The organism is Chryseobacterium sp. Leaf404, from assembly GCF_001424145.1.
In the GTDB taxonomy this organism is placed as follows: Bacteria; Bacteroidota; Bacteroidia; order Flavobacteriales; family Weeksellaceae; genus Chryseobacterium.
In genome coordinates, this window is the sequence record NZ_LMQM01000011.1 from 113,480 (window position 1) to 228,822 (window position 115,343).

At 36.5% G+C, this 115,343-nt stretch carries 115 protein-coding genes, 2 tRNA genes, 1 pseudogene and 1 riboswitch (2 of these 119 running past the window's edge); of the genes and pseudogenes, 60 read left to right on the forward strand and 58 right to left on the reverse strand.

Annotation, left to right across the window (positions count from 1 at the left end; translation table 11 throughout):
* From ASG31_RS10285 to ASG31_RS10310, 6 genes are all read right to left on the reverse strand, one after another.
* Nucleotides 1-368, reverse strand: the 5' portion of a protein-coding gene (locus tag ASG31_RS10285; protein WP_056031743.1) for a hypothetical protein. Its footprint begins 193 nt before the window's first position; the window shows 368 of its 561 coding nt (coding positions 1-368); the start codon lies at nucleotides 366-368; the stop codon falls past the left edge of the window.
* Complete coding sequence (locus ASG31_RS10290; protein ID WP_131725537.1) at nucleotides 365-1,354, reverse strand: phage minor head protein; 990 nt, start codon at nucleotides 1,352-1,354, stop codon at nucleotides 365-367. Before ASG31_RS10290 ends, ASG31_RS10285 begins: the two co-directional genes overlap by 4 nt.
* An 80-nt stretch (nucleotides 1,355-1,434) precedes the next feature.
* Nucleotides 1,435-2,748 carry a DUF935 family protein gene (locus tag ASG31_RS10295; RefSeq protein WP_157844461.1) on the reverse strand — a complete coding sequence of 438 codons (1,314 nt, stop codon included), beginning with the start codon at nucleotides 2,746-2,748 and terminating at the stop codon, nucleotides 1,435-1,437.
* Nucleotides 2,749-2,762: 14 nt separating this feature from the next.
* Entirely contained in the window at nucleotides 2,763-3,221 is a 459-nt protein-coding gene (locus ASG31_RS10300; protein ID WP_056031750.1) for a hypothetical protein, read from the reverse strand.
* Between the two features lie 3 nt (nucleotides 3,222-3,224).
* Complete coding sequence (locus tag ASG31_RS10305; protein ID WP_082504536.1) at nucleotides 3,225-4,763, reverse strand: hypothetical protein; 1,539 nt, start codon at nucleotides 4,761-4,763, stop codon at nucleotides 3,225-3,227.
* On the reverse strand, nucleotides 4,756-5,238 hold the full coding sequence (locus ASG31_RS10310; protein ID WP_056031753.1) for a DUF1804 family protein: 483 nt from the start codon (nucleotides 5,236-5,238) through the stop codon (nucleotides 4,756-4,758). Before ASG31_RS10310 ends, ASG31_RS10305 begins: the two co-directional genes overlap by 8 nt.
* Nucleotides 5,239-5,389: 151 nt before the next feature.
* On the opposite strand from ASG31_RS10310, the gene ASG31_RS10315 reads away from it, so the two are divergent.
* From ASG31_RS10315 to ASG31_RS10435, 27 genes are all read left to right on the forward strand, one after another.
* Complete coding sequence (locus tag ASG31_RS10315; protein WP_056031756.1) at nucleotides 5,390-5,704, forward strand: hypothetical protein; 315 nt, start codon at nucleotides 5,390-5,392, stop codon at nucleotides 5,702-5,704.
* On the forward strand, nucleotides 5,704-6,663 hold the full coding sequence (locus ASG31_RS10320) for a phage protease (RefSeq protein ID WP_056031759.1): 960 nt from the start codon (nucleotides 5,704-5,706) through the stop codon (nucleotides 6,661-6,663). The genes ASG31_RS10315 and ASG31_RS10320 overlap by 1 nt, the downstream gene beginning before the upstream one ends.
* 3 nt (nucleotides 6,664-6,666) lie before the next feature.
* A complete protein-coding gene (locus ASG31_RS10325; protein WP_056031761.1) occupies nucleotides 6,667-7,626 on the forward strand; it encodes a P22 phage major capsid protein family protein in 960 nt (319 codons plus the stop codon).
* Nucleotides 7,627-7,697: 71 nt separating this feature from the next.
* Nucleotides 7,698-8,075, forward strand: coding sequence for a YcbK family protein (locus ASG31_RS10330; RefSeq protein ID WP_056031764.1), 378 nt, complete (start codon nucleotides 7,698-7,700; stop codon nucleotides 8,073-8,075).
* Nucleotides 8,076-8,089: 14 nt separating this feature from the next.
* On the forward strand, nucleotides 8,090-8,605 hold the full coding sequence (locus ASG31_RS10335) for a hypothetical protein (protein ID WP_131725538.1): 516 nt from the start codon (nucleotides 8,090-8,092) through the stop codon (nucleotides 8,603-8,605).
* A 55-nt stretch (nucleotides 8,606-8,660) separates the two neighbouring features.
* On the forward strand, nucleotides 8,661-9,041 hold the full coding sequence (locus tag ASG31_RS10340) for a hypothetical protein (RefSeq protein WP_056031770.1): 381 nt from the start codon (nucleotides 8,661-8,663) through the stop codon (nucleotides 9,039-9,041).
* Nucleotides 9,041-10,201 (forward strand): DUF2586 family protein, encoded by a 1,161-nt coding sequence (locus ASG31_RS10345; RefSeq protein WP_056031772.1) that lies wholly within the window; start codon nucleotides 9,041-9,043, stop codon nucleotides 10,199-10,201. The genes ASG31_RS10340 and ASG31_RS10345 overlap by 1 nt, the downstream gene beginning before the upstream one ends.
* 3 nt (nucleotides 10,202-10,204) lie before the next feature.
* Nucleotides 10,205-10,642 carry a hypothetical protein gene (locus ASG31_RS10350; protein WP_056031775.1) on the forward strand — a complete coding sequence of 146 codons (438 nt, stop codon included), beginning with the start codon at nucleotides 10,205-10,207 and terminating at the stop codon, nucleotides 10,640-10,642.
* Nucleotides 10,643-10,660: 18 nt separating this feature from the next.
* On the forward strand, nucleotides 10,661-11,092 hold the full coding sequence (locus tag ASG31_RS10355; protein WP_056031778.1) for a hypothetical protein: 432 nt from the start codon (nucleotides 10,661-10,663) through the stop codon (nucleotides 11,090-11,092).
* A 178-nt stretch (nucleotides 11,093-11,270) separates the two neighbouring features.
* Nucleotides 11,271-13,046, forward strand: coding sequence for a tape measure protein (locus ASG31_RS10360; protein WP_131725539.1), 1,776 nt, complete (start codon nucleotides 11,271-11,273; stop codon nucleotides 13,044-13,046).
* A complete protein-coding gene (locus ASG31_RS10365; protein WP_056031784.1) occupies nucleotides 13,047-13,694 on the forward strand; it encodes a DUF6046 domain-containing protein in 648 nt (215 codons plus the stop codon).
* Complete coding sequence (locus tag ASG31_RS10370) at nucleotides 13,694-14,776, forward strand: hypothetical protein (protein ID WP_056031787.1); 1,083 nt, start codon at nucleotides 13,694-13,696, stop codon at nucleotides 14,774-14,776. The genes ASG31_RS10365 and ASG31_RS10370 overlap by 1 nt, the downstream gene beginning before the upstream one ends.
* A 28-nt stretch (nucleotides 14,777-14,804) precedes the next feature.
* Entirely contained in the window at nucleotides 14,805-15,242 is a 438-nt protein-coding gene (locus ASG31_RS10375; protein WP_056031790.1) for a hypothetical protein, read from the forward strand.
* A complete protein-coding gene (locus ASG31_RS10380; protein WP_056031793.1) occupies nucleotides 15,239-15,463 on the forward strand; it encodes a hypothetical protein in 225 nt (74 codons plus the stop codon). The genes ASG31_RS10375 and ASG31_RS10380 overlap by 4 nt, the downstream gene beginning before the upstream one ends.
* Nucleotide 15,464: 1 nt before the next feature.
* Nucleotides 15,465-15,755 carry a hypothetical protein gene (locus ASG31_RS10385; protein WP_056031796.1) on the forward strand — a complete coding sequence of 97 codons (291 nt, stop codon included), beginning with the start codon at nucleotides 15,465-15,467 and terminating at the stop codon, nucleotides 15,753-15,755.
* A gap of 2 nt (nucleotides 15,756-15,757) precedes the next feature.
* The gene (locus tag ASG31_RS10390) at nucleotides 15,758-16,297 is read left to right on the forward strand and encodes a phage holin family protein (RefSeq protein WP_056031799.1); all 540 of its coding nucleotides are present in this window, start codon (nucleotides 15,758-15,760) and stop codon (nucleotides 16,295-16,297) included.
* The gene (locus ASG31_RS10395; protein WP_056031801.1) at nucleotides 16,275-16,559 is read left to right on the forward strand and encodes a hypothetical protein; all 285 of its coding nucleotides are present in this window, start codon (nucleotides 16,275-16,277) and stop codon (nucleotides 16,557-16,559) included. Before ASG31_RS10390 ends, ASG31_RS10395 begins: the two co-directional genes overlap by 23 nt.
* A complete protein-coding gene (locus ASG31_RS10400; RefSeq protein WP_056031804.1) occupies nucleotides 16,556-17,395 on the forward strand; it encodes a hypothetical protein in 840 nt (279 codons plus the stop codon). Before ASG31_RS10395 ends, ASG31_RS10400 begins: the two co-directional genes overlap by 4 nt.
* Nucleotides 17,385-17,852, forward strand: coding sequence for a hypothetical protein (locus tag ASG31_RS10405; RefSeq protein WP_056031807.1), 468 nt, complete (start codon nucleotides 17,385-17,387; stop codon nucleotides 17,850-17,852). Before ASG31_RS10400 ends, ASG31_RS10405 begins: the two co-directional genes overlap by 11 nt.
* Nucleotides 17,839-18,609, forward strand: a complete 771-nt coding sequence (locus tag ASG31_RS10410) for a hypothetical protein (protein WP_056031809.1) — start codon at nucleotides 17,839-17,841, stop codon at nucleotides 18,607-18,609. The genes ASG31_RS10405 and ASG31_RS10410 overlap by 14 nt, the downstream gene beginning before the upstream one ends.
* Nucleotides 18,610-18,611: 2 nt before the next feature.
* Nucleotides 18,612-20,981 carry a hypothetical protein gene (locus tag ASG31_RS10415; RefSeq protein ID WP_056031812.1) on the forward strand — a complete coding sequence of 790 codons (2,370 nt, stop codon included), beginning with the start codon at nucleotides 18,612-18,614 and terminating at the stop codon, nucleotides 20,979-20,981.
* Nucleotides 20,982-21,176: 195 nt separating this feature from the next.
* Complete coding sequence (locus tag ASG31_RS19080) at nucleotides 21,177-21,305, forward strand: hypothetical protein (protein WP_262483846.1); 129 nt, start codon at nucleotides 21,177-21,179, stop codon at nucleotides 21,303-21,305.
* On the forward strand, nucleotides 21,302-21,985 hold the full coding sequence (locus ASG31_RS10420) for a hypothetical protein (protein ID WP_056031815.1): 684 nt from the start codon (nucleotides 21,302-21,304) through the stop codon (nucleotides 21,983-21,985). The genes ASG31_RS19080 and ASG31_RS10420 overlap by 4 nt, the downstream gene beginning before the upstream one ends.
* A gap of 32 nt (nucleotides 21,986-22,017) precedes the next feature.
* Nucleotides 22,018-22,311 (forward strand): GNAT family N-acetyltransferase, encoded by a 294-nt coding sequence (locus tag ASG31_RS18735; RefSeq protein WP_231433757.1) that lies wholly within the window; start codon nucleotides 22,018-22,020, stop codon nucleotides 22,309-22,311.
* The gene (locus tag ASG31_RS10425) at nucleotides 22,263-22,787 is read left to right on the forward strand and encodes a formyltransferase family protein (protein ID WP_157844462.1); all 525 of its coding nucleotides are present in this window, start codon (nucleotides 22,263-22,265) and stop codon (nucleotides 22,785-22,787) included. The genes ASG31_RS18735 and ASG31_RS10425 overlap by 49 nt, the downstream gene beginning before the upstream one ends.
* Nucleotides 22,788-23,405: 618 nt before the next feature.
* The gene (locus ASG31_RS10430) at nucleotides 23,406-24,431 is read left to right on the forward strand and encodes a hypothetical protein (RefSeq protein ID WP_056031820.1); all 1,026 of its coding nucleotides are present in this window, start codon (nucleotides 23,406-23,408) and stop codon (nucleotides 24,429-24,431) included.
* A gap of 159 nt (nucleotides 24,432-24,590) precedes the next feature.
* A complete protein-coding gene (locus ASG31_RS10435; protein ID WP_056031821.1) occupies nucleotides 24,591-25,211 on the forward strand; it encodes a hypothetical protein in 621 nt (206 codons plus the stop codon).
* Between the two features lie 274 nt (nucleotides 25,212-25,485).
* Here ASG31_RS10435 and ASG31_RS10440 read toward each other — a convergent pair whose 3' ends face one another.
* The gene (locus ASG31_RS10440) at nucleotides 25,486-26,499 is read right to left on the reverse strand and encodes a hypothetical protein (RefSeq protein ID WP_056031826.1); all 1,014 of its coding nucleotides are present in this window, start codon (nucleotides 26,497-26,499) and stop codon (nucleotides 25,486-25,488) included.
* 104 nt (nucleotides 26,500-26,603) lie between these two features.
* The gene (gene pnuC, locus ASG31_RS10445; RefSeq protein ID WP_056031829.1) at nucleotides 26,604-27,200 is read right to left on the reverse strand and encodes a nicotinamide riboside transporter PnuC; all 597 of its coding nucleotides are present in this window, start codon (nucleotides 27,198-27,200) and stop codon (nucleotides 26,604-26,606) included.
* 30 nt (nucleotides 27,201-27,230) lie between these two features.
* Nucleotides 27,231-27,336, reverse strand: a riboswitch (TPP riboswitch).
* A gap of 445 nt (nucleotides 27,337-27,781) precedes the next feature.
* On the opposite strand from pnuC, the gene ASG31_RS10455 reads away from it, so the two are divergent.
* The 4 genes from ASG31_RS10455 to ASG31_RS10470 are packed head-to-tail and all read left to right on the forward strand — an operon-like array spanning nucleotide 27,782 to nucleotide 30,246.
* The gene (locus ASG31_RS10455) at nucleotides 27,782-28,378 is read left to right on the forward strand and encodes an HPP family protein (RefSeq protein ID WP_056031835.1); all 597 of its coding nucleotides are present in this window, start codon (nucleotides 27,782-27,784) and stop codon (nucleotides 28,376-28,378) included.
* Nucleotides 28,379-28,383: 5 nt separating this feature from the next.
* Nucleotides 28,384-28,725 carry a hypothetical protein gene (locus ASG31_RS10460; RefSeq protein WP_056032570.1) on the forward strand — a complete coding sequence of 114 codons (342 nt, stop codon included), beginning with the start codon at nucleotides 28,384-28,386 and terminating at the stop codon, nucleotides 28,723-28,725.
* A gap of 7 nt (nucleotides 28,726-28,732) precedes the next feature.
* Complete coding sequence (locus tag ASG31_RS10465) at nucleotides 28,733-29,638, forward strand: TIGR01777 family oxidoreductase (protein WP_056031838.1); 906 nt, start codon at nucleotides 28,733-28,735, stop codon at nucleotides 29,636-29,638.
* A gap of 26 nt (nucleotides 29,639-29,664) precedes the next feature.
* Complete coding sequence (locus tag ASG31_RS10470) at nucleotides 29,665-30,246, forward strand: hypothetical protein (protein WP_056031840.1); 582 nt, start codon at nucleotides 29,665-29,667, stop codon at nucleotides 30,244-30,246.
* A gap of 112 nt (nucleotides 30,247-30,358) precedes the next feature.
* Here the strand turns inward: ASG31_RS10470 and ASG31_RS18920 are convergent, their stop codons facing one another.
* The 7 genes and pseudogenes from ASG31_RS18920 to ASG31_RS10490 form a co-directional block, all read right to left on the reverse strand.
* Entirely contained in the window at nucleotides 30,359-30,667 is a 309-nt protein-coding gene (locus ASG31_RS18920; RefSeq protein WP_317038657.1) for a zinc-binding dehydrogenase, read from the reverse strand.
* 36 nt (nucleotides 30,668-30,703) lie between these two features.
* A complete protein-coding gene (locus tag ASG31_RS18925; RefSeq protein WP_231433756.1) occupies nucleotides 30,704-30,892 on the reverse strand; it encodes a zinc-binding dehydrogenase in 189 nt (62 codons plus the stop codon).
* Nucleotides 30,893-30,907: 15 nt separating this feature from the next.
* Entirely contained in the window at nucleotides 30,908-31,114 is a 207-nt protein-coding gene (locus tag ASG31_RS18930; protein ID WP_231433755.1) for a hypothetical protein, read from the reverse strand.
* Nucleotides 31,115-31,153: 39 nt separating this feature from the next.
* Complete coding sequence (locus tag ASG31_RS18935; RefSeq protein WP_231433754.1) at nucleotides 31,154-31,351, reverse strand: alcohol dehydrogenase catalytic domain-containing protein; 198 nt, start codon at nucleotides 31,349-31,351, stop codon at nucleotides 31,154-31,156.
* Nucleotides 31,352-31,371: 20 nt separating this feature from the next.
* A pseudogene (locus tag ASG31_RS10480) lies at nucleotides 31,372-32,130 on the reverse strand (SDR family NAD(P)-dependent oxidoreductase).
* A 161-nt stretch (nucleotides 32,131-32,291) separates the two neighbouring features.
* Nucleotides 32,292-32,996 (reverse strand): SDR family oxidoreductase, encoded by a 705-nt coding sequence (locus ASG31_RS10485; RefSeq protein ID WP_056031843.1) that lies wholly within the window; start codon nucleotides 32,994-32,996, stop codon nucleotides 32,292-32,294.
* A gap of 131 nt (nucleotides 32,997-33,127) precedes the next feature.
* Complete coding sequence (locus ASG31_RS10490; RefSeq protein WP_262483847.1) at nucleotides 33,128-34,174, reverse strand: alkene reductase; 1,047 nt, start codon at nucleotides 34,172-34,174, stop codon at nucleotides 33,128-33,130.
* 152 nt (nucleotides 34,175-34,326) lie between these two features.
* Between ASG31_RS10490 and ASG31_RS10495 the strand changes: the two genes are divergently transcribed.
* The 3 genes from ASG31_RS10495 (at nucleotide 34,327) to ASG31_RS10505 (ending at nucleotide 36,436) form a co-directional block, all read left to right on the forward strand.
* A complete protein-coding gene (locus ASG31_RS10495) occupies nucleotides 34,327-34,743 on the forward strand; it encodes a winged helix-turn-helix transcriptional regulator (RefSeq protein ID WP_056031847.1) in 417 nt (138 codons plus the stop codon).
* Between the two features lie 246 nt (nucleotides 34,744-34,989).
* A complete protein-coding gene (locus ASG31_RS10500; protein WP_056031850.1) occupies nucleotides 34,990-35,910 on the forward strand; it encodes a hypothetical protein in 921 nt (306 codons plus the stop codon).
* A 79-nt stretch (nucleotides 35,911-35,989) separates the two neighbouring features.
* A complete protein-coding gene (locus ASG31_RS10505; RefSeq protein ID WP_056031854.1) occupies nucleotides 35,990-36,436 on the forward strand; it encodes a KTSC domain-containing protein in 447 nt (148 codons plus the stop codon).
* 275 nt (nucleotides 36,437-36,711) lie between these two features.
* Here ASG31_RS10505 and ASG31_RS10510 read toward each other — a convergent pair whose 3' ends face one another.
* The 11 genes from ASG31_RS10510 to recQ form a co-directional block, all read right to left on the reverse strand.
* Entirely contained in the window at nucleotides 36,712-39,903 is a 3,192-nt protein-coding gene (locus ASG31_RS10510; RefSeq protein ID WP_056031858.1) for an efflux RND transporter permease subunit, read from the reverse strand.
* 7 nt (nucleotides 39,904-39,910) lie between these two features.
* The gene (locus ASG31_RS10515) at nucleotides 39,911-40,972 is read right to left on the reverse strand and encodes an efflux RND transporter periplasmic adaptor subunit (protein ID WP_056031861.1); all 1,062 of its coding nucleotides are present in this window, start codon (nucleotides 40,970-40,972) and stop codon (nucleotides 39,911-39,913) included.
* 84 nt (nucleotides 40,973-41,056) lie between these two features.
* Nucleotides 41,057-42,409 carry a TolC family protein gene (locus ASG31_RS10520; RefSeq protein WP_056031864.1) on the reverse strand — a complete coding sequence of 451 codons (1,353 nt, stop codon included), beginning with the start codon at nucleotides 42,407-42,409 and terminating at the stop codon, nucleotides 41,057-41,059.
* Between the two features lie 86 nt (nucleotides 42,410-42,495).
* The gene (locus ASG31_RS10525; RefSeq protein WP_056031867.1) at nucleotides 42,496-43,089 is read right to left on the reverse strand and encodes a TetR/AcrR family transcriptional regulator; all 594 of its coding nucleotides are present in this window, start codon (nucleotides 43,087-43,089) and stop codon (nucleotides 42,496-42,498) included.
* A 149-nt stretch (nucleotides 43,090-43,238) separates the two neighbouring features.
* On the reverse strand, nucleotides 43,239-44,063 hold the full coding sequence (locus ASG31_RS10530; protein WP_056031870.1) for a S1 RNA-binding domain-containing protein: 825 nt from the start codon (nucleotides 44,061-44,063) through the stop codon (nucleotides 43,239-43,241).
* Nucleotides 44,064-44,187: 124 nt separating this feature from the next.
* Nucleotides 44,188-44,667: a hypothetical protein gene (locus ASG31_RS10535; RefSeq protein WP_131725540.1), complete on the reverse strand. Its 480-nt coding sequence runs from the start codon at nucleotides 44,665-44,667 to the stop codon at nucleotides 44,188-44,190.
* Nucleotides 44,668-44,768: 101 nt separating this feature from the next.
* On the reverse strand, nucleotides 44,769-46,172 hold the full coding sequence (gene lpdA / locus ASG31_RS10540; protein WP_056031877.1) for a dihydrolipoyl dehydrogenase: 1,404 nt from the start codon (nucleotides 46,170-46,172) through the stop codon (nucleotides 44,769-44,771).
* Nucleotides 46,173-46,372: 200 nt separating this feature from the next.
* Nucleotides 46,373-46,723, reverse strand: a complete 351-nt coding sequence (locus tag ASG31_RS10545) for a hypothetical protein (RefSeq protein ID WP_056031880.1) — start codon at nucleotides 46,721-46,723, stop codon at nucleotides 46,373-46,375.
* 56 nt (nucleotides 46,724-46,779) lie between these two features.
* Nucleotides 46,780-46,986 (reverse strand): hypothetical protein, encoded by a 207-nt coding sequence (locus ASG31_RS10550; protein ID WP_056031883.1) that lies wholly within the window; start codon nucleotides 46,984-46,986, stop codon nucleotides 46,780-46,782.
* A 258-nt stretch (nucleotides 46,987-47,244) separates the two neighbouring features.
* Nucleotides 47,245-48,327, reverse strand: a complete 1,083-nt coding sequence (locus ASG31_RS10560) for a glycosyltransferase (RefSeq protein WP_056031889.1) — start codon at nucleotides 48,325-48,327, stop codon at nucleotides 47,245-47,247.
* Between the two features lie 167 nt (nucleotides 48,328-48,494).
* Nucleotides 48,495-50,699: a DNA helicase RecQ gene (gene recQ, locus ASG31_RS10565; protein ID WP_056031892.1), complete on the reverse strand. Its 2,205-nt coding sequence runs from the start codon at nucleotides 50,697-50,699 to the stop codon at nucleotides 48,495-48,497.
* Nucleotides 50,700-50,844: 145 nt separating this feature from the next.
* Here recQ and ASG31_RS10570 point away from each other — a divergent pair, with 145 nt between their 5' ends.
* The 5 genes from ASG31_RS10570 to ASG31_RS10590 all read left to right on the forward strand — a co-directional run bounded on the left by ASG31_RS10570 (nucleotide 50,845) and on the right by ASG31_RS10590 (nucleotide 57,021).
* A complete protein-coding gene (locus ASG31_RS10570; protein ID WP_056031895.1) occupies nucleotides 50,845-51,804 on the forward strand; it encodes an SIS domain-containing protein in 960 nt (319 codons plus the stop codon).
* The gene (locus tag ASG31_RS10575; protein ID WP_056031897.1) at nucleotides 51,805-52,371 is read left to right on the forward strand and encodes a hypothetical protein; all 567 of its coding nucleotides are present in this window, start codon (nucleotides 51,805-51,807) and stop codon (nucleotides 52,369-52,371) included.
* Between the two features lie 56 nt (nucleotides 52,372-52,427).
* Nucleotides 52,428-53,252 (forward strand): twin-arginine translocase subunit TatC, encoded by an 825-nt coding sequence (gene tatC / locus ASG31_RS10580; protein ID WP_056031901.1) that lies wholly within the window; start codon nucleotides 52,428-52,430, stop codon nucleotides 53,250-53,252.
* 142 nt (nucleotides 53,253-53,394) lie between these two features.
* Nucleotides 53,395-55,044: a M1 family metallopeptidase gene (locus ASG31_RS10585; RefSeq protein ID WP_056031904.1), complete on the forward strand. Its 1,650-nt coding sequence runs from the start codon at nucleotides 53,395-53,397 to the stop codon at nucleotides 55,042-55,044.
* Between the two features lie 120 nt (nucleotides 55,045-55,164).
* Nucleotides 55,165-57,021, forward strand: coding sequence for a peptidase M61 (locus ASG31_RS10590; protein ID WP_056031907.1), 1,857 nt, complete (start codon nucleotides 55,165-55,167; stop codon nucleotides 57,019-57,021).
* Nucleotides 57,022-57,290: 269 nt separating this feature from the next.
* On the opposite strand, the gene ASG31_RS10595 is transcribed toward ASG31_RS10590, so the two are convergent.
* The 6 genes from ASG31_RS10595 to ASG31_RS10620 all read right to left on the reverse strand — a co-directional run bounded on the left by ASG31_RS10595 (nucleotide 57,291) and on the right by ASG31_RS10620 (nucleotide 64,735).
* On the reverse strand, nucleotides 57,291-59,273 hold the full coding sequence (locus tag ASG31_RS10595; protein WP_056031910.1) for an LTA synthase family protein: 1,983 nt from the start codon (nucleotides 59,271-59,273) through the stop codon (nucleotides 57,291-57,293).
* An 81-nt stretch (nucleotides 59,274-59,354) separates the two neighbouring features.
* Nucleotides 59,355-60,641, reverse strand: coding sequence for a sensor histidine kinase (locus ASG31_RS10600; protein WP_056031913.1), 1,287 nt, complete (start codon nucleotides 60,639-60,641; stop codon nucleotides 59,355-59,357).
* Between the two features lie 6 nt (nucleotides 60,642-60,647).
* Nucleotides 60,648-61,328 carry a response regulator transcription factor gene (locus ASG31_RS10605; RefSeq protein ID WP_056031916.1) on the reverse strand — a complete coding sequence of 227 codons (681 nt, stop codon included), beginning with the start codon at nucleotides 61,326-61,328 and terminating at the stop codon, nucleotides 60,648-60,650.
* 278 nt (nucleotides 61,329-61,606) lie between these two features.
* Nucleotides 61,607-62,506 (reverse strand): GLPGLI family protein, encoded by a 900-nt coding sequence (locus ASG31_RS10610; protein WP_056031919.1) that lies wholly within the window; start codon nucleotides 62,504-62,506, stop codon nucleotides 61,607-61,609.
* Nucleotides 62,507-62,517: 11 nt separating this feature from the next.
* Nucleotides 62,518-64,368, reverse strand: coding sequence for a M56 family metallopeptidase (locus ASG31_RS10615; RefSeq protein WP_056031921.1), 1,851 nt, complete (start codon nucleotides 64,366-64,368; stop codon nucleotides 62,518-62,520).
* Nucleotide 64,369: 1 nt separating this feature from the next.
* Entirely contained in the window at nucleotides 64,370-64,735 is a 366-nt protein-coding gene (locus tag ASG31_RS10620) for a BlaI/MecI/CopY family transcriptional regulator (protein WP_056031924.1), read from the reverse strand.
* A gap of 296 nt (nucleotides 64,736-65,031) precedes the next feature.
* Between ASG31_RS10620 and ASG31_RS10625 the strand changes: the two genes are divergently transcribed.
* Entirely contained in the window at nucleotides 65,032-65,601 is a 570-nt protein-coding gene (locus ASG31_RS10625) for a hypothetical protein (protein WP_056031927.1), read from the forward strand.
* Between the two features lie 76 nt (nucleotides 65,602-65,677).
* Here ASG31_RS10625 and ASG31_RS18240 read toward each other — a convergent pair whose 3' ends face one another.
* From ASG31_RS18240 to ASG31_RS10640, 4 genes are all read right to left on the reverse strand, one after another.
* Nucleotides 65,678-66,010, reverse strand: a complete 333-nt coding sequence (locus tag ASG31_RS18240) for a DUF2200 domain-containing protein (protein WP_231433759.1) — start codon at nucleotides 66,008-66,010, stop codon at nucleotides 65,678-65,680.
* A 251-nt stretch (nucleotides 66,011-66,261) separates the two neighbouring features.
* A complete protein-coding gene (locus tag ASG31_RS10630; protein WP_056031929.1) occupies nucleotides 66,262-66,660 on the reverse strand; it encodes a hypothetical protein in 399 nt (132 codons plus the stop codon).
* Between the two features lie 221 nt (nucleotides 66,661-66,881).
* Nucleotides 66,882-66,954, reverse strand: a tRNA-Met gene (locus ASG31_RS10635).
* Nucleotides 66,955-67,000: 46 nt separating this feature from the next.
* Nucleotides 67,001-67,073: transfer RNA gene (locus ASG31_RS10640), tRNA-Met, on the reverse strand.
* Nucleotides 67,074-67,174: 101 nt separating this feature from the next.
* Here ASG31_RS10640 and ASG31_RS10645 point away from each other — a divergent pair.
* From ASG31_RS10645 to ASG31_RS10665, 5 genes are all read left to right on the forward strand, one after another.
* On the forward strand, nucleotides 67,175-67,786 hold the full coding sequence (locus ASG31_RS10645) for an L-threonylcarbamoyladenylate synthase (protein ID WP_056031933.1): 612 nt from the start codon (nucleotides 67,175-67,177) through the stop codon (nucleotides 67,784-67,786).
* A gap of 53 nt (nucleotides 67,787-67,839) precedes the next feature.
* Nucleotides 67,840-68,598, forward strand: a complete 759-nt coding sequence (gene yaaA / locus ASG31_RS10650) for a peroxide stress protein YaaA (RefSeq protein ID WP_056031935.1) — start codon at nucleotides 67,840-67,842, stop codon at nucleotides 68,596-68,598.
* A gap of 4 nt (nucleotides 68,599-68,602) precedes the next feature.
* A complete protein-coding gene (locus ASG31_RS10655) occupies nucleotides 68,603-70,441 on the forward strand; it encodes a hypothetical protein (protein ID WP_056031938.1) in 1,839 nt (612 codons plus the stop codon).
* Between the two features lie 5 nt (nucleotides 70,442-70,446).
* Nucleotides 70,447-71,352, forward strand: coding sequence for a peptide chain release factor N(5)-glutamine methyltransferase (gene prmC, locus ASG31_RS10660; protein ID WP_056031939.1), 906 nt, complete (start codon nucleotides 70,447-70,449; stop codon nucleotides 71,350-71,352).
* Nucleotides 71,353-71,995: 643 nt separating this feature from the next.
* Nucleotides 71,996-74,494, forward strand: a complete 2,499-nt coding sequence (locus ASG31_RS10665) for a T9SS type A sorting domain-containing protein (protein ID WP_056031942.1) — start codon at nucleotides 71,996-71,998, stop codon at nucleotides 74,492-74,494.
* Between the two features lie 94 nt (nucleotides 74,495-74,588).
* Here the strand turns inward: ASG31_RS10665 and ASG31_RS10670 are convergent, their stop codons facing one another.
* The 4 genes from ASG31_RS10670 to ASG31_RS10685 form a co-directional block, all read right to left on the reverse strand.
* On the reverse strand, nucleotides 74,589-75,251 hold the full coding sequence (locus tag ASG31_RS10670) for a rhomboid family intramembrane serine protease (protein WP_056031945.1): 663 nt from the start codon (nucleotides 75,249-75,251) through the stop codon (nucleotides 74,589-74,591).
* Nucleotides 75,252-75,334: 83 nt separating this feature from the next.
* Complete coding sequence (locus ASG31_RS10675) at nucleotides 75,335-77,911, reverse strand: DNA gyrase/topoisomerase IV subunit A (RefSeq protein ID WP_056031948.1); 2,577 nt, start codon at nucleotides 77,909-77,911, stop codon at nucleotides 75,335-75,337.
* A complete protein-coding gene (locus tag ASG31_RS10680; RefSeq protein WP_056031951.1) occupies nucleotides 77,904-78,383 on the reverse strand; it encodes a hypothetical protein in 480 nt (159 codons plus the stop codon). The genes ASG31_RS10675 and ASG31_RS10680 overlap by 8 nt, the downstream gene beginning before the upstream one ends.
* A gap of 27 nt (nucleotides 78,384-78,410) precedes the next feature.
* Nucleotides 78,411-80,309, reverse strand: coding sequence for a DNA topoisomerase IV subunit B (locus ASG31_RS10685; RefSeq protein WP_056031956.1), 1,899 nt, complete (start codon nucleotides 80,307-80,309; stop codon nucleotides 78,411-78,413).
* Between the two features lie 215 nt (nucleotides 80,310-80,524).
* Between ASG31_RS10685 and ASG31_RS10690 the strand changes: the two genes are divergently transcribed.
* Genes ASG31_RS10690 through ASG31_RS10700 form a run of 3 tightly spaced genes read left to right on the forward strand, consistent with a single transcriptional unit; the run spans nucleotide 80,525 to nucleotide 82,245 of the window.
* The gene (locus ASG31_RS10690; protein ID WP_056031959.1) at nucleotides 80,525-81,673 is read left to right on the forward strand and encodes a methionine aminotransferase; all 1,149 of its coding nucleotides are present in this window, start codon (nucleotides 80,525-80,527) and stop codon (nucleotides 81,671-81,673) included.
* A 60-nt stretch (nucleotides 81,674-81,733) separates the two neighbouring features.
* Nucleotides 81,734-81,988, forward strand: coding sequence for a type II toxin-antitoxin system Phd/YefM family antitoxin (locus ASG31_RS10695; RefSeq protein WP_056031962.1), 255 nt, complete (start codon nucleotides 81,734-81,736; stop codon nucleotides 81,986-81,988).
* A complete protein-coding gene (locus ASG31_RS10700) occupies nucleotides 81,988-82,245 on the forward strand; it encodes a Txe/YoeB family addiction module toxin (protein WP_056031965.1) in 258 nt (85 codons plus the stop codon). Before ASG31_RS10695 ends, ASG31_RS10700 begins: the two co-directional genes overlap by 1 nt.
* Nucleotides 82,246-82,290: 45 nt before the next feature.
* On the opposite strand, the gene ASG31_RS10705 is transcribed toward ASG31_RS10700, so the two are convergent.
* The 5 genes from ASG31_RS10705 to ASG31_RS10725 all read right to left on the reverse strand — a co-directional run bounded on the left by ASG31_RS10705 (nucleotide 82,291) and on the right by ASG31_RS10725 (nucleotide 86,594).
* Nucleotides 82,291-83,055: an SDR family NAD(P)-dependent oxidoreductase gene (locus tag ASG31_RS10705; RefSeq protein ID WP_056031968.1), complete on the reverse strand. Its 765-nt coding sequence runs from the start codon at nucleotides 83,053-83,055 to the stop codon at nucleotides 82,291-82,293.
* A 91-nt stretch (nucleotides 83,056-83,146) separates the two neighbouring features.
* Nucleotides 83,147-84,094, reverse strand: a complete 948-nt coding sequence (locus ASG31_RS10710) for a helix-turn-helix domain-containing protein (protein ID WP_056031972.1) — start codon at nucleotides 84,092-84,094, stop codon at nucleotides 83,147-83,149.
* Nucleotides 84,095-84,172: 78 nt separating this feature from the next.
* Nucleotides 84,173-84,550, reverse strand: a complete 378-nt coding sequence (locus ASG31_RS10715; RefSeq protein WP_056031975.1) for a hypothetical protein — start codon at nucleotides 84,548-84,550, stop codon at nucleotides 84,173-84,175.
* 212 nt (nucleotides 84,551-84,762) lie between these two features.
* On the reverse strand, nucleotides 84,763-85,854 hold the full coding sequence (gene ychF / locus ASG31_RS10720) for a redox-regulated ATPase YchF (protein ID WP_056031979.1): 1,092 nt from the start codon (nucleotides 85,852-85,854) through the stop codon (nucleotides 84,763-84,765).
* A gap of 188 nt (nucleotides 85,855-86,042) precedes the next feature.
* Complete coding sequence (locus ASG31_RS10725; protein ID WP_056031982.1) at nucleotides 86,043-86,594, reverse strand: ferritin; 552 nt, start codon at nucleotides 86,592-86,594, stop codon at nucleotides 86,043-86,045.
* A gap of 196 nt (nucleotides 86,595-86,790) precedes the next feature.
* Between ASG31_RS10725 and ASG31_RS10730 the strand changes: the two genes are divergently transcribed.
* Nucleotides 86,791-87,990 (forward strand): dicarboxylate/amino acid:cation symporter, encoded by a 1,200-nt coding sequence (locus tag ASG31_RS10730; protein WP_056031985.1) that lies wholly within the window; start codon nucleotides 86,791-86,793, stop codon nucleotides 87,988-87,990.
* Nucleotides 87,991-88,163: 173 nt separating this feature from the next.
* Here the strand turns inward: ASG31_RS10730 and hemL are convergent, their stop codons facing one another.
* From hemL to ASG31_RS18940, 4 genes are all read right to left on the reverse strand, one after another.
* On the reverse strand, nucleotides 88,164-89,438 hold the full coding sequence (gene hemL, locus ASG31_RS10735; protein ID WP_056031988.1) for a glutamate-1-semialdehyde 2,1-aminomutase: 1,275 nt from the start codon (nucleotides 89,436-89,438) through the stop codon (nucleotides 88,164-88,166).
* A gap of 54 nt (nucleotides 89,439-89,492) precedes the next feature.
* The gene (locus ASG31_RS10740; protein ID WP_056031991.1) at nucleotides 89,493-90,542 is read right to left on the reverse strand and encodes a glucosaminidase domain-containing protein; all 1,050 of its coding nucleotides are present in this window, start codon (nucleotides 90,540-90,542) and stop codon (nucleotides 89,493-89,495) included.
* Nucleotides 90,543-90,608: 66 nt separating this feature from the next.
* A complete protein-coding gene (locus ASG31_RS10745) occupies nucleotides 90,609-91,511 on the reverse strand; it encodes a 1-aminocyclopropane-1-carboxylate deaminase/D-cysteine desulfhydrase (RefSeq protein WP_056031994.1) in 903 nt (300 codons plus the stop codon).
* 81 nt (nucleotides 91,512-91,592) lie between these two features.
* Nucleotides 91,593-91,925 (reverse strand): hypothetical protein, encoded by a 333-nt coding sequence (locus ASG31_RS18940; RefSeq protein WP_056032573.1) that lies wholly within the window; start codon nucleotides 91,923-91,925, stop codon nucleotides 91,593-91,595.
* Nucleotides 91,926-91,968: 43 nt separating this feature from the next.
* Here ASG31_RS18940 and ASG31_RS10755 point away from each other — a divergent pair, with 43 nt between their 5' ends.
* Both ASG31_RS10755 and ASG31_RS10760 read left to right on the forward strand, forming a co-directional pair.
* Entirely contained in the window at nucleotides 91,969-92,148 is a 180-nt protein-coding gene (locus ASG31_RS10755; protein WP_056031997.1) for a DUF5522 domain-containing protein, read from the forward strand.
* 5 nt (nucleotides 92,149-92,153) lie between these two features.
* The gene (locus ASG31_RS10760) at nucleotides 92,154-92,684 is read left to right on the forward strand and encodes a DUF4136 domain-containing protein (RefSeq protein WP_056032000.1); all 531 of its coding nucleotides are present in this window, start codon (nucleotides 92,154-92,156) and stop codon (nucleotides 92,682-92,684) included.
* 50 nt (nucleotides 92,685-92,734) lie between these two features.
* On the opposite strand, the gene ASG31_RS10765 is transcribed toward ASG31_RS10760, so the two are convergent.
* Nucleotides 92,735-93,643, reverse strand: coding sequence for an SPFH domain-containing protein (locus ASG31_RS10765; protein ID WP_056032003.1), 909 nt, complete (start codon nucleotides 93,641-93,643; stop codon nucleotides 92,735-92,737).
* A 235-nt stretch (nucleotides 93,644-93,878) separates the two neighbouring features.
* Between ASG31_RS10765 and ASG31_RS10770 the strand changes: the two genes are divergently transcribed.
* Nucleotides 93,879-96,725, forward strand: coding sequence for a S8 family serine peptidase (locus ASG31_RS10770; protein WP_056032006.1), 2,847 nt, complete (start codon nucleotides 93,879-93,881; stop codon nucleotides 96,723-96,725).
* A 6-nt stretch (nucleotides 96,726-96,731) separates the two neighbouring features.
* Nucleotides 96,732-98,546, forward strand: coding sequence for a hypothetical protein (locus ASG31_RS10775; protein WP_056032009.1), 1,815 nt, complete (start codon nucleotides 96,732-96,734; stop codon nucleotides 98,544-98,546).
* A 40-nt stretch (nucleotides 98,547-98,586) separates the two neighbouring features.
* Here the strand turns inward: ASG31_RS10775 and ASG31_RS10780 are convergent, their stop codons facing one another.
* On the reverse strand, nucleotides 98,587-99,942 hold the full coding sequence (locus ASG31_RS10780; RefSeq protein ID WP_056032576.1) for a deoxyguanosinetriphosphate triphosphohydrolase: 1,356 nt from the start codon (nucleotides 99,940-99,942) through the stop codon (nucleotides 98,587-98,589).
* Between the two features lie 72 nt (nucleotides 99,943-100,014).
* On the opposite strand from ASG31_RS10780, the gene ASG31_RS10785 reads away from it, so the two are divergent.
* From ASG31_RS10785 to ASG31_RS10810, 6 genes are all read left to right on the forward strand, one after another.
* On the forward strand, nucleotides 100,015-100,749 hold the full coding sequence (locus ASG31_RS10785; RefSeq protein WP_056032012.1) for an endonuclease: 735 nt from the start codon (nucleotides 100,015-100,017) through the stop codon (nucleotides 100,747-100,749).
* 595 nt (nucleotides 100,750-101,344) lie between these two features.
* Nucleotides 101,345-102,064 (forward strand): AAA family ATPase, encoded by a 720-nt coding sequence (locus ASG31_RS10790; protein WP_056032016.1) that lies wholly within the window; start codon nucleotides 101,345-101,347, stop codon nucleotides 102,062-102,064.
* Nucleotides 102,065-102,121: 57 nt separating this feature from the next.
* Nucleotides 102,122-102,706, forward strand: coding sequence for a hypothetical protein (locus ASG31_RS10795; RefSeq protein WP_131725541.1), 585 nt, complete (start codon nucleotides 102,122-102,124; stop codon nucleotides 102,704-102,706).
* 97 nt (nucleotides 102,707-102,803) lie between these two features.
* Nucleotides 102,804-103,532: a hypothetical protein gene (locus ASG31_RS10800; RefSeq protein WP_056032022.1), complete on the forward strand. Its 729-nt coding sequence runs from the start codon at nucleotides 102,804-102,806 to the stop codon at nucleotides 103,530-103,532.
* Nucleotides 103,533-103,624: 92 nt separating this feature from the next.
* Nucleotides 103,625-104,086 (forward strand): hypothetical protein, encoded by a 462-nt coding sequence (locus tag ASG31_RS10805; RefSeq protein WP_056032025.1) that lies wholly within the window; start codon nucleotides 103,625-103,627, stop codon nucleotides 104,084-104,086.
* A 17-nt stretch (nucleotides 104,087-104,103) separates the two neighbouring features.
* On the forward strand, nucleotides 104,104-104,457 hold the full coding sequence (locus tag ASG31_RS10810) for a GNAT family N-acetyltransferase (protein WP_231433753.1): 354 nt from the start codon (nucleotides 104,104-104,106) through the stop codon (nucleotides 104,455-104,457).
* 58 nt (nucleotides 104,458-104,515) lie between these two features.
* Here the strand turns inward: ASG31_RS10810 and ASG31_RS18740 are convergent, their stop codons facing one another.
* Together ASG31_RS18740 and ASG31_RS10820 are read right to left on the reverse strand one after the other, a co-directional pair.
* Nucleotides 104,516-104,674, reverse strand: coding sequence for a hypothetical protein (locus ASG31_RS18740; RefSeq protein ID WP_206549394.1), 159 nt, complete (start codon nucleotides 104,672-104,674; stop codon nucleotides 104,516-104,518).
* Between the two features lie 421 nt (nucleotides 104,675-105,095).
* On the reverse strand, nucleotides 105,096-108,086 hold the full coding sequence (locus ASG31_RS10820; RefSeq protein ID WP_231433752.1) for a LamG-like jellyroll fold domain-containing protein: 2,991 nt from the start codon (nucleotides 108,084-108,086) through the stop codon (nucleotides 105,096-105,098).
* A 339-nt stretch (nucleotides 108,087-108,425) separates the two neighbouring features.
* Between ASG31_RS10820 and ASG31_RS10825 the strand changes: the two genes are divergently transcribed.
* Complete coding sequence (locus ASG31_RS10825; RefSeq protein WP_131725542.1) at nucleotides 108,426-108,878, forward strand: hypothetical protein; 453 nt, start codon at nucleotides 108,426-108,428, stop codon at nucleotides 108,876-108,878.
* A 786-nt stretch (nucleotides 108,879-109,664) separates the two neighbouring features.
* Here ASG31_RS10825 and gcvP read toward each other — a convergent pair.
* From gcvP to ASG31_RS10855, 5 genes are all read right to left on the reverse strand, one after another.
* On the reverse strand, nucleotides 109,665-112,523 hold the full coding sequence (gcvP, locus tag ASG31_RS10835; RefSeq protein ID WP_056032040.1) for an aminomethyl-transferring glycine dehydrogenase: 2,859 nt from the start codon (nucleotides 112,521-112,523) through the stop codon (nucleotides 109,665-109,667).
* Nucleotides 112,524-112,996: 473 nt separating this feature from the next.
* Nucleotides 112,997-113,644 (reverse strand): J domain-containing protein, encoded by a 648-nt coding sequence (locus tag ASG31_RS10840; RefSeq protein ID WP_056032043.1) that lies wholly within the window; start codon nucleotides 113,642-113,644, stop codon nucleotides 112,997-112,999.
* Nucleotides 113,645-114,037: 393 nt separating this feature from the next.
* On the reverse strand, nucleotides 114,038-114,310 hold the full coding sequence (locus ASG31_RS10845; RefSeq protein WP_056032046.1) for a hypothetical protein: 273 nt from the start codon (nucleotides 114,308-114,310) through the stop codon (nucleotides 114,038-114,040).
* Between the two features lie 192 nt (nucleotides 114,311-114,502).
* Nucleotides 114,503-114,850, reverse strand: a complete 348-nt coding sequence (locus ASG31_RS10850; RefSeq protein WP_056032049.1) for a hypothetical protein — start codon at nucleotides 114,848-114,850, stop codon at nucleotides 114,503-114,505.
* A 10-nt stretch (nucleotides 114,851-114,860) separates the two neighbouring features.
* Nucleotides 114,861-115,343: the 3' portion of an RNA polymerase sigma factor gene (locus ASG31_RS10855; protein ID WP_056032053.1), read on the reverse strand. The gene runs 96 nt beyond the window's last position; only the last 483 of its 579 coding nucleotides appear in the window; its start codon lies beyond the right edge, outside the window — the gene reads right to left on this strand; it ends in the stop codon at nucleotides 114,861-114,863.

Consider the following 115,343-nt stretch of genomic DNA (forward strand, 5'->3'; position numbering starts at 1 on the left):
TTCCCAGTACCAACCTTTCCTTTGGAATATCGGTTTCTTTGATGTGCTTTTACAGACATTTTACCTTTGAAACCTTCATTGTGTACCTGAGCATACGGCATATCATTTCTAAGCGTTACTTCACCAACGCCGATAATTACTCGTGTTGCTGCTCTTAGTCTTCCGCTTTCAATTAATATTCTGCCTTTTTTCTTTTTGGTTGGTTTCCATTTTTTGAAATATGTGCCTTGAAATCCTTGAGCACGAAAATTTCCATTGACGTACCGAATCATCATGTTAGCCTTTTTTTTCGGCAGCTGTTGTTCAATATAATTTTTAACCCTGTAGGCTTTACCTCTGATTACTGATTCTGATTCTTGTGGTGTCATTCTCTGTGCATTAAAACGCCTTTGCGATATTGATTTATTGTTGATTCACGGGTGATACTAATCACTCTTACTTTTTCAACCTCATTATCTTTTCCCACAGTTACAATAACGGTTTTATCCTCGTAATATTTTACATGGCTGGTAGTTCCTTTATCAGGATTCATCCAACTTTCATGAGGTGATTTCAAAGCTTCATCCCTTGCCAATTCACGGGTTTGGAAAGCTTCCAGTTCACGGGTTTTTATTTTTGATATTTTATCCATTCCATACTGTGACCAGTTAAGTTGCTTTTCCTTGCCATTAGCATTTTGAAAATAAGGATGTTTATCGTTAAAAATGATTTTCGATACAGCACTGTTATTTTCGAAAACAGTTCCTTTCACATCTTCTTTTACAATATTATAAGCTTCAGTATTATTGAGCTTTTTTGGTGTATTTGGATTGCCCGGAATAATTCTGCAACGGCAACCCCAATCCAATGGCGGACAAATACGCTTCCAGATCGGGTCTGATTTTGGAGCGGTGAACTTATCCAGAAGGGCGTGTTTCGGTCTTACATGGTTATCTCCGGCAGTTGAAAACTCAATGAGTTCAGAGTTCATTTCTTCCCACGCCTGAGCCATCAAAGCAGACGAATGAGCCATATCATACTCTACCTTCAAATGTCGTTCATTGAACATTTCTCCAGCATCGGCTACCCATTTCCTAAAGGTTTGAAAACTTTTAATATTGCCCTTTTCGTCCACCATCCCGTCACGATAATACTGCATTTGGGCAAAGCTTTTGGCAGCCGAAAAATGATAGATATTTCGTTTTAAATAAGGCTCCAAACTCGAAGGCGTTCCAAGTTCTGTTTTTACCGCAATCGCTTCATTTAAACGGGCGGCGGTTTCCAAATGTAAAGCTGCATTGATCGGCGTAATTCTGCCGGTGAGCAAATCTCTTGTTATTTGCTCGTAAATCGGATCAAGTGGAGGATCGCCCAAATCATAAAAATCTGATAGGTCTTGATGGGTTCCACCACATATTTCGCATTGTTGACTGTAAAGATTATTCAACTGCCCGATCAATGTCGGGCTTGGTCGAAAAAATCAGCAAGCCTTAAAAAGAATTTATCCAAAAATTTAGGTTGAGAAAAATCGGAGAGATCTTCTTTTTCGGGATCTTCTTTTTTATCCGGTTTTTCTGATGGTTTTGGTTGCATTGCCAAAGATGATTTTTCATCCATCTTCTTTTTTAATTCATCGTAATTGTCAGGCTTCGGAATTCTGTAGGTATCATACCAGTAATCATCACCGATGGGTACTTTTGTAGAAACCTGCATGTCAATCTCAATTTTCAGTTTTAGTTTTGCTAAATTGATATCAAGATCATATTCAAATTCACCATTAACATCAAAACCATAAGATTTTAAAATCGTCAGAAATTTTTCTGAGTTCAAATAATTTTCAACAAAAATTAAATCTGATGCTGTGATTTCATCCTGCTGTTCGCCATGCTCTTTGGACTGAGCGTAGCCGGAAGATGATGAGCTGGAAGTGGTTTCGGTATTCCCTAAAATAGCGATTGCCATTTCAGAATTACAAGCATCTTTAAATGTTGACTGTAATTGACCATCGCCGTTACTTTGTTTCCCGTCCAACATTTGGAAAGTTGCCTGTTTCGGAATCATCATTGCTAATGAGTTTCCGGACTCATTCAAAACTTTTCGAAGTTCCTCTTTAGTCTTGGTATCGTAGGCATCATATTCCATAATGCGGACTGGCTGTCCGAAAATCTCGACGTATTGAGCCCAATCACCAAAATTGCCACGCTTATAAATTGCATACAGCGAACACGCTAAAAGCAATCCTAAATCAGTTTTTTCGCCAATGATCCACGCAAAAGGTAGATCATCAATTTTATAACCGTTATCTTCAGAAACTCCGTACTGGCTTTTAGTTATTAAACCTTTTTCCGGCTTAATGTGTTTTCGTGGAATTTCTTCCCACTCAAATTTTTGCCCGATTTTAAATTCAACACCGGAGATTCCCCAAATGATAGATTCCAAAATCTTTTTGATTAAACCACGACCGGCTTTTGAACGCATCAATTTTGTAATCTCCACATTCTCCTTTCCGGACTTGTCAATAAATTTCAGTTTTTTATTTAAAACTGTATTTATTCTTTTGTCGATAATTCCGCGCAAAAAACCATCCATTGACCAAACATCATGGTATAAATCATATAACAAGGTACGGTTTGGGAAATGTACCTGTTCACCACTGATAACAGCATTTTTTAAAGACTGTACGTCCTTTCGCTGTCTGTCAGGTGATACAACTGTTAAGTCGTGAATCAGATAAGTTGGAGCAGCCGTTTCCGGAGCTTTTGGTTTCATTCTCTTTTTCATGGTTAAAATCGGTTGGTTCTTTTTGTAGTTGAAGTCCAGTAAAAGTCTTGGTTCTGTTGGCTTTCATCTTCCGGAGTTTCGGGATCATCTTTTTTATACGGCCAATCCGGATTAATATCTCCGTTTCTGATTTCATACAGCCAGCCAGGTTCCTCTTTAGTTCCGATCATCATCATGTAATCATCTTTAAAAGGTGATGACTGAACACTCGGATTCGCTTTCCTGATAAGGAAATAGGAGGCTAATATTTTAATGCACTTTTTTAAACTTTCGTCCGTTACAGTTGGTTGACTTTCGGAAGTTCCAAAAAGAGCTTTTAAATCATATTTAAACAAGAATCCTTTAGCGAAATCTTCAGCAGCTTTAATATGAGATTTTACTTCATCTTCAGATGCTCTTGTGATTTCTTCAATTACTTCTTCGTATAATTCAGTCTGTAATTCTTCAATTGAAATTATCATAATTTATAATCGGTGTTTACTTGGTTCACGTTGTTGAGATTCAATTCCACCAGTTGAAGCATCTACAATAATCCTTTCGTTAATAATCGTTACGCCACCTTCAACCATATCCGGTCCATCTAATTTTTTAGCTTTTGAGTTGGCATTTTTAAATTGTTTTTTTAAACGGATCATGTGAGGATTATCTTTTTCATTTTCATTAAAAGTCAGTGTTTCAAGCCTGATCATAGGTTCTAATGTACCCGATATTCTACTCCATTTATGGGGCTTTACTCTATCATCTGGAGTAATTGGTAGATTTATTTTTTCTATGTCTTTTTTTCTGAAAACCTCAGGTAAAATCACAAGTTCATAATGTGGATTTTGTAAAGTGTTGTTTTCGATATAGACAACAATTGGATCAACACCTGCTTTTTTGCAAATCTTGTAGGCTTCATAGAGATAATCGACGAACTTTGCATTAGTCATTTTGTCGAGCCATGCTTTATAAATTTGAAAGTCAAGTCCTTTGTTAGCAATAATCCCTACAGCTTTATCTGATGAAGATTTGGCTTCACTATCACTTGGTGAAGGATCAGCATAAATAATTACATGATTACAATATCTTAAAAGAAATGCCGGTGTGTCGACAATATTTGTAAAGACCTTACTTCCATCCATTGGATTATTGAAGTATTCCTTTTCACCGGATTCGTAATCAATTATTTTTAAAACTCTGTTAATTGCTTCCTGCGAATTTTTTTGAGGCCATGTTGAATTTCCGTCTTCATCACGGATATTTACGACTTCCCAGGAATCAGCTTTTGCACCCATTTCTGTAATGCAACAATAATCAGAAATGATATTTCCGCACGCTATCAATAAAAGTCCTCTTGAAATTGAGCGTGTGGGTATCAATGCCTGATCAATCCATCGTACTCGCTTATCAATAATTTCAGAGTTTAAGCAATCAGCATCTGTATCAATATCATCAATAATAATAACGTCGGGTCTTATCTCATTATTACGAGTTCCTCTTGGTGATTGTCCTGCTCCCAATGCACGAAACGCTGCACCTTTGCGTGTGGTGAATTCGCCTGCCTCCCATGATCCGACTCTTTTTTGATTTCCGTAGTCATTTATAATCCTGTTATTCCTTTCAAGAATAACCATATACGGCATTAATAATCTTTCAGCATTATCATAAGAATTTGAAACAAAAAGAGTATTTTTCTTTTTTCCTGTTAAAACAAGTTTCAGAACCTCCATCATCGTTCTACCTGATTTTGAAAGCTCACGAGCCCATGAACGAACGATATAATATTCGTCGTTTTTCATGACCTTTTTTGTAGATTTTAAATGAAAATCAGCAGGTTCAGAGGTGTAGAAATTTGGAAAATAATATTTAAACCATTTCTCATCATTTGCCTCTAAATCTTTTATCCTATTTAGTTTTTCGACAGATGTTTCTGTAAGATCAATCGGTGTGGCATTATCTATATTGTCTCCAAATTCTTTCCATTCGGCTAACCATTCCTTGTCAGTCTTTTTTTTATTAGCCATTCTTCACACGATTATTAATGTATTCATCGAAATAGTTTTTAAAAAGCTTTGCATCAGGAAGGCTGATTTGCTGAATGAAAGTGATCATCTTTTTAGCAGTAACTACAATTTCACCAAGACCTATTTCAACCTCTAACTTATTAATGTTCGATGTTGTTTTAGTAAGGATATCAGCTTCAGCAGATGTAGGAATATTTTTTAAAGGTCTCTGAATAGGCTTTCCATCAACTTTGATTTCAGGACGGTTGGCGATATCCATGTTGAGAGCCTCCAACTGATTGTAAAAGTGAATCAATTGGTTTTCCCTGGTGTTCATCAAACTTTTACGAAGTTCGTCCCAATTGTCATCCTTACACCATTTACCAACGGTCTTTTCCGTGACTTTTACACGCTCTGCGACTTCCTTTAATGTGATTTTCTCATTCACATATAAAAGGCGTGCGTGTTCTCGTTGCTCTGTCTTACTTACTGCCATAGATACTATTTCTCGGTACAAAATTGAAGTTTAAAGGATTGTTTTTGAAATAGTTGTGCAATCCTTGCGCACTTAATTTCAAAGGCTCGCGGGTTTTCGGAAGTTTGTCATCTCAATCGCAGGGAACTGCAAAACAGTTAAAAATTTTAGAATGAAAAAATCTGTAGGAATCGGAATTTTAGCAGCAATGTCAATAGCTGGAGGTCTTGCCGGAACAGGCGCACATTCAGTTGCGGAATCAGCTCAAAGAGCTGAAGCACAAAAATTAGTAAAGGAAAAAACGCCTAATGAGCTTCCAAGCTCTGAGAAGAGAAATGTTTCTCCCGAAGAAATTCAGAAAATTGCTTCCACAAAACGTGCTAAAACTAAGGCTCCTTTATTCGCTTCATTCGATCCTGGTATTCCTCCAAAATTCTACGGAATGAACTTCGTAAAACGTGGAACTCATAAAAGAACGAACGTTTAATGAGTACACCGACATTTAAGAAAATCGACAAAGAATTCTGCATCACAGACGATTCTGTCAATGTTTATAAATACCGTTGTCTCACTGCCGGACTTTTACTTGATGAAGTGAAAAAGAACCCGATTGGCTATCACATGCACAACCGTGAGAAAGGTGTTGTAGTTCGTTGGGAAGATTTCAGGATTGATGGCGACAAAGTTTTCGCTACACCTGTAGTTAATCTTTCTCATCCGGAAGGCCAGTCGATCGCTGATCAGATTGAATCCGGTTTCTTAAATGCAGCATCTGTTGGTAAGATTAAAGTTTTGGAAGCTTCAGAAGCTAAAAGTTTGATGTTACCAGGACAGGAAAGACCAACAGTCACTAAGTGGTTTCCTCGTGAAATCTCACTGGTTGATATTCCCGGAAACTTTAACGCTTTAGCAAATCTCTTTGATAAGGACGATAACGAGCTAAATCTTTCTGATCTCTCAAATTATACAATCGAACATACTATGAGTAATACTCTTGATGCTGCCAAAATTCTTGCAGCCTTAAACTTAAAAGACGGTGACGAAACAGAAGTTGTTACCGCAATTAATAACCTTGTTGAAAAAGCAGATAAAGCAGATGGTTTGGAAAAAGACCTAGAAGCCCTGAAGGCTGAATCTGTCACCAAACAGGTTGAAGACCTTATTGACAAAGGCACAACTGATAAGAAACTAACTGTCGAATTAGCTACTCAGTTGAAAAAATCTTTTGCCGAAAATCCTGATGGATTGAAAGACTTGATTGACAAAATGCCTGCTCAGGTTTCAGTAACAGACGAACTGAAAAACAAAGATGGCCAGGAGAAATACAATGGTAAAACTTGGGATGATTTGTATAAATCAAACGATTTACCAACCATCGAAAAACAGTTTCCAGACCTTTATGAAAAACTGAGAAACGAAAAATTTCCTAATCTAAAATCTAATTAAAATATGGCACAAAATCCAAAGGTTCCACAAGAACTATGGGCTTCCTACGTAGTAGAAAAGCTTTGGAAAGAAAATCCACACCTGGCACTTTGCTATGATGAATCTGCATTTGTAAAAGGTGGTTCAGTGGTTTACATTCCGCAAGCTGGAGCAAAACCGGCAACTCAGAAAAACAGAAATGTTTATCCGGCTACAGCTACCAAGAGAGCTGACACAGCATTGGTTTATGCACTTGATGTATGGACAACAGACCCATCTCACTTACCATTAGCAGAACAGTTGGAACTTTCTTATGAAAAGACTGATTCTGTTCTGGGTGATCATGTCAATACGTTAATCGAAGCGGTTGGTGATGAATTAATCTACAATTGGGTGAGAGCCTTTAAACCTGCCGTAAACGGTGGTGTTACAGCTGATAATTTACCAGCAAATAAAAAGATTCCTACCAGTGGTGCTGCAACAGCAGTTAACGGTGAAGACGGGCAGACAGGAACCCGTAAGGCTTTGCATTATAAAGATATTCAGAAAGCGCAAGCAATGATGAATAAAGATAATGTTGCAAAGACTGAGAGATACGCAATGTTAGAATCTTACATGTATCAACAGTTTTTAGATTCTTTATCTGACAATCAGATGGCTGCTTTCGCAGGTTCCGCTGATTTGGAAAAAGGAATCGTGGGAACTTTTGCAGGGTTCAAAATTCTTGACAGAAGTTCTGTGTTGGCATTTACTACAGCCGGAGTTGCTGTGATGCCAGGTGAAGCCTTATCCGCAACTGATAATTTAGGTTGCCTTTTCTGGCAGAAAAATTCAGTAACGAAAGCAATGGGAGACACTGAAATGTTTGACGACAAAGGTAATCCATTGTATTACGGTGATATTTTCTCAACCCTTTTAAAGATGGGTGGAAGATGTAGACGTGAAGACTGGAAAGGTGTTTTAGCCGTGGTTCAAGCTTCATAAAAATAAAAATTAAACAGATATCCAACAATCGCCTGTTTTAAGGCAGGCGATTGTTTTTTAAAAACAATTCAATGCAGCTAACCCAAAACTTTTCATTAGAAGAATTTGCCTGTAAAGACGGAACACCAGTTCCTGCAAGTCTTTATCCTAACATCAAAAAATTAGCGCAAAATCTACAGGTTTTACGAGATCACGTAGGTAAACCAGTTGTTTTAAACAGTGGCTACAGAACGCCATCGTACAACAAAAAAATTGGTGGTGCTAAAGATTCACAGCATCCCAAAGCAAACGCAGGCGACATCAAAATTGCCGGAATGACACCTAAACAGGTTCACTCAACTATTTTACAATTAATCAAGGAAGGCAAGATGCATAATGGTGGTCTTGGCTTGTATTCAACATTTGTGCATTACGATGTACGTCCAGTTCCTGCAAGATGGAACGGTTAAAAACCAACTTAAACATGAAACGTATTTTTTTCTTCATATCATTATTTTTTGTGTTAATCATTGGAACGATGGTTTCCTGCGCAACCAGGAAACCTATCGAACCGGTGGTAATTACCAACACAAAGGAAATCACTCACACGGTTAGAGATACCGTTTATCAAATTGAAGCCGACCAGTCTTTGTATCAGGCATACATCGAATGTGTGAATGGTAAACCAGTAATCAAAGAAACACCGGAAACAAAATCCAATTCCAAAGCCGGCAAATCGTTAGATCAACCAAAAGCTACCATTAACGGTAATCTTTTAAACATAGAATGCAATAAAAAAGCGGAAGAGCTCTTCAAGCAATGGAAGGAAACCTACATTAAAGAACACGAGCAAAAACCTATCTACGTGCCTCAGCCAGTCTACAAGGATAAACCTTTGACTTTATGGCAAAAATCACAAATATGGCTCGGAAGAATCTTTTTAGGATTCATTTCACTTGGAGCTCTCGCTTTTATTCTACGCTGGAAAAAGATTATTTAAAAGTCTTTTAAAAACCGTTTAAACTCATTTAAAAACTCATTTAAAAATTCTTAAAATGAATAAATACACAGAAAAAGCACAGGACTATTTTGAAAGACATCCTTCAAGTAACGAATGTCATATCACTTCCGACGGTCGTGTTTTCCACACAAAAGGTTCTGCATTAGGCTTTGCCGGAACTCTTGACAGTCAGGACATCGAATCTTACACGAGAAAAGGACTCGAAAAAGAAACAACTGAAGTTACAGCAAAAGAAGTTTTGGAAGGTAATCGTCCTGAGAAAATTAAAGAACTGGAAGCTCTGGAACTGGTAACTGCTAATTACAACGAAATGAAAGCTCTTGCAAAATATTTCGAGGTAAAAACCGACAATCAGAAAGCAGAAACATTTATTGCTGCATTAACAGAATTCAAAAAAACTCTTAACCAAGACTAATGGCACAAGGAACTGGAACGCCGTCCGTAACGGCTAATGTTACAAACGGCAACTTGCAACGTCAGGTTCAAATTACCGACGGCGTTGCAGGAATTGTAGGCACTGCAAAAGTTGCCGAAAATATCGGCAAAGTAGTTACGGTTTACTCACTGACTGATGCCAAAACTAAAGGTTACACAGAAGTTGCAGAACCACATCTGCACCGTCATATTCTTGAATTTTACAATGAAGTTGGCGGAAGTATGGAACTTTGGATTTTAGGTGTAGAAGACACTATGACGATGGAAAGTGCCTGCACTTCAACCAATGTCAATGGAGTTAAAAAACTTCTTACCGTTTCAAAAGGCCGTGTAAATCTTGTGGGAGTTTCCCGAAATCCTGCTGTAGCATACAATGCCGGTGCTGGATTTTTAGATCAGGATGTTGCAAAAGCTCTAATCACTTCAAAAATTGCAGCTGAATACCAGCAATCAATTAACCGTCCTCTAAGATTTATTATTGAAGGAAGGGTGAACGATGAAGATGTAACGCCAATTTTTCAACCGGTGACTGCTGAAAATACTTTCTCAGGTGTTGCCCTGGGCGGAACTTTGAACGACGGTTCTGCATCCATTGGAATTGCTTTAGGTCGTGCAGTTAAATATCCGGCTCATGTGAAAATAGGTGATGGTCTTAATGGAGTTTTAAGCGTAACATCTGCATTCATTGGTTCAAAGCAAGTGGATGAATTTGATCCTGTAGAATTAAACAATTTTACAAATGCTGGTTACATTCATTATCACATTCGTGAAGGCGTATCCGGGTATTATTTTTCAGTTGATAAGATGGCTGGAAATGATGATTTCAATATTCTTGTGAGGGGTCGTTTAATCGACAAAGCGCAAAGAATTGCGACATCAACCTCCACTCCTTTTCTTGAGAGTTCAGTCAGAATTACCAAAGAAGGAAATATTAATGATGCTGATGCTGTCTATCTTGAAACCACTATTAAATCGCAGTTGCTTTCATTAATGGCTGGACAGATCAGTGATGCAGATGTGATCATTCCGATTGATCAGGATTTAATTAATACCAGCACGTTAGAAATGCAGGTAAAAATTCAGCCACTCGGATATTTAACCTGGATCATCGTAAACCTTGGACTTTCAAAAACTATTTAAAAGATGAATGTAAATATCACAACTTCTGAATGTGCATGGTCGCATTTTGAAGTAAAAATACTTAACCGTGTAATCAAAGGTCTGCGAGGTTTTGAATCTAAAAAATCAAAGGAAGCTGAGCATTTATATGGCGCTGGTGATGAACCGCTGGATATTACAACCGGAAATAAAAAATACGAAGGTAATATCAAGGTTTTAGGCTTCGAAGCGGATGCCATGAACAAAGCCGCACAGGATGCTGGATTCGATGACATTACGGAAGTTCCACACGAATTGATCATCATCTCAATTTCTTACAAAAGAAGAATTACGGATAAAATCAAAACCATTATTTCAACAGGTGTACAGTTCACAGAAGATGGTTTTTCAATGGAGCAGAACGCAAAAATGCGTGAAATCACATTGCCGTACATCGCAATGTCAAGACAAATGATTCATTAATCAACAATTATAACAACAATGAAACAATCAATCGAAACTACAACACAAGACGAAAAACTGCAATCAGCTTTTGCAAAAAGAAAAACCGCTGAAGCGGACAAAGAATCAAAATCAAAAAAATCAGAAGTGAAAAATCTCACTCCTTTTAACGAAAGATTTGGCGAAAAACAGTTGGCAGACTGGAAGCTTTCTTATGGAAACCGTGATATGATCTACTTAAAAGTAGAAGATAAACTGGCAGTTCTGAGACCTCCTACTGCTGAAGATTTGGGCGATTATGTAACCGCAATTGGTCTGAATGGAATGTCAAAGGCTGTGGCCTCAGTGATGGAAACTTTATGGATTGACGGTGATATCGAACTGATTGATGATGAAGATTTATTCATCGCCTGTTTCCTTCAGATGAACAATATTTTAGAGTCAAAGAAGGGAGAGTTTTTTCGCGCTTAATGAGCGTGGCAAAAAGGATTTTGATAAAAAAGAATCTGGAATTGAATTTCTAATTGTCTTCGGAGCGATGAAATTTGGCTCACAAGCCCTTGAAGAATGGGGCGAAGAAAAATTCTTCTACCGTACTGGCATCGCCTTAAAAATTTGGGAAAAAGAAGCCGAAAACAGAATGTAACCCGTGAGTAATATTGTTGAGTTTGTTGTTAGAATGAAAGACCTGATGAGTGGCGGCCTAAATCGTTTAGGCTCCACCACCAGGTCAACATTCAACACGATGGCACAACATACCGACAGAGTTACGGGTCGTAACCGTGTTTTAGGACAAAGTTTCGATGCAATCCAAAGAAATATCCGGAATGTTGAAGCAACCATAAGAAGCTCCACTATTCCCAGCCAAATATCGGCAGCACGCCGGGAACTTGAAAGACTTCAAAGACAGGCATCACAACACAGGGGTAACCTGAGCGGTGGCGGTTCTGCCGGAGGTTCATCAGGTGGCGGAATGGGAATCGGAAGTTTAGCAGTTGGCAACATGCTTGGAGGTTTCGCAATGAATGCTGCAACAGCATTTTTAGGAGCCGTAAAAGATGGGATTGGTGCTGCCATTTCCGGAAGTATGCAGAAAGAAAAAGACTTAGTTGGTCTGTCAACTTTCATCGGTGAAAAAGGAGCCGCTGATGCTTACAAAAATATTCGTAAGGATGCGGAAATAACGCCGTTCGATACGGCTTCATTATTAAAGGTGAACCGTGCTTTGATCTCTTCAGGTCTCAACGCAAAAGATGCAAGACAGGATGCAATGAATCTTGCCAATGCTATTTCTGCAACAGGAGGCGGAAATGATGAGCTTCAAAGAATGGCCATCAACATGCAACAGATCAAATCGCTCGGAAAAGCTTCAGCGATGGATATTAAACAGTTCGGATATGCCGGCATTAATATTTATGCCTTGTTAGCCAAAGCCAGCGGAAAGAATATTGATCAGGTCAAAAACATGGATGTTTCCTACGATCTACTTGCAAAAGCTTTGGCAATGGCACGAGGTGAAGGCGGATTGTACGAAGGAGCTTTGGAAAAAATGGGTAAAACCAAATCAGGAAAATGGGAACAAGTGAAAGACAGAGCAGCAAATGCGCTGGTTGATATCGGCGACGCATTTTCGCCAGTAATCGTGAGAATTCTTGATGTAGCAATAAAAATGTCCAGCTATGTCGCACCATTATTAGCTGCTGCATCTCCATACATTGACATGATTTCGGCCGGTTTGGGAACTGCGATTGAATTAGTAATGAGTATGGGAAGTGGTATAGGTTCCTGGGGTGATTATCTAACCATTGCCACTGATTGGGTTTCCATTGTGTGGAATTTTTTAAAAAGCATTTCAGTTTCTGTTTGGAAAATAGTAAGCGGAATTGTAGAGTGGATTGGCAAAAGTGAAATCATTAAAGATTTACTCCGATTAATTGGATGGATTTTCGAGAACGTGATTTTTAAAGTAGTAGGCTGGATTGGAGATGCATTAGTTTGGATTTGGGAATCAGTTTTAAAACCTATCCTTGAAGGTCTTGAAACCGCGTATAAGTGGGTAAAAGAAATGCTTGGAGCAAGTGATAATACACTCACTATTGAGGTTAAAAAAACTACAGGAAAGCCAAAACCAGAAACGCCTGAAACGCCAACCGAACCTACCAACTTTGCAGACTTAACCCGATTTAAAGATACAACGGCTCTTGGAGCTGGTAGTGAAGAAAAAGAAAAAAACAAGAAAAAGTCAAAAGAAGCCGGTGACACGATTTCCGGTGGAGGCCAAAAAAATATCACTATTAATTTAGGAAAGTTCTTCGATAATATTCAGTTTACCACAATGAACATGAAAGAAAGCGAACAGGATATTGAAAGAATATTAATGGAATGTATGGGAAGAATCCTGTATAATGGAGCAAAAAACGGATAAATGACACCAACTACAGCAAACGTAATTAATCTTGTGGACCTTTATAAAGAATATTTCGGAAGAGGTTCTTACGTCGTAAATAAAAACGGTGAGACTTCTCCAGCTGAAGAAATTATTTATTCAGGAATTGCGAGAAATGAAAGGCCAAGGGGAACAATTCATTTTAGTAACCGAACAGGACAACCATTTAATAAAATTGGAAAATATGGTCAGGATATTTGGTTTCCTATCGAGCTAAAAGGTACTAAACTGGTTGGAGATTCATTGGAACCTATTTCTATTCCAATTGACATTTGTACTGTTTCTGTCAATTTAGTAAGCACAATTATCCGAACACCTGTTACAGAAAGAATAGGTACGGTAAAAGAAATTATCAGCCACGATGATTACAAATTTACAATTAGGGGTTTTCTCACAAGTAAGGATAGAACCGTCCCGGAAGATCAAATTTTGAATCTGAAAGATTTACGTAACAGCACTCAAGAGAAAACTCTTCATGGCGGTTACCCAGAGCTGTTTTTAGATGAAACGTGTAGAATAGTAATTTCTGATGTTGAATTCCCTGAAGTACAGGGAAAAAATCACTGGATAAGACCTTTTACTTTGACTTGTGAAAGTGATTTCATAACAGATTTAGAATTTATTTGATGGCATTTTACTTAACATCTCAAATTAAAATTGGGGATTATGAAAATATTAAACCTAATAAGGTTAGTTGGAAAACCGATGTCAACTCATTCGTCGACAGTTGTATCATAACTCTTCCAAGGAAAACACATCTGGTTAATGAATTTCCTGATCAAACAGAAGATTTAGGAGGAAAGAAGATTTATCAATTTAAGGAAGGCGATAAAGTAAGCGTTTTGTTAGGTTATAATAAAAGGTTTCACAAACGGTTTGAAGGATTTGTACGTAACGTTAAAATGGGAATTCCTGTTGAACTGGAATGTGAAGGTTATGGATATCAGCTTTACGATATCATTTTCAATAAAACCTATTCAACAGTGACCGTAAAACAGCTATTAACGGATTTAACAGCAGGCACCGAGATTATTCTTTCACCCGAAATGGCTGACATTCCGTTGAAAAATGTTCGTTTTAAAAATGCAACCGGGATACAGGTTTTAGAATATTTAAAAAAAGAATGTCAGCTCGCAGTTTATTTCAATTTTAATGAACTGTTTGTGGGAACTCTTTTCGGCAAAGTTCAAAAACATGTTAAAGTAAAAATTGGCTGGAATACAGTTAAAGATGATGATTTCCAAAAAAGAAAAGTGGACAAAAATGTAAAAATTGTTGTTCGTGAAAAAGATAAACGTGGTGAGGTCACAAAAACAAAAAACAACCTTAAAAAAACAGATGAAGAAAAGAAACGTGACAGAATAGCACGTGAAAAAAAACGTCAGCAAAATGCACAAAACAGAATTGTACGGAAGTATGATGATCAGAAAGAAGTAAAAATAAAAGCAGGCATTCCTGCAAAGTTGGTTCAAGAAATCGTAAACCGACTCCAGTTAAAAGAAAATTATGCTGGTTACGAAGGAAGCTTACAGCTTTTCTTAGAGCCACATGTAGATAAAGGGATGGTTCTCGAAGTAAATGGTGGCATGTATCACGAAAAGACTGGAGATTACTTTATTGAAAGTATTTCTGGTGAATATGGAATGAGTGGAGGTCGTCAGACTGTTAATTTAGGATTTTTATGGAATGGTAACACCGGAACGAATTAGGAAAGGATTAGAAGACTTTTCACGAAGAATGGCTCCACCTGTTAGTAATGTAGCAAAGGTAAAGTCAGTAAATGAATCAGAAGGCACCTGTGTATTAATTGATGAAGATGATCAGGAGTTTTTGGAAGTCCGTATAAAACCGGTGTTATCCGATAACAAAAGTTTTCTTCAGATTCCAAAGGTCGGAACCTTTGTTTTGGCTGTGCGAATCGAAGACGACGATGACTGGATGGTCATAGCATGTGATGAAGTGGAGAAATTCCTTTGGATTGTAGGCGATACAAAACTGGAGCTGACAGATAAAATCTGTATGGAAGCTGGTAATCAAAATCTTCTTAATCTCATGGAAAGATTGTTCACAGTCTTAGATCGTGGATATAAAACCAACACAGGTGTGACGATTGATTTGGTTTTGAAACCACAATTTGAATTAATAAAACAGGATTTTAAAAAGCTTTTAAAATGAGTTTAAACACTGGGAAACCGATTTTAAAAACGGCAATTTTAGCAATTTTTGAGCATGAAGCACAGGAAGATGAAAGCCCGGATCAATCCCGTGAAAGAATTGCAGAAAAGTTGACCAACGCAATTTATGATTTTGTGAAAACAGGCTTAGTAAAAGTAAATGTAACAACTGCCGGAACTGCAACTGCGCAAAGCGGATCAGGAACCGGAAATATAGAATAAGATGCCCAACGATATTTTACTTGATGAAAATTTTGAACCGCAAATTAAAGACGGTGATTTCATTATCGGAGAAAGCACGTATCAGCATCAAAAAACTTTACTGTTTGCTGAAAAAGGAGAATTTAAAAGCAATCCAACCACGGGCGTTGGTACAAGAAAATATCTTGAAACGAGTAAACCCGATGAATTTGCAAGAGAAATAAGACTCGAATTTTTCGCTGACGGGATGCAGGTGAATTCTTTAAAAGTAGATGAAAATTTAGCCATCACTATTGATGCAATATATAAATAACCATGAAAGAATTATTAGTTTATAAAAAGCACGCAATCGGAATTTTAGCAGCAATAAAGAAACCGGCTGTTGCTGTTCCTGCTGTTGGAATGATTACACTCAGTGATTGTCAGTGGGGAATCTCTTTACTATTTGTACTGATGCTTTTTGATTTTATAACCGGTGTTTTGGCTTCATGGAACCTGTGGAAAAATTCAAAGATTGAGAGCAGTTTTTGGCAAAAAGGATTTACCAGTGTACGAATCAGAGAATCCGTTGTAAAAAGTATCACTTATTTTCTGCTGATCATGTGCGCCTACGGGATTGAGACCATATTTAAAATTAAAACCTTTAAGGCCGAAAGTTACACTGAGCATCAGATCACGCTCACTTTGGGAGCAATAGCCATCGCCTGTGCAATTGAGTTTTATTCAATATTTTTTGAGAATCTGCCGAAAGCAGGATTTAGTATTGAACTTAAAGTGAAAGCAATTTTTGTAAAAGTAAAATCAGCAATATCATCTGTAAGAAGTTTGAAAAATGGAGGCAACGATACTGAATAGACAAAGTTTACTTGATATCGCAATTCAGCATACAGGAAGCGTTTTAAACACGTTTCAAATTGCTTTTGAAAATAACATATCTATCACGGATGAACTGCCCACGCTTGTAAAGCTGGCAGGAACTGAAAATAAAGAAATTAAAAACTTTCTAAAATTAAAAAAGATTTCTCCAGCATCTGATTTCGATATCAACGTGATTGAGATAAAACCACTTGGTGGTGTAGGATACTGGGAAATCGAAAAAGACTTTGAAGTACAATGAGAACATTAGACGAAATTTTTAACAGCCTTTTGGAGAGAAAAACCACCTACCCGGCACTTGATGTTTTAGATTCTACTTCTAAAGTATCCATTTGGCGAAATATGCTTTGGGTTTTTGCTTTTGCTGTCTATGTTCACGAGCAGATTTTTCAAGCTCACAGAACGGAGGTGGCTCAGATTATCAATGATGAGAAATCGCATACTTTAAGATGGTATAAAAAGATGTCTTTGGCATTTCAATATGGTTTTTCTTTGATTGTAGACTCAGATCAGTTCAATAATGAAAATCATACAGACGATGAAATTGAAGCTGCAAAAATCGTTAAATATTGCGCTGTGACAGAATCTGAAAACGACAGCCGTTTAATCATTAAAATAGCCACCGAATCCGGTAATATTTTGCAACCTGTGACGGCTGATCAGAAAGAAGCTTTTGAGTACTACATCTCAGAAATACGTGATGCAGGAGTACAGGCAACAGTTATCAACTATCTGCCGGATAAGCTTCAATTATTTCTACAAATTAAAAGAGACCCTAATGTTTTGGATTCTTCAGGTGTTTCCATTTTATACGGCAATCAGCCTGTGAATGACGCCCTGAATCAGTTTAGAAAAGAACTTCCATTTAATGGAGAATTGATTTTAAACAAATTAGTAGATAAGCTGCAGATTATTGAAGGTGTTGTAAATCCTCATTTAATTAATGTAAAAACTGCCTGGATTGATGCTGATGCCGGAACGTACGGCAACTTTGAAAACATTGAGATTTCAAAAATACCGGTTAGCGGATATTTTGAAATAGACTGGGAAAACTCTGTGATTGAATATGTGGTATAAATTAAATGCTCAAAAACTAATCCTTCAAGCTTGGGTTTCTTTTTTGAGAAAGCCTGTTATCGGTTCATTTTTATCGCTTGTTTCTGATGAAATCACAGATTTGAATAATATTTTCAACATCAGCCGAACCGCTAACATAACAAAGATTACGCATAATTCTCAGGTCTGTAAGCTCCGAAAGATATTGAATGATACTTTCGATGATCAGCGAAGAATCACCATCGTTGATGGCGTTTTAAAAAAGCCTGTTTACATCTACACCGATGCGGAACAGAAACCGGAATGGTTGGGTGAATTAATAATCTACACATCAGAAGAAACTGAAGGAAACGGAATTGATTTCACAGTCATTATTCCCGGAGAACTTAAAAATTATCAAATAGAAATAAAAGCCCTGGTTGACTTCTACAAGTTGGCAGGAAAACGTTATAAAATAGAAGTTGATGAAACTATTTAATTTTAATCAGACAGGCGGTTTTAAGCTTGTTACAGATATCCTTACAAAAATTCAATCTGCTTACTCGATCTACAACGGAGTAGCGAGAATGGCAGGTGATAAAGCTATTCTTTCCGGGTGCGAAGATTTGGGAACTTCCGTTGGTGATGGATATGTCGTGATTAATGGTGAAATGCTTGAATTTAAAGGTGCCTTAAAACAGACAACCGTAATAATCAAAGAGGAAATTGGAACAGCAGATTTTGAAGACGGCAGCACCAAGCCATTTGAGACAAATCGCTATGCCACATTTGGTTTTTCTACAACATCCTTTCCCTGGGCGGAATTTAAAAGAGTTCCAGCACTCAATAGCCTGCCTGCAACAATTACAACTCTGGAAACTAATCTCAACACAAAGATCGACAATCTGATCAATGCTCTTGGATTTCTAAAAAAAGGAAATGTTTTTATAGGCGATATTGCCAATAAACCAAACGGCTGGACTACTACTGGTGCGGGGTATTCAATTTACCTGATTAACTCTACTCCCAGCGGAAGTGGTGGCGACGATTTATACAGAATCGTTTTCACCGAGCCTTTGCCAACAAACGATTTTATGTTGTACGGAACCATTAATTACAGTGGCGACTTCAACGCCAATAATGATGTGATATTTTCCATCACCAACAAAAATGTTAACGGTTTTGATCTTTCGATTAGAGAGGTTTCGCAAATCGTTCAAAACTTAAATTTCGATTTCATCATATTCAAAAAATAACAATGAAAATTTCAAAACAAACTTTACGAACTAATTTTAAAAGAGGTTTAAAACCTCTTCAAGAAACATTTTACAATTGGTTTGACTCTTACTGGCACAAAGACGAACTTATAGATATCAACGCCGTAAAAGATTTAAAAACCCAGCTTGACAACAAACTTGATTCAAGCGCTCAGGATTCTCTAATGGATGCATTTCAGGATGCATTAAATCAAGCTTCTTTCGGCTTAAAGGGAATTGCCATACCTGCAACAGTTCCTACAGTTTACGATCCGGCAACCTTTCCTAATGGACTTTACGAGAAATACGATGTGGAGGTTGCCGGAAGCTTTACCCATTTTCTGAAAGCTGACGGACAGCCAGTGGTAATTACCGCTGATGAGTTGAAGGGACTTGTACAAATTGCCGTAATGAATGGCATATCTGTAAAAATTGTGAAACTATTGCCACAAGCTAAGAAAAGCATAATAAATTTCTCAGATATTCCTTCAAGTGATTTTCCTCTGCAAAATGTAGGGACAGAGAAAGTACAGACCATTAATAACGTTGGTTTGTTTCAGTTGAAAGACGGTGAGACTGCTAATGTTGGAGATTTGCCGGGGGTGAGTGATGTTTGGGTAAATCTTGGTGGTCAGGATGATGAAGTACGAAGCGTATTAGATTTAATCAAAGTCTATGAAGATGATTTTAACTTCGATGGAAGTACAAGTAATTTATATGTAAATAACGAGAGGATGATGAAATATCCTAATTTCGTTAATAATCCATATTCTTTTCTTCACACCCTAAAAGATTATGATATATCCGCATATACTGTTTTGCACATTACGTCGGCAATGTTCTCAAAAGAAGCAAACATTATTGACGGTCTTATTGGAGTTAAAAGTGATGGTACCGTTGATAATATATTAAATATTAATGGTTTTACAGGTGACTATCCCACAGTTAATGATTTTGATTTCGATATTTCAAACTACGAAAAAATATCGTGTACTTTTGACGAAAGCACAATACCAATCGTTGGTTATTTTACTACGGGTATAGATTATTCGTATAAATCCAAAACGATTGAAGGTTTACAAAAAAGAGTAGGTGATGTGGATTTTTATAATAATTCAAAATTTACAGGAGGAACGTTGCTCAACCCAAATGGTACTGTAAAAGCTGTAACGCCTGCTTGGGGTTATTTTACGGTTTACGTTAAATCTGGGGAAACTGTAAAGGTCGGATTGTACGGAAATCCAACGGTTGTTATTGGAATTAAATACAGTGAATCAGGCAATGTTTTGGGAAATTTTGGACTTTTTAGTGGTTTAAACGGTGATTACCACGAATTAGAATTCGTGTCTGATTTTGACGGATTTATAAGATTTCACAGTAGCACATATTTCGGCACAAATTATTATGCTTACAATTTTAAAGATTATTTGTCAATAGGCGAAAGATTGAAGAAATCAGGAATTGGTCAAAATTTACGAGACATAATAGTTAATGGCGATAATCCAGAAAAAGTAAAAGGTATTGTAGGAAATTCAGAAGAATGCACGGTTTTAAGATATAAAGGCGTGTTAAGGTTTTATTTTTCTGCTCTCGATGAAGGTTCAGACTCACACGAGCATATTAAAGTTGGAGATTATGACCCTGAAACAAATACTGTTAGTAATATAACAAGTGCCATAAACGGCACAACAACAGGCAAATCATCAACTACTCACAAATGTAGTAACATTTTCATTTTCAATGGTGTTGTTTACGCGTTAGTAACTCTTTGGTTTCCAACAAACGGGGTGGCGTTATGTAAATCCACAGACGGTCGAAATTTTACCCTTGTAAAAAATAACTATGATAACGGGGCATTTGCTTACCAAAACGGAAATCACACCTTTATCACCGAAAAGATAAATGGATATTACTATTGGTTTACGGAAGGAAGACATACAGACACAGGTAATTGGCTAACAAAACTACTTAGGACATCATCCGATGATATAGAGACGGCTGTATTTGAAGACCTTGGATTACTGAAAGGAATGACGCCGATGTATGGAGGAAACAATACCCATTATCACGCGGGCAAATTTAAAATGTTTCTACACGGTGGGGAGGGAAATTTACCTAATTGGTTGATGTATGCAGAATCTGAGGTATCAGACCCTACATATTTTAAAATGGTATATAATCCTTTGTTGGCTATAACGCGCCAACCTTATGCAAACACAGATCAAATAGCAGATCCTGAAGTTGTCGAGATAGATGGGCAGACTTATATGTTTGCGGAATACTGGGATAACACAGCTTTAAAGTGTTCAGTTTGGAGGTTTAAATGTGGTGAAGGCAGGTTGAACAAAATTTTAGACAGCGATATTTATTGATTATTTCGGGAGTACTTTAAAACTCAACTAAAAATGAATTCTTAGAGGAAATGAATTAAAAACGTCCTCCAAATTAAAAACTTCCTACAGTATTTTAATAGCAACAAAGCCACCCGATGGAGGACGAAAAGTCTTCTTTCGGGTGGCTTTGTTGAATACTGTAGGAAGTGCAAATATAACGTAAAATTAAAATAAATGTCAAATTTCAAGTACAAAGAGCAACACGCAGTTATTGTGAAAGTCGAAAGCGAACAGGAGCAAAAAGAGGTTTTCGAAAAATTAAAAAAATTAGGTTTCAAAGATTTAAAAGTAGTATCAGTATGAAAATAGAAGTAAATCACAGTTGTAAAAATTTTAATTCGTTCCGCTCGGAAAAAGTAAAAAGTTTATTTAACGCTGAAAGCGGCCACGAATGGCAGCACATTGCAGAACTACCAATCGAGGAGGAAGGCTGGCAAATTGGTTTAATTGTCGGCGCATCCGGAAGTGGGAAAACATCTATCGGAAAAAGTATTTGGGAAAACGGCATTATCAACCTATCGGAAGGGTGGAATCCTGATTTACCCATTATTGAGGACATCGCCCCAAGTAGCGACATGAGTGTCGTTACCAGCGCATTATCTTCGGTTGGTCTTGGAGATGTTCCCTCTTGGCTTCGACCATTTAAGGTTTTAAGCAACGGCGAACAGTTCCGTGCGGGTTTGGCAAGGTTAATTTGCGATGCACCAGAAAAAGTTGTAATTGATGAGTTTACGTCCGTAGTGGACAGACAAATAGCTAAAATAGGTGCGGCGGCTTTTGCAAAGTCCTGGCGTAAAACAGGAAAACAAATTGTACTGCTTTCGTGTCATTATGATATTATCGAATGGTTGCAGCCGGACTGGGTTTATGATACGAGGGTATCGGAAGTAAAAAAAAAGTCCCAAAACGGCCGGCTGTCAAACTCGACATTTGGAAGGTCAACGGCAGTTACTGGAAGTTTTTTAAAGAGCATTACTATTTAGACCTGAAGCATCCTCCCTGTGCGGAATATTTTGTGGGAACAGTGGAAGGAGAATTGGTTTGTCACGTTGCAGTTTGTCCGCTTTTCACTGCAAAAGCGTACAGAGCCACACGCTTGGTAGTAATGCCTGAATGGCAGGGTGCGGGTGTTGGAACAGCGTTTTTAAATTCCGTGATGCAGTATCACCTTGAAGGTAGCGGAAGATGTGGGCATAAATACCCAACATTTTTTCACACCTCGCATCCGCAACTATGTGGCTATTTAAGAAATTCAAAAAAATGGGTGCAGAACAGCGCAAAGTTACAATTATTCCCGCCGGAACTTTGACGGCGGATAAAATGCCGGAATGTGACTTGGGAATTACGGCGCATTCTTTTGATTATATCGGTAAAAAAACACGGTACATCCCAAAGCTTGGGTGGCTTGGATACCATCCATCCTTATTACCCAGGCACCGTGGGCGTTCTTCAATCGAATGGGCAATCAGGATGAATGAACCAATTACAGGCGGTACGGTATTTTGGCTGAACGCAGGAATCGACAGAGGTGACATAGCATATCAGGACTGGTGCTGGATTCCTCCTGATTATTATTTAGAACCGTCCAATTCGGCCGTAAAATTATGGAGAGACGAATTATGCCCGATGGGTTTAAAACTCTTTGAAACGGCGTTGAAAGATGTTTTAAATGGTGTAATAAAAAGAAAGCCACAAGACAGGCGTTTTAGCACATTTGAGCCCAACACGAATGTAAAAGATATCTATCGCCCAGACTTACTGATGATTGACTATGAAACAAGGTAAGCATTAAAAAAACCGCATATCGCGGTTTTTTTTTGACGTTTTGTTTTAGATTTGTTGACGTTTTGTTTTGGCGATTATAGAGTCATGTTAAGGAGATAATGCAATAGCTGATTCATTAAAGATAAATAACATTCCAAGCGATAATCAAATTGAAAAATGGCGTTCAGGCTTTGATGGTATTACTTACAAATTTGAAATTAAAAATAAAAACTCATATTCATTTAAATATTATTGGACGCCTACATCACAGGAGAAATTTGAAGAATCTGATAAAATTAATTTCTTCTTAACGAAAATTGATAAAATTATTAATTATCGGGAAAACGGTGAAAAATTCAGAAAAGAAATACCATACTTCAGTTGGACAAAAGATGGTGTTAGCTGGACTGCAGTAACTGTTTTGAACAAAGAAAATTATTCTGAATACAAAAAATATAAAAAACTAAAAAAGAAACAATCGAAACGAAAATTATGACATCGCCTAAAAACAGTTCGGCAATAGCGAACGGAAAGTGATCAACTTCCGTTCTTCGCTTTACTAGAAATTTGTATTTTAGTTGATAGTTTCAGCCTTGATTTACCTACCATCACAAACTCCAAAAATTTACCCATAATAAAATGAAAATCCTTTTAACACCAATGTCTTGTCTGTTTTTATTGACTTCCTGTAAGTATAATACGGAACAAAAAGCGCTGTTGAGTAAAATAGAGAATTCAAAAAGTGAAATTTTTGAAGAAAATTTTGAAAACGTTATTACTGAGACTTTTGCTAAAGATGACTTAGCAGAATTGTCATCAAATCAAAATGCTAAAATTGCTATCTATTTTTATGAAATTTTGCTTAAAAGATATCCAACGGAAGCCTATCATATTTTTCTTAAAAACATCAACAATACTGAAAAGATTGTAATATCAACAAGCTACGATACCCTTCAAGAAATGACTGTTTCAGAGGCAATGCTCTATTATGCTACATTAAAGAATAATGTTTTCTCACAAAAGCAACTGGATGTCATTTCAGATAAAATCATTTTAGACTTAGACAACAAGAAACATTTAAGCGGACACTTAACTTTGTACCTTGATAATAACAAGGAAAATCCAAAACCAAAATATTATTCGATTCTCAGAGCTGAAATTCAAAAAAAAATACCAGACAATTATTACAATAATATTACTCTTTTAACCTACTTTTCAAATTACAATAAGCCAGAAGATGTAAAATTAATTACTGAATGCTTAGAAAATTCAATTTACAGGGAACCAACATATTTTAACTCTGCAATTGAATTTATTAATCATTCACCGAAACCTGAATATTTTAAAATTCTGGAAAACTATTATGATAGAAAGATCAATGGTAAAAAATTCAGAGCCGACGATATTTTTTTTGAATTGGAATTGTTTACAAAAGCGGTAAGTAAATATAAAAATGAGGAAGGAAAAAAATTATTAGATAAATTGATTAAAAAAACTTCTTATTTTTCGGAAGGCAGCTTTCTTGCACCAAACGAACAGATTTTTTTGATCTTGGAAAGTGAAGATAAAACTAATTTTTTTTCTGATGAAAAAACAATTTTATCAAAACAAATCAACAAAACAGTAATTGACACGATTAAAAATTACAATAAAAGATGGAACTGAAATACTGTTGCTAAAAAGGTATTATCAATAGGAAATTTGTAAGTTCACGTTCTGCACTTTGGTAGAAATTTGTATTTTAGTTGAAAGTTCGTCTTCAATCGATCCTCCTATTCCGAGCCCCAAAATATTGTATACAATAAATCCACAATACTTAAACCTATGAAATCACTCTTTATATTTTTTCTCCTATTGGTTTTAGCTCTAAATTTTGGATGTAAGCATACAGATACTATTCCAGTAAAGGTCAAACTTAATCTTGAAAAGGAATATACTAAATCCTTGAGTAAAAATGATCCCTGGGTAAGAGATCAAATAGAACAACAAAGTTTGAACGTTGATGCAGACTCTGTAATTGTACATTATTATGACATAAAAATTGAAATTGAAAATACCGGACAAAGAGATATATACGTATGGTTGATGACTTGCTCTTGGTATAGTAATATAAAGATTAATAATAACTATATTTATTTTTATACTCGGGGATGTGACAGCAATTTTCCAGGACGTGAAAAAATTACACCACAATCAAAAATAACATTGAATGGAACAGTTCGAAAAAATTTAAAATTTGATTATCCGGATGAAAACAGTATATATGGAAAAGAAGTAGAGTTTACTAAAGTAGGCTTAGTAACCATAGATGATATTTACAAAACTAACGTGGAAGTGGTAGACTATTCACTCAACATGGAAGATAAAAGTAAGCATAAAGTCATTTGGAGTAACGGAATAAAACTCTTGAGTGAAAAAGATCAGTATCAAGAAGAATTTGACTAAAATAATTTTCACATTCAACAAGTTTTTGATAAAATTGAGTCTGAATGGTTTTCCATGTTGCACAATAGCAAAGCCACAAAATTTTAGTAGCAGAATTAAAGAGTGGGCAGAAATCTAAACAAGTATAAAAAAAACATTTATATATTTTTTACTAATTAACCTGAGTTCGGGATAAAAACAGAAATGTACTTTATAAAAAACAGCAATAATTCATATATTTAAGTTTCTTTTATTCAAATATTTAGATGATTTATTGCTTTGAATTCGAATCAAATCACAAAAATTCCCTTCGAAAATTAGAATGCTGCGTCGCCGTAAAATAATCACAAAAAACCTGATAAATTGCAGAATCGGTATGCGTTGCTTTGAGTCCTAACTGAAAATAAATCTCCAAAATCTGATGCGATAATTTTTTGACTGATTCGGTTGCTAAAATGTGAATTTCAGACCGTTTTTCGGAAGAAACTGTTTCAAAATCATTCAGAATATTTTCTACTTCATTTGCAAATTCAAAAGTTTTGTCTAGTTCATTATTGATCATTTTGTTGATTGAACTTAAATCAAGATTTGGCCTTATCTTAATCGATTCCTCAGAAAAATGCGCCGCCATTCCAAGATAATTGACCAGCAGAGTCAAATCTGCAAAAATCCTGAATGGAATTTTATCTAAAACATCATCCGTGAAAAATTCATCGTAAATAAAGCTGTATTCTTCAGAAACTTTCACATTTTCGACTTTAAATGAAAACGTTCCCGTAGCTTTCATGCCCATCGATTTCCAGTTGGGAATAATTTCGACTTCATCTTTAGAAATAACAAACGACCTTATCATTTCAGAACCCGATTCATCAAGCAGAGGATTTCCGTTTTCTGTTAGTTTTGCATTCAACGTGAAATGACTCAAATGTGGCGCTCCGGTTGCAAAGTGCCAAAGTCCGTTGATGATGAAAGTTCCATCATTTTGTTTGTCTGCCGTTCCGCCAATCATTCCGCTTCCTCCGAAACAGGTTTTAGAATTGGAAAAAAGTGCCTTTGCAACCTCTGGTTTTAAGTTTCTTGAAAAAAAATTGGCACCAGAACATAATGTGATCATCCAGCCCAAACTTCCATCTATTTTAGACCAATCAAAAAGGATTTGCAAACCTATATTTAAACGAAAACCCAATCCGCCATATTTTTTTGGAACCCAAATTTGAAGCAATCTTTCCTGATGAATCTGGTCAATAATCTCAGAAGGAACTTTTGAAACCTGATGCATCTTTGCTGTGATTTCTTCGGGTGTAAACATTATTTGAAGTGTGTTTAAGTGAATGCTTTTATCTCTCGCTAATCAGTCAGATGTTGCAGATAAAAATCAGCTCAATTTGCTAAATCTGCGTGATTATTTAAAAATCAATCGACTTCTAAAGATTTAGATTTAATAATTTTCCGCCATTCGATGTAACCTGAAATAGCAATGATAAATAAGAAAGCCGTCAAAGCCGCATACAGATACAACTCTTTATGGATCAACAACGGAATTGCGATGATGTTGCTGATATTTAATAAGATCCAGTTTTCGATTTTTCTTCTTGCCATCAGCCACATTCCCGCCCAGGCAAATGCACTGACCAAAGAATCCAAAATCGGAACATCAGAATCTGTAAAATGGGTAAGAAAAATATAGAAAAGACTGAATGTTCCCACCACAATTCCAGCGGTTATTAATTTTTCCTTATTGTTCGTTTCAGAAATTACGGTTTCCGAATGCCCCTTACCAAACTTCCAGTAAAGCCATCCATAAATACTCATCACCAGATAATACAGATTTAAGGTAAATTCTGCATACAGTTTGGCTAAAAACATCACGTAAAGCGAAAGTGAAATTCCGGCAATCCCGAAAAGATAATTGTTTGAATTGTTTTTTCTGGCTAATAAAACCTGAACTGCTGAAAAGCTGACTCCCAGCCATTCCTGCCAGGTAGTCTGTTGTAAAATTTCCTGCATCAAATTAACTTTTTATAAAATTAAATGATGAGATGATAAATCATAAAAAATCCCTACGTCGGCATTATCCGAATCAGGTGTGGAAAAAAATTCCCGGGTATCATCTCAGCCGCCAGTGGCAGCACCCCATTAATAGGGCAAATGTGAGACTTTTTTTTGGAAAATGAAAGATTTTTGTTTTACAGTATTACTTAGAGCCTGTTTAAAAACTATTAGAACAGTTTGATTATATTGATTTTAATGGATGATTAATGGAGTCATTGGCAGGCTCAGACTGACAGATCAATACCAACCGCTCAATTTAACTGTGTCACTCTGAACCTGTCGCAGAGTGTTTAAACCATCATTATTAATTTGATAAAAATTTAAACAGGCTTTCAGAAACTTAAAGCAAATTTTAAGACTATGTTTGCCATCAGGAAAAGACTTCAAACATCTATCTATTACTGATTTCAGCACATCAAAATCTACGTTCAAAAGCATCTGACTCCGTTAAAAATTTTCGTAAATTAAAATTTTACAGTTGGTCTCAGCCGTTTTCAAACGCATAAATTTCGTATCTTTAAATTTCAAATAAAATTTTAGTGAAAAAAGGTCTTAAAAGAACGCTCAGAGTTTCCAAATACGTAATTTACAGAGAAACACTTGTAGATTACAGAGAGCATTTTTGGTCTTTTTTAGGAGCATTTTTTGGCATTGGGCTCATTGCGTTTTTCCAGTCTCACTATTTATTACAGGAAGAAAATGTATTTCTGATTGGTTCTTTCGGCGCATCAAGCGTATTGATTTACGGAGCAATTCAAAGTCCGTTGGCACAACCACGGAATCTGATTGGCGGTCATGTACTCTCAGCATTAGTCGGGGTTACTGTTTATCAGATTGTACCTGATATTTTATGGCTATCAGCCCCTTTGGCGGTAGCATTTTCGATTGTCCTGATGCAGTATACCAAAACCCTGCATCCGCCGGGAGGAGCAACCGCTTTAATTGCCGTAACATCAACAGGAAAAATCCCTGAAATGGGATATTGGTATGTGCTTTCACCTGTACTTTCAGGATGTCTGATCCTGCTATTGGTAGCTTTGGTATTCAATAATATGACCAAAAACCGAACGTACCCTACGGGCGCATGGTGGAAAAAACTTTTACGCAAAAAACACAAACACACAATGAAAAATTAATGGGTATGGAATGTATTGAGTGCGGTGAAAAAATCATCGGCAGATCTGATAAAAAATTCTGTAACGACGGCTGTAGAAATGCTTTCAACAATAAGCAAAACAAAAATTCCAGCAATCTGATGCGGAATATCAACAATAAACTTCGTAGGAATTACAGAATTCTGAGTGAAATCAATATTGAAGGAAAAACTAAAATTCCTAAAACAAAGCTCGATGGCTTGGGATTTGATTTTAATCTTTTCACAAGTCTGAAGGTTTATAAAAACGGTTCAGAATACAAATTTGTTTACGATCAGGGCTACAAAATTTTAGAAGAAAACTTTGTTTTGATTGTAAAAAATTCATAACTGAAAAATGAAAGAAACAGTTCTCATCACCGGAGCTGGCGGAAGTATCGCCAGAAAACTTGCAGAACGGCTGCAAAACGATTTTGAAGTAAGATTTCTAACGCGGAAAAAGAAAAATCCGAATGATTTTCAATGGGATCTGGAAAATAAAACCATTGATGAGAAAGCTCTGGAAAATGTTCGACACATCATTCATCTCGCTGGTGCCAACATCGCTGAAAAAAAATGGACTCCTGAAAGAAAACAGGAAATCATAAAGAGCCGGACAGATTCTGCAGAGCTCCTTCTTAATACGCTGAAGCAGAAAAATATCATTTTAAAATCTTTCATTTCAGCTTCAGGAATTAATTATTACGGTACCGTGACAACTGAGAAAATTTTCACGGAAAATGATCCTTCAGGAAGTGATTTTTTGAGCAAGGTAGTTGTACTTTGGGAAAAATCTGCTGATGCTTTTAAAGACAGCAATGTTGCAGAGCGTGTGGTAAAATTACGTACTGCAGTGGTTTTAACTGAAAATGAAGGCGCATTACCAAAACTGGCAGCACCCATAAAATTTGGAGTCGGTTCTCCCGTTGGTTCTGGAAATCAATATATGCCGTGGATTCACATCGACGATATCTGTGGAATGTATGAATTTGCATTGAAAAACAACAATGTATCTGGAGCTTACAATGCTGTTGCACCGGAACATGCCACTAATAAAATCCTCAGCAAAAAAATTGCGGAAATTTTGAAAAAACCTTTTTTCATGCCTAATGTTCCGGGATTTGTTCTGAAAATGATGTTTGGTGAACTGTCTGTTGCACTTCTGGAAGGTTCCAGAGCATCTTCAGAAAAAATTCAGAAAGCAGGTTTTGCATTTCACTTCCCCCAATTAAAGGGGGCGCTGGAAGATCTGCTGAAAAAGTAACAATTCAATAAATAATCTATTACATCATGAGACTTACGTACTCATTCATTTTTTGCCTCTTCTTTACTGCCGGGGTTTTTGCACAAAAAAATGAAACATTAAATGCCAAAGACAAAAAAATTATTGAGCATTTTGAAAACAATTACAAGAAGAAAAACTATAAAAAGTTTGAAGGAAAAATAGCTGTGTACAAAAATTATGTGACTTTTGACGACAAAACGGTGAGTTTCGATCCCAGCGATAAAGCTACGATCAGCATTCTGCAAAACGGCCTGATTTACCCACAACTCATCTCAGATTATCAGGCAGAAAAATACAGGGAAGAGACAACAGACCGCACTCAGAAGCGTTTTATGAAAATCCAGAAAGACTGGAAAGCAGCTTTCGATATTAAAAGTCTAAAGCTGAGCCTGCTCCAGGAACTGTCTTATTTTAAAAAAAACAGCACCGTTAAAAGATTTAAAGTAAGTTCGAAAAATAGTAACCTCCCAAATTCTGTCACTTACTTTTTTGAACTCACGAATGATAAAGCTGACGCCAAAACATCAATGTCTGATTTTCTGAATGGCGCAAGGCTGACCTATTTTGATCAGGAATGGTATGACTAATTTTCTTTAACTAGAAAAAAAAGGAAAATTTCCCCATTCCTGTTCCGGTTATTGGATGATCAGATTATCTGACAAAAAAGGATTTGTCTAAATGAAATTTCAGTGTGGTAAATTAAATCATTTTAATCACTACTTTTCCTTTAGCACGGCCATTTTCAACGTATTTTAATGCTTCATTTGTCTGCGCAAAAGGAAAAACTTTATCAATAACCGGTATTATTTTCCCGGCGTCTACAAGGCCGTTGATTTTTGCCAGCTTATATCCGTTGACTTTCATGAAAAGAAATTTATAATCTATATTCTGTTTCTCTGCAGTTCTTCTCACTTTGCTACTCAGAAAAAAGGTTGCCAATTTTACATACCATGGAAGATTAAATTCAGCTGAAAAAGCAGGCGTGGGAGGTCCTGATATCGAAACAATTTTACCGTTCGGTTTTACTACCGTAAAAGATTTTACCTAAGTTTTGTCATCCTGACTGTTTAAAACCACATCATAATCTTTCAAAACATCTTCAAAATTCTGAGTTTTGTAATCAATCAAAACATCAGCGCCAAGTTTTTTTAAAAGTTCAAAACTTTTTTCGCTCGCTGTAGTTGCAACCGCAGCTCCCAAATATTTTGCCAGCTGGATAGCAAGAGTTCCCACCCCACCGGATCCTGCCTAAATGAAAACTTTCTGCCCTTTCTGTACATTCGATTTCTCCACCAGAGCCTGCCAAGCCGTTAAGCCAACTAAAGGAATTGAGGCAGCCTCTTCCATCGTTAGGTTTTTAGGTTTTAAAGCGATATCTTTTTCGTTTACAGAGATAAATTCAGCAAAAGCTCCGATATGAAAGTCGGCAGGTCTGACATAAATTTCATCGCCCACTTTAAAGTTTTTTACTTTTGATCCAACCTTAATAATTACTCAAGCAACATCGTGACCAAGAATGAGTGGCATTTTGTAAGGTAAAATCAGTTTAAATTCGCCATTTTTTATTTTCGAGTCTAAAAGATTAACGCTTGCTGCGTGAATTTCAACTAATACCTCATTTTCCTTTACAATCGGTTCTGGTATTTCTACCAATTGCAGTTCGCCACCTTTTTTATAACTGCTGATACTCAATGCTTTTATAATTTGAAGTTTTATTCAAGAATTTCATTTGCTTTTTTCGGATTGATGGGTCTGAAAGCTGTTTTTGGAAAAAGCCTTTTGATAAAGTCCACAATTTTCGCATCTCCCACACGAATTAAGTTCTGATTTTTTGTTAATCCTTTGATCAGACCTTTAACAAATTCTTCCGTCGATATTTTTTTATCATTTCTTTCAGAAGTCATTTCTGTAGCCACATGCGGTGGAATAAGGTCGAAAACTTTCACTGTACTTCCCGCAATTTTTAAATGTTCCAGAAGCGAAACTGTATAAAATGCCAATGCCACTTTTGAAGATGAATACGTTGCTTCAATTAATGAAGGAATAATACAGAAGTTGGATGTGATGTTGATAAACGCAGCTTCTTTTCTGGATTTCAACTTATCCATAAAGATATTATTTAATCTGATGACTCCCAAGTAATTGACATCTATTTCGTAGGCTGCATTTTCGATATGTTTGTTATTTGCAACACCCAAATTCAACGGAGAAGCCAATACCGCAGCATTATTTTACAAAATATCAAATCCACTCAATTCTGAAATGGCGTTGAAAAGCAGATTTACATCGTCTTGGTTTGACACATCACTTTTAATAGCATTGAGATTTGGAAGCAGACTTTTTGCAGCATCAAGTCTTTCCTGATTTCTTCCTGTAACGATGACTTTTGCGCCTAATTCCAAAAACTGTATTGCGGCTTCCAGATCAATTCCTGAAGCACCGCCAGTGACGATTTTTCCTTTTAATTGCATGATTAAATTTTAAAAGTTAAAATACTCTGTTGGTAAATTTTAAAGTTCAAAAAAATAAAACTGTTTTAAACTCCAGCTTTTTTGGTCTTTCTGAAGATTCATTTAAGCTTTCTTTTGTGTCTTTTGTGGTTAATTTATTCGAAAATTCTTTCTTAATTTTTTTAAGCTAATCCTTTTGCAAAAAACTGTTTAGAATCGCCAACCGGAACATCAAACTGATTTTTTGACAGTGCCAAAAATAATTCTTCAGCAACTTCAGAAGGCGGAATTCCGTTAGCTCCACCGATTTCTGCAGAGAAATCTGTATTGACTAATGGTGGATATACTTCATAAATCTGAACATTTCCCTGCCCTTCATAAGTTTGTCTTAATGCTTGCGTGTAACTGTGTAAAGCCGCTTTTGTTGCGCCGTAAGTTGGTAACATTTTGTGGCTTCCAAAAACTGCAATTGATGAAATATTAATTACCGCTGCTTCCGTTTTTTGGACTAAATGAGGAAGCAAAAGTTCTGTGAAATGAATAACGCTGAAATAATTGGTATTCATTTCAACAGCTGCTTTTTCGTGAGCGTTTTGAGTTTCATTCAGCATATAGGCAATTGCAGCACCTGCATTATTGATGATGATGTTGACTTCCGGATGATTGTTTTTTAAATGTTCTGCGATGCGTAATCTGTCTGCTTCAACGGATAGATCACCCTGAATTGCTACAGCATTGCCCAACTCTTTTAATGCATTTTGAAGACGTTCTTGATTTCTTCCGTTGATGATTATCCTGTTGCCTTCTGCGCTCAGTTTTTTTGCCATGGCCAAACCAATTCCGGCACTTCCGCCACTTATGAATACTGTATTTCCTTTTGTTTTCATATTTTTTGTTTTAAATAAAATCTGTTGTTATGATGATAGACTTTGCGACAGGGATTGCAGCGGCATCCTTTTGTGCAGCGGCAGCGGAACAAAAGATACAGCGGAAAGCCCGGCCGTTCGCCCAAATTATTTTAATTGTTCAGAGCAGGGTAATCGGTATAACCCTTTTCGCCAGGCGTGTAAAAAGTCGCCTGATCCGGCTGATTGAGTGGTGAATTGGTCTTGAAACGTTCTACCAGATCGGCATTGGCAATGAAAGGAGTTCCGAAAGAAACCAAATCTACGTCGCCATCCTGTAAAACTTTGGTGGCAGTTTCTTTGTTGAAGCCTCGGTTGATAATGATAGTACCGTTGTAGATTTTGCGGAAATGCTTTGCGACTTCCTGAACAGCATTTGAATTACCCGAAACGTCTGTAAAAGGCTCTATCAAATGTAAATAAGCCAAATTGTAATCGTTCAGACGGTTGACGATCTGATTATAGAGTTCAATGGTTTCATCATCTACTAAAATCCCCATAATTCCGTTGAGAGAAGGGTTTAAGCGAACTGCAACTTTTTTTAAATCTGCAAATTCTTTGATAGCATCCAGAATTTCGAAAAGAATTCTCGCTCTGTTTTCTACCGAACCACCGTACTCATCGGTGCGGAGATTGGAATTTTTGCTGAAAAACTGCTGAATCAAATAACCATTTGCACCGTGAAGCTCTACTCCATCAAACCCTGCTTCAAAAGCATTGATTGCAGCCTGTTTGAAATCGGTAACTGTTTGTTTGATATCTGCAACAGTCATCGGCTGAGGCTCTTCACTTGTCTGAAAACCCTGAGCTGTAAAAACCTGTTGTTGAGGATTCACGTTGGACGGAGCCAAAGGTTTTTTGCCGTTATGCAAATCCGGATGAGAATATGCACCTGTATGCCAAAGCTGCGCAAAAATTTTGCCTCCTTCTTTGTGAACAGCTTCCGAGATCAATTTCCAGCCTTCGATTTGTGCTGAACTGTATATTGCCGGTACGTTGATTACGCCGACGGCTTGCGGACTGATGAAAGTGCCTTCAGTGATAATCAGACCTGCGGTAGCTCTCTGCTGGTAGTACTTTGCGGTGAGTTCAGTTGCTTTATGTTCTTGATTATCTGAACGGCTTCGGGTCATTGGAGCCATTACGATACGGTTTTTCAGATCTAAGTTTTGCTTTTGTAGGCATCAAAAAGAATGTTTTCCATTGTATTTTAAATTTAATTCGGTAAATTTGCTTGCGTTTTGCAAGTACAAATCTATAAAATTACTTTTAAAACGCAAGTGGTTTTATTTAATTATTTAAAAATAATTGTATGTCGAGTTCAAAAAAGAGATCAGACTGCCCTATCAGCAGCTCATTAGACGTATGGGGAGACAAATGGTCACTGCTCATTGTAAGAGATCTGATGTTCAAAAAACAGAGTACTTACGGAGAATTTTTAAAATCTGACGAGAAAATAGCGACCAACATTCTGGCTTCAAGACTTTTAATGCTTGAGGAAAATGGCATTATCAGCAAGCAGGATCACCCTGACAGTAAGGCAAAAGTTTTATATAAGCTCACAGAAAAAGGCATTAATCTGCTTCCTTTGCTGATAGAAATCAATCTGTGGGCAGAAAAATATTCTGAAATTCCTGAAAGTCAGAAGATGATTTTGAATGCGGTGAAAAAGGATAAAGCGGGGTTTATTAAGGAGAAAATTGGGGAGTTGAAGCGGGAGGTTTTGTGATTTTTCCTTTGAAACCCGTAATTTGGATGAAAAAGAAGGCAAAGATTGCAATGGTGAAATCTCCTAGGAAAATGTATGCGGAGTCTAAAAAGGAAAAGACTTTTTAATTAAATTCAATTTGATTTACGAAAGCAATGGTTAAACTCCTGCTTTTTTTTGCTTTAACTGGGTTCAAGTTTATTTATCTTTAGCGTAAAACATTTTTATATCATTATCAGTCAAAATCTTATCAAATCTGATTTTTATATGTCTAAATTCTTAATTACACTTTTAACATTCTCTTCACTTTACGCATATACACAGGACTTTATTTTTGACAGTTCTGATTACGATTTTGATAAATATAACGTATCTAAGAAAGATTATAAAATCTATCAATTTTTAGCTGGTGATAGCTTAAGTGGAAAAGTGAGCAAAATCGTAAAATTTAACGAAAGAGGTTATAAAATTTATGAGTCAACTATTAATTATAAAACTTCCAAACTGACTTTTGTCCATGATCATATAGCAAACTTTGTTTATAACGAAAATTTACTTGTCAAAATTGAAACAAAATTTCCTAATTCTATTAATAAATCCCACAGCACTTTCAAGTATAACAGTTTAAAACAACTTATTTCTATTACTTTAAAAAAATTTGAAAAAGGGATAAAAACCAAAGTTGAAAAAACGAATGAAGGTGAGTTATTAGGGGAAGAAAGATGGGAAACCAAAGCTAAATGGACCACAGATTTAAAGAAATACTTCAAATATGATGAAAGGCAAAGGATAGTAAAAACTATTGTCCCTGAAAAATATAAAAAAAGTCAAAATATTTACCATTATTATTACTTAGATAAAAATCCTATAAAAATTACTTCTTATGACAATGAGAGGTTAGTATGGGATGAATATCGTCAGTATCATAATGAGTACGATTATGACTATATTAGATTATGGCCAGATTACGATTTTAAGATTTCAGAAGTATGCACGAGTATAGGTAAAGTTACCTTTATATTTGATGCCGAAGATAAAATATTAGAAATTTCAAAACCTGATTACTCAGGAATCAGAGGAAATATAAAAATAAGATTTTCATATAACGATCAAAAACTGCTGAGTAAAGTTGAAATTATCTCTGTAGATAACAAAATAGAATTGACAAGTTTATATATTTATGATTAAAACAAATTAATAATCAAAAACTTACGGTTTTTAAAATTAAAAAGACTAATTTTGCACCCCGAAATAAGGATTGTACGTTATGAAAAAAATTGGCGATTACAGAAAACTTCTTGAGGTAGACAATACTGCTACTTTGAAAGATTTAAAAACGATATACAGAAATGCGATGAAAGATACGCATCCTGATAAATTTGTGAATAATGAAGAAGGGAAACTGGAAGCGGAAGAAAAAAGTAAATCTGTGATTGAAGCCTATCATTTTTTGGTAAGCATCAACCCTGAAACACAGGAAAAATATAAAGAAGAATACACGGAAACGATTACCACTTCGATAATTACTGATTTTTATCTTGAGAAATCAATCCTTAAAGTTCAGCATTTGAACGGAAAAATGTTTGAATACATCGGAGTTCCAAGAAACACGTATATCAAAATGGTGAATTCAGATTCGCCGAGCCGTTTTGCAAGAAGACATATCTACGGAAATTTTATTTTTAGAAAGTCCGGTGAAGTAATGGCAGATTAATTTTTCTATATAATAAGCAAAGGCTTTCAGTTTATTCTGGAAGCCTTTTTTTGTTTGATAAAATAAAGTTCACCAAAGTAGCGTCCACTTTGTCATCCCGAAGGGATCTAAACAAACTTGTTTAGGAATAGCATGGAAAGATTCGTGTCTAGATCCCTACGGGATGACAGAGATCCTGCTTATTTTTGAGATTGCTTCTTCGCTTTGCTCATCGCAATGACAAAAAAAACGCATCAATAAATTGATGCGCTTTCAGGTTAATTAAGGTTGTTATATTAATCTATGTGTTTCGGGGTGTAGCCGTCTTCACTCAGTTCTTTAGCTTCGTACTCAGCTTTCATTTCAGCATCATAATCTACTTTTTCATTTTTACCCATTCTTCTCAATAAAGAATCAAATAGTGAATATACAGTAGGCACAATAATCAAGGTAAGGAATAATGACGATGTTAAACCACCGATGATTACCCAGGCAAGACCGTTGTTCATCTCGGCTCCTGCTCCTTTTGCAATCGCAATTGGGATCATACCAAAGATCATCGCAATCGTGGTCATCAAAATCGGTCGGAGACGGGCGTGGTTAGCCTGAATCAAAGCGTCGTGCGTATTTGCTCCCGCAGCTTTTCTCATATTGGCAAAATCGACAATCATAATCGCGTTTTTCGCCACCAAACCAATCAACATAATCATTCCGAGCATCGTAAAGATATTGATGGTGTTTCCTGTAATGGCAAGAATCAGCATTACCCCGATTAATGCCAGAGGAATTGAGAACAAGACCACAAACGGATATACAAATGAATCATAAAGTGAAACCATTACCAGATAAACCAATACAATAGCTGCTGCCAAAGCAATTCCTAAAGTACCCATCCCTTCGGTCTGGTTTTCCATATCTCCACTCCAGATGTAATTTACTCCGGCTGGTTTTGTTTTTTCGTTGTTCATAAACTGGTCTGCCCATTCATTCGCAACATCACCCATTGCACGGCCCACCACTTTTGATTTTACTTTCACGGAAGCAGTTTTGTCTCTACGCTCCAGCAAACTTGGTCCTGAACCCATTTTCACCTCAGCAAACTGGCTCAGTCTGATCTGTTCGCCTGAAGGATTGGTAAATACCAGGTTTCTTACATCGTCAATCGACTGTCTGTTGGCATCTCCAAAACGGATGTTGATGTCATATTCATATTCTCCGGCTCTGAATTTTCCGTCTGTATTACCACTGAATGCGGTCTGCATCGTCTGTCCTACACTTGAAAGATTTAAGCCTAAAGAAGACATTTTATCTCTGTCTATATTCACCTGAACTTCAGGGTTTCCTGAGTCTGAAGATAACTCTGCATCTACAGCTCCCGGTACTTTTTTAAGCAAAGCAAGAATTCTGTTGGCTTCTTTGTTTGCTGTTGCATTATCCGGAGCGGTAACCACCATTTCAATTGGTGCCGCATCTGCTCCCATCAAACCGATTGGTGCAGTTTTGAATTCAACACCGGTGAACTTTTCTTCTAAAGCTCTTTTGATTTTAGCGGATTTAATATCTGTACTTTCGTTACGCTCAGATTTATCCACCAAAATTACCTGAATTTCTGACTGGTACAAAGTAGCCTGCGCACCACCAAAACCTGATGACTGCTGACCTACTGTCGTAATCATATCCACAACATCTTTATCCTCTCTCAGGTATTTTTCAACCTGTAAAGTCAATTGGTTGGTTTTTTCAACGGAAGCATCTTTAGGCAATTCCATCTGAACAAGGAACTGACCTCTGTCCATTTTCGGGAAAAATTCACCACCTATAAATCCGCCACTCATTAATCCTACTGAAACAACAATCAGAAGTACAAACGTAAGAAAAACGGTCAGCACTCTTCTAAGACCGGTTTTTAGGACCCATTCAAGAATTCCTGTAATCCATGCTGTGAATTTATCTAATTGCTTTTCAAACCAGAGAATAAATTTCTCGAAAGGATTTTTTCCAGACAAATGCACCAGTTTTCCAAATCTTGAAGACAACCATGGAATAATTGTAAATGAAGCCAATAATGAAAAAAGTGTTGCAATAACTACCGTGACACAAAACTGTGCTAAGATGTCTGAAACCAAACCAGAACTCATCGCAATCGGTAAGAATACTACGACAATTACCATCGTGATCGCTGTAACCGTAAATCCAATCTCGGAAGCTCCGTCATAAGCTGCACGGATTCTGCTTTTTCCCATCTCCATGTGACGGTAAACGTTCTCCAGCACCACAATTGCATCATCCACAAGAATACCTACAACCAATGAAAGTCCCAATAAACTCATCAGGTTTAAGGTATATCCCATCAAATACATTCCAATCACCGTTGCAATCAACGATACCGGAATTGAAACCATTACAATAAATGCGTTTCTGATGTTGTGAAGGAATAATAACATCACCACCGCCACCAAGATAATCGCAAGAAATAAATCGAAGATTACGTGGTCTGCGGCTTCGAGGGTAAAGTTTGTACTGTCATCCACAGTGGCCACTTTCAATCCCTGAACTTTATAATTGGTCTGAACCTGCTCAATAGTCTTCTGTACCGCTTCAGAAACTGATACTGCATTGGCATCAGACTGTTTTTTAATCTGAAGTAAAATGGTAGGATTTTGGTTAAATCTCGCTACCTTTTCAATATCTTTCTGAGTATCAAAGACGGTTGCAATATCAGACAGACGAACCTGAGCTCCGTTTTTGTTTGATACTACAAGACTGTTCATTTCGGCAATGTCTCTGTATTTACCAGAAAGTCTGATGGTAGATCTTGAAGTTCGTGTCTTTAAAGCTCCTGTAGGGAAATCTAAGTTGGAAGAAAGAATCGCCTGCTGAACGTCTGCAATGGCAACACCGTAACCCTGCATTTTCTTTTCATCTAAATTTACCTGAATTTCTCTCTCCTGCCCACCCACAAGGTCAACCTGAGCCACACCGTTTACACGGGAGAATACCGGTTCTACTTTTTTATCTAAAAGATCGTAAAGTTCTTTGCTGTTCAGTTTATCACTTGAGATACTCAAAGTCATGATAGGCAAATCATCCAGAGAGAATTTCTGCAGCGACGGCGGATCTGCATCTTCCGGAAGGTCTGCCAAAATAGCATTTACCTTTCTCTGAGCATCATTTAAAGCATAATTTACATCAGCTCCTGTGTTCAGCTGAACCATGATTACAGATAAACTTTCGTAAGAAGAAGATTCTACTTTTTTTACGTTTTCCAGAGAACCTACGGCATCTTCAATCTTCCGCGTCACCGAAGTTTCCACCTCAGAAGGTGAAGCACCGGGATACACCGTAGAAATTGTCACCATATTGGTTTCAAACTTCGGAATCAACTCGTACCCCATCATGGAGTAACTTAATAAACCTCCCAACGTAAGAATCGTAAACAATACGATTACAAGGGACGGTCTTTTGATGGATATTTCTGCTAACTTCATTCTTCTGTTACTTTACGATATTGATTTTTGAACCGTTATCAAGGTTGATCTGTCCGCTGGTAATTACCTGCTCACCACCTTTCAGTCCGCTGATGATCTGTACTTTATCGCCGTATACTTTACCGGTTTTTACAGTGATCATTTTAGCTGTTCCGTTTTGAACGATAAAGATTTGACCTGAGCTAACCCCATTTGCAAAGGCTTCTGCCGGAACTGTCAGCATATTCTGAGTTTCGGCGCCGTTATTAGTTTTAAATAAAGCCGTTGCGTACATACCTGCTTTTAAGTTTCCTCTGTTCTGAACTTCAATTTCTACAGGAAAATTTAAAGACGCATCACTTTTTGGAGCTATAAATGTGATTCTTCCGCTGAAAGATTCTTCAGGCAAAACATTGACATTGATAGCAACTTCCTGCCCCAGCTGGATTCTTCCAATCTGGCTTTCGTCCACCAAAACTGAAAGCTTTAAAGAGTTGATATTAACAATTTCAAATAAAGCAGTTCCCGGCGATACCACCATTCCCGGCTCCACCATTTTTTTGTTGATAATTCCGCTGATTCCCGCTCTGATGCTGGTATCATTTACTTTTACGCCCTGAGCTCTCACTGCAGCCTGAGCATTTTTCACCTGTAATCTTGAATTGTCCAGCTGCTGCTTGGTAACGCCACCGGTTTTGAAAGCATTTTCGTAACGCTGGTTATCTGCAATTGCGTTCTGCAAATTGTTTTGAGCCTGCGTAACATCTACTTCAATTGCGTCCCTTTTAATGGTTGCCAAAGTCTGCCCTGCTCCTACCCTTGAACCTTCTTTCACCAAAACGCTCACAATACGCCCGGAAATTTCAGAAGACTGGTTAGATTCCTGTTTTGGGATAAATGTTCCGTTTGCAGAATAATCTGTGTTAATATTTTCTCTGGAAACCGTTACCACATTCACGTTGATCTTGTCAACCTGTTTTGCAACTTCTTTTACTTCAGTTTGCTGTTTCTTTTTGTTGTCGGTAATTTTCCAGGCAGCCAGACCTACAAGTACAGCTGCTACGATGATATATATTAAAGTTTTTTTCATTTGAAGTTATTTATTGAATTTAAAAGTGAAATGCAGCAGTCTGATTTTTTCTTTCTGAATCAACTGGCAGCGGTTTCATTTCAATTACGGGTTTTGTAAAGTGTTTAGTTCTCCTTTAGCTTTAAATAATTTAATTTCAGCCTGTTTGTAGTCCAGCAAGGCGTTTGCGTAGTTCTGCTTCGCCTGTGTTAAGGCATTTTCGGTATCCAAAACTTCGGTGAGTGTTGCAAGACCGTACTGGTAGTTAGACTGAGTATCTTTCTGTACTTTTTCGGCAAGCTCCACATTATTTTTCATGCTTTCGATATTGATTAAAGAATTTTCCATATTGGTAATGGCATTTTTATAATCAAGACTCAGCTGAAGTTCTGTATTTTCTATATCCAGATCTAAATCGTCAATATCAAACTGAGCCTGAGCAATTTTAGACTTTGTGGCACCACCGGTAAAGATCGGGATGTTGATATTTAAACCTACAGCAGAAAAATCACTCCAAAGTACACCGTTCTGCAAACCGTTTGTTAAAGGAAACTTCGCACCCGTAGCACCCCAACCATAGTTGGCAACCAGATTCACTGTTGGATACAGATATGCTTCCGTAGCTTTTTTGTTGAATACCAGAAGTTCTCTGTTTTTCTGAAGAACTTTCACTTCGGAACGGCTTGTTAAATCTACGTTTGAAGCTAAAAGTTCCGGTCTTGGTTCAATTGTTTTTTCTTCAAGCGTTATATCGGTTTCCATTGGAATTCCCATGTAGAATTTCAGAGAATTTTTAGAAAGTTCCACACTGTTGATGAGCGTCTGCTTGTTTGATCCGATATTGGTTAACTGAACATTGGTTCTGTCTAAATCGATTTTTTTTGCCAGTCCGTTATCTACCAGGCTTTTAATTACGTTTCTTACTTTTTCTGTATTTACATAGCTCTGATTGACGGTTTCAAGATTTTCTTCCTGCACAAAAACCTGATAATAGGCTGTAGCAACGTTTTCTATGATCTGCTCGTTTGTAAGCTGAGCGTTTAAAACATAAAATTCTCTTGTAGATTTTGCAGCTTTAAGGCCTGTAAAAACTCTCTGGTCAAAAATTGCCTGCTGTACCTGAGCTGTTGCATTGGTCTGCCACGGCTGTCCCAGTTTCGCACGGATTCTCTCGCCACCAAATTCAAGTAAAGACTCCTGAATTACGGGATTATACGTAAGACCCGCTGTCACGCTGATCTGAGGTAAAGCACCAGCTCTTGCCTCATCGATTTTTGCTTCTGCTTTTTTAATCTGCAATGCCGCCTTTTTTGCTTCTGCTTTGTTCTGAAGAGCCTGTCTGATGGCTTCCTGCAAAGAGATCTGCTGCTGTGCAAATACAGATGTAGAGCCGAAAATCATAAATGCTGCAGCTATCCCAATTTTTAGCTTTTTTGCAGTTACAAGTTTTCTAATCATAATTTATTACTTCGTTTATTTTCTTAATGTTATTGTGTTATCCCTTAGGGACGGTTCAGGTTTTAAAATACTTTAACAGTTTTTAATTATTTTTTAAAAAGAATATTCATGATAATATCTTTTCTGTCTGCAATCAGAAGATTAAACTCTTCTTCCTCTATCATCATGTTTTCTAAAAATAAAGGCCGCACAGCACTTGGAAAAACGAGGAGAGAGATCATATTGAGTACAAACTGCACAGGGGCCATCTTTTCTATGTTTCCCAATTCCATTTCTGCTTCAATCTCGCGATACATCTTTTTCAGATCTTCTTCTTCTACATCCTTTTTATGGCAACTTCCGCTGTTGATCTGTGATACGATGTAGGTTTCCAGATATGGGTACTGCAGGCTCGTCTGGAGGCTGCCATCGATAAAGTTTGAAATTTTTTCTTTGAATGGAAGATCAGAATTCATGATCAATTCAGATTTTTCTTTTTCAACCCGGTGCGCTTCATCAAAAATAATCTGAAGAAGATTATCTCTGGAGCGGAAATAGTAATTAATCAGCGTCCTGTTTACGCCGGCTTCATCGGCAATTTCCTGCGTTGTAGCAGCAAACTTTCCCTGCACGAAGAATAGATTCTTTGCAGTTTCTTTTATTAACTCCTGAGTTTGATCTTTTTTTTCTTGTTTTGACATTTTTGTTAAACAATTTTGTGCAAATTTAATTCAATCAATTGTTTTGACAAAATTGTTAAACAAAATAATTAATATATTTTCTGTGATAATTATCATAAAAAAGGTCCGGACGTATTGCCCGGACCACTATTTTTTATGGAAAAGTTTTTTTAAATTAATCTGATTTTTTCATCCATTATTTCGACGATTTTATCTTTGTACAGACCGCCAAGTGCCTTTTTAAAGTTCTTTTTGCTCATCTGCAGTTCATCTTTAATTTCTTCAGGTGTAGATTTGTCTGAAAGGTGAAGCAGACCGTAATTTTCTTCCAGTTTATCCAAAATTTTCTGTTTAAACTCGTCAATATTTTCAAAACCCTGAGGCTGTAATGAAATATCAATCTTTCCATCTTCACGGATGTCTTTGATGAAACCGCTTTCTTCTGATAAAGGATATAATTTTTTGAAAACATCAGAAGCGTAAATCAGCCCGATGTATTTTTTATTGATGACCACATTCCAGCCCAGTTCGCTTTCGTTCATCATGATTAAATCTACCTTATCACCTTTCTGGAAAGGTAAATTTTCATACTGAGGATTTCGTTTGAATTTTGTAGTTCCGGTAATTAAATCCAGATCTTCATCAACATAAAGGTAAACCAGATATCTTTTTCCCTCAAGAATTTTTGTTTTCTGCTGTTTATACGGAATAAAAAGGTCTTTGATGATTCCCCAATCCATAAACGCGCCTGTCGGAAGGCTTTCCACACAGCTCATCACGGCAAATTCGCCAACTTCAGCCAAAGGAATTTCTGTTGTTGCCTTTAACTTATGATCATCCTGAAAAACAAAAACTTCAACCTCATCACCAATTTCTTTTTCTTCACGGATAAAAACTTTGGACAGAAAAGCCGTTTTGCCGGTTTCTGATTCAAGCATCCATCCTGAATGATTTTTTTCTGAAATTTTTAAAGTCTGGGTTTTTCCGAGTTGCATTGATGATAATTTAGCTGGCAAAGGTAAGGAAAATAAGTTGGAGATTTTTTGGGTTTTAGGGTTGGACGCTTTTAGAGTTAGAGAGTTTTGGGAGTTACATGGTAAATTGATTTTAAATTTAATCCTAATAATTTCTTAAATGATTAATCAAATTTGTAGATTCTTTTAAATAATCTGTTTTTTCATCATCATCAAATTTCCACACGCTTTTAATCAGTTTATCTTTCTCATAATAATATCTTGATTCAGACACAAGTTGAGGTTGTTTCAAATAACCATTTTCATTAAGTATCTGATATTTTTTTGAATGAACAAATACTAACTTCCCGTTTTCCGAGAAAAAATATTCTGTAATGATGTTCCAGGCAGACAAACCAACCCAATGTTCCATTTTTCTTAGTTTTCCGTTTTTGTAGAAGCCTTTTAATTCAATTCCGTTATCTGTAACCTCAGATTGATCCATAAAATAGGAATACGGAACTGTTTTAATTTTAAAATCTTTGGTTTGATTGATATGTTGCACAATCTCTTTTACAGACTCAATATTCTGCCCCAAAATTAATCCGGAAAAAATAGCCATCGAAAAAAGTATTAGTTTTTTCATCATCAATAATTTAACTAAAAAATTACAAAAAAAAAGAGAAGCAGAAACTTCTCTTTTATATTTTTCGCCAAACTTGGCTCTTTAAACTTTTTACTTTGCTCTTACATATGTATAGCTCTCTTCCCAGTCGCATCCAAAGCAGCTTCTTTCACAGCTTCAGCATACGTTGGGTGTGCGTGCGAACTTCTTGCGATATCTTCAGCACTTGCACGGAATTCCATTGCAATAACTCCTTCAGCAACCAAATCGGCAGCTCTTGCTCCAATCATGTGGAAACCAAGAACCTCATCAGTTTTTTCGTCAGCGATAATTTTCACCAAACCATCAATATCTCCACTTGCACGGCTTCTACCTAAAGCTCTCATCGGGAAAGTTCCGATTTTGTAAGCAATACCTTCTTCCTTCAATTGCTCTTCAGTTTTACCAACTCCTGCAACTTCCGGCCAAGTATAAACTACTCCAGGAATTAAGTTATAATTAATGTGAGGCTTTTGACCAGCTAAAGTTTCAGCAACAAAAGTTCCTTCTTCTTCGGCTTTGTGAGCCAACATTGCACCTTTGATTACATCACCGATTGCATAAATATTTGCAACGTTCGTTTGTAAATGGTCGTTGGTTTTGATTCTTCCTCTTTCGTCAAGCTCAACACCTGCTTTTTCCAAACCAAGTCCGTCTGTGAAAGGTCTTCTTCCTACAGAAACCAGACAATAATCTCCTTCAACAGTTACCTCCTCTCCTTTTTTATCTTTAGCTGTAATTTTTACCGAATCTCCGTTTCTTTCAACTGCAGAAACCGCTGTAGAAAGCATGAACTTCATTCCCTGCTTTTTCAGAACCTTAGTCAATTCCTTGCTTAAAGCTCCATCCATTGTAGGAATGATTTTATCCATAAATTCAACTACAGTAACCTGAGCACCCAATCTCAAATAAACTGAACCTAATTCAAGACCTATAACTCCACCACCGATTACTACCAAATGCTTAGGAATTTCTTTTAAATTTAAAGCTTCCGTAGAAGTGATCACTCTTTCTTTATCCAAGGTGATGAAAGGCAGAGATGATGGCTTAGAACCCGTTGCGATAATTGTATATTTTGATTCGATAGTTTCAGATGAACCGTCGTTTTTAGTCACTTTAACCTGAGTTGCAGATTCAAAGCTTCCAAGACCTTCAAAAACAGTGATTTTGTTTTTGTCCATCAGGAAGTTGATTCCTTTTGTAGTCTGGTCTACCACTTCATTTTTTCTCGCAATCATTCTTGCGATATCCGCTTTTGGCTCATTAATGATAATTCCGTGGTTTTCGAAATTGTGTTTTGCATTTTCGAAATGCTCAGAGCTGTCTAAAAGTGCTTTTGAAGGAATACATCCAACGTTAAGACAGGTTCCGCCTAAAGTTGAATACTTCTCAATAATTGCTACTTTGAAACCTAATTGTGCAGCGCGGATTGCAGCTACATAACCTCCGGGACCAGAACCTATTACGGTAACATCGAATTGACTCATTTTATATTTTAATTTATTTATTATCTGATGATTAATTCTTACAAATTTACTGATTAATTTAGAAGGAGCAAAGTGAGTTTTGTCAAGTTTTTGGGAGCGGGGTTTTGGATGCGGGATGCTGGGATGTTCAATTGATTGAGGATACTTTTGATTTTGTGACTATAGATTCCCCGGCTTCCAGCTTCAGACTTCCAGCCTTTTTACAACTCAAAATTCAATTTCCCCTGTCCAAAAACTTCTTTATTTCCAAAGAATTCGCCTCCGCAAATATACCAAGGAAGATTTTCTAAATATTCCGCAGCATTTTCAGGTTTCATTTCGGCCACTTCTTTTTTGGCAATAATTCCTTTAAACCATCTGTTTAAATTTGAAGAATTTTCAGTTTCAACGGAATATTTAATCCAAATTCTTTGGCATAGTCTGCATTGAATAATGCTTACTTCAGCATTTCTGCCGTCAGTAGAATCTGTACCAACGGTTGAAGTTCTGTATTCTGATTCAATTAAATCGTGCTTTTCGCAGGCACAACCTAATTTCGGGAGTTTTTTCATGAATGAAGTTTGAGTTAATTTTTTTAGCGATTCAAATATAAGGAAATGCTTGAAATTTAATTGATGGTTATTCCGTCAAAATAGCTTTTACACTCTGCTTTATACATTTTTCTCTGTTCGTTAAAATCGCTTTTCCATTCAAATCTATCATCAATTACGAATGTATATGAAATGTAATAGCTGTGAATAGAAAGCAAAAGCAAGGCAATCTGCAGGAATGTATATATTTTTAAAATAAACTTATGATTTTTTACTAATTTCATTAAAAAAAATCAAAAATTAAAAGAAGTATTGCGATGACTAAACCATTAAGAAGTATTCCCGAAACGTAAAAAACTTCTGCCATTGAAGAGGCTAGAGAATCCCTTTTAAAAACAAAAGGAAGATCATAATACTTCGGAAAAACATCATCTTTGCAACTGCATTCAAAAACAAGGTTTACCCAGGCAAATTTCAGAAGAAAGAAGCCAACTGAAAATATATAAAAAGAAGTAACTTTTAGAAAAATCTTCACCAGCCTATTATTTATGCATCAAATCCAGTAAAACCTTCTCATAATTATCCAAAATAATCTCTTTCGAAAACCTCGATTTTATAGAATTTTTTATGGTATCATGATCGTAAGACCGATGCAGAATCTGCATAATTTTTTGTGAAAAATCTTCGTGATTTTCAATATCAGAAATTTCGCCATTGGTTTCGTGCTGAATGATTTCATTGATTCCGCCAGGACAGTTATTGGCTAAAGAATACGTTCCGCAGGCTCCTGCTTCCAATAGAACATTGGGAAAACCTTCGTAACGTGACGACAGAATAAACAGATCGGCATACTTCAAAAACTCGTAGGGATTCTCCTGCTTTCCGTGAAAAAACACATTTTTTAGGCCCAGAAAATCTTTCATTTGGTGAAGAATCTCACGGTCTTTGCCGTCACCTAAAATGTGTAACAAAATTTTTTCATTTTTTAATCTTGAAAAAACTTTCAGCAAATTATCAAACCCTTTTCTGGCCGAAAGATTTCCTATGGCAACAACGTTTTTATAGTTTAGTTTAAAACTTTCGGGCTTATGCGAAACCTGTAATTTGCTTTCAATAAAATCAAAATCAACAGGATTATTGATCTTAACAATTTTCGAACGGTTGACTTTAAAATTCTTGACCAGATCGTGCATCATATCATCACTCTGTGCGATAATCTGCTGGTAATTATTGTAAAAGTGGTAGAAAAATTTAATTTCCTTTTTGGTCACATGTTGCGAGACAACATTGGTTTCTCTCGCAATGAATTTTGTTTTCGGAAAAAGTTTGATAAACATAGACAGATACGCATTCACCTCTCCATATCCAGAAAAAACAATATCCGGTTTTCGGCGGTAAATTTCTTTAAGAATTGGCTTTAAAGAGTGACGAATCCTTTCGGTATTGATATCGATAATTTCGACATCTTTTTTCAGAATATTCAGGTAGCCGCCTTCTTTGCGTAAAAGTAAAATCTTCGGTTCAAATCGATCTCTGGAGAGATGATTTGCAATGGTAGTAACGATTCTTTCTGCACCTCCGGTCTCAAGATCCGGCAGAATAAATATGACAGAAATCTTTTTCATGAGTATAAAAAATGCTAAAGTTTTCCTTTAGCAATAGTAATTATTTTTTATTTTCTTCCTTGTAAAAACCATTCAATTAAAAAATTAAAAACATAAAATATCATAACATAACTACCCAATAAAAATAGAGCGAAATAAAGTGGATATTTTATATATTTCTTCATTCTTTAATTGGCAACATCGCTGATGAATTTTATTCTCAGCATTCTCACTTCTTCGTCAGACAGTTCATCGCCAAACTCATCCAACAGAACTTTCATGCTGTCGCTTTCAGATTCATTCATAAATTCCATGAACTCATCCACCATATCTTCGTCAAAATTTTCTTCGATGTAATAATCAATATTCAATTTAGTACCCTGATAAACAATACGTTCCATTTCTTTCAAAAGATCATTCATCGAAAGATTTTTGGCTCTGGCAATATCTTCAAGATCAATCTTTTTATCTGTACTCTGGATGATGAAAACTTTGTGACTGGATTTATTCGCCACATTTTTCAAAACCATATCCTGAGTACGCTCTATATTGTTTTCTTCTACATATTTTGCGATGAAATCTGCGAACTCTCTACCATATTTCTTGGCTTTACCCTCACCTACGCCGTAAATTTTTGCGATTTCTTCCACAGTTACCGGATACTGAACAGTCATATCTTCCAGACTTGGCTCCATAAAAACCGTATACGGTGGAATTCCGTGCTTTTTGGCGACTTTTTTCTGGAGATCTTTCAACAATGCGAAAAGATTCTGGTCTAAACCACCAGCCGACTGCTGCTGAACCTGATCACTTTCTGCTTTCGTCTGTGAAAGATCAAATTCGCGATCTTCAGCTATCATAAAAGACTGGTTTAACCCTTCTTCAAAAACAGCTTTTCCTTTTTCAGAAATCTTTAGAACACCGTAAGTTTCAATATCTTTCTGAAGGAAATTCTGAACCGTAGCCTGTCTGATAATGGTTTTCCAGTAATTTTCATTTTCTGATTTTCCGAAACCAAAATGCGGAGTCTGCTCTAATTTATAAGATTTGGTAACAGCATTTTCTTTGCCTACAATCGTAGATATTAAGTCTTTAGATTTGAATTTTTCGCCCGTATCTTTGATAAGTTGCAGTACTTTTTTCAGATCCTCGCTACCGTCTTTGAGCTTGGGCGGATTTGAAGCATTGTCGCACATTTTTGCTCCGTCACCCGTCTTAGGATCGAATGTTTCACCGAAATAATAAAGAATATACTGCCTTCTGCTCATCGATGTTTCAGCGTAACCCACCACTTCGTTAAGCAATTGCAAACCTATTTCTCTTTCAGAAACAGGTTTCTGTGCTAAAAATTTCTCCAGTTTTTCGATATCTTTCGGGTCGTAGAAAGCAAGGCAATATCCTTCGCCACCGTCTCGTCCGGCTCTACCCGTTTCCTGATAGTAGCTTTCAAGAGATTTCGGGAAATCGTAGTGAATTACAAAACGTACATCCGGTTTATCAATTCCCATCCCGAATGCGATTGTTGCGACAATTACGTCTACATCTTCCATCAGAAATTTATCCTGATTGGCAACCCTTACTTTTTGATCCAGGCCGGCATGATAAGGAAGCGCGTTAATACCGTTCACCTGAAGCAGCTGTGCAAATTCCTCCACTTTTCTTCGGCTGAGACAGTAGATAATTCCCGATTTACCCTTCCGTTGATTGATAAATTTTACAATTTCTTTATCTACATTCACCTTTGGGCGAACTTCATAATAAAGATTCGGTCTGTTGAAACTTTCTTTGTAGACGATTGCGGAAGTCATCCCCAAAGTTTTCTGGATATCATCCTGCACTTTTGGAGTTGCCGTAGCGGTAAGAGCAATAACGGGAACATCTGCAATTTTATCGATAATTGATTTTAAATTACGGTATTCCGGTCGGAAATCATGCCCCCATTCTGAAATACAGTGAGCCTCGTCTATTGCAACAAAAGAAATTTTCACTTCTTTAAAGAATTCTAAGTAATCTTCTTTTATCAAAGACTCCGGTGCCACGTAAAGCAGCTTTGTACGGCCTGCTTTTATATCATCAAAAACTTTTTTAGTCTGGGTTTTGTTCAGTGACGAGTTTAAAACGTGGGCTACCCCTTCATCTGACGAGAGCCCGTTTATGGCATCCACCTGATTCTTCATCAGTGCGATCAATGGCGAAACCACGATAGCCGTACCTTCAGAAATTAATGCAGGAAGCTGATAGCAAAGCGATTTACCACCACCTGTAGGCATGAGGACGAAAACATCTTTCCCGTCTAAAAGGTTTTCTATGATCTGCTCCTGCTGACCTTTGAAAGTAGAAAACCCAAAATATTTTTTTAACTCGCCCGATATATTGGCTTTTTTTGCGCTCATCTAATTTTGTATTGCTAAATTTGCATCTATCCCAAAGTTATAAAAATTTTAGCTAAAATAAAAGCTAACCAATTTTTAAGATCATATTTATAGTTAATATAAATTGAGTGGGAAACTTATTTTCATCTGAAATTTACAACTAAAAATGCATACAACCGATATTATTTCGATCGCAAAAAAAACACTTGATATTGAGATTTCTGAGCTTGAAAAATTAAAAAACAGACTTAATGACGATTTTGTAAAAGCAGTAGAACTTATTCATTCGGCAACCGGAAAACTCATCGTTGTAGGGATTGGAAAATCTGCGCATGTTGCCACCAAAATGGTTGCAACATTGAATTCTACAGGCACACCGTCGCAGTTTCTGCATGCTTCAGAGGCTATCCACGGTGATTTGGGGGTGATTCAGAAGCAGGATGTTGTACTTTGTATTTCAAATTCCGGAAATTCTCCGGAAATTGTAAGTTTAGTTCCCTATTTAAAAGAATATTCTTCTTCCCTTATTGGTATGACGGGAAATAAAAGCAGTAAACTTGCTGAGTTTTCAGATATTATTCTTGATACACACGTTGATGTAGAAGCCTGCCCTATCAAACTTGCTCCGACGAGCTCCACCACGGTACAAATGGCTTTGGGAGACGCTTTAGCGGTGAGTTTAATGGAACTGAAAGATTTTAAAGCGAATGATTTTGCCAAATTTCATCCCGGTGGCAGTTTGGGTAAAAATTTAATTTCAAAAGTGGATGATTTTGTTTCATCCCAAAAACCACAGGTGTCTGAAAATGACAGTGTGAAAGAGGTAATTATTTCTATAAGCAGCTCCAGACACGGAATTACTGTTGTCACAGACAATGACAATATTATCGGAGTAATTACAGACGGAGATTTACGGAGAATGTTGATGAACGGTATTAATATCTCCGATGTTTCTGCTAAGGATATTATGTCTTTCAACCCTAAAACCGTGGAAAGAAATTCTCTTGCCAAAGACGCGATGAAAATCCTGAAAGATAACAACATCGGTCAGCTTGTTGTTACCGAAAACGGAAAATATTTCGGAATTATAGATTTGCATAAATTGTTGGACGAGGGAATTAATTAGATGGAACAGCCATTTTTTTCAATCAGCAATTATAAAATTTCTGAGCAGGACTATTTGACTTATCTTCTTTATGATTCTTCGAAAAGCAAAAAAGCGATGACTGCTAAAGTGATTAACAATATTCTTTTTGTTATTATCATGCTTTCTATATTGATTTATGGAAATAGAGAAGGCTTTAATATTGAATTTACTATCATTTTTTCTCCTTTAGCAATTACAATGTTTTTTGTTAGAAGGATAATGGGGAGAAATCTCTATCATAAAAAACTAGAAACTTACGTTAAGAAAAACATCAAAAGAAGAAATAACCAAAATTCTGACCTTCTATTTTTTGAAAAACACATAGTAGTTTCTGAAAAGGCTTCTGAACACAAATTTTTTTTTAACGGCATAAAAGAAATCACTGAAATTAAAGATATTTTATTTATTAAAGTTTTAGAAAACAATGTTTTAATAATAAATAAAATGACAACACAAAACATTAATATTTTACAGAAATTTTTAAACGGTATATCTGCTGAGAACAACATTTCTTACTCTCTAGATTTAGAATGGAAATGGAATTAAAAACTTGTGAAATTCTGAACAATTTATCATAATTTCGTAACTAAATATTTTTTTTAATGAGCGAAGGTAAAGACATGTCTTTCTGGGGACATATTGGCGAGCTGAGAGGGCATCTCATCCGATCAATAATAGCGATTATCATCGCAGCATTTGTAATAGGCTATAACATTGAATGGGTGATGGATCATATTTTTTTCGGTCCTACCAGAAATGATTTTCCTACTTTCAAGGCGGCCAATTATTTTTCCCGGATGATTCTGGGTGAAGACAGCATACATCTGCCAAAAGATTTCCCTGTACGTGTGCAGAGACTTTATCAGCAGTTTAATGTGATGATTGCAGTTTCTATGTTTGGGGGCGTGGTGATTGCGTTTCCTTATATTGTCTGGGAGCTTTGGAGATTCATTGGCCCGGCTTTACATCCTAATGAAAGAAAAAACTCAATATTCATCATCAATGCAGTGTGGATGCTTTTTCTGTCTGGTGTTCTCTGCGGTTACTTTTTAATTTTACCTTTCGCAGTCAACTTTGGGGTGATTTTCAAAATTTCAAATATCATCATTCCGCTGTATGATTTGAGCGATTACACCACACTTTTTCTGCAGGTTGTTTTAGGAATGGGCGTTGTATTTTTATTTCCAATTTTAATTTACTTCTTAACTTCCATAGGAATTTTAACACCTATGTTTATGCGTACCTACCGTCGCCATGCCATTGTTCTGATTATGGTGGTTGCCGCAATTATTACCCCTGCAGACGTCTTGAGTATGATGATGGCAGCACTTCCACTGCTTGCTTTGTATGAATTCAGCATTATTGCATCCGGTTACACTTATAAAAAAGTTCAGAAGGCAAATGCCGGTCTTACCAAAGAAAGCTAAACTGTATTTAATTAAAGAATCAGGCAGTTTTAAGTAATTAAAGCTGCTTTTTTATGTTAATAATTGAAAAACACTGTCACAAGTCATATCTTTTTGCGACTAAACAAAAATTAATTCTCTATTTTTGAAATATACATCACCTATGAAAAAAATCACTTTCTCGCTGCTTTTTGCTTCATCACTGGCTTTCGGGCAGTTTTTTGAGCATGGTAAAACTTTCACCAAAGAGGATACACTGAAGGGTTCAGATACCAAATTCAGGAATTTTTGGGATGTTAAAAGGTATGACCTTTCCGTAGAACCGGATTTTGAATCAAAAAGTATTAAAGGCAACAATAAAATCAGTTTTGAAATCACAAAAGATGTTGTGAATCCTGTATTTCAAATCGATTTGCAAAAGCCGATGAAAGCTGTTAAAATTGAATGCAGTTTCCCCACTTTAGATGGTTTTAAACAGGATGGAGATTTCATTTTTATTTCTGCCAAAAAGAATTTTAAAAAAGGAGAAAAATTTACCATTGATGTTACCTACTCCGGGAATCCTACGATTGCGAGACGTGCTCCATGGGACGGTGGCTGGGTTTTCACAAAAGATGAAAAAGGAAACCCATGGATGAGTGTTGCTGATGAAGGAATTGGTGCTTCGGTCTGGCTTCCAACGAAAGATATCTGGAGCGATGAGCCTGATCAGGGAATTACTATGAAAATTATTACACCAGTGGGTTTGGTAGGTATCGGAAACGGAAGACTTATAAAAGAGGAAGTGAGTATCGGAAATACCATTGCGGATAACAGGAATGTATTCACCTGGGAGGTGAAAAACCCCATCAATGCCTACTCTATCATACCAAACATCGGGAAATATGTAAATTATAAAGACACTTACAACGGCGAAAAAGGTAAGCTTGATTTAGATTATTGGGTGATTGATTATAATTTAGATAAAGCCAAAAAACAGTTTCAGCAGGTACAGCCGATGATGAAAGCATTTGAATTCTGGTTTGGGCCGTATCCTTTTTACGAAGATTCTTACAAACTGGTAGAATCTCCATACCTGGGAATGGAACACCAAAGTAATGTAGCCTACGGAAATAAATTTGAAAATGGATATCTTGGAAGTGATCTGTCCGGAACCGGGGTTGGTTTAAACTGGGATTATATTATCATCCACGAAAGTGGTCACGAGTGGTTTGCCAACAATATCACAGCGAAAGATCAGGCAGATATGTGGGTTCATGAAGGTTTTACAATGTATTCTGAAGTGCTTTTTACTGAAAAATATATGGATAAAAAGTCTGCAGATTTATATGCTCAGGGAGTTCAGCGTTCGATCAGCAACGATGTGCCGATTATTGGGAAATACGGTGTGAGAAATGAAGGCAGCGGCGATATGTACCCAAAAGGTGCGAGTATGCTTCACACGATCCGTCAGGTGATTGATAATGATGAGAAATTCAGACAGATTTTACGCGGTTTAAATAAAGATTTTTACCACCAAACCGTAACTACAGAACAGATTGAAAAATACATTTCTGATAAATCGGGAATTGATTTTTCGTCGGTTTTTAATCAATATTTGAGAACTACAGACGTTCCGGTTCTGGAATATTCTCAAAAAGGAAATGAACTGAAATTCAAATACAGCAAAGTCGTTAAAAATTTTAAACTTCCTTTAAAAGTGAATGGTGAATGGATAAAACCTACGGAAGAATGGCAGACTGTGAAGTTGAAAAATGATGGTGCAGTAGAGTTTAATAAAAATAATTACGTAAGATATCAAAAGGTGAATTAGGTTGAGGCTGAGGCTGAAAATATTGGAAAAGCAAAATCGAACGTTCGGTTTTGCTTTTTTTACATCCTTTTTTGTAACAAAACTCACTTTCCGGCAACTATTTAAGCAAATATAATCAACATGAAAAAAATTGCAGTAAGCTTAGGACTTTTATCCGCAGTAGCATTTAGTGCACAGTCTGTAAAGACGCAAATCGACCTTGTTAATATTAAAGACGATAAAGTAAATGTAAGCCTTGAATTTCCAAAAATGAAATCGGGTGACGTGAAATTCCACTTTCCTAAAACAGTTCCGGGAACATATTCAACAGACGATTACGGAAGATTTATTGAAGGAATAAAATTTCTCGACAATAAAGGAAAAGAATTGACTTTTACGAAAGTGAATGACAATTCATACACCTTAAAAAATGCACAGAATTTAACTAAAGTTACATATTGGGTAAACGACAGTTTCGATGATGAAATGGATAATACCAAACACAAAGCAGTTTTTTCTCCGTCAGGAACTGATATCGAAGAAGGAAAAATCTATCTTATTAACACCCACGGTTTCGTTGGTTACATTGAAAATATGCAGGATGTGCCCTATCAGTTAACCGTAAGAAAACCGAAAGATTTCTACGGAACAACAGCATTAACAGATCAGGATAAGTCTGAAGATACAGATACTTTTACTTTAGCAAATTATGCTAAACTCACCGACTCGCCGCTGATGTACACCAAACCGGATTACATAACCTTCAACGCAGGCGGAATGGAACTGGTTTTAGGTGTTTATTCTCCTAGAGGAAAATATAAAGCTGCTGATTTTAAAGAAAATTTAGAAAAAATGGTTGTTGCCCAGAAGAAATTCTTAGGCGATATGAATACCAATAAAAAGTACGCAATCATGCTTTATCTTGCAGGTACAGACGGCCCTCAGATTAAAGGTTTCGGAGCTTTGGAACATCACGAATCTACCAGCGTTGTTTTACCGGAAATGATGCCGAAGGAAGCCATCGACCAAACCATTACGGACGTAGTTTCTCACGAATTTTTCCACACGGTTAATCCATTGAAAACACATTCTGAAGAAATTCATTACTTTGATTATGCAGACCCGAAAATGTCTCAGCATTTGTGGATGTATGAAGGGGGAACAGAATATTTTGCCAATCTTTTCCAGATCCAGGAAGGTTTGATTTCCAGAGATGAATTTTTGAAAAGAATGACTGATAAGATCACCAATTCTAAAAATTACAACGACACGATGCCGTTTACAGTGATGAGCAAAAACATCCTGAAAGACGAGTACAAAGACCAGTACAGAAACGTTTACGAAAAAGGTGCGTTGCTTGCGATGTGTCTTGATATTGAACTGAGAAAACTTTCCAATGGCGAAATAGGTTACCGTGATATGATCAGAAAACTGTCGCAGAGATTTGGTGAAAACAAACCTTTTAAAGATGACAAACTGATTGACGAACTGGTTGAAGTTACAGGCTATCCGCAGGTAAGAGATTTCTACAATAAATATATCGCAGGAAGTGAGGCCACACCTTACGAAAAATACTTAAAAGAAGTTGGTGTAGAGGTTCAAAAGCAGGATACTCCACCGATTTTCTGGTTTGTAAAAGACCCGAACCAAACGGGTTATAACGATAAAAACAATACCTTTATTTTTGACGAAAGTTCTGCCCTTTCTCCTTTTGCAAAATCTGTCGGATTTAAAATTACAGACGAAGTGGTGGCTTTAGACGGTAGAACAATCAACATCCAGAATGTTCAGGAATTTATTAATTATGCAAAAAGCGTAAAAGACGGACAGAATGTAACGGTAACTGTTCTGAGAACAGCCAACGGAAAATCTGAAAAAATGGATTTAAAAGGAAAAGCTATTCTAGATAAAATGACCATAGAAAATTTAGCTTTCAAAGCGAATCCAACTGCTGCCGAAAAGAAACTTCAGGATCAGTGGATTACAGGGAAGAAATAAAAGTTCTGAAAAAAATTAACCGCTTTGGCAACGTCCAAAATGCCAACCCGCTTTGAATTTGCCGCAACTCTCGGGTAACTTTGTAAGCCATAAAAAACAGCTCTTTCTGTTGAACGTAACATCTAATCCCATCAGGTTATTTGTTTTTTACTTCAACTTAAAGAACTGTTTTTTTTATTGTAAAAATCAGATAAGTCAATATCTTTTTTAAACTAATTTCTCGGCACATGCTAAAAACTTTTAGGATAAATTCTAAATTAAAACTAGAATTACTTCAACTTCATTCTTCCATTTTTAAATCTTTCGCTCGCTGTCTGATAATTGGCAATAGTTTCAGATATAAGATAGTTGTTTAGAGCATGAACCTCTGAAAGTGACTGGTCTGAAGGATTAACTTCAAACTGTCTGATTCTTTTGCGGTCGTCAATCTGCGTGAAAATATTATTTTTCAACATACCTAAAGTTCTGTAATTGCCTATAAATGCACGCTCATCTCCCACTTTTGTCTGGTTGATGTCTTTGCCGTAGAGTTCAGTATGGTAATTCCAGCCTAAATATCCGAACAACGTTGGCATCAGATCAATCTGCGAAGTCAGACGGCTGATTCTTTGACTGGGTTGTTTCAGATTATAGATTACGGCAGGAATGTGATGTTTGGCTATATTGATTTCCCATTTTCCTGCGCTGCTCGCGCAGTGATCTGCCACAATCACGAATACCGTATTTTTGAACCATGGTTTTGTTCTGGCATCTTTAATAAATTTCCCCAAGGCATAATCGGTATATTTCACTGCAGCATTTCTGTCTCCCTGCGCAAGATTAATTTTACCACCGGGAAAAGTGTACGGTTTGTGGTTTGAAGTCGTCATTACAAACTCAAAAAACGGCTTGTTTTCTTTTGAACTTTTGTCTGCATATTTTAAAGACTGGGTGTAAATATCCTCATCACAGATTCCCCAGGCATTTTCAAATGTAACTTCCTGATCTGCAATTTTAAATCTGTGAGTATGAATTTTGTCTGATAAAGGATTGCCTCTGTTGCGGTCAACAATATCAAAACCCTGACCTCCGAAAAAATTGTTCATATTGTCAAAATAACCGTCGCCGCCGTAGATAAAATAAGGGTGATAGTTTTTAGATTTCACAATAGATGAAACTGAAAACAGGTTGTCATTATCAGGTCTTCTCACAATACTGTTTCCGGGAGTAGGCGGCACGCAGAGTGTTAAAGCCTCCATCCCTCTCACGGTTCTTGTACCGGTGGCGTAAAGATTCGTAAAAAATATGCCTTCTTTAGAAAGTTCATCATAATTCGGGGTTAAATGATCTTTATTACCGAATTCGGAAAGAAAATCAGCACTGAAGCTTTCAATGGCAATAACGATGATGTTGGGACGCTGTTCCTTGCCGCCTTCTGTATTTCTTGATATATCATCACGTTGGGATTTTTCGTACTTTTGATTTTCCTGAAGCAGCGAAGCCTTCAAAACAGAATAAGCTTCTCTGTCTGAAATTTTCGGATAAAAAGTACTGTAATCGAGCTCATTAGACTGATATGCAGAGAGAAAAGAAAATGCCCCGTTTTTCCCGATTTCGTTCACCACAAGATTATTGCTAAAATCAGCCTGTTTGTTTTTCATTAAAAATCCAAGCACAGTGCCTGAAAGTATGATAATTACAGCAGGTGTGAATCGGGAAGAAATGGGTCTTTTATCTGAAAAAGTATTTTTAAAAATCTGTAATTTTTTAAAATAGAAAAAAGTTAAAATAATAACTGAAATTAAAACTACTGCAATCAGAGTAAGCGGATAAGACTGGTTGATATTCTCAACAACTTCGTAAGTGTAGATAAGATAATCAACTGCTATAAAATTAAATCTTACCCCAAATTCATCCCAAAACGGAATTTCTGCCATCAGACTGAAATAGATAATAATGAAAATGATCGTTACATAAAAGTATGTGAAAGCTTTGTCTGCAAGTGATCCTATCCATCTTTTTGGAAAAAGCAGAAGATAGAAAGCATAGAGAAACAAAAACATCAATCCCATGGCGAGGTCATACAGAAAACCTGTAATAAACGCTCTCAGAATATAAAAAGGATTTACTACCGCATCTGCAGATGACCACACTAAAAAGGAAATTCTGATCAGAAATGAAAGCCCCAGATAAAGACTTAAAATACTGAATAGCGCAGAAAATCTGGAATTAAAAAGAAATTTTGCAGCACGCACTGACTTTTTGAATATCATCACAAATTATTTGAGACGACAAGATTACACTTCAATTTAGAAGAAATTCTGAACTGTAAACGTGATGTGAATTTTTTTGAGCTACAACCTTACAGAAAAACAGTGATTTTGATCCGAAAAACGATATTCTGCATTCCAGTTCTGGGATTTTGCTATTTCTTTAATAATCGCAAGCCCAAGACCTGTCCCGCTGTTTGCAGAAGAAATTTTTGAGAACCTTTTAAATAAAAGATTTTCATCAAGCTTTTGGGAGCCGGAATTCATAACAGAAAAAACAGAATTTTCTAATACAACAGTAATTCGGCCTTTAGGCTCTGTATGTCTTATTGCATTTAAAATCAAATTATTAATTAAAATTTCTGCAAGAATTTTATTTCCTTTAACCCTTGTTTTTTCTATAACATTGATCTGTAAGGTAATATCTTTTTGATGGAAATGTTCGTCGAGATTTTCTACAATATTTTTTGTAAGCTCATCAAAGTAAAAACTTTCTGAGTAGTCAAACTGGCTGTTTTCAATCTTGGCAAGAAGCAGGAGGTTTTGGTTGATTCTCGCACTTCGGGAAAGCGCTTTGTACATATCTTCAGCGATATTATACTGTTTTTCTGTTAAATCTGAATTCTGCAGAAGAATATCAAGTTTATTTTTAAGGATGGCCAGAGGCGTCTGCAATTCATGGGAAGCATTTTCTGTAAATTCTTTCTGTGTTTTGTAAACAGATACGTTTTGGGCTATCAGTTTTTGCAGAGAATCATTCAGTTCCTGAAATTCTGTGGTGTCTGAAGGCTTAAACTCAATCTCTGAATGATTATTGAGGTTAAAATTTTTAAGCTGATCCAAAGTTTGACGGAAGGGCTGCCAGATTGATTTTGAGAGTTTTGTGTTTAATACGAACAAACCGCTCACAATTAGGAGAAAGAAGAATAAGGTGATTAATCCGATGATGGTTACAGTTCCTTCAATCTCTTCAATATTGGTCTCTATCGTAAAAAGATACGGCACATTTTTGATATAAATCACTTTTTCCAGGCAGCGGTAACGCTCAATTTTGGTATCTGAGGAAAATGGCTTGTACTTTTCGGTAGTGTAGATTTTAGTCTGCTGATGTTTGCTGCCACTGAGTTTTTGAATATTGGTTCCTGGCTGTATCTGGTTCCAGAGTGCAATGTTCCGATGCATTTCCTGGGAGGAAATAGACATCCGGTTAAATTCATAAGAAGTTTTTTCGGCTACAATTTGGTTATGCTCATCCAGTTCGTCCTGCCAGATGATATCCACCACAAAATAATAAACAGGAATACTGATTGTGAGCACAATCAATACAAAAATTAGGAAAGGTCTTGTGGTTTTGCTTAATAAGGGCTTCATTACACTTTACTGTTGACTCTCCCATTTATAACCCGTTCCATACACTGTTTTCAGATAATGATCACATCCCGCATCGTACAGTTTTTTCTTTAAATTTTTCACGTGTGCGTAAACAAAATCATGGTTTTCCAGCATATCTGCAAAATCTCCCGAAAGATGCTCTGCCAAAGTACTTTTTGATATTACACGGTTTTTATTACCTACGAAGTACACCAGTAAATCAAATTCTTTCCTGGTTAAAGCAATCAAACTGTTATTAACCGAAACCGTTTTTGCCAAAAGATCAATCTGAAGTTCGTTCTGAGCCACTACATTGGTACTGCTGAACTGTTTTCTTCTGATGATGGAATATATTCTCGCAGCCAGCTCAGAAAGGTGAAAAGGTTTTGTAAGATAATCGTCTGCACCTATTTCCAGACCTTTTATTTTATCGTCCAGAGCATTTTTTGCCGATATAATAATTACGCCGTCCTGCTTTTTCTGTTTTTTAAGTTCTTCCAGAATTTTTAATCCGTTTCCGTCCGGCAAAGTGATATCCAGCAATATGCAGTCGTAGTGGAAGACCTCAGTTTTATTCACAGCTTCCTGAAATGTTGAAGCAGATTCACAGAGGTAATGCTGCTCCGAAAGATATTCTGCAATACTTTTTGACAGCTCTTCTTCGTCTTCAATAATCAGGATTTTCATATTGCTAATTTAACCAATCATTTCTGAATTTTTCTGAATTTTTTCTGCACTTTCTGTTTTTCAAAATAAAAGTAATCAGGCATTTTTGTGATTTTAAAAATTTTCGGCTGATATGAGCAGGGATCAAATTATTCATTAAAATTAATTACAATCCACGGTTAATTTCCGAATGGATAAAAAAGCAAAAAAGTCATTCCCGATATTTAATAAGTCTTGAAGTCTTACCAATTTTGAGAATAACTTTTAAAATTGCATTTTAACATAAAATTTCTACACTGTCACTGCAAATCCGGTTCTATGGGATTATTGTTCTTTTTAAAACCTTCTTTGGCTTTCTTTTCCATTTCTCTGAAAACCTGGTTAGGATCTGAGATTTCCCTGCCGTCTGCGGTTTTTGTTTTGAAAACTACACGGTTATTCTCAGTATTTTTAAGCATCATTTCACGCATATTTTTGGTGGGATCATTTGTATAAGCCTTCCATACTTTTCTGAACTGGTCTTCAGAAACTTCAATATCTTTTCCGCCCATCCCGTAAACGCGCATATCACCGGGAAGATTTATTTCTTTGTCCTGCGTTGATGTATTAATTTTTTTATTTCCTACCAAAGTCATCACATGCGTTCCGGTGCTGTCTTCTATCTTTACAATCAGACCAGGCAAACCGTAAAATTTGTACGGTCCATCCTGAAAAGGTATGTCCTGCGTGAACCAGGCCGTCCATTCTCTTCCGCCAAAACTGGTGGTTGCCTTTTGAGCGGTGTACTCACCAATTTTCTGTTTTTCGTCAGAAATTTTCCATTCCGGTTTAGAATCTTCAGCAATTTTATACTGATCACTGGATACTTTGCGGAATAGTGAAGTTTTAAAATCCGGGTAGGATTTTGTTACTTTAAAAGAAACCTGACCAGGTTTGTCGCTTCGTTTAATATTAATACTTCCCGGCGTCATCTGGATTTGCTTTTCAATATCTGCCTTCATCGTAGAATCTGCAACAAATGCGGCATGGCTGTAGTAAGAAGATCCTTTTGAATCTATATCAAGAATCATCATTTCAGTTTTCACATCCGCTTTATCATTGATGTCAGAAACAAATTTGTAATCATAGAAAAAGCGGTTGGTCTGAGCCTGAGCAAATATCAATGTCAGAATAAAGCCCGAAGTTAGAAGTTTTTTCATTTTAAAATGGATTATTTCGTTTCAACGTATATTTTGCCTGAACTTTTTCCGTCGGTATTGTTTTTTGTAACATTTATACTTTTAATAGTTTGAGGATCTAATTTTTTAAATTCAAGTTCTGTAATCTCCTTGTTATTCAGGTAAAATTTCACATCTGAAGTACCGGAAATAGATAAACTTTTGTCTTTCGAAACAGAAATGCTCTCATTGGGAAAACTCATGGCTCTCACTCTACCGTTGATGGGAGGAAAAGGAGCTTCCATAACTCTTGAAGACCTTATTACCATTGGGTTTCTACCATCCAGCATTCTTCTTTCTGCTTCAATTTTTGCACGTTCGCCTTCAAGTTTAGCTCTTTTTGCATTCAGTTTTGCAGCCTCTTTTTCAAGTTTGGCTCTGCGTTTGGCGTTTTCTGGACTTTCTTTTTTCTCAATGAAAGCTTCGCTTCCCGGCATCCAGCTTGTATCTATATTTTCTCCGTTTTTATACATTTTTACTTTTGAACCTTTAGGAAAATCAATTGTATTTCCATTATGTCTGTAAATTTTCACATTGGTACCTTCAGGAAAACTCAGTTTTTCGCCGTCTATTTCGATTTTTGAAAGATCCGGCATTTCGATGTTCATTGTTTTAAGACGTTCAAGCTCGTTTTTCCAGCCTTCAGAATTAAATAACTTCATCATCTTCTCACTGTCCATATTCGGAATATGCAGGCTGAATTCGTTTGAGTTGACGGTTTTGCTGATCTCTCTAGAAAGCTTTTCAATCTCTTTAAGACTTGCTTTAAACTCTTCAGAATCTGGCTTAAACTCTTTTAATTTTTCAGATTCTTTTTCAATCTTTGAGCTGAGTACTTTCAATTCCTCTTTTGCCTTAACCTCTTTTCTAAGTCTTGGCGGAGCAATTTTTTCGTTAATAACTATCTTATTTTCCGGAACAATGGTGTCTTTTGTAATTTCTGAAACTGCTTTTTCAATTTCAATATTGCTTTGTTTGATTTGTTTGTTTTCAGCATTCACAAGATAAGCGAAAGCAACAGTGAAAACAATTGGCAAAGCCATTATTCTCCTGGCATAACCGAATTTTGTATTGGGTTTTTGTAACATCTGTAATCTTTTTTTGAGATTGGAATTAAGAAAAGGGCTCGCCGCCGGAAGTGCCGTCCCGGAAAAATGACTGGCCAGGAGCATCTGCGCAAATGCTTTGGTGTCTTTCTTCTCAACAGCCTTGTTGTCGGCAAGATATTCGTGTATTAAACTGATTTCTTTTTTAATAAGGTAAAAAAATGGATTGAACCAAAACATCGCAGTAATCACTTCAGCAAAAATTTTGTCTATGCTGTGTTTCTGCTCTATATGCACCATTTCGTGCTTTAAAATCTGCTTCCCAACATCAGAATCCAGGGTGATGGAATCTTTCCAAAACAGGTTTCGGAAGTAGGAAAAAGGTGCGTCTGTAAGGTCGGTCTGATAAAAGTTGATGCCTTTTATCTGTTCTTTTCTGAAGCTGCTTTTTAGTTTTTCTATTTTAAAAATCCCTGCGAGAATTTTAATTATAAAAAAGAGAGAAACCAAACCCAGAGCTGAAAAAATAATTCTAAAATAAATGTGGTCATTATTATTGTTTTTTGGAGTTTTAAAACTTTGCATCTGCTCAAACAGCAGATAAATACGGTCGCTCACTTCGATGGTAAAATCCTGAACTTTTAGCAGTGGCAGGAAGAGGGATATCAGCATGGCAGCCAAAAGATAAAACCGGTTGTAGTGATGAAACGTCTTGTCTTTTAAAGACAACTGATAATACAGATACATTACACCAGAGCACAGTAAAACTTTCAGAAGGTAGATGAAGAGATTTTCCATATCAGCTTTTGTTTTTAAGTTCGTTGAGAAGCATTTCCAGATCTTCTACGCTCATTTCGCTCTCTTCTACAAGAAAGGAAACGGCATTTTTATAAGAACCTTTAAAATAATTTTTCACCAGACTTTTCATCGTTTTACCGGAATACTGTTCTTTAGATATCAAAGCGAAATATTCGTGCTGCCTGCCAACCACGTTATAATCTACAAAATCTTTGTCTTTTAAAACCTTTAAAATCGTAGAGACAGTATTGGTATGCGGTTTCGGTTCAGGAAAAAGATCCAGCACATCTTTCAGGAAACCTTTTTCTATTTTCCAGAGATATTGCATGATCTGTTCTTCCGCTTTGGTAAGGTTCTGTATTTTCATTATAAATATTCAGTTGCGTATCACTAATTAATTAGTTATACAAATGTAGAAATTAAATTAAAGTGTACAACTATTTTTATAGTTATAAAGATTTAAAGAAATACAACTTATTGATTATCAATTATAAAATTTTAAATTTTAACACAATTTGATAACTTATTGAACTGATAAATCTTCACTGATAATTATTAAGATGCTTTAAATTCTTAAAACTTGTTAAAGTTTATTAAATAAAATGATGATGAAGTGATAAAAAATAAGAAAAAATATTTATTTTAGTGGTCTAAAAAAATTTTATGAAAAGATATACTATACTGGCTGTTATTTTAATGTGTACATCTTCTTTCACATTTGCGCAGTCATCGGTATTTGGATCGATTACAGAAGCAAAGTCAAAAATTGAAGCTACTGTGCCTGTTGTAATTGAATATTTGAAAAAAACGAGTGAGAAACAAGGTGATCAGACTGTTCTTACAAACGGAACCGAAGCTTTAAGACAGGAATACAATGCCGTTTCTCAGGAATTTGATCTTTATAAGGGAAATCTGGCAAGCTGCATCGTGAACAAGAAAAAGAAAGTTGCTACTAAATGTTTAAATTATCACACGCAGTATTTTAGAACTACTCTTACAAAATATGATAATTTCATCTCTTATCTTACTAAAAAGAATGGCTTTTTAGGCGTTGATGATGAAGAAGTGAAAAAAGATTTAAAACCTACAGAAATTGCTACCACAATTGATAAAGATTTTACGTCTGCTGCTGGTGCTACTGCCAACATGAAAGGAGTTGAAAAAACAAGATATTTTGAAAGTCTGAAATCAGATGATTTAAAATTAAAGCCTTTCAGTACTCTGGTCAACTAAAAAAATCAATCCGCTTCCCGAAGCGGATTTTTTTGTGACAATTTCCAGAACGACAGCCGGCAGACTTTTGAAATGGTTACTGTCTCAAAATCTTTTCCATCTTCCTGCCTTTTGCCAGCTCGTCAATAAGTTTATCTAAATATCTTACTTTTTTCGTCAGCGGATTTTTTATTTCCTGAATTTTGTAACCGCAGATAGTTCCGGTGATCCAGTCTGCATTTGGGTTCAGATTTGCTCTTTCAAAAAAAATTTTAAAACTTATTTTTTCATCGATGAGTTCCTGTAGTTTTTTATCATCAAATCCTGTAAGCCATTCGATGATCTGATGAAGTTCTTCTTTTGTTCTCCCTTTACTCTCCGACTTGGCGACGTAATGTGGGTATACAGAAGCAAAAGTGAGATTGGCAATGCGTTCGTTATGTTGTTCAGTTTATTTCATATTACAATTTTCATTTAATCAAAAATAAATAATTTTAAAATTGGATCTTTAAAATTGGATCTTTAAAATATGCAGAAATTCTTTCATCATTGGAAGTATGCTTAAATGAACTTTTGCCACGCTTTACGTTTCGCGAAAAAGCTTTTCTACCTTTTGCGTTTAAAGCAAAAAAAAATAAGAACCAAAACTGATTCTCATTTTCCATTTTATGGTCTTGTCAATTAACTCACGATATATTCAGTGATAACCGGCTGATCATTTTCGTCATCCCACTTCATTTTCCAGTCTTCTTTTACGTCCATATCGATGTTTGCCTGCTTCATCGGTGCAACATATCTCACTTTGAAAGCAATATCAAATTCATTTTCAGAAGTTTCATTTATTTTGATGTCTGAAACATGATGTTTGGTATTTCCCAGCATGTTGTTTTTAGAATCTGTAAACCAGTTGTTGAATCCTTCGTGACCTGTAAATTCGTCGTTTCCCGGGAACTTCATTTTTACATCTTCAGAAAGATACTGCGTGAAGTAACTGTTCTCGTCAAGCTGATCAAAACGCGTAAACCACGTTTTCATAAATGCTTCAATTTTTTCTTTTTTTGTCTGTTGTGCGTTGTCCATAGATTTTGTTTTAATATGAAAAGATATCTTTAAATGATCAGTTTATCAAATAAAAGCCCAAACTGCAACACGTATTGAAACTCTTATTATTAATTTAACGGAAAAGCCGAAAATCGTAAATATATTTTACAGAAAAAACAAAATTAACCTATTTTTTTAATCCCTTTCTAATTAATGCACAAAAAAAGAGAACTACTTTCGTAATTCTCCTTAAAATCTAGTAGCGGGAACCGGACTCGAACCGATGACCTTCGGGTTATGAGCCCGACGAGCTACCTACTGCTCCATCCCGCGGTGTTTCTTTTGAATCGTACCGACTGTAACGATTRTAWTAAWTTAGTAGCGGGAACCGGACTCGAACCGATGACCTTCGGGTTATGAGCCCGACGAGCTACCTACTGCTCCATCCCGCGATATTGGATTGCAAATATACGACAATATTTCAAAATTCCTAATATTTCTTTTAAATAAAGGATTTCACGGGAAATAATTTTAATATTACTATCTTTGTTCTATGGCTAAAATACTCAGAATTTACCCCGATAATCCTCAGGAAAACCTTATCAGCGAGGTCATTAAAACCCTTAACAGTGGCGGACTCATCATCTACCCGTCTGATACAATCTATGCTTTGGGATGCAATATTTTTGACATCAAAGCAATGGAAAAACTTGCCCAAATTAAAAAACAGAAGCTCGACAAAGCAAAATTCTCAATCATCTGTAATGATCTGAGTCATCTTTCAGATTTTACGAGACCGGTTGATACTTCGGTTTTCAGATTTCTAAAAAGCCATCTTCCGGGGCCGTTTACCTTTATTCTGGAAGCCAACAAAAGTCTTCCCTTAGCTTATAAAAACCACAAAACAATCGGGATCAGAGTTCCCGATCATCCAATTCCACAATTGATTGTTGAGAAACTGGGGCATCCAATTGCTTCCACTTCCATTCACGATGACGACGAGATTATTGAATATTCTACCGATCCGGAACTCATTGCTGAAAAATATGACAATCTGGTAGACATTGTGATTGACTCCGGATATGGCGATAATGTTGCATCTACGATTGTTGATCTCACCTCGGGGGAACCGGAAATTATCCGTCAGGGGAAAGGTATTATTTAGTTCAAGGTTTAAAGTTCAATATTTAAGGTTTTTAGATTCAATTTTTATTTTTTATGAAATTTATTACTTCGCCTGCAAAACTGATGAATGTAGAAAGCAAAACTGACCTTTTGAGATCTACCACGCCAAAATTCATTGAAGATGCAGCACATATTCACAAATATTTAAAGGAGAAAACGCCGAAATATCTTTCAGATTTAATGGAAATTTCACCAAAACTCGCCGACGAAAACTGGGAAAGAAACCAAAAATGGAAAGCAAAACCTACGGCTAAAAATTCTGCCCCGGCGATGTTTGCCTTTACGGGCGAGGTTTACAGAGGTCTGGATGCAAAAACTTTAGATAAAAAAGCCGTAGATTATCTTCAGAAAAATTACAGAATTCTTTCCGGATTGTACGGTTTGCTGAAACCTTCAGATAAAGTAATGCTTTACCGTCTTGAAATGGGTCGACCGTTTGAATTTGAAGAGTATAAAAATCTTTATTCGTTCTGGACAAAAAAAGTGACTGAACAGCTGAATTCTGAATTAAAAAAGAATGAAATTATTCTCAATCTCGCGAGCAATGAGTACTTCAAAGTGATTGACAAAAAGAAACTCAATCATCAGGTTATCGATTTTGATTTTTATGAATTGAAAAACGGAAAACCAAAAACTATTGTTGTTTACACGAAACACGCGAGAGGTTTGGTCGTAAGATTTTGTGCTGAAACCAATGCTAAAAATCTGAATGACGTAAAAGCTTTCAATCTTGAAGGCTACAGGATTGATGAGGAAAAATCTACGGACAGTAACCTGGTTTTTGTAAGATAAGATCATGAAAGCTCTGAATGCACCAGCACAATTTGCCCTAAAACTTGTTTTCACAATGAGTTTTATGGTTTGCTGTTCGCAGGAAAAGAAAATTCTTTCTACCAACGGATTTCTTGACAATCATACTTATAACAGTGCCTACGAAGACACAATAAAATATACTTCAAAAAATATTTTCTCTGTAACTGAATATAAAAAACCCCAGAATAAAGAAATCATATCTGCCAGATTCAACGGATTGCCTTATGCGAAGCAGACCTACACAGAATATTTACAGGATGGCAGGAAAAAGTACAGGCAGTACAAATCTTCTGAAACTTTTATAACTGAGAAATTTCATTATGATAAAAATGAGTTGATTCTGAAAGAAACTGCTGAAAGTAAATATGGAAATTCTTACAAATGGCTTTTCTATAATCCTGATGGACTTCTAAATGAAGAAATTTATTATACATCTGATCAGAGAAAGAAAAATATCTTTGAAGGCTACACCAAATATCACTATTCTTCAGATGAGAAAAAAACTACTGTGAAAATTGTCGATTACGGTTATGATTCTTTAGCCAACGAAGAAAAATACGAATTTGAATTCCCGATACTTACTAAAACAACTCCTCTTTACCAATCTAAAGTTCACGAATACCGTTGGATCAACGGAAAATATCAACCGACTAAAATAAAAGATTACATTGTCGAAAATCGTGACGTAACCTTTGAATACGATGAAAACGGTCGTTTGACATCAGAAATTTGGTATCAGAATCACAACAGTCTTGAAAATAAAACCGAATTTTCTTATTCAGACAATGATAAGAACCAAACCGAACAGCAATATCATCTTTTAGGAACTGAGAAGTCTACAAAAATAACCCGACAATATGATGAGCACAAAAACCTGGTTTTTGAGCAAAGTATAGAGTATACAGGGCATCCACTGAGCGAAAATACGTTTGAATACGTATACGATAAACAGGGAAACTGGACCTCAAAAAAACATTTCAGAAAAGATGTGGATTTGGGAATTAATGCAGAAAAAAAACTTATAGATTACGAATATCGTGAGATAAAATACTACAGTTCTGCCACTGTTCAAAGAAATTTTAAATTACCTGAACTTCCTGAAATAGCAAATTCGATACGAAACAATATTCCTAAAATTGCAATTCGAAAGAAAAAGAAAATTGAAGATTTTGATACCGCGGTAAAAAACGGCGATTTTGAAAGCCAGATTAATCTGAAAAAAGCCAAAAATATTGAAGATTTTACTCCGGCATTCTGGACTTTAAAAGCCAAAGAATTTGGTAATTTAGATGACGATGCCGGCGATGAAGCCGTTTGCGTTTATGAAACTCCGGTTGAAGGAGATTTGGGGTTCGAACAGGCACTTGTAATCTTTAAGAAAGCAGGTGAAGACTGGACTTTGTGGCATCAATCTACCAAACCCATACTATCTACAGCCCACGGCGGAATGATGGGAAATCCGTTTGAAGGAATCAGCATTAGAAATAAAACAATAATTGTAAGTCATTTTGGTGGAAGCAGGCAAAAATGGAGTTACACCCATCGGTACAGATTTCAAAATCAAAACTGGTATCTCATTGGTGCAAGCGTAAATTTTGGTTCGCCGTGCGATTACGTTGACTCTTTAGATTACAATTTATCAACGGGAATTGCCGTGTTTGAGCACAGTTCGGAAGACTGCAGTGACAATGTAGACAAACCGAAAACAAGCCGCTGGAAAGAAACAGTCAGCAAAAAAATACAGTTGCCTCTGATGGATGAATTTTCTGTCGGTGAAAACAGGATTGAACTAAAAACAAGAAAAACAGAGATGTTTTATTAGAAAAAATGACATTTTCAGATTTAAAAAAACATTTTATACAGCAACTTTCAGAGATCTATTCCGAATCTGAAAGCGGTTTTATTTTTCAGATATTTTCAGAAGATATTTTAAATTTAAATGCAGTTCAGCAGCGGCAGTTTTCTGATCAAGAAGTTTCGGAAGATATTCAGATTCAGTTTGAAAATATCATTTCTGAATTAAAAACCGGAAAACCGTATCTTCAGATTTTGGGCGAGGCCGAATTTTATGGAATGAAGTTTTTTGTGGATGAAAACGTTTTAATTCCAAGGCCTGAAACTGAGGAATTACTCGAAATTGCTATTCACAGAATCCAAAGCCTTAGACAAGGTCAGCCTGACACGAAGTGCATTCCACCCTCAATCCTTACAACCCTCGAACGCTCAAACCCTCAAACCCTCAAAATACTCGACATCGGAACCGGCAGCGGCGTCATTCCTTTGGTTTTAAAGAAACATTTTCCCGACGCGGAGGTTTCTTCTGTCGATTTTTCTGAAAAAGCTCTGGAAACGGCAAAGAGAAATGCGGAATTCCATGATTTGAAAATAAAATTCATTCATGCAGATTACCTTAAGTGGGAATTAGATGAAAATTTTGATGTTATTATTTCAAATCCACCCTACATCGGGCTTGATGAAGATAATGAAATTGCCATTTCTGTAAAAGAGTTCGAGCCGAAAATGGCATTATTTGCTCCAACTGAGGATGCTTTGATTTTTTATCGAAAAATCGCAGATGACTGTGAGAAATATTTGAATAAAAATGGTTTGGTTTTTCTTGAAATCAATCAGAAACTGGGTCAAGAAACTTTAGATTTATATCAAAATTTAGCGCATTCTGAGCTGATTCAAGATCTGAGCGGAAATGACCGGTTTGTTTTTGGAATTAGATAAACCTTGTAGTTATGTTTGTAATCAATTTGTCCTATTTTTCTGAAATATGATTTAAGATTATTTTTGGTTCCAGAAAATCATTAAATACATGTTTTTATATTTAGATGATTCAATTCTTTTTCAATTATAAATTCTGATTTACTCTCATCTGCAAATTCAAAAACTTCACTGTATTTTCATTGCTATAATTTGTCATGATCATTTTCTACTCTTGATTATTGCTTAGAAAAGAAGCTATAAATATCTCAGCTCGAAATAAAACCATGATATTTAACATAAAATTTTAGAATCATTTAAAATTGATAAATTCCTTAACATTTTGCGTAATATTTAGTTAACATTCATTAATTGACTTGCGAAATTATTCATCACTAAAAGTCAATTATAATTATGAATAATTAAATTAAATCTACTTAATTTTTTTCCATAAAGATTATCTTAAAAGTAACTCTAAAGCATTATAGTCTCGATATATTGTTTACATCGAGGACAATCATACATTATAAAATCGACAGCAGAAAATTCATTTCATTAAATCTTAATAAGAAATTAAATTCATATTATTTTAATATATATATTTAGTGCAATCGATTACAATACAGCAAATAAAAATTAATTTTAAACAAATTAAAACTTACTAACCATGAATAAACATATACTTTATTTATTATTATTTCTCGGTTTTGTAAACATCAGTGCACAAAACGTCACGATTACACAGGAAACCGGCTGGATGGAAACAGCGTACATCAAATGGACACCAGTTAGCGGAGCTGACAGCTACAAGGTTTACTACACAGGCGGAAATTTTACAGATAAAATCATTGACACGCAACTGATTCGTAATTATGGAACATACTTCAGAGCCGATGCGTTGGGATTGAGTCCTGGTGTTTACACGCTCAAAGTTGTACCGGTTACAGGAAATGTGGATGGCCCGGCAACAGTTTCAGTCCCGATTACGGTTACCGCTCATGACAGATCAGGCTTTGCGCACAGCAACGGAAGAGTTCCGGGAGCCTACAATCTTGATGGAACACTGAAAGCCAATGCTGTGGTTTTGTATGTAACTCAGGATACAAAAAACACAATTTCATTAAACGTAACAGGCGCAAACGCAAATCCATGCGTTGGATTACAGACGATTTTGGATGGCTTTAAAAAAGGTTTGGATACACGTCCACTTGCCATCAGACTCATTGGGAATGTTACTGATCCCAATTATCTTCTTAACGGCGATGCTGTGATTGAAAACAAAAAGATAGCTGCCAGTTCGATCACATTCGAAGGTGTAGGATCTGATGCATTGGTCAACGGTTGGGGAATCAGAATAAAATCTGCGACCAACATTGAGGTTCGTAACTTAGGTTTTATGCTGACAGATGCTTCTGAAGGTGATAATTTGAGTCTTCAGCAGGATAATACCTACATCTGGGCTCACAATAATGACCTGTTTTATGGTGCTCCGGGATCTGATGCTGATCAGGCAAAAGGTGACGGTGCTCTTGATTCTAAAAAATCATCTTATGTAACATTTTCCTACAATCACTTCTGGGACAACGGGAAAAGCTGTCTTTTGGGTTTAAGTGAAGGTACAACTACAGACCTGTACATCACTTATCATCACAACTGGTTTGATCATTCGGACTCAAGACATCCGCGTGTGCGCTATTTCTCTGCACATATCTACAACAATTATTATGACGGGAATTCCAAATACGGTGCGGGATCAACTTTAGGTTCTTCCCTTTTCGTAGAAGGAAATTACTTCAGAAACTGTAAATATCCTATGTTGATTTCTAAACAGGGGACAGATATTGCAGGCGGTGCACCAGGAACTTTTTCTAATGAAAATGGCGGAATGATCAAGGCTCACAACAATTTTATGACTGGTCAAACTGCTTTTGTTCCGTACAGTTCTTCGGCATCAGCTCAGTTTGATGCGTATGTTACAACCAACAGAAATGACGTTGTGCCAAGCAGCATTACAGCAGTACAGGGAAGTGCGACTTATAATAACTTTGATACCAATACTTCTTTGTACATCAATTCTCTGGTAATTGATACTCCTGTTGTTGGTAGAGATAAAACCACGCAATACTCAGGTAGAGTTTCTGGTGGGGACATCAGCTGGACATTCAATAATTCGGTTGACGATACAAACTCTTCTGTAAATACAGGATTGATGGCAATATTACAGAACTATACATCGCAGTTGGTTTCTGTACAGGGAATTGCCGCTCCGGTAGCGAGTTCTCAAACATTGACAATACCGGCAAACAACGATCAGACTGTAATTACAGGGACGGCAATGGCATCAATGATCTTTACCTGGGGCGGTACTGCAACCGATGTCACTGTTACGGGACTGCCTGCTTCGGGAGTAATTTTTATAAAAGATACTGCAGCGAAAACTGTCACCGTTTCAGGAAATCCTACGGATGATGTGACTTTTACTGTAAATACGGTGGGAACATCAGGAACACCAGTCTCAGGAACGGGAAGCATTTCTGTGGTAGACCCCGGAACACCGCAGGGGAATGAAATTCATAATTTTACCACTTCAAATACATCAAGTTCATTCTACACTTTTACTTCCGCAAATATGAACTCTACAGATGGTTCTGCGACTTATGACGGTCTTACACTTACAAAACGTCTGAAACTTGAATCTGCAACGTCAATAGCATACACCACACTGCAAACATCAAGCTTAACTTTGGTATTGGATCCAACATTTACAGGAACTGTAAAGTTTGACAATGTAAATTACACTGCGGCTGGCGGGATTATTACCATCAACAATATTGCAGCGGGAGCCCATACCATCACAAAAGGAAGTGTTGCCAATTTATTTTATATCAAAACAGTATTCAATACAACCGGAACTTTGGCAACGCAGGAAAGTAAACTGCAAACACTAACAGTATTCCCTAATCCTGTTACGTTAATACTTACGGTTTCTACTCCGAACAATAATCCTGTAGAATCTATCACCATTACTAATTCTGTAGGGCAGGTTTTGAGAACAGTCAATGAGAATACGACTAAAGTTGACATGAGCAGTCTCAGCAATGGTCTATATTTCTTACAGATCAAAACGAAAGAAGGAATATTTAACCAAAAAATAATTAAAAAGTAATCAGCATTGCTTTTTTAAAACGTGAAAGCCATCTCAAAATCGAGATGGCTTTTAGGTTTTCAGAATTTACACAAAACTAAATTCAAAATTTATTCTAACCGATTTTTTTTCTTACAAATATTTCGAATGCCAGATATAAAAGTGGTATCGACATCACAAAAAGATAAAATGCGTTTTCTATCGCCAGTTGCGGGAAAACTGCAACTGAATATATAAGCCCGAAAAAAGCTCCGCCCAAATGAGCTGCGTGACCGATGTTGTCATTCATTCTGGGATTCAGCATGCTGTATACTGAGTATCCAAAATAGAGAAATCCGAAAATATAGCCGGGCAGCGAGAGTGCCGGAGGAAGAAATATAATTCCGATTTTTATAACATCAGGACTTAAAGAAACTCCTGCGAAAATAATTCCGGCCACACCACCACTTGCTCCAATTGCTGAGTACCAACCTTGATTTTTATAAATGAGCAGCGAAAAAAGATTTCCAACCAAAATAGATCCTATATAAATGATGAGAAAACCGATCAGTCCGAAAGCTTCTAAAACGTATGGCCCAAACATGTAGAGAACATACATATTAAGAGCTAAATGGATAAAATCTGCATGCAAAAAGCCCGCTGAAAGCAATCTTATATATTCTTTACTGTATTTAATGGCTCCCACATTAAACTTGAATTTTTCAAAGTTTGGGGATCCTGCGGGAGCGGTAAAGCTCGCAATACATGTAAGTGCTATGATTAAAATAATGATGTTCATATTTGATTTTTTTGTTCTTTCAAAATTCCGCTTCTAAAACTTTGTCAAAGTAACCGTGCTGAAAATAAAACTTTGACAAAGTATCAACTTTCACCTTCCTGAAACAGATCACCTATTGTTCCGCCTTCATCGTCCTGAGATGGCGTAAAATCGGGCTCTTCATCCACTTCAGGCTCTTCCTCTACAGGCTCGGGAATGGTGATATTGATTGTTTTCACTTTAAATTTAGTGAACTGATTTCCGATGGCTTTAATACCTTTTACTGTAATAAATTCATCGATATTGATCATTTCAGGCTCACGTTCTTTTCCTTTGTCTTTGGCGAAAATAATTTCTGCTGTAGCACCGTTGCTTACGATTACATTTTCAATAAATGATTTCGGATGGTCTGAAGGCATGAAGGTCTGTAAGTGATTATTGTTTTCAAAAAGAAATCTTTTGATGAAGTAGATATCCTTTTCGCCATCGTAGTAAATGCAGGTTACGGGTTGTTCCGGTTTCCATTTTTCGAGCACCAGATATTCGTCATCAAAGCGGTTTCCCAGATCAAATGAAACCAGTTTTGCTTCACCGTTTGTATTGATGGTGAGAATTTTATCATCCCCTTTAAAATTTCCTAAAAAAGTTCCGCGTGCATCTGCATTGAGTCTCCTCACGGTATCGTCGTACCAGATTTTTCTCGGAGCTAATGTAGAAACTCCTTCTTCCTTTAAATCCACTTTTTTGATGGAATATTTAGTAACCAAATTTCCTTTGGAATCCCTTCCTTTAATAGCCAGTTCAGAAAAATCAACATCCATTTTATTTTTTCTGATTCTTGGATTGGGTTTTAGCAGAATACTCACAGTTTCTGCTTCACCGTTTGGATTTGCCGAAAAATAAAGTGTTTCTGAAAACTTTTTGTCTGAAGCCAGAGGATAATCTGTATTTCTTGTAACGCCAGTCACAGAAAAACGTTTCATATAGTATGGTCCTTCCCTGCCCTCACGGTAAATCATGTTGTAAACTGTGCGTTTATCATTCTTTTTCCAGACGGCGACGTGGAGAATATCTTTTCCTATAAAAGTTTTTGGTTCCACTTTTACCACTTTCATCCTTCCGTCTTTTCGGAAAGTGATGATGTCGTCAATGTCTGAGCAGTCGAACAGATACTGATCTTTTTTAAGCGAAGTTCCGATGAAACCTTCTTCAAAATTGGCGTAGAATTTTTCGTTGGCAACCGCTACTTTTGTGGCATCAATGGTATCAAAAATCCTGAGTTCGGTTCTTCTTTCTCTTCCTTTTCCGTATTTTTTCTGAATATTCAGATAATAATCAACCGCGTACTGGATCAGGTTTGCCAAATGGAATTTTACCTGCTCAATTTTACCTTCCAGTGCAGCGATATTTTCTTTAAATTTATCTAAATCAAATCTTGAAATTCTTTTAATCCTGATTTCCGTCAATCTTAAAATATCCTCTTCTGTTACAGGTCTTAGGAGATGTGCGGTATGAGGTTTTAATCCTTCATCGATGGTTTTAATAACATCCTCCCAGGTTTTCACCTCTTCAATATCGTGATAGATTCTGTTTTCTATAAAAATTCTTTCCAGAGAAGAAAAATGCCAGCTTTCTTGCAATTCATGAAGTTCAATTTCGAGTTCCTTTTTAAGTAAAGAAACCGTGTGATCGGTATTCATCCGCAGAATCTCCGAAACGTTTAAGAACATTGGTTTATCGCCAACAATCACGCAGGCATTGGGAGAAATCGTGACCTGGCAATCTGTAAATGCATACAGCGCGTCAATCATCTTGTCTGGCGATACATCATTGTGAAGATGAATTAGAATTTCAACTTTATCCGAAGTATTGTCTTCAATTTTTTTGATCTTTATCTTCCCTCTCTCATTGGCTTTCAGAATAGAATCAATAAGGTCTGATGTATTTTTAGAAAAAGGAATTTCTGTAATAACCAGCGTATTTTTGTCGCTTTGCGAAATTCTCGCTCTTGCTCTTACTTTACCGCCTCTGTGGCCGTCGTTATATTCTGAAACATCAAGAAAACCAGCGGTAAGAAAATCAGGATATATTTCAAAATTTTTCCCTTTCAGGTGAGCAATTGAGGCATTAATAAGTTCATTAAAGTTATGAGGAAGAATTTTGGTTGAAAGCCCTACACCAATCCCCTCAACACCCTGTGCCAGAAGCAGCGGAAACTTTACCGGAAGATCAACAGGCTCATTGTTTCTGCCATCATAAGATTTCGTCCAGACAGTCGTTTTCGGATTAAATACCACTTCAAGGGCAAACGGAGTAAGTCTTGCCTCAATATATCGTGCTGCAGCGGCAGAATCTCCGGTATAGATATTTCCCCAGTTTCCCTGAGTATCAATCAAAAGTTCTCTCTGGCCTATCCCCACCATTGCATCTGTGATTGAAGCGTCACCGTGGGGGTGATATTTCATTGTATTACCTACGATGTTTGCCACTTTATTGTAACGCCCGTCTTCCAGCTCACGCATGGAGTGCATAATTCTCCGCTGAACAGGCTTAAAACCGTCAAAAACAGAGGGTATTGCTCTGTCTAAAATTACGTACGATGCATAATCGAGAAACCAGTCTTTATAGAGACCTGAAACTTTCTTCAGGCTTTCACTTTCGTGAGAATGTTCTTCATTCATTATTTACTTTCTCCTTATTATTTTTGATCACTTTATTGAGTGAAAATTTCAAATCATTGAATTCTTTTCCCGAGAGATAAGAAATTTCGTATTTTAAAATGGTACTACCACTCTTGCTGTTGATGGTGACGTACAGTCTTTTAAAAAAAAGAAATGTAAAAGTCTCATAGCCCACCAGTTTGTATTTTGGAAATTCATCGCTCAGCGGTTTGCTTACAAAAGATAAAATACTTCTGTTTCTGAAATGGAGCGCTTCGCCATCGCTGTCATATTCAAAAATCTGCCTTCCGTTCAGATAAAATATGGTGCACAGAATCATGGGAATAAGTATAAAAAGATAAGCTTCAGCACCAAAAATCTGAAATCTCATTTCTTCTACTAAAAACGCCAAAACCCCTATCACAAGGAGCATTATGAGTGCCGTATTTATAAAATTATACAGCGGAAGCTTTCGTTTGTTGCTGAGTCTCATTTTAATTCAAAATTTGTGTTATTGTTTTTATATTGCTTCAGATATGATTTCTTTTCTATCAATTTCAGAATCGTCTTCCACTACAAGATTTTCCAGGATAAAAGTCTGTCTGTCTGGTGTATTTTTGCCCATATAGAACTCAAGAATCTGTTCTATAGTCTGGTCTTTCCCTATCACTACGGGTTCTAGGCGGATATCTTTTCCGATAAAGTTTTTAAATTCATCAGGCGAAATTTCTCCCAAACCTTTAAATCTTGTAATTTCGGGATTTTTGCCCAGTTCACTCAGGGCTTTTACTCTTTCAAGTTCGGTGTAGCAATATCTTGTTTCTTTCTTGTTCCGTACTCTGAAAAGTGGTGTCTGCAGGATGTACAGATGCCCGTTTTTAATCACATCAGGAAAAAACTGGAGGAAAAAAGTAATCATCAGCAGTCTGATGTGCATTCCGTCTACATCTGCATCAGTAGCAATAATTACCTGGTTGTATCTGAGGTCTTCAAGACTTTCTTCAATGTTTAAAGCAGCCTGCAGGAGGTTAAATTCTTCGTTTTCGTAAACCACTTTTTTGGTCAGGCCATAGCAGTTCAGAGGTTTACCTTTTAACGAAAAAACCGCCTGTGTTTCTACATCCCGTGATTTTGTGATGGATCCTGATGCAGAATCTCCTTCGGTAATGAATATCTGGGTTTCTGCTTTTCTTTCAGCTTTCTGATCGCTGTAATGCTGCCTGCAGTCACGAAGTTTTTTATTATGAAGAGACACTTTTTTTGCTCTTTCTCTTGCGAGTTTCTGAATGCCGGAAAGTTCTTTCCTTTCTCTCTCTGAAATCAGGATTTTACGTTGCAGCGCTTCGGCAATTTCCGGATTTTTATGAAGATAATTATCCAGTTTATTTTTGAGATAATTGATGACGAAGGTTTTAATCGTTTCCAGTTCCTTTCCATCTTTGTCTTGTCCCATGGTAGCAGAACCCAGCTTAGTTTTAGTCTGAGATTCAAAAACAGGATTACCCACATTGATATAAACCGCACCAATAATGGCTTTTCTGATGTCTGTAGCCTCAAAGTTTTTATTGAAAAATTCCCGGATTGTCTTAACGTAAGCTTCCTTAAAAGCATTGAGGTGCGTACCACCCTGGGAAGTGTACTGTCCGTTAACGAAAGAAAAATAGGTTTCAGACTGAGATTTATCAGAATGCGTAATCGCAAGCTCCATATCATCATCCTTAATGTGGATAATAGGATATACTATTTCGCCGTCAATTTCCTCTTCAAGCAAATCTCTCAGACCATTCTGAGATTCGAAAACTTCCCCGTTAAAATATATTTTCAGACCTAAATTGAGATAGGTATAATTTCTCAGCATTTTTTCTACATATTCATTCCTGAATTTGAAGTTTATAAAAATACTGTCATCAGGAATAAAAGTAATTTCGGTACCGTTCCTTTCCGAAGTCTCTGCCTCGTCATGTAGAGTTTCCAAACGCCCTTCGCGGAATTCGGCAATCTTCATTTTGCCTTCCCGCACAGATTTTACTTTGAAATAATTAGAGAGAAAGTTGACCGCTTTTGTGCCGACACCATTTAAACCGATTGATTTTTTAAATGCGCCGTCATCATACTTTCCACCGGTGTTCATGATAGAAACCACATCCACAATTTTTCCCAGAGGAATCCCACGGCCATAATCGCGGATTGTTACAGTACCATCTTTAATTTTAACATCAATTCTTTTACCCGCCTTCATTCTGAATTCGTCGATGGAATTATCCAGAACTTCTTTCAGTAAAATATAAATTCCGTCATCTACCGAAGATCCGTCTCCCAGCTTACCAATGTACATACCGGGTCTAAGCCTTACGTGCTCTCTAGGCTCAAGGGTTCGGATATTTCCTTCATCATAATTCGGATGTATATTTTGCGACATAGTAAAATTTCTGTAAACAGACAAAAATACGCAATTGGATAAAAAAATCCGAATTTTTACTTCACTAATTTTAATGATTTTCAGAAAATGTAAACGGTGACCATCTGAATTAAAAATAAAAATCTCTAATTTAACATTAGAGCAGATACTGTGATTTTTTGCCGTTTTTTCACCATAATGGCCTATTTTTATCTGTTCAAATATAAAATCATCCCATGATACAACTTCCTTTATCTAAACTTTCTAATGTAGGAACCACAATTTTCAGCCAGATGACACAGTTGGCCAATGAAAATGAAGCCATCAATCTTTCGCAGGGTTTCCCGGATTTTCCAACTGATCCTGAACTGTTGAATCTTGTGGATCAATACATGAAAAAAGGATTTAATCAATATGCCCCAATGGGCGGAATGCTGCCGTTAAAGGAAGAAATAGTAAAAAAAATTGAAAATTCTCATCAGGCAATTTATCATCCCGACACAGAAATTACGGTTACAGCGGGTGGAACTCAGGCCATCTTCACAGCTATTGCAACTTTGGTAAAAGACGGCGATGAAGTAATTATTTTTGAACCTGCTTATGATTGTTATGAGCCTACAGTAGAGCTTTTCGGAGGAATTGTGAAGAGATTTAAAATGACCGCTCCCGATTATGCCATCGATTGGATTGAGGTTAAGAAATTGGTTTCAGATAAGACGAAACTAATTATTCTCAACAACCCCAATAATCCGGCAGGCAAAATTTTAAATGAAAACGATTTTCAGGAACTGATTTATATCGTAAAAGGAACTTCAGTTTTTATTTTGAGCGATGAAGTTTATGAAAATATTGTGTTTGATGGAAAGAAACACCTCAGCGTCTGCAAATATCCCGAACTGAAAGAACGAAGTTTTCTGATCGCATCTTTTGGAAAACTTTTCCACGTAACCGGCTGGAAAATGGGATATTGTGCTGCACCGAAAAATCTGACCGAAGAATTCCGAAAAGTACATCAGTTCAATGTTTTTTCTGTCAACACGCCCATTCAATTAGCCTTTGCGGATTACATGAAAAATGAAGAGAATTACTTACATCTGAATCAGTTTTTCCAGCAAAAAAGAGATTTGATCAGAAACGGACTTTCAGGAACTTCGTTTGAACTTCTTGATTGTGAAGGAACTTATTTTCAGGCTGTGAAGTACGATAAAATTTCAGATAAAAAGGATCTTGATTTCGCACATGATTTAACCATCAACCATAAAGTTGCCACAGTTCCTTTTTCTTCGTTTTATCAAGATAAACTGAATGAAAATGTAATCAGACTTTGCTTCGCCAAAAAAGATGAGACTTTGGAAAAAGCTTTGGAAAATTTAAGGAATATTTAAATTAGAAATATTAATTAGTTTTAAAATTTGTACGTGTTTTGTACAAATAAAATACATTTTATGATCATTACTACTGTATCAGATTTCAGAAAAGATATTAAAAGCTATCTGGATAAAGTTGCCAAAAATTTCGAAACCCTGATCATTAACCGCGGGAAAGACTCAGGAATTGTAGTGATGTCTTTGGAGGAATACAATTCTCTTGTAGCCACCAATCATGAATTATCTTCAAGAATAAATGAGAAACGCCTTGATGCTGCCGTAGAAAAACTGAAAAATAAAAATTCATTTGAAAAGCATTTAATAGAAGAGTAATGAAGTACATTTCTGTAGATGAATCTTGGGAAGATTATCTGTACTGGCAAAAAACCGACAGGCAAAAACTCAAACGAATCAATGATTTGCTGAAAGATATTCCAAGAACAACTTTTGCAGGAATTGGAAAACCAGAGCCCTTAAAACATAAATATTCAGGTTTTTGGTCCCGCCGAATCGACGATGAACATAGATTAATCTATTGGTACGAAGAAGACCAGATTCTGATCACCAAATGTAGATTTCATTACGATTAAAATAAAAAAAAGGCAGTTTCTGATTTTGAAACTGCCTGTTTTATTTTAGAAGAACATTCCTCCAGAAACCTCAATTCTCTGAGCCGTGATCCATCTCGCTTCTTCAGTACAAAGAAAAGCTACAACGCCACCGATGTCATCAGGCAAACCGGCTCTTCCCAATGCAGTATTTGAGGAAACCATTTGATTGATATTTTCGTCATCGCGTGTTCTTCCGCCACCGAAATCAGTTTCGATGGCACCTGGAGCCACTGCATTGACTTTGATTTTTCTTGCTCCCAGTTCCTTCGCCATATATTTGCTCAACTGATCAACAGCAGCTTTCATGGAACCATAAACTGAAGAACCCGGTATTGCAAATCTCGCCAAGCCTGACGACAGATTGATGATACCGCCACCATCACTGATGAAAGGTAAAAATTTCTGAGTCAGAAAGAAAACACCTTTAAAATGTATGTCTACCATATCATCCAACTGTTCTTCTGTAACATCAGCAATCGGTTGGTACAAAGCAGTTCCTGCATTATTGATTAAGAAATCGATATTTCTGCTTCCTGTATTTTCTTCCAAATGATCGCCAACTTTCTTCACAAAAGCATCAAATGATTTTACGTCTTTTGTATTGAGTTGATACGCAATAGCTTTTCTACCTAAATTTTGAATTTCAGCAACGGTTTTGTCAGCTTCTTCTTTATTTGAATTGTAGGTGATGATCACATCCAGGCCTTTTTCTGCAATTTTTAATGCTGAATTTTTTCCCAGACCACGGCTTCCGCCAGTTATTAAAGCGATTTTTGTTCTTGTTTCCATTTTTTTAATGATTAAATTTAATAATACAAAGCTGAGAAAATTTCAGACCAGAATTTTTGCTGCAATCAAACCAAAATTTGCAAAATTCAAATCAAAGCCTGAATTCCAACGGAGTGAGAGATGTTTTCTTTTTAAAAAAGTTTGAAAAGTGAGCGATTTCTTCAAAACCTAAAGCGTAGGAGATTTCAGAAATGCTCCAATGGGTTTGTTTTAAAAGGATTTTAGCTTCCTGAATCACTCTTTCGGCAATCATTTCGGTGGTTGTTTTGCCGGTGCTTTCTTTTAATTTTTTATTTAAATAATTCACGTGCACCGCCAATCTGTCGGCAAAATCCTTAGCAGATTTTAGCTGAAGCCTTTGCTCTGAAGTCTCAATAGGAAACTGTCTTTCGAGCAGTTCTATAAATAAAGAAACCACTCTAATTGAAGATTCATTTGACGTTGAAAGCTTTGAGGAAGGTTGTAATTTTTGACCGTAATGAATCAGTTCCACCACATAATTTCTGATGAGATCATATTTAAAAATATAATCAGATTCAATTTCATTTTTAATTTTATTAAATAAGAGCTGAATTTCATCTGCCAGATTATTGTCAATTTCAAAAACAGGAATATTCCCGGGCTGAAAAATCGGCAACTCCTGAAGACTACTGTGCGAAAGGTTTTTCAGAAAAAAATCTTCTGTAAAAACGCAGAAACTTCCTGCCTGATCTTCATTTTCCGGCACATAATGATAAGGAACTTTCGGCGTCGCAAAAAGTAAAGCATTCTTCTCAATCGAAATCACTTTATCTGCATACTCTGCTCTGTTTTTTCCGCGTATTAAACTTATTTTATAGTATTTTCGACGGTTATATGGCATTTCGCACGTGGTTCGCAGGCGTTCTATCGTTTGGGCAATATCAAAAACATTGAAATGACCGATGTCTTTTTGCAAACCTTTTGGAATAAGGGTTTCTACATCTTTCCCTAATTTGACGGCAATTTCTCTGTAGAAATCTTCAAGGGAAGCGTAAGAAGTGTGAGCAGATTTTTCCATGATGGTGATTTGTAAAAATCAAATTTACAAAATTATGAAACGGTACCTCCAACAATTTCTATTTGCCATTTATTATCTTTAAACAAGACTTCCCTCAAGCTGAAGAAATCCGTTCACAATAAAATTTTTATTTTTGATTGAATTAAAACTGAAATGACTAAAACTCAAACCTAAAAAATATGCCTTGGGTTTGTTATTATCCAATTCAAGCAACCAATAACCTTCATGGCTTCTTGCAAATACATAATCGATACCTTTATAATTCTGCATAGTAATAGAGCCAAACTGATGACCAAATTTTTCGATAAACTTTGCATTTTCATACTCATAATTCTCCATATATTTATCGTCAAAAACAGTAGATTGAGTGTTCTTCTTGCGTTCTAAACTATCTTGCTTAAAGCTTTTAAACTTTTTTAAATTTTCAATCTGAAGATATGCAGGTTTTTCATCCAAAATTTGCTTAACAGTATAAGGCTTAGTTTCAACATATTCATCCTCTCTCCTTTTTGTTTAAAACAGTTCTGTTCCATTGTTTTTTAACATGAAATCAACAGAAAAAATATAAATAAATACCTCATAAAATCTTTTTTCTAAATTCAACAAAAAACGCTCCCAAAAATGAATCTGGAAGCGTTTTCTATATAACTAACTTTTACTTGGTCTTCTTAAACGTTGAATCTGAAATGCATGATATCGCCGTCTTTTACGATATATTCTTTCCCTTCAACTCCCAGTTTTCCGGCTTCTTTGATTTTCGCTTCAGAGCCGTAAGTCATGTAATCATCATATTTGATTACCTCTGCACGGATAAATCCTTTTTCAAAATCTGTATGAATCACACCTGCAGCCTGAGGCGCTGTCCAGCCCTGTCCGATGGTCCATGCTCTCACTTCTTTTACACCTGCTGTAAAGTAGGTTTGAAGTTTTAACAAATCGTATGCTTTTCTGATCAGACGGTTAACGCCCGGTTCAGTTAAACCCAATTCGTCAAGGAAAATTTCTCTCTCTTCAAAAGTCTCCAGTTCGTTAATATCAGCTTCGATCTGAGCCGCCAAAACTACGGTTTCTGCGTTTTCGCTTTTAGCCATTTCTTCGATCTTGGCAATCCAGTCGTTCCCGTTTTTGATTGAATTTTCGTCTACATTACACACGTAAAGAACCGGTTTATTGGTCAACAACTGTACTTCACCAATAATCTCTGCTGTTGCATCATTCGTTGCAAATTCTCTGGCATTTCTTCCGTCTTCCAAATGCTGCTGTAGGTTCTGAAGCGTTTCATAAGCCAAAATATCTTCCTTTTTACCGGATTTAATAAACTTTTTAGCTTTTTCAGCAGCTTTCGCCACTGTTTCCATATCTTTCAGCTGAAGCTCGATATCGATAATTTCTTTGTCACGCATAGGATCTACAGAACCTTCCACGTGCACAATATTTCCGTTATCAAAACATCTTAAAACGTGAATAATCGCCTCACATTCTCTGATGTTTGCCAAAAACTGATTTCCAAGACCTTCGCCTTTGCTCGCACCTTTTACAAGACCTGCAATATCTACAATCTCTACAACAGCAGGAATTACTTTTTCAGGATTGATTATTTTTTCAAGCTCAAAAAGTCTTTGATCCGGCACAGAAACCGTTCCCAAATTGGGCTCTATGGTACAGAAAGGATAGTTTGCTGATTGTGCTTTTGCATTACTCAGACAGTTAAAAAGAGTTGATTTACCTACATTCGGCAAGCCTACGATTCCACATTTCATAATTTCGATTCAAAATTTAATATTCAATATTCAAAGTTTATTAATTCTGGATTCAATTTATTTTTTAAATATTGAATTTTAAACCTTGAATTTTAAGTGTGCAAAGATAAAGAAATTAAAGAGAGAATCATAACAAAAAAATCTGCCAGACGACCGACAGATTTAAGGTTAATTAAATGATTGAGTTATTAGGGATTGGGACCTGTAGCATTCTGTGCAAGTTCGGCATCGTCAGGAAGCGTTTCCAGAGTTTTATCGAGAGTGAATAAAGATTCGTCGCTTGCTCTGTCTCCTCCCGCGATTTTCAGTTTGTCAATTAAATTCATTGCAAATGTTTCTTCTTCAATCTGTTCTTTTACAAACCACTGAAGAAAATTCCATGAAGCCCAGTCTTTTTCTTCGAAAGCAATGTTCACAAGATTATATATTGCCGTTGTATTATCTACCTCATGTTGAAAAACCATATCAAAACAGTTGGAAAGGCTCGTAGGTTCTGCACCTGGAGCTTCAAGAGCTGTAACGTTAGGCTTCCCGCCTCTGTTGAGAATGTACTGCATAAATTTTACTGCGTGGTCTCTCTCTTCCTGCGCATGACGGAAAAGGAAATTTGATATTCCACCATACCCTTTGTCGGCTGCCCAGATTCCGTAAGAAAAGTATGTTCGTGACTGTAAATCTTCGGTATTCATCTGGTCGCTGAGAGCCTGCTCGAGTCTTTGTGAAAGTCTGTTGGTGTTCATAACTGTATATTTTTAGTGATGATTCTACAGATACAAAAATGATTCCGTGGAAAGTATTTGACGAGAAAAATGCCAATTTGTAGTGATTCTAAAATGAAATTATACTTCAAAAAACTTTGTGAATGTTTAAACATAAATACCACAGAATTCATAGGAATATAGATTAATGACTTATATTTGATTAAAATCAAAACAGATGCAACAGGTTCTAAAAAATTACTCAGGCATTATTCTAGTACTCGTGGGGATTACCGTGGGAAGCATCATCGGGATTGTGGCTCCTGAAATTGTGGCATACATCAAACCTTTAGGTGATATTTTTCTTAATCTTCTTTTCGTGAGTGTAGTTCCTCTGGTGTTTTTTGCTGTTGCTAACTCTATTGCATCTCTTGAGCAGGATTCTAAATTTGGGAAGATTCTGCTCATTATGTCTTTTACATTTCTGTTTTTTATACTGACCGCAGCCGTTTTTACTATTGGTGCAGTGTACATTTTCCCGGTTTCATCGATATCAGGAAGTAAGGAAATCATTGCTGAAACGGCTCAGGAAGAAAACTGGGGAGACAGGATTGTAAGTTTTTTCACCGTTGGAGAGTTTACCGAATTGTTTTCCCGAAAAAATATGCTGGCTCTGCTCATCTTTGCCTTCCTCACGGGATTTGCAACCAGAAAAGCGGGTGAAAACGGAAAACCTTTCAGAATTTTTATAGCTTCAGGATATGAAGTGATGAAAGAGCTTCTGCTAATGATTATGAAAATTGCTCCGATTGGTTTGGGGGCGTACTTTGCCTATCAGGTGGCAACCCTGGGACCTCAGCTTTTTGGATTTTATGCTAAACCTTTAGGTCTGTACTACATTGCTGGAATTGTCTATTTTTTTGTATTCTTCACACTTTACGCCTTTATGGCAAACGGCCAAACCGGAATTAAAAGTTTTTGGAAAAATGCAGTTTACCCTACTCTGACTGCTTTGAGCACCTGCAGCAGCTTTGCCACGATGCCAACTAATCTGGTAGCTGCCTCCAAAATTGGGATTCCAAGTTCTGTTGCCAATCTGGTGATACCTATCGGAACTACTCTGCATAAAAACGGCTCTTCCATGTCATCGATTATTAAGATTTATATTGCTTTTCAAATCATAGGAAGAGATTTTTTTGAACCTTCCAATCTTCTTTTAGCCTTAGCAATTACCGTTTTTGTAAGCATTGTGGCAGGCGGAATTCCCAACGGTGGATATATTGGCGAAATGCTGATGATCTCCGTTTACAGTCTGCCGCAGGAAGCCATCCCGGCTGTAATTATTATCGGAACTTTGGTTGATCCTCTGGCAACCGTTTTGAATGCTGTGGGAGATATCGTTGCCGCGATGTTTGTAGGCAGGTTTGTGAAGGTTTAAAATATGAAAATCACTACTTAAACACCCATGCTGCGCGGTAGAAATCACTGAATTGCAGCAATTAATTATGCAGCAGTAAAGCAACCAACTTGTAATCAGCCGTATTTGTATAAAAAAAAAGATGAAGCCCAACTGAACTTCATCTTAATATTTCTATAATTTTCTGAATGTATTTAAAATTTCCTTACTGCATCCAGGGTGAGATTGATCTCGGTATCACCGATGGCATCACTGATGAAGTAGGTTTCGTAGCCACTTGGAGGAAGATAAATTCCGTTTTCAAGCATGTGATGGAAGAATTTATTGAATGTAGAATGACTGGCTTTCTGAGCTTCATCAAAGTCTGAAACCTTATCGGTATCAAAGAAAACCGACATCATCGAACCTGTTCTGTTGATCTTGTGATGAATTCCTTTTTCGTTTAAAATTTTTCCGAATTCGATATCTAAAACTTCCGTTGTTTCTGCTAGCCTGTCGAAAAATCCTGAATCATTTTTAATGATCTGCAAAGTTTTTAAACCTGCTCTCATCGCCAAAGGATTTCCACTTAAAGTTCCTGCCTGATAGACTGCACCTTTGGGCGCGAGACAATCCATAATTTCGTTTCTTCCTGCAAACGCTCCCACCGGAAGACCGCCACCGATTACTTTTCCGTAAGTTACAAGGTCGGCTTTCACGTTAAATAATTCCTGTGCACCGCCAAAAGCAAGTCTGAAACCCGTCATCACCTCATCGAAAATAAGTAAAGCTCCGTTTTCATCACATAAAATTCTCAGTTTTTGGAGAAAATCATTTTCCGGAAGAACGCATCCCATGTTTCCGGCAACCGGTTCGATAATGATGGCTGCAATTTCGTTATCATTGTCTTTAAAAAGTTCTGCCACCTGCCCGATATCATTGTATCTTGCCAGCAAAGTATCTTTTGCAGTTCCGGCAGTTACTCCCGGAGAATTGGGATTTCCAAAAGTGATGGCTCCACTCCCCGCTTTGATTAAAAATGAATCTGAATGACCGTGATAACAGCCTTCAAATTTCACAATTTTATCCCTTCCTGTAAAACCTCTTGCCAGTCTCACCGCACTCATACAGGCTTCCGTACCCGAAGAAACCATTCTGATCTGGTCGATATTCGGAACATTTTCTGTGATGAATTTTGCGATTTCTGTTTCAAGTTCCGTGGGTGCACCAAAAGAAAAACCTTTCTCAGCCTGAATCTTTAATTCTTCTAAAACTTCGGGATGGGTGTGACCTAAAATTGCGGGGCCCCACGAGTTGATGTAATCTACGTAAACGTTGTCGTCGGCATCTGTAAGGTAAGCTCCTTTGGCAGATTTCATAAAAACAGGAACTCCACCTACAGATTTAAAGGCACGGACAGGCGAATTTACTCCGCCAGGAATATATTGGTAAGCTTCATCAAATAAAGCTGAACTTCTTTGGTATTTCATTGATGTTGGGTGTTGGATGTGGGATGCAGGATGGTAAAAAACAATTGCATACCATTAATTTCTTGGTTTTTTTGAAATCAGATAAATTAACTGTCCGGCTGAAGGTTTCTGGCCCTCATCCATTCTGTTTTTTGCGTATAATTTGTTGAGTTTAATTCCGAATTTCTGGGCTATGTCATGCATATCTTCAGAAAGTCCCGCCTGATAGGTTGGTGTAGTTCCGTCAGAATTTTTAGATTCAAGGAAGATGATTTCGTTTTTCTTTAAAGAATTGGTATTCAGCTCATTCCATTTCATCAGTTTTTCTTCACTGATTTTAAATTTATTGGCAATAAACTGAATATCTGTATCTTCCGGAATAATTACATATTTCAAACCTCCATTAGGATGGCTTTTAATTAAAATAGAATTCAGAATTTCTGATTTGGTCTTCACACGTTCCTTTTTGGGAGCTTCAGCGTACACTTTTTTAGGCGAAGGTGCGGGTTTTGAAGCTTTTTTCTTCTCAACAACCTTTGAAGATTCAAGACTTGCCATGTATGCCTGATCGTCCTTCAATCCAGGATACATCTTAAGAATAGCAAAATTGACTTCTTTAGAACTCACCTGATCAAATTCGTAAAGTCTGTACTTTTCAATCTTGCTGATGAGAATGCCTGCATACCTTGGATTTGTGGCATAACCCGCCTTTTTAAGGCCGTGAGCCCACGCTTTGTAATCTTTCATATCCAGATTAAAAAGGTTGGCGTAATACTTTCTGGTAGCTAAAAAAACTGAGTGATCTTCATAAGACTGCTTCGGGTCATCATACACTCTGAAACACTCATTGGGAGCGTCATCGGTATGTTTCATCGTCTTGCCGGTCCATTCTTCTTTACACTTGATTCCAAAATGATTTTTTCCTTCCAGTGCGAGCCGGCTCTGTCCGCCACCCGTTTCCAAAAGCCCCTGTGCAAGCGTGATTGAGGCAGGAATTTTATATTTTTCCATTTCCTCTACGGCATACTGAGCAAATTTTTGAATGTACTGATCATCATTCGCCCAGGTTTGGGCTGAGAATTTAGATAAAACTAAAAGGCTTACGACGGTGAAAAGTCTTTTCATCTTATTATTTTTATTGTTTTAAAAGAAAGATGGAACACTGATGCGTTTCATTTTTCAGATATAAATTTATATAATTAAATTTCTGTTCTGTTTCTGCAGAAGCAAATTGACTCCTGCAATTCCCTGCAAACCACCGGTGTGAAAACAGAGAATTTTACTTCCTTCAGGAAAATAATTTTCATCTATCATTTCAAAAACTTTCTGCATCATTTTTCCTGTATAGATCGGTTCCAGCGGGATTCCATACTTTGATTTAAAGTCATTGATAAAACGGATATTTTCATCACTAATTTTACCATAACCTCCGAAAGCAGCATCAGTTAGATGAAAATTCATTTTTGAAGTTAACTCCGAAATTTTTTCATCCAATGAAGCATCATCCACTACCTTAAAACCTATAACTTTCTGATTGTCTTCACAAAACTGAGAAAGTCCGGCAACAGTTCCTCCGGTTCCGACTGCTGTGCAAAGATAATCAAAATCTTTTGTATCTTTATTGAGCATCATTTTAATGCCCTGAACAGCATTTCTATTGGTTCCGCCTTCGGGAATAATCAGTGCTTCGGGAAACTCATGTTTTAAAAATTCTGTAAGTTTTTCTTTATGCCGATATTCTTCACGGGAAACAAATTTAAGATTCATTCCGTTTCGTTTCGCATACACCAAAGTAGGATTAGCACTCCATTTTTGTTCTATTTCCTCGCCACGGATTATGCCTAAAGTATTAATATTAAAATGCTTTCCAACAGCTGAAACTGCTGAAATATGATTAGAAAAAGCTCCGCCAAAGGTTATTATTAAGGGATTTTCAGGTTTTAAATCTAAATAATTATTGATATTAAAAAAAAGTTTCCAGTATTTGTTTCCTGAGATTTCGGGATGAATGAGATCTTCCCTTTTCATAAAGAGCTTCACCTTTCCTCCGATAGGAATTTCTTTAACCGGAATCTGCATTTTAGGAATGTCCATGATGCAAAGTTCTCTTTTTTATTTTAAATAATTTGTTCCGATCCTACTGTATTCGTAGAATTAATCTGAAAGCAAGTGAATCTAATCTCTTAGATACTTACGAAATCCCCAGAACTTTCTTTTTTTCAGGTAATTCAAATCATGCTCCATCGAGTAGGCTTCACGTTCAAAAGATATTCTGCGATAGGCTTTGTGACTGTTTTTAAGCTTAAAAAGCCAGTAGTAAAATTCAAACAGATAAGCGATGTAGAAGAAAATAATAAGTAACTCCAATTGCTGCCGCAAATGAATTTTTTCATGATTGATCAGTATTTTATTTTTCTTATCTTCGGGATTCCTAATAAATATAAACGGAAAAAGTGTTATGCCACTTATTTTCAAGCGTTTTAGAGGTTTTTGGCATACAATTATCATAAACACAAATATATAGGTTTTTTGAATTTTAGCATTTAACTTTATGGCTCTATTTAATATCAAAGAGAATGAAGACTTTTATTATAACGAACAGGGATATAAAGTTTTTACAGAAAAATTTCATCTGAAGCGCGGCCACTGCTGCAAAAGCGGATGCAGGCACTGCCCTTACGGATATGATAAAAAGACAGACACATTTATAAAGATCATTAAAAAAAAATAAATAAAATGAAGAAATATATTTTTATTCTACTTGCAGCAAGCTTAGGTCTTGCATCGTGCAGCCCGTTTCAGGTAAGATCAGATTATGCTCAGACCGCTACTTTCAGCAATTACAGAACGTACAAACTGAGAATTGATGATCTGAAAATAAACGATATCGATAAAGACAGAGTTTTAAATGAATTATCAAAACAGCTGCAGGCAAAAGGTTTGCAGTCTGGCGAAAATCCTGATGTAATCATTAACGTGAAAGCCAATCACAAAAAAATCACTGATATCAACACCACCAATCCGTACGGAGGAATGTGGGGCTGGGGCGGCGGTTTTGGTTGGGGAATCGGGATGAACAGAACCTGGACGAGCAATTACAACGAAGGCGCTATCATCGTTGATATGGTAGATGCGAGAACGCAAAAGTTGGTATGGCAGGGCATCGGAAGCGGTATTTCTGTTGACAGACCTAAAGCCAAGCAGAAGCAAATTCCTCAGATTATGTCTGAAATTATGGCAAACTATCCTCCGGGAATGAAGAAATAACAAAAAAGCGGTTTTCAACAAACCGCTTTTTTTTATTCCTTTTTTGAAAATTATTTTTTAGGTGGAAGATTCAAATCATCCAGATTTTGCGTGGCAGCCATGGAAACCACTAAATCATTCAACATAGAACTTGCTGCAGTTGGTGAATTTGGCAACAAAACCAAATTACTTCTGTTATTAGCTCCAATCGATTGAAGAGTATCATAATGCTGCGTAACCACTATTAAAGCAGAAGCTTCCTGAGGTTTGATATTCACAGAATTCAGCATGTGAACCGATTCCTGAAGACCTTTTGCAATTTCTCTTCTCTGGTCTGCAATCCCCTGCCCCTGAAGTTTTTTAGATTCTGCTTCAGCCTTTGCAACAGCTACAATTCTTATTCTTTGCGCTTCAGATTCATATTCAGCAGCTGTTTTTTCTCTTTCAGCAGCGTTGATTCTGTTCATCGCATGTTTCACCTGCTCATCCGGATCAATATCTGTCACCAAAGCTTTGATAATATCATATCCATAACTTTGCATTGCTTCCTGCAATTCACTTTTTACCGCAATAGCGATATCATCTTTTCTAACGAAAACATCATCTAATTTCGTTTTTGGAACTTCAGCACGCACAACGTCGAATACATAAGAAGTAATCTGATTTTCAGGATTTTCCAAACGGTAATAAGCGTCTTTTACATTTTCTCTGATCACCTGATACTGCACGGAAACTTTCATTTTAATAAATACGTTATCCAAAGTTTTGGTGTCTATAATAACATCCAACTGTTGGATTCTCAGATTCAGACGTTTCGCAATCTGATCGAGAAAAGGAATCTTCAGATGTAAACCTGCGTGGCTTACTTTCAAGAATTTACCCAATCTTTCCACAACCGCAGCAGATTCCTGCTTTACGGTGAAAAACGAGGCAAATAAAGTGATCAGTCCGAAAAAGACCAGAATACCTAAATAAATCATAGAATATATTTTAACAGTTAATTTTTAAATATACACAAAATTTATTTTTTTTACGAATTTTCACCAACATACTTTATTTTTTTATACATTTACGTAAACAATAACGCAAAAACTAAACATCGAGCAACTGTACAATTTCATGTTCTTATGAAAATTGAATTTCCGGCTTTGAGGACCGGAAAAGACTATAAAAATTCCAATTTTTTTCAAATAAAAACTAAACACCAAACCACTTATGTCTTTCCAGTTAAACATTCTGGATGAAGCATACGAAAGATTTACCGATGCCACCAGGAAAATAGAAACCATTAAAAAAGGGATTCAGGAAAACCGTAACGGAGAAAAATCACTCACAGAATTACAGTCTGATCCTCATGCTTTGGCCAGAAGAGTTGCTGCCGAGCACACTTCAATCCCTGACGCATTGGAGAGAATCAATGGTGTTCCGAATTTTCAGGACATTCACATTCTCAATAAAATCTTTAAAATTGCCGAATCTGTAGGAAGAATCACCATCAAAACCCGGTACGGAAATACAGGCTACGGAACAGGATTTCTGATCGCCCCCGGAATTCTGATCACCAACAACCACGTTTTCCCAGATCAGGATACAGCCAAAAATTCAACCGTTCAGTTTTTTTATGAGATGGACGGCGACAAAACCTCGAAGCGTACACTTTCTTTCAATTTTGAGCCTGAAAAATTCTTCATCACCTCGTCTTTTAAAACCACACCGGAGAATCCGCTTAACGGTCTGGATTTTACAGTTCTTGCAGTTTCAGAAAGATCAGATGACGGTAAAAACATTTCTGAAGTGCCTTACACATCACTCAACGAAAATTTAGGTAAAATCATTGACGGAGAAAGCTGCGTTATCATTCAGCATCCCAAAGGCGATTACAAAAAAATCGTCATGAAAGATATCCGAATGCTTACTTTAAAAGATGATTTCCTTATTTACGAATCAGATACCCTTCCCGGCTCTTCCGGAGCGGTTGTTATTGGCTTGGGAACCGGAGAAATTGTCGCCCTTCATCACAGCAGTATTCCGAGAAAAAATGAGCAGGGACAAATTCTGAGGAAAGACGGTGGCGTGTACAGCAGTGGTGATCCTGACGAGTCGATTGACTGGATGGGAAATGAAGGGGTAAGAATCAGTTCGATCATTAAATGCATCCGGAAATTTAAACTTCCCCAAAGTATGGAAGCATTCAGAAATTCTGTACTTAGAAGTTCATTCACAAAACAGGAAAAAGAGACAGAATCTGATCTTGAAGAAAAAAAACATCCAAATCCTGAAAACATCATGAAAAATTCAGAAAATACCGTCATTAATCAAAGTGTAAATATTCTCCAAAGTCCTTCATCAGATTCAGATACGGCACTTCAATATTTTGAAATTGAACTGGTCAATATTCAGACGATGCAGGATGACTGGGTGGATAATTATCAGAAATTAATTCCCGAAATCGTAAGTAACGAGCCAGTTTTTCCGTTTTCAACTTCTGCTTCACAGAAAAGTATTTATTATGTGACGGTGCGGTCATCAGAAAATCCATGGGAAATTTCAGCGAAACTGGAAGCTTTACCTCAGATAAAAAATGCCACCCCTGATCTACCAATGGAAACGGATATGCAATTTCCAAGCAGCAGCAACATTCACCTAACCGAATCTGATATTTTGGAAACCATGAAAACCAGTAATGTGGTGGAACGTGAAGATGATTTTAAAACAAAATGGAATGCTTCCCACTATTTTGATATTAAAACAGATACTAAAGAAGAAAGACAACGGGGTTGGAACCGCATCGCAGTCGGTCTTACCATAAACAACGGAACTGTCGATTTTTTAAATGATATTGAAACCGATACAGAAACCATTTTAGAAAAAATTATAAAATCTGAGAAAGGGAATTTTGAAGAGGTAAAAAAACGGCTTAAAAATTTAAAATTAATTCAGCTTGATACAGGTTACACCGATCATTCAAAGGTAAAAGGAAGATTTAATTATGAAAACGACGAAGATTTTATCGACGGCTCAGACGCCAGAGATGAAATGGTAAAAGGACTTCTGAAACATCCCGGCCACGGAACCCGCACAGCCAGCATTATCTGCGGTGGAAAGATGAATTACAAGAGCGACGGAAATTATGGCATTTTAACTGATAAAAACAAGGAACAGTTAATAGAAGTAATCCCCTACCGGATTGCAGAATCTGTTGTTTTGATCGGAAGAGGAAAAAATCTTGTCGATGCTGTCAATCAGGCGGTAAATACAGGTGCCGACATTCTTTTCATGTGCATGGGAAGTTATCCGAGACTGATGATTTCCGAAGCTGCAAAATCTGCCTATGAAAACGGAATTATTTGGTGCTGTGCCGCTGGAAATGAGGTGGAAACCATCGTTGCTCCTGCCCTCTATCCCGGAACAATTGCCGTGGCAGCCATCAATCCTAACCAAAAACCATGGCGAGGAAGCAGCTACGGAAAAGCGGTTGACATTGCTGCTCCCGGAGAAGATGTTTACGTACCTTCAATGGATAAGGAGAAAAATGAAATCATGGCGTACGGAAGCGGAACAAGCTACGCAACACCGCACATAGCCGCAGCTGCCGCACTTTGGAAAGCCAAAAATTTTGATGAAATCTATAAAAAATACCAGTTCCCGTGGCAGATTGTTGAAGCCTTTAGAACCTGTCTGAAAAATTCAGTTTTCAAGCCGGATAGTTGGGATACGGATAATTATGGAGCAGGAATTTTGGATATTTCCAGTTTACTAAAACAGAAACTTCCGGAAGCTAAGGATTTGCAGCATGCCTACACCAATTTCAGACAGACAGAATGGGATCTCGGCATTCGTGAAGGGGTACATTTTCTCTGGAAGACTTTAATTAAAAAAGTAACTCCAGGCAAACAGTTTGAAAGTGATATGAGCGAAATGATGATGACCGAAAGAGGAAGGATTGCCGTCTCGGCCATCACCGGAAATACCGTTTCCAGCGTATTTGAATCCGACTCCGGGAACTCTGCACATGATTCTGAGAAGATCTTAAAAATGTATTTTGACAGCTACAAAAACTAAAACACCATGACTTCATATTTTGATTTACATCTGCATCCGATTTTCAAAAATCACATCTGCAATTATGATGAGACACTTCCGAAAGTCACAAAAAGCATAAAAGACTACACCCAACCGATCAGAATGACCAACGTCATCACCAATGTTCTGGACGATCTTCTGCTTCATATTCTTAAAAGTCAGTGCTCGGTAACGCAATGTGACAAAGGAAATCTGAAATTTGCCGTCGCCGGAATCTGCAATCTTGAATACGGTTTCGCAGACAGCAAAGGCCTGTTTGGAGGTATTTTAAAAAGTAATTTTTCAAATCCTTTAGATAAAAAATATTTCGATAAAGTTCGGAACGGCGAAGTTTCCTATTACCGTCTGATGCTGATGGAACTGAGCATTTTCCGTTTTCTGCATGACCAAAATGTGATCAATTTTGCATCAAGAAATTCGCAGAAACGGAACAATGGCAAAATGGAGCTCTGTTTCAGTCTCGAAGGAAGCCACAACATCAGCAAATATCTTGTAGGAAATGCTTCAAAACTTGATTTTGAAAAAGACAGAATTATTGATGAAGAATCAGGAAAATTGCTTTCGCAGGATGATTTATGGAGAGAACTTGTTCCCGCAAACAACGGAAACTGTAGCAATAACGACCCTTACAGAAGTACCGATCCCGACTGCCTTCCGCACCACAGCCAGAATCCCGCAGAAAATTTTGAATACTTCTATCACAGCCTTTCAAAATCGGGAATGGATCTTTTTTATCTGACCGTTACACATTTAACCCACATCAAAGAACAGGTTTTGGCAACCCATGCTTTCGGAATGAAAATGCTGAAACACCCTTCATTTTTTCCTTTCGGAAATGGTTTTACCAATCTTGGATATCAGATGCTTCAGAAATGTTTTACCATGACGAATCATCTGAGAGAAGCACGACCTGTTTTAATTGACATCAAACATTTAGGTCTGAAATCGAGACAGGATTTGTATGAATGGAGAAAAAACTTTTTAACAACAAAATTTCCTAAAGGCAGTCCAGATTATTCAAAAATCCCGCTGATTGCATCGCACATTGGCGTCACTGGCTACAGTGTCAACGAATGGAAAAACGCTTTGGAAACCGATAAATGCAAGGTTTATCATTACAACGGCGCCCGTGCAGTTTCGGTGGAAACCAAGAGAAAACCTTCCGGAAAATGGGGTTCTTCTATTAATAACGATTTCAGTTTTAATCCGTGGTCGATTAATTTAATGGATGAAGATATTATTGAAATTTTAAAAAGCGGCGGAATTCTCGGGGTAAGTCTCGATGTTAGAATCCTCGGTTTTCAGTCTAAAGCAGGTTTAAATATGGCTGGCGACGAAGAATACCTGAGTACACCTGATTTCCAGACTCATTTTCCACAAATTTCAGTTAAAAATCTCCGTACAGAAACTATGGAATCGATGATGGAGCAGGAAAGCTGGTTGGTTCCAACTAAGGAAGAACGCCATCCGCTGGTGTTCTGTTTTAACGTCATCCATATCATTCAGGTTGGAATTGTAAGGGTTGGAATGAGCGAGCCGTGGAAAAATATCTGCATAGGAAGTGATTTTGACGGACTGATCGAACCTTTAAAAATCTGTCCCGACGCATCATCTCTGGATGAACTCGAAGCCAATCTTCACAAATGGCTTTTGATTGCTGAAAAATCCTACGTGGATCAAAACGGCGGAAAAGCTGTACTTGCCGATAAACCTCAAAAGGAAATCAACAAAATCATCACCGGAATAATGGGACAGAATGGAATTGATTTTTCAGAAAAATGGAAGAATAATTTTCAGTGATTGATGGTCATCCAGCTGTTACAGATGCGTGATTCGTTTTTTACATCGTCATTCCGATATCAATACCTTTGATTTTTCGGTAAAGATCTGTTGCATAATTATCTGTCATCCCCGAAACAAAATCGATCACGCCCAAAACTTTCTGATAATCTGGACCTTCTTCATACACAAACTGTTGCGGAAGAAGTTTCAATGCCATTTTATCATAAGATTTAATCTCATTTTTAGACTTTAAAACTGATGGAATAAAGTGATCTAAAAGTTCGTACATTACGTTGTATCCGGCGTTTTCAATCTCAACAACTGCTTTGTGATTGTAAATTTTATTGATTGAAAAAATCTCAATATCCTTTAAAGTATTTTTTTCGGATTTATAGATGTCGAGCAGGGTTTTATCTAAACTTCCGTCAAGAATTTTGCTGAAATTGGCTTTATAAATTTCGATGGATTGATTGATTAATGCGTTAATAACCTTGGCTCTCAGGTAAGAAATCCGTTCGTTTTCGTTTGAAATCAAACTGAGTTTATCTTTTACTTTTTTGATGTCATTCGTCTCTGATTTTACCAGTTCAAAGAACAGATTTTCGCAGTCGGCGGTTGATACAATTCCCAAACGGTGCGCATCTTCCATGTCGATAATGTTATAACAAATATCGTCAGCGGCTTCTACCAGCCAGACGAAAGGATGTCTTCTGAAAATATACGGCTCATCATTTTCCTTTACAAGTTTCGTTGCTTCAGCAATTTTCAGGAAAGTATCTTTTTCATTCTGGAAGAAACCGAATTTCTTACGGTGAAGATTTTTTTTATCTCTTGCAACGGCTTCACAAGGATATTTGGCAATGGCAGAAAGTGTAGAATAGGTCAATTGAGTTCCGCCTAAATCTTTGCCCTGCTGCTGATGCGTGAGAACACGGATGGCGTTGGCGTTTCCTTCAAAATTGACGAGATCTGCCCATTCTTTTGCATTGAATTTATCTTTAATCTGATTTTCATTTTTATCAAAATAACTCGCAATTGCATCCTCACCCGAATGCCCGAAAGCAGGATTTCCAACGTCATGACATAGACAGGCCGCGGCAATTACGTTGCTGAGATTATGCGTGTAAAAGCTTTTCGAATCTTCAGTCAAAACCGTTTCAAAATTTTTAACGATAAAATCTCCGATAATGCTTCCCAAACTTCGTCCAACAGAAGAAACTTCAAGTGAATGCGTCAATCTGTTGTGCACAAAAACGCTTCCCGGAAGCGGGAAAACCTGAGTTTTATTCTGCAGTCTTCTGAAGGCAGAAGAAAATATAATTCTGTCATAATCTCTCTGAAAATCGGTGCGGGAGGCCGCTGTATTTGGATTATTGCCGGTACGCTGACTGGTGAAAATCTCATTCAAATTCATCATTTTTCAAAATTAAAGCAAATTTTATTTTTAAAGGAATAATATTTGACTTTTTACACAAAAAAATAAGCTATGCCCGAAGGTCCGACTATAGTTTTGATGAAAGAAGATCTGCAAAAATTTGAAGGTCAGAAAGTAATTTCAATGAGTGGAAGTGAAGTTCCAAAAACCGTCGATCTGAGTGGTGAAACATTGCGTGAAATCAAGACTTTCGGCAAGCAGACCTACCTGATTTTTGACAAAATTATTTTTAAAATTCACCTGATGATGTTCGGATCCTACAGTTTATCTATGCGAAAAGATATCGATACCCTTCGCCTGGGCCTTACTTTCAAAGAAGACGGAATGTATTTTTACACCTGTGTGGTAAAAGTGGCTGACAAAAGCGAATTATCTAAAATAAATTGGGAAGCAGACATCATGAGCAAAAAATGGAGTGATGAAAAAGCAATCGAAAAAATGCAGAAACATCCTGAAATGATGATCTGTGACGCTCTGATGAATCAGGATATTTTTGCCGGAGTGGGAAATATCATTAAAAATGAGGCTCTGTTCCGGGCAGAAATTCATCCGGAAAATTTGATTAAAAATTTGAATAAGGCAAAGCTTAAAATGATTATAAAAAAAACGAAGGATTACGCTTCTGAGTTTTTAAAATATAAACGTACCGATACTTTGAGCAAGACATTTCAGGTTTACCATAAAAAGACCTGTATGAAATGTGGAGAGGAGATTTTTAAAAAGGAAACCGGAAAAAGCAGGCGAATGAGTTTTTTTTGTACAAATGATCAGAAACTTCTGAAGTAAAACTCAAGAATAATATAGGTTCCTCATGTTAATTTTTGTTTTAACAACAAAATTTTTTGAATGCACAACATACCAATTCTAATTGATTTTTAATTGAGAACTCTGCAATACTTACTGAAGAATAATTACCAAAATAACATTTAATTAATGATTTGATAATCAAATTCAACCTATAAACATAGCCACCATTTTAAAATCAACATTTACAAAAACGTCAATTTCCCTGTTAAATCTACTTAAAACAGTGATAAACGTCATATTGAGAGGTTTGGAATCTTTAAAATTTGCCGTAAATTTGCATTATAGAATTCACAACAAATTATCAATAAAATAAAAATTCAACAATTATGATCGCCTATATCGGAATCGCAACATGTGCAGTATTAGTATCTTCTTATTTTGCAACAGCTAAGAAAGAGGGAAATTAATTTAAAACTTTTTACTGCCTATAGGAAAAATTTACTCATTGAGTTTCATTTTTTTTTAAATTCATCCTTTTAAGTAAATTATTTTTTACAAATTGATCAAACTTTGAGGTTTGATTTTTTTTTTGTTTGAATGTCAAAAATTTATCTTTACCAAAATTTAATTGAAAATGAATCTGTATAACCTCATCATTCAGGATAAAAAAAACGTTAAACTGGACGATGTCTACCTTGAACCTGAAAATAAGCAACAGATTCTACAGCTCATCAAAGAACAGAAATACACAGACGAACTTCAGAAATATGGGCTTCCCGTCAACAATAAAATCCTTCTCCAAGGAAGTTCAGGTTGTGGAAAAACCATGACAGCAAAAGCGGTTGCGAATGCTTTGGATAAGAATATCATCATCCTCAACCTCAGCAATATTGTTTCTTCAAGAATTGGCGAAACTTCCCAAAACATCAAAATGATTTTCGACAAAGCGGCGAGAGAACGCTCCGTTCTTTTCCTTGATGAACTCGACCAAATCGGGAAAGCCAGAGGAAGCGATGATAAAGATGTTGGCGAAATGCGAAGACTAGTCAACACGCTGATTCAGCTCATCGATTATTACCCCGAAAATGCACTTCTCCTCTGCGCCACCAACCACGCAGAAATCATCGACACCTCAATCATCAGACGTTTTCAGTTGAAAATAAAATACGAAATGCCTTCACAGGAATTTTTGAATTCTTTTTACGACAGTCTTTTGTTAAAATTCCCTGAAGATCTCAGGAATATTGAAAGGAAATATAATGTTTCGTTTGCTGAAGCGAAAGATTATGCTTTTACGGTGGTGAAAGGGAGGTTGATTGAGAAGCTGGAGATCAAAAATTTTTTTTCTGATTAACTGTTAACAGTAATTTAATAAGAATTTCCGAAATTGACCTTTACAAAAAATAGAAAAATGAAATACTGCTACTGCCTAAGTCTTACATTTTGCCTACAACTCACTGTTTTGGCACAAGATACTACTGCTTCAAAGCATTTCAATGTTATTGTGAGAGATATATCCGGAGATTTGAACAACGATAACATAGATGATAGAGTCACTTTAGCAATGGATTCTTCAGATTACAGGCAAACAATGACATTACAGGTTTTTCTGTCACAGCATGACAAACAACTAAAGCCCGTTATCTCTTCGACTCAGGCCAGTCATCACATCAGGTCCCTACAAATAGAAGACGGTCTCCTCAAAATTGAATCAGAACTTGGAGAAGGCTATATCATCTTTGATTTTAAATATCAAAAAGGCAGTTTTGAATTGATTAAAGTTTTAAAAATCTCCCATGATGGCGACTTTGACTTTGCCGCCATTAAAAATACTATCTTCACAGTAACAGAAATCAATTTTATCACCGGTGTCAAATATCACAAACAAATTTTCGGAAATGGATCGAAAACGATTGTTACAAAAGAGAAAATAGGAAAGACAAAACCTTTAATAAAGCTGCAGAATTTTAAGTTTTCCGATATTGATAAATATTAAGATGTGCTATCATTTTCTCATTTACATTTGAATTAATTTCGTCCACAACAAATATTTAATTATTTATAAGCTATAAATTAAAAAACATTTTAAAATAATGAAAAGAAAAAATTTGATCTTATTCATGATTTCATTCATTGCATTATCATCTTGTACGAATAAATTATTTAACTACGCCCTTACCAAAAAAGGCATTTACGATGAAAAAATTTCTGTAAGTAAATTTAATTTCAAAGACAAGCAAATTGTTTTCTTTCCTATGCACCATATCGGAACACAAAACTTTTATTCTGATGTGAATACTAAAATTGACTCTTTACAAAAGTTAGGGTTTTTCTTTTACCTTGAAAATGTTACAAGCAAATCATCAGATAAACAGGATTTGATGAAATTAAGAAAAATTATGGGAATGGGATTACCGAATGGAGGATATGAAAAAATTCTTGACTCAATAATGCTTGAAAAAAATTTAAAATTTACAAAAGAAATTAAATTTCAGCCTGCTTATGCAGATTGGAGACTTAATAGTATAAATAGCAAAAATGTAGATGCTACGGTGCCTGAGTTAATAAAATTTTATGAAAGCAAATATGGTGAGATTAAATTAGAAGAATGTGATTTAAATACTCCGGATATAACTAATAGCACGAAATGTTCTTATAGAAAAAACGAAAGAAAAGCCTACCAAATTTTAGTACTTAATTACAGAAATAATTTAATCGCCAATAAAATAAACGATAACTCAAAACAGAAAATTGCTCTGATCTACGGCGCGGGACATTATGATGGCATTAAAAAGCTTTTGGATTCTTTAGAAAAACAGTAAATGACACATCCAATGTTGGCGCAAGCGTCCCGGTTGTGTCAACAATTACAAAATCACCAACATATTTGACAAACATCAAAAACCGACAAAGAATGGGACTCTTAGACTTTATATTCAAAAAAACGATAAAACTTGAAAACGAATTCTTTGGGACAATGTTATTTCAAGCAGACAAGAAAGATTCACTGAAAAGTTATTTTGAATGTAAGAGACATTTTAAACCTTCAGACCAAAAAATAGAAATCGGAATAGATGGAGAAATAACCGGGCCGACACAAAAACAAATTGATTTTTTTAAAAGTATAGAAGATAATTATTTAACCATTACAAAATCAATTACACCACTCATCGAAGATGAATTTGGAAATTGGAAAGATGGCTTTAAAATCATTGATTTTCATAAAGAGTTTGAACCCGTTTATTTACGACTTCAAAGATGTATAAGCAAACCAATAATATGGGAAATTGCTTTTGAAAGTGAACACGATAGAAATCACACTTTTACATTTATAATGTGGGACTTTGAAGCAAAAGAAATATTAATTGACGGGTAAATTACAAAAGCACAGAAATGACATTCAGAGAAGCAAAAATTGAAGATATAAAGCAGATTCAGGTTGTCAGGAATTCTGTTAAAGAAAATATGTTGTCCAATCCGGATCTGGTAACAGATGAAGACTGTGAGGAATTTTTATTTGAGAGAGGAAAGGGTTGGGTTTGCGAAATTGAAGATCAGATCGTGGGTTTTGCAATTGCCGACCTGAAAGAAAATAACATCTGGGCACTTTTCGTACATCCTGAATTTGAAGGTATAGGAATCGGGTCAAAACTTCAAAACATAATGCTGGATTGGTATTTTGAAAACGGAAAAGAGAATGTCTGGCTTGGAACCGCACCCAACACAAGAGCCGAAAAATTTTATTAAAAATCTGGCTGGACAAAAAACGGTATGCACGGAACTAATGAAGTAAAGTTTGAAATGTCTAAAAAACAGTGGGAAGATAGCAAAAAAGCATTCCGTCGAGGTAATTAAGTATTTCGTTAATACCGTCAATCACTCTGTTGAGGCAATCAACCATTTTGAATAGCCGAAAAACCACTCTGAAGAAGTAATCAATCATTCTGAAGAGACAATCAACCATTCTGAAGAGACAATCAAGTACTCCGAAGAGACAGTCAACCATTCCGAAGAGCCAATCAATTACTCCGAAGAGGCAATCAAGTACAATTCATTGCATTTCAGCACTTTACAGACTTATTGATAATATTAATTTTCCAAAACAAAAAACTTGTCGATACGATTTTTCAAAATCTACTCGAAGTGACGATATTATCAAACCATACAAAACACACTCCGTCAGTTCGAGTGTTTTTCGAAGCAAAGCGGAGAAAAATCTATCGAGAAGCAGTGAACAAAAAACAAAATCTATTTGTAAAACAAAAACTTCTCGATACGATTTTCTGCAAAAATCTACTCGAAGTGACGCTTCTAACAAAAAAAATCCTCTCAAATAAATGAAAGGATCCAATGAATAAGTATGAAATTATACAAGTGTTGTAATTTTACTGAACAATAATTTTAAAATTACTGTTTAAATTATCTCCTGATACGTTCAGAATATAATTTCCTGATGCTTTTTTACCTCCGAAATTTAAATTAAATGTTCCGTTTCCGTTGGCATTTAATTTCTCTTTCAGTATCACTTTTCCACTCATATCAATAACCGTAGCCGTAAGACTTGATTTTTTGTACTCAGGAAGTTTAATGTTGATCTGATCTTTCACAGGATTAGGGTAAACTGATCCTACATTTTTGCTGATGCTGAATTCCGCGTTTGCCAGCACTCCCTGACTGTACAATGCAGTAATTTCAGTCGGTGTTAAAGCATAGTTATACATCTTCAGCTCATCGAAAGCACCTTTGTAAGGAGCAGAAGCATTCGTTGTAGCCTGGAATTCAAGTTCACCAATGTTTCCAATGATGAAATCACTCGCTTCACCAATTCCGCCAACCGCAGTTTCATCAGTTTCCGTCATAAATACACCGTTTCTGTAAATTCTGATCTTGTGAGCCGTAATATCTCTCTGAATAACCACATTCACCCATGTTCCGTTGAAATAATTGGCAATAGGAGATGTGATTTCTTTTTTAGTTACATCATCATCAATGGCAAATCTCAGCTGACCACCTTTCATTTCTATGTTGAAACGTTTTCCTGTAGCACCTGTCGCAGTATTCTTAGTAATTGAACCTTTACACAAAACATACAGACTCGTTGCAGAAGAAGATGGGATCATACTTGCCGGAGCTTTCATCCAGTATGAAATGGTGAAAGAATTGGTATTAAACATAATTTCATCCTGATGCGGAATACTTGCTATGTAAGGCGTAGCTGAAGTTCCCGGAGCGGTAGCCAGATCCAGAGCAAAATTTTCTTTTCCCGGAACCCTTACACTTGCGTTGTCATAAGCTACATTTAAAGTTCCGTTGTTGGCATAAGTGGTTACATCGGCAATCTGCTCACCATCCCCCGGTGTTTCAGAAAAAGGCCAGTTTCCTACCAAAGATGGCGTCAAAGCACGGAAATTCCATACATCACCTGTTACCGAACCAAGATTGTTTGAAGAATCTATTCTCCAGTAATAATTGGTGGCTGTATTTAAATTGCTCAACTGATAAGAAGGTGTTGCAGAATAAGGAACAGTAGCAACGTTGCTTAAATTCTGAGGATCTGTTCCGAAATAAACGGTAAAGTTGGTTGTATTGGTACTTCCTGTCCATTTTAAAAGTAAATTTCCATTGGTAAAATCTACACTTAAATTATTGTTGGCAGGCGTTGGTGTTGTCGCTTTAGTTGGGGCTGAAGGTACTGGCGGTGTGGTAACCGATGCATTGGATGTGTAAACTGAAGAATCTGTAGCATTTACCGCTTTCACTCTGTAGTAATATTGAGTATTTGGTGTTAAACCTGTTTCATCATAACTCGTGGAATTGGCAGGAAGTGTTGCAATAACTGTCCAGGCTGTTCCATTTGGCGAGCGTTCTAAAATGAAGTTGGTTTCATTGTTAGAATTATCACTCCAGTTCACTGTTAACGAACTTGCAGCAGGTGTTCCTGAAGTTAAGGCATTGGTAAAATTTACTGCAGTTGGCGGATTCACAAAATCCGGAGCAGCAGTGTTTGGTAAACCATTGATGTAAACTTCAATATTTAAATAAGGGGCATTGGTAGTGCTTACATTTAAAGCATCTCCAACATTAGGATTGAGTCCGTTGGCGGTTTCCCACGCATCCGGCATTCCGTCGTTGTCGGTATCTAAAGGAGCCGGAGCACCGTAAATATGACCTGCGCCACCATTGGTAAATCCGTATTGAGCAGTCAGGTCACTTTGTACATAGACATACGCAGCTGCAGTTCCTTTAGACTGTAAATCTGAAACCATTAAACCATCTACCTGATCACGCTTGGGATAAGATGCTCCGACACCTGCAATAATATTATTGTATGCATCAACAGCTGATAATGCAGGATTTTTCATCGGATAATCATAAGATGTCGACTGAATCGCAGTGGCATCCCCGACAGGATATCCCGTTAAATCCTGAGGAACCAAAGTTCCGTCTAAAACTCCGTTTTTATTGTTATCAAAATAATTTCCGGAACCGTACAAGTTAAAGTTGGCATTCCCAACGCTGAAAGGTGTTGTCACTGAACTGCTCGTATTCGGACCTCCGATAAAATAATTGTTGATGATATTCACATAAGAAGCTCCGGCAGAATCTCCACCCATGATGTAAGCCTCTCCGGATTGCGTGTGGCCGTAAGTATTGCCATAATTTCCCCAGTTGTAAACGACATTGTTTACAAATTCGTTGATTCCTTTTACTTTATTGTTTCGGGTTTTGTTGCAGATGTATAAATTCCCGATCAAACTGATCTTCCCACCAGCGGAAGGCTGCATCAAACCGCCTGCTGAATGATTGTGACGGTGCATTCCCTGTCCGATAATTGAATTCTGAATGGTAATATTATCCGGACTGTTGCCATTATTGTCCCAGTTTACAGAGAAAACCTCATCAGTTCCCCAGGTAAAAGTCATGTGATCCAGAATAATATTGGCACCATTGGAAATCCCCGATGCATCCTGATTCTGAGCAGTTCCACCGTAGCGGATACGCATATATCTGGCAATCGTATTATTCGATCCTGAGAAAGAAACCCTTGGTCCTAAAAACAAAATTCCTTCTCCGGGAGCGGTTTGTCCGGCAATTGTAGTATTGGCAGCAACTGCAACTACTGATTGCAGATTAACAATCCCTCCCACTTTAAAAATCACAAATCTTCCGGGCTGGCTCACCGCATCACGGAAAGACCCCGGCCCGCTGTCATTCAAATTTGTAACCAGATAGATCTGAGGATTGGCAGCTCCTCTTGCTCCGGTAGTAAATCTTCCGAAACCTGTAGCTTCGGGAAAAGCTAAAGTCTGCGCATCTAAACCCGCTGCGGATAAAGTCAATCCACAAAACAGCAAAGATTTTAGAGCTTGCTTCATGAGTAAAGTTTTCTTGTTCATTTAATATTAATTTTGTGTTAACCAAGCTACCCACATTGCAAAACATGAGCATCCTGCGCCATCCTGCTACGGTTTAAAAATCAAATATTTAGGTTTTAAATTATTATTTACAGCAGGTTGACAGAAATTTAATTTGTTGGAAATCATTGGGGGAATGACTTGATAATATATTTTAATGAAGCTTAAAACTTATTTTTCTTCAGAAACGAAATTGTCTGAAGGGATTTTAATAAATCAACTGTTGAAGATTTTTGTTATATTTGGTTATAGTTTGGATTGATGCGATGTGTCAATCTGAAAGTTAGCTGTAATATTAAAATGAAACTGCACGAAACGAAATTTAACGAAATCAAAAAATTACTAAAAGATAAACTTGGCGAGGAAGTTATTGCGTATGAGGAACACGGAACACAATTTATTGAAATAAAAAATACTAAATTTTGGTTAACAATTGACGAAAATGAATTCACTGTTGGATATGGCTTAAATCACACACATTTTAGTGAAGAATATGATAATTTGTTTGAAGGTATAATTCAAGCATTTGATTTATTAACGAACAAAGTAAAGACAACAAATTTTATAAAGGGAAATACAATTTTCAAAACCATAATTGAGATAGAATATCCGAATTTACAATTTGTAACTATTGGAGAAATAGGTATTATATTTTTCCCATATTGGAAAAAAACAAAAATTGTAAATTCTATATCCAATCCAGTGATTGATAAAAAAGAAATTGAAAACGAAGTGAATAAAATAATTAACTGAAAATTTTACGGCTAACATGAATTGTGTAAAAAACAAACATTTTAAGCACTTTTTACAATAAAGCAATATTTAAAAAGCTGTATCCTAACAAGACTATAAGGTAAAACAAAAAATTTTTCTGAATCAAAGCCACAATAAAAATTCATATGAAATTTTAGTTTATGATTTTACTGGAGAAGTCTATGCGATTTGTCCGAATTGTGATAAAAAAGCAATCGTAAAATCTGAAAAATTTTATGATGAAAAATATGAAAGTAATTTGTACGAATTGCGGGTTTAATAAAACTCCTGAAAAAGAATATAGTGGACATTCAAACATAAAAATCCAAATAAATTATTAAAAAATATAGTTATAATTAGAGGAGGAACTGACCCATATTTTCAATTACCATTATGGTTATCAATGAACGTTGGAGAAAAATTTATTTTGGGCATATAATTATGAACATTTGAACTTTATCAAGGTCTTTGTTTCTGTTAAATTGAGAGAAAGAAATATTGAAAATATGAGTAACAAAAGCTTAGGAAGCAGGTTACCAAAATGGATTACATCACATAAAAATAGAGATTTAATCCTGAAAGCTATCGAAAAAACTTGAAAAAAAATAATACTGATGGCAGCATGAACTGTGCAAACATAAATCAAAACCCAATGACAGTTCTCAAAAGAATTTATTACTATCAAAAGTAAATGGTTTTAAACAAAACTCCACTCAAAACTATTCCACGATAACAGAAAAATCCCTCTCAAAACTGAAAGGGATTTATTATATAAAAAACTTTTAATTACATATAAGCTTCAATAGGCTCACAAGTACAGACTAAGTTTCTGTCTCCGTAAGCTTCATCAACTCTTGAAACTGAGGCAAAGAATTTGTGCTCTCTTACCCATTCTAATGGATAAGCTGCTTTTTCTCTGCTGTATGGCTTGTCCCATGAATCAGAAATAACGATCTGCTCCGTGTGAGGAGCATTTTTCAATACGTTGTTGGCCTGGTCTGCTTCTCCGTTGGCAATCTCATCGATTTCCTGTTTGATGGCGATAAGAGCTTCAGCAAAACGGTCAATTTCAGCTTTATTTTCAGATTCTGTAGGTTCAATCATTAATGTTCCTGCAACCGGGAAAGAAACCGTTGGTGCATGGAAACCGTAATCCATCAATCTCTTTGCAACGTCTGCAACCTCAATCCCTAACGATTTGAACTGTCTGAAATCTACGATACACTCGTGAGCCACTCTTCCTTCGGTATTTGAATATAAGATTGGGAAATGTTCTGCTAAAATTTCTTTTAAATAGTTGGCATTTAAAATAGCGTGCTCGGTTGCTTTTTTCAGCCCGTAGGTTCCCAGCATTTTAATGTAAGAATAAGAAATATTCAGAATCAAACCTGAGCCGTACGGCGCAGCTGAAATACCTTCAATAGAATCCTTAGTTCCGATTTTAATATTGGCATTTGAAGGCAGAAATGGAACCAAATGTTTAGCCACGCAAATTGGGCCTACACCAGGACCTCCACCTCCGTGAGGAATTGCGAAAGTTTTGTGAAGATTTAAGTGACAAACGTCTGCTCCAATATTTCCCGGACTTGTAAATCCTACCTGAGCGTTCATGTTGGCTCCGTCCATATACACCTGTCCGCCATGCTCGTGAACAAGTGCAGTAATTTCTTTAATGTTGGCATCAAAAAATCCGTAAGTTGACGGATATGTGATCATTACCGCAGACAGATTTTCAGAATGAGCCTCAGCTTTCGCCTTGAAATCTTCATAATCAATTTCTCCGCTCTCCAGGTTTTTAACAACCACAATTTTCATCCCAGCCATTGCTGCAGAAGCAGGATTGGTTCCGTGTGCAGACTGAGGAATCAACACCACATTTCTGTGATCTTCACCTCTTGATTTGTGATATTCTCTAATCACCATCAGACCTGCATATTCTCCCTGTGCACCGGAGTTTGGCTGAAGAGAAGTACCTGCAAAACCTGTGATTTCAGATAAGTCTTTTTCAAGCTCACGAATCATTTCCTGATATCCTTTGGCCTGCTCTACCGGTACAAAAGGATGTACACTTCCCCACTCACCCCATGAAAGAGGCAACATCTGAGTTGCTGCGTTCAGTTTCATCGTACAAGACCCCAAAGAAATCATTGAGTGCGTTAAAGAAAGGTCTTTTCTCTCCAAACGCTTGATGTAACGCATCAGCTCTGTTTCAGTATGGTATTTATTAAACACTTCTTCCGTCAGGATTTCGTCTTTTCTCAACAAATCATCCGGAATGCTGCATTCCTCTTTCAATTCTAATTTTGAAACCTGCTTATCTTTAAAGTAACCGAATGAAGTCATCAAAACGTCAAGCTTTTCAACTGTAGAACTTTCGTTAATGGCGATACTTACAACACCTTCAGTGAAATAATTCAGATTGATCTTGTGATCTTTCATCATTCTCTGAAGTCTTGTTTTATCATCTTCACTCATGAAAACTTTTACAGTGTCAAAGATTGGCTCCTGAGCTACATCATAGCCTAAAGTAATCAATCCGTTTTTAAGCGCATTGGCTTTAAAGTGAATCTGATCTGCGATGAAATTCAATCCTTTCGGTCCGTGATAAACAGCGTACATTCCAGCCATTACTGCCAAAAGAACCTGCGCTGTACAGATATTTGAAGTTGCTCTTTCTCTTTTGATGTGTTGCTCTCTGGTCTGTAAAGCCATTCTCAATGCACGTTTTCCGTAAGCATCCTGAGAAACCCCAATAATTCTACCGGGAATATCTCTTTTGTACTCTTCTCTACATGAGAAAAATGCTGCGTGAGGACCACCGTAACCCATTGGTACACCAAATCTCTGTGAAGTTCCTACCGCGCAGTCTGCACCCATAGAAGCCGGAGATTTCAGTTTAACCAAAGCCATCGGGTCACATGCTAAAACAACCTGCAGGTCTAATTTTTTATATTCAACGGTATCTTCTGTATAATCTAAAACGATTCCGTTTTTACCTGGATACTGCAATAAAACGCCATAGAAAGAAGCATCCAACTGCTGCGTTTTGTGATCTCCCTGTACGATTTCTATTTCTAAACCTTCTGCTTTCGTTTTAAGAACTGAAACAGTTTGAGGTAACACCAAATCTGAAATAAAGAACTTGTTTGCTCCAGATTTTTTCTGATCTTTCGTTCTGTTGTTGAAGAACATGTGCATTGCTTCAGCGGCTGCCGTAGATTCGTCCAGCAGTGAAGCGTTTGCCAAAGCAAAACCTGTCAAATCGCAAATTACGGTCTGATAATTCAATAATGCTTCTAATCTTCCCTGTGCAATTTCTGCCTGGTAAGGTGTATAAGCAGTGTACCAGCTTGGGTTTTCAAAAATATTTCTTTTGATTGCCGCAGGCAAAAGTGTGTTGTGATATCCAAAACCGATGTAATTGGTAAAATCAGCATTTTTCATAGCCAGTTCTTTTGAATGACGAATCATTTCGTATTCTGAAAGAGGTTCTGAAATGTCTAAATCTTTCGCTAAACGGATGGAATCAGGAATTGTTTGAGAAATCAACTCTTCAATACTTGAAACGCCCACTCTTTCCAGCATCGCCTGTTTATCGGCTTCATTCATGGAAATGTGACGGTTCACAAACTGTTCTGTATTCATTTTTTATATTAGATTTTGTATGTAAAAAAGATTCGTAAAACTACATTTTTTTAGCTGAATGTACAACCTATATTAACTTAATATGAAATCGTCAGAATCAATAATCTGGCAAGATCATTCTGCTAATATTTAGGAAAAAATTATTTAAATCATAGCTTAAAACCGCTGAGAGTCAAGGGATAAATTTTTTTTAAAATATATTAATTATATTTATTCTAAATTAATATATTTGCACTATGAATATGATCGTTCCTTTCAAAATTGCTCCGTTGGCACCCGCGTTCAACCTGAAAAGTGAAGAAATGTTTTGTGGCGACAAAAAATCGTGTTGCAAAAAATTCAAAAAAGGCAAACGCTGCAAGAAATGCCCTGGGAATAAGAAGCTGGCGTAAAGCTGGGTGTTGGATGCTGGGTGATGGAAGTATGCAATTCGGAAACTTTGAACTATGAATCTTGAATTTTAAACCTTGGATTTACGCAGAATCAATAATCCAAAAATAAATAAGAATTGCTAAAATAATAATTCCCCAGATCAAAAACATGATCTTAGGCAAACCTCTTTTATTAATCACAGTTCTGGGTTGCGACTTAAACAATTCTTCCGCTTTATCTCTGAATTTTTCACCGTCAGATTCAAAAACTTCTGTAATGGTGATGCCCTGAACGACGGTTTTATGCAAAAGCGAATTCGTTGCATGAAGCAGCAACTGGAATTTTCCGTTTTTAAATTCTGTTATTTTAAAAATCCTTTCACCGTACACTTTTTCCAGTCCGAAAGGCAAAACTTTTACCACATCGGCATTCTGAGTCTGCCATGTTATAATTATTTCCTCACCTTTTTTCGCATGAATTTTATTGGCAGAAAAAGTCTTTATTGAAGGCGGAACATTGTATCTGAAACTTTTCTGCTGACTATCTAAATTCTGATCGTAGGTGATTCTTCTGCCTTTATCGCTAAGAGTTTCGTAGGCCTCCTGAATTTCTTTAAAACGGTCGGCAAAAAAATCGTCGTTTTGGTTTTTGTCGGGATGGTATTTTAATGAAAGTTTCCGGTAAGATTTTTTGATGTCTTCATCTGAAGCATCGTGAGAAATCCCGAGAAAATAGTAGTAGTCTTTCATTTAAGCTAACAAAAATAAGGATTTTTGTTTTTATGGACGTGAATAAGTATTCTTTTTTAACGCAAAGATCGGTAAGATTCTTTCTAATTCTTTGCGCATATTTTCGTTCGCAAAACGAAGTTTCGCCGATTCGAATGTCTTAAAACTAAAAAATGAGGCAAAGGCTTTCTACTCAGCAAGTGATAGCAGTGTTATTTAGTTTTTATTTTGAGTGAAAGATTATCGTACTTGTCATTCCGGAGGAAATCTCAACACCGTATCTAAATAATTGCCGAGATTCCTCCGGAATGACAGACGTTGCGTTGATTTTAATAAAAGTGCATTCATGGCAAAAAAAATTCCGACACATTTCTGTATCGGAATTAAACAATTTCAATTGAGTTGCTTCCTTTTTTATGCTTCGAAGAGTTCTTCTTTTCTGCCGGATTTTCTGCTGCAACATTTCGAAGCAAATTCTTTTTTAAACTTTCCTTTCAGTTCCTGATACTGCTCCTCATCCATTTCTCTGATTTTGTCAGCCAAACCGAAAGGCGATTTTTCTTTGATTCCGTATTCATTAAAAATACCTTTCACGAATCTTTTTCTTTCAATTACTTTTTTGGCAATTCCTGCAATTCCTGCAACGGCTACTGCCCCTAAAATACCTTTTAACACTGAATTTTTCATTTTCTTAAATTTTAAATTTTACTACTACAAAGCTGTCGCCTCTCTGAGGCTTTTTTATTTAGACGGGCTTGCGCTAAACTTTACTTTACTACTTCATATGTCTTTTTTATTGTTTTTAAAGGCCATATGCAATCTTCACCTTACAATATCAAAAAACTATAATATTTCATAGCGATTTTTAAAAATTTTAAATTACCCGTTTGTTCTTTTGTTGCGGTTAAAGAATCCACTTTCGCATTTCTGTCTCCACACTTCCTTGAATTTCTCTTTTTCCTCGTCAGACATTCCTTCCATTTTATGCTGCAAATGCTTTTCTTTCATATCTCTCATTCCTCTTCCGAATTTCCCGTGAAAACCTCCGAAAAGAATTTTACTCAACACCAGAATCCCCATCGCCTGCCAGTAATTAAGCGTTTTTACACCGATTACTTCCGGCAAAATGCAGTTCCAAAGCCACATCACAATCAGCGCAACGGCAAGGAAAATCAAGGGCGGACATAAAATTAAAAGGGCCCAGCTTTTTTTATATTTATTATTCATCTTATTTATTTCAATTATTTAAATCTTCGTACAACTGTCTCAATCTGTTTCTCAAATGTTTCACCGCATAATTTTTCCGGCTGATAATGGTTTTGATGTTTTCACCCTGTTCATCGGCAATTTGCTGTAAGGTCTTGTCGTTGAGTTCGTTTTCTGTGTAAACCAGTCTCTGTTTTTCCGGCAACTCATCCAATGCTTCAAAAAGCTTTTTCCAGATTTCATCCTGAAACATTTTCACTTCCGGGCCGGCACTGTCGTCCATCAGAAGAATATCTTTAATAGAAAATTCGCCATCTTCATCTTCGTAGACGAAATCCTCAAGATTTTCAGTTTTCTTTTTACGGTATTTGTCGATGATTTTATTGGATGTCACGCGGTAGAGCCATCCACCCACATTTACAATTTCCGAAAGATTGGTCAAACTGCTGAACTGATACCAGACCTCCTGCAGAATATCTTCCGCGTCTTCGGTGTTTTTCACTTTTGGGCGAAT

What these genes read in the sequence shown, in the direction of transcription:
- hemL (WP_056031988.1), bottom strand. Translation starts at nt 89,438, where the DNA reads ATGAAATACCAAAGAAGTTCAGCTTTATTTGATGAAGCTTACCAATAT.
- ASG31_RS10665 (WP_056031942.1), top strand. Translation starts at nt 71,996, where the DNA reads ATGAATAAACATATACTTTATTTATTATTATTTCTCGGTTTTGTAAAC.
- ASG31_RS10725 (WP_056031982.1), bottom strand. Translation starts at nt 86,594, where the DNA reads ATGAACACCAACAGACTTTCACAAAGACTCGAGCAGGCTCTCAGCGAC.
- ASG31_RS10645 (WP_056031933.1), top strand. Translation starts at nt 67,175, where the DNA reads ATGGCTAAAATACTCAGAATTTACCCCGATAATCCTCAGGAAAACCTT.
- lpdA (WP_056031877.1), bottom strand. Translation starts at nt 46,172, where the DNA reads ATGAGTCAATTCGATGTTACCGTAATAGGTTCTGGTCCCGGAGGTTAT.
- ASG31_RS10595 (WP_056031910.1), bottom strand. Translation starts at nt 59,273, where the DNA reads ATGATATTCAAAAAGTCAGTGCGTGCTGCAAAATTTCTTTTTAATTCC.
- ASG31_RS19080 (WP_262483846.1), top strand. Translation starts at nt 21,177, where the DNA reads ATGTCAAATTTCAAGTACAAAGAGCAACACGCAGTTATTGTGAAAGTC.
- ASG31_RS10705 (WP_056031968.1), bottom strand. Translation starts at nt 83,055, where the DNA reads ATGGAAACAAGAACAAAAATCGCTTTAATAACTGGCGGAAGCCGTGGT.
- ASG31_RS10550 (WP_056031883.1), bottom strand. Translation starts at nt 46,986, where the DNA reads ATGAAATTAGTAAAAAATCATAAGTTTATTTTAAAAATATATACATTC.
- ASG31_RS10465 (WP_056031838.1), top strand. Translation starts at nt 28,733, where the DNA reads ATGAAAGAAACAGTTCTCATCACCGGAGCTGGCGGAAGTATCGCCAGA.
- ASG31_RS10325 (WP_056031761.1), top strand. Translation starts at nt 6,667, where the DNA reads ATGGCACAAAATCCAAAGGTTCCACAAGAACTATGGGCTTCCTACGTA.
- ASG31_RS10745 (WP_056031994.1), bottom strand. Translation starts at nt 91,511, where the DNA reads ATGGACATTCCTAAAATGCAGATTCCGGTTAAAGAAATTCCTATCGGA.
- ASG31_RS10525 (WP_056031867.1), bottom strand. Translation starts at nt 43,089, where the DNA reads ATGTCAAAACAAGAAAAAAAAGATCAAACTCAGGAGTTAATAAAAGAA.
- ASG31_RS10330 (WP_056031764.1), top strand. Translation starts at nt 7,698, where the DNA reads ATGCAGCTAACCCAAAACTTTTCATTAGAAGAATTTGCCTGTAAAGAC.
- ASG31_RS10785 (WP_056032012.1), top strand. Translation starts at nt 100,015, where the DNA reads ATGCCCGAAGGTCCGACTATAGTTTTGATGAAAGAAGATCTGCAAAAA.
- ASG31_RS18940 (WP_056032573.1), bottom strand. Translation starts at nt 91,925, where the DNA reads ATGATAATTGTATGCCAAAAACCTCTAAAACGCTTGAAAATAAGTGGC.
- ASG31_RS10655 (WP_056031938.1), top strand. Translation starts at nt 68,603, where the DNA reads ATGAAAGCTCTGAATGCACCAGCACAATTTGCCCTAAAACTTGTTTTC.
- ASG31_RS10415 (WP_056031812.1), top strand. Translation starts at nt 18,612, where the DNA reads ATGAAAATTTCAAAACAAACTTTACGAACTAATTTTAAAAGAGGTTTA.
- ASG31_RS10530 (WP_056031870.1), bottom strand. Translation starts at nt 44,063, where the DNA reads ATGCAACTCGGAAAAACCCAGACTTTAAAAATTTCAGAAAAAAATCAT.
- ASG31_RS10310 (WP_056031753.1), bottom strand. Translation starts at nt 5,238, where the DNA reads ATGGCAGTAAGTAAGACAGAGCAACGAGAACACGCACGCCTTTTATAT.
- ASG31_RS10500 (WP_056031850.1), top strand. Translation starts at nt 34,990, where the DNA reads ATGTCTAAATTCTTAATTACACTTTTAACATTCTCTTCACTTTACGCA.
- ASG31_RS10405 (WP_056031807.1), top strand. Translation starts at nt 17,385, where the DNA reads ATGTGGTATAAATTAAATGCTCAAAAACTAATCCTTCAAGCTTGGGTT.
- ASG31_RS10585 (WP_056031904.1), top strand. Translation starts at nt 53,395, where the DNA reads ATGAAAAAAATCACTTTCTCGCTGCTTTTTGCTTCATCACTGGCTTTC.
- gcvP (WP_056032040.1), bottom strand. Translation starts at nt 112,523, where the DNA reads ATGAATACAGAACAGTTTGTGAACCGTCACATTTCCATGAATGAAGCC.
- ASG31_RS10600 (WP_056031913.1), bottom strand. Translation starts at nt 60,641, where the DNA reads ATGAAGCCCTTATTAAGCAAAACCACAAGACCTTTCCTAATTTTTGTA.
- ASG31_RS10320 (WP_056031759.1), top strand. Translation starts at nt 5,704, where the DNA reads ATGAGTACACCGACATTTAAGAAAATCGACAAAGAATTCTGCATCACA.
- ychF (WP_056031979.1), bottom strand. Translation starts at nt 85,854, where the DNA reads ATGAAATGTGGAATCGTAGGCTTGCCGAATGTAGGTAAATCAACTCTT.
- ASG31_RS10430 (WP_056031820.1), top strand. Translation starts at nt 23,406, where the DNA reads ATGAAAATCCTTTTAACACCAATGTCTTGTCTGTTTTTATTGACTTCC.
- ASG31_RS10685 (WP_056031956.1), bottom strand. Translation starts at nt 80,309, where the DNA reads ATGTCGCAAAATATACATCCGAATTATGATGAAGGAAATATCCGAACC.
- ASG31_RS10820 (WP_231433752.1), bottom strand. Translation starts at nt 108,086, where the DNA reads ATGAAGCAAGCTCTAAAATCTTTGCTGTTTTGTGGATTGACTTTATCC.
- ASG31_RS10410 (WP_056031809.1), top strand. Translation starts at nt 17,839, where the DNA reads ATGAAACTATTTAATTTTAATCAGACAGGCGGTTTTAAGCTTGTTACA.
- ASG31_RS10710 (WP_056031972.1), bottom strand. Translation starts at nt 84,094, where the DNA reads ATGGAAAAATCTGCTCACACTTCTTACGCTTCCCTTGAAGATTTCTAC.
- ASG31_RS18740 (WP_206549394.1), bottom strand. Translation starts at nt 104,674, where the DNA reads ATGGTTGATTGTCTCTTCAGAATGATTGATTACTTCTTCAGAGTGGTT.
- ASG31_RS10760 (WP_056032000.1), top strand. Translation starts at nt 92,154, where the DNA reads ATGAAGAAATATATTTTTATTCTACTTGCAGCAAGCTTAGGTCTTGCA.
- ASG31_RS10425 (WP_157844462.1), top strand. Translation starts at nt 22,263, where the DNA reads ATGGGTGCAGAACAGCGCAAAGTTACAATTATTCCCGCCGGAACTTTG.
- ASG31_RS10810 (WP_231433753.1), top strand. Translation starts at nt 104,104, where the DNA reads ATGACATTCAGAGAAGCAAAAATTGAAGATATAAAGCAGATTCAGGTT.
- ASG31_RS10605 (WP_056031916.1), bottom strand. Translation starts at nt 61,328, where the DNA reads ATGAAAATCCTGATTATTGAAGACGAAGAAGAGCTGTCAAAAAGTATT.
- ASG31_RS10800 (WP_056032022.1), top strand. Translation starts at nt 102,804, where the DNA reads ATGAAAAGAAAAAATTTGATCTTATTCATGATTTCATTCATTGCATTA.
- ASG31_RS10470 (WP_056031840.1), top strand. Translation starts at nt 29,665, where the DNA reads ATGAGACTTACGTACTCATTCATTTTTTGCCTCTTCTTTACTGCCGGG.
- tatC (WP_056031901.1), top strand. Translation starts at nt 52,428, where the DNA reads ATGAGCGAAGGTAAAGACATGTCTTTCTGGGGACATATTGGCGAGCTG.
- ASG31_RS10615 (WP_056031921.1), bottom strand. Translation starts at nt 64,368, where the DNA reads ATGGAAAATCTCTTCATCTACCTTCTGAAAGTTTTACTGTGCTCTGGT.
- ASG31_RS10850 (WP_056032049.1), bottom strand. Translation starts at nt 114,850, where the DNA reads ATGAATAATAAATATAAAAAAAGCTGGGCCCTTTTAATTTTATGTCCG.
- ASG31_RS10400 (WP_056031804.1), top strand. Translation starts at nt 16,556, where the DNA reads ATGAGAACATTAGACGAAATTTTTAACAGCCTTTTGGAGAGAAAAACC.
- ASG31_RS10380 (WP_056031793.1), top strand. Translation starts at nt 15,239, where the DNA reads ATGAGTTTAAACACTGGGAAACCGATTTTAAAAACGGCAATTTTAGCA.
- ASG31_RS10305 (WP_082504536.1), bottom strand. Translation starts at nt 4,763, where the DNA reads ATGGCTAATAAAAAAAAGACTGACAAGGAATGGTTAGCCGAATGGAAA.
- ASG31_RS10535 (WP_131725540.1), bottom strand. Translation starts at nt 44,667, where the DNA reads ATGAAAAAACTAATACTTTTTTCGATGGCTATTTTTTCCGGATTAATT.
- ASG31_RS10505 (WP_056031854.1), top strand. Translation starts at nt 35,990, where the DNA reads ATGAAAAAAATTGGCGATTACAGAAAACTTCTTGAGGTAGACAATACT.
- ASG31_RS10805 (WP_056032025.1), top strand. Translation starts at nt 103,625, where the DNA reads ATGGGACTCTTAGACTTTATATTCAAAAAAACGATAAAACTTGAAAAC.
- ASG31_RS10365 (WP_056031784.1), top strand. Translation starts at nt 13,047, where the DNA reads ATGACACCAACTACAGCAAACGTAATTAATCTTGTGGACCTTTATAAA.
- ASG31_RS10695 (WP_056031962.1), top strand. Translation starts at nt 81,734, where the DNA reads ATGATCATTACTACTGTATCAGATTTCAGAAAAGATATTAAAAGCTAT.
- ASG31_RS10700 (WP_056031965.1), top strand. Translation starts at nt 81,988, where the DNA reads ATGAAGTACATTTCTGTAGATGAATCTTGGGAAGATTATCTGTACTGG.
- ASG31_RS10630 (WP_056031929.1), bottom strand. Translation starts at nt 66,660, where the DNA reads ATGGACAACGCACAACAGACAAAAAAAGAAAAAATTGAAGCATTTATG.
- ASG31_RS10495 (WP_056031847.1), top strand. Translation starts at nt 34,327, where the DNA reads ATGTCGAGTTCAAAAAAGAGATCAGACTGCCCTATCAGCAGCTCATTA.
- ASG31_RS10440 (WP_056031826.1), bottom strand. Translation starts at nt 26,499, where the DNA reads ATGTTTACACCCGAAGAAATCACAGCAAAGATGCATCAGGTTTCAAAA.
- ASG31_RS10840 (WP_056032043.1), bottom strand. Translation starts at nt 113,644, where the DNA reads ATGAAAGACTACTACTATTTTCTCGGGATTTCTCACGATGCTTCAGAT.
- ASG31_RS10765 (WP_056032003.1), bottom strand. Translation starts at nt 93,643, where the DNA reads ATGATTTATTTAGGTATTCTGGTCTTTTTCGGACTGATCACTTTATTT.
- ASG31_RS10730 (WP_056031985.1), top strand. Translation starts at nt 86,791, where the DNA reads ATGCAACAGGTTCTAAAAAATTACTCAGGCATTATTCTAGTACTCGTG.
- ASG31_RS10395 (WP_056031801.1), top strand. Translation starts at nt 16,275, where the DNA reads ATGGAGGCAACGATACTGAATAGACAAAGTTTACTTGATATCGCAATT.
- ASG31_RS10675 (WP_056031948.1), bottom strand. Translation starts at nt 77,911, where the DNA reads ATGAATGAAGAACATTCTCACGAAAGTGAAAGCCTGAAGAAAGTTTCA.
- recQ (WP_056031892.1), bottom strand. Translation starts at nt 50,699, where the DNA reads ATGAGCGCAAAAAAAGCCAATATATCGGGCGAGTTAAAAAAATATTTT.
- ASG31_RS10620 (WP_056031924.1), bottom strand. Translation starts at nt 64,735, where the DNA reads ATGAAAATACAGAACCTTACCAAAGCGGAAGAACAGATCATGCAATAT.
- ASG31_RS10560 (WP_056031889.1), bottom strand. Translation starts at nt 48,327, where the DNA reads ATGAAAAAGATTTCTGTCATATTTATTCTGCCGGATCTTGAGACCGGA.
- ASG31_RS10485 (WP_056031843.1), bottom strand. Translation starts at nt 32,996, where the DNA reads ATGAAAACAAAAGGAAATACAGTATTCATAAGTGGCGGAAGTGCCGGA.
- ASG31_RS10845 (WP_056032046.1), bottom strand. Translation starts at nt 114,310, where the DNA reads ATGAAAAATTCAGTGTTAAAAGGTATTTTAGGGGCAGTAGCCGTTGCA.
- ASG31_RS10610 (WP_056031919.1), bottom strand. Translation starts at nt 62,506, where the DNA reads ATGAAAAAACTTCTAACTTCGGGCTTTATTCTGACATTGATATTTGCT.
- ASG31_RS10355 (WP_056031778.1), top strand. Translation starts at nt 10,661, where the DNA reads ATGAAACAATCAATCGAAACTACAACACAAGACGAAAAACTGCAATCA.
- ASG31_RS10590 (WP_056031907.1), top strand. Translation starts at nt 55,165, where the DNA reads ATGAAAAAAATTGCAGTAAGCTTAGGACTTTTATCCGCAGTAGCATTT.
- ASG31_RS10570 (WP_056031895.1), top strand. Translation starts at nt 50,845, where the DNA reads ATGCATACAACCGATATTATTTCGATCGCAAAAAAAACACTTGATATT.
- ASG31_RS10335 (WP_131725538.1), top strand. Translation starts at nt 8,090, where the DNA reads ATGAAACGTATTTTTTTCTTCATATCATTATTTTTTGTGTTAATCATT.
- ASG31_RS10460 (WP_056032570.1), top strand. Translation starts at nt 28,384, where the DNA reads ATGGAATGTATTGAGTGCGGTGAAAAAATCATCGGCAGATCTGATAAA.
- ASG31_RS10420 (WP_056031815.1), top strand. Translation starts at nt 21,302, where the DNA reads ATGAAAATAGAAGTAAATCACAGTTGTAAAAATTTTAATTCGTTCCGC.
- ASG31_RS10755 (WP_056031997.1), top strand. Translation starts at nt 91,969, where the DNA reads ATGGCTCTATTTAATATCAAAGAGAATGAAGACTTTTATTATAACGAA.
- ASG31_RS10435 (WP_056031821.1), top strand. Translation starts at nt 24,591, where the DNA reads ATGAAATCACTCTTTATATTTTTTCTCCTATTGGTTTTAGCTCTAAAT.
- ASG31_RS10770 (WP_056032006.1), top strand. Translation starts at nt 93,879, where the DNA reads ATGTCTTTCCAGTTAAACATTCTGGATGAAGCATACGAAAGATTTACC.
- ASG31_RS10385 (WP_056031796.1), top strand. Translation starts at nt 15,465, where the DNA reads ATGCCCAACGATATTTTACTTGATGAAAATTTTGAACCGCAAATTAAA.
- ASG31_RS10825 (WP_131725542.1), top strand. Translation starts at nt 108,426, where the DNA reads ATGAAACTGCACGAAACGAAATTTAACGAAATCAAAAAATTACTAAAA.
- prmC (WP_056031939.1), top strand. Translation starts at nt 70,447, where the DNA reads ATGACATTTTCAGATTTAAAAAAACATTTTATACAGCAACTTTCAGAG.
- ASG31_RS10370 (WP_056031787.1), top strand. Translation starts at nt 13,694, where the DNA reads ATGGCATTTTACTTAACATCTCAAATTAAAATTGGGGATTATGAAAAT.
- ASG31_RS10680 (WP_056031951.1), bottom strand. Translation starts at nt 78,383, where the DNA reads ATGAGACTCAGCAACAAACGAAAGCTTCCGCTGTATAATTTTATAAAT.
- ASG31_RS10790 (WP_056032016.1), top strand. Translation starts at nt 101,345, where the DNA reads ATGAATCTGTATAACCTCATCATTCAGGATAAAAAAAACGTTAAACTG.
- ASG31_RS10625 (WP_056031927.1), top strand. Translation starts at nt 65,032, where the DNA reads ATGAAAAGATATACTATACTGGCTGTTATTTTAATGTGTACATCTTCT.
- ASG31_RS10775 (WP_056032009.1), top strand. Translation starts at nt 96,732, where the DNA reads ATGACTTCATATTTTGATTTACATCTGCATCCGATTTTCAAAAATCAC.
- ASG31_RS10780 (WP_056032576.1), bottom strand. Translation starts at nt 99,942, where the DNA reads ATGAATTTGAATGAGATTTTCACCAGTCAGCGTACCGGCAATAATCCA.
- ASG31_RS10740 (WP_056031991.1), bottom strand. Translation starts at nt 90,542, where the DNA reads ATGAAAAGACTTTTCACCGTCGTAAGCCTTTTAGTTTTATCTAAATTC.
- ASG31_RS10315 (WP_056031756.1), top strand. Translation starts at nt 5,390, where the DNA reads ATGAAAAAATCTGTAGGAATCGGAATTTTAGCAGCAATGTCAATAGCT.
- ASG31_RS10295 (WP_157844461.1), bottom strand. Translation starts at nt 2,748, where the DNA reads ATGAAACCAAAAGCTCCGGAAACGGCTGCTCCAACTTATCTGATTCAC.
- ASG31_RS10340 (WP_056031770.1), top strand. Translation starts at nt 8,661, where the DNA reads ATGAATAAATACACAGAAAAAGCACAGGACTATTTTGAAAGACATCCT.
- ASG31_RS10575 (WP_056031897.1), top strand. Translation starts at nt 51,805, where the DNA reads ATGGAACAGCCATTTTTTTCAATCAGCAATTATAAAATTTCTGAGCAG.
- ASG31_RS10375 (WP_056031790.1), top strand. Translation starts at nt 14,805, where the DNA reads ATGGCTCCACCTGTTAGTAATGTAGCAAAGGTAAAGTCAGTAAATGAA.
- ASG31_RS10520 (WP_056031864.1), bottom strand. Translation starts at nt 42,409, where the DNA reads ATGATTAGAAAACTTGTAACTGCAAAAAAGCTAAAAATTGGGATAGCT.
- ASG31_RS10795 (WP_131725541.1), top strand. Translation starts at nt 102,122, where the DNA reads ATGAAATACTGCTACTGCCTAAGTCTTACATTTTGCCTACAACTCACT.
- ASG31_RS10545 (WP_056031880.1), bottom strand. Translation starts at nt 46,723, where the DNA reads ATGAAAAAACTCCCGAAATTAGGTTGTGCCTGCGAAAAGCACGATTTA.
- yaaA (WP_056031935.1), top strand. Translation starts at nt 67,840, where the DNA reads ATGAAATTTATTACTTCGCCTGCAAAACTGATGAATGTAGAAAGCAAA.
- ASG31_RS10300 (WP_056031750.1), bottom strand. Translation starts at nt 3,221, where the DNA reads ATGATAATTTCAATTGAAGAATTACAGACTGAATTATACGAAGAAGTA.
- ASG31_RS10390 (WP_056031799.1), top strand. Translation starts at nt 15,758, where the DNA reads ATGAAAGAATTATTAGTTTATAAAAAGCACGCAATCGGAATTTTAGCA.
- ASG31_RS10670 (WP_056031945.1), bottom strand. Translation starts at nt 75,251, where the DNA reads ATGAACATCATTATTTTAATCATAGCACTTACATGTATTGCGAGCTTT.
- ASG31_RS10690 (WP_056031959.1), top strand. Translation starts at nt 80,525, where the DNA reads ATGATACAACTTCCTTTATCTAAACTTTCTAATGTAGGAACCACAATT.
- ASG31_RS10345 (WP_056031772.1), top strand. Translation starts at nt 9,041, where the DNA reads ATGGCACAAGGAACTGGAACGCCGTCCGTAACGGCTAATGTTACAAAC.
- ASG31_RS10510 (WP_056031858.1), bottom strand. Translation starts at nt 39,903, where the DNA reads ATGAAGTTAGCAGAAATATCCATCAAAAGACCGTCCCTTGTAATCGTA.
- ASG31_RS10350 (WP_056031775.1), top strand. Translation starts at nt 10,205, where the DNA reads ATGAATGTAAATATCACAACTTCTGAATGTGCATGGTCGCATTTTGAA.
- ASG31_RS10515 (WP_056031861.1), bottom strand. Translation starts at nt 40,972, where the DNA reads ATGAAAAAAACTTTAATATATATCATCGTAGCAGCTGTACTTGTAGGT.